Consider the following 115343-nt stretch of genomic DNA (forward strand, 5'->3'; position numbering starts at 1 on the left):
CGCGCCCGTACGGTCCGGAGGGTCTGAAGGAGGTCTACGGCGCCGAGGTGGCGTTCACGCCGATCGAGGACAGCGGCGGCCCGCTGACCCTGAAGGCGCTCGTCGACAACCAGGTGCAGATGGTGAACATCTACAGCGCCGACCCCAACATCGCCGCGAACGACCTGGTGACGCTCGAGGACCCCGAGGGCCTCTTCCTCGCGTCGAACGTCGTCCCGGTGGTGAGCGAGAAGGTCACCGACGAGATCGCCGACATCATCAACACGGTGAGCGCGGCGCTGACCGCCGAGGACCTCGTCGCGCTCAACGCGCTGAGCGTCAACGAGCAGCAGTCGGCCGACCAGATCGCCGCCGACTGGCTCGCCGAGAAGTCGTTGTTCTAACGGGTTCCGCGATCCGAGGGGCCGGGCGCCTGGGCGTCCGGCCCCTCGTCGTCGACGGGCACGATCTCGACCAGGCGCACCACGCCATCGGGTCCGACGGGCGGCACGACCGACTCGTCGGCGTCGGACATGTGCCTGGCCTCGCTCCGTACGAGCACCTTCTTGACGCCCCACACCACCACGAGGAACAGCACGATGACGGCGACGAACGCGTAGCCCGCCCAGTGCAGCTCGCGGCTCAGCTCGCGGTACCCGTCCGCCGCGAGCCAGCCGACGGTGACATAGGAGAAGGCCCAGATCACGCAGGCGGGCAGCGTCCAGGCGATGAACTTGCGATAGCGCATCGTGCTCATGCCGACCGTGAGCGGGATCAGCGAGTGCAGCACCGGCAGGAATCGCGAGATGAACACCGCCGGGCCTCCGCGCCGGTCGAGGTAGCGTTGGGCCCGCACCCAGTTCTGTTCACCGATGCGGCGTCCGAGCCTGGAGTGCTGGATATGCGGGCCGAACCATCGCCCGATGCCGAATCCGATGCTCTCGCCGACGATCGCTCCCGCGATGACGGTGAGGGCGAGCGCGACGTACTCGAGCGGTCCGCCGACCGCGGTCGACGCGACCAGCACGATGGTGTCGCCCGGCACGACGAGTCCGATGAGCACCGAGGTCTCGAGCATGATGCCGAGGCCGGCGAGCAGCGTGCGCGCGACCGGGTCGACGGACTGCACCGTGTCGAGGATCCAGTCGAGGAGCTCGTTCACGGTTCGAGCGTATCCGCGGCGCCGTTCGGGCGCCTCACACTAGGGGACGATTCCGAGGAGGATCGCGTAGCACGCCAGGGGGATGGCGACGAGGGCGACGGATGCCGCGACCACCGTGCCGCGCAGGACTCGGGGGAGCCCCTCGCCGGCGCGTGCGGCGCCGGCCGGGGCGTCGAGCCGTTCGAGCCGTTCGAGGCGGGCCGCGAGCATGGCGGCATCGGGATTCGCGCCCGGCGTGGCATCCGCGACGGCGCCGGATTCGCCGGCATTGCCGACCTGTTCCAGGGCGCGGCGAAGCGGATCCGTGCCGAACCGGCGGCGGGCGCCGTCGTCGGCGAGCATCTCGGTCAGCGTCACGACCGAACGCTCGGCGCGATTCGCGATCGGGAACCACGGGATCGCGCTGTGCCAGGCGCGGAAGGCGAGCCGGACGAGGTGGTGCAGCTGGTCGAGGTGCGTGCGCTCGTGTGCGATGACGGCGGCGAGCTCATCCTGTTCGAGCGCCTCGATGAGGCCGTCGGTGAGCACCGTGGTCGTGCGGATGCCGGGCACGCAGTACGCGAGCGGCACCGGGTGCGCGAGCACGCGCGTGCGCGGGTCGCCGGGCATGGGGTGGCTCAGGACGTCGACGAGCTGGTGCTGCCGCCGCCGCTCGCGTTCGGCCCGCACCGCCGTGAAGGCGAGATTCAGCATCAGCAGCAGGGCCACCGCGCCGGCGAGTGTCAGTGCCGCGATCTCGAGGGCGCCGTACCCGGGCGGGATGGGCCCTTCGAGGAGCACCGGGGCGAGGTCGGCGATGGCTGCGGGCAGCGACCCGCCGGGCGCCGCACCGAACGCGAGGAGGCATCCGATCATCGACAGCCCACCCGCGAGCGCGATGGCCTCCCACAGCGTGAGTGCGACGGCGGGTGCGCGGGCGGGCCACGCCGCTCGGGAGAGCAGCACCGGCACCGGCCAGGCGAGCGCGAGGGCGAGCGCGCCGAGCACGCCGGCGACGACGAACACGTCAGTGGTGGGCGAGCTCGTCGAGGAGTCGCCGCAGGGTGTTCGCCTCGCCTTCGCTCACGGTGCCGACGAAGCGCGCAAGGGCCGCGGCGCGGTCGGAGGACTGGTCGAGCACCTCGTGCATGAGCTCGGCGGTGTGCTCCTCGCGACTGAGCAGGGCGCGGTAGCGGTGCGGACGCACGTCGCGCGACCGGGAGACGAAGCCCTTGCGCTCGAGCCGGGAGAGTACCGTGAGCATCGTGGTGGTGGCGACCGTTCGACCGGAATCGTCGCGCACGGCGAGCGTGTCGCGCAGTTCGTTCGCCGTGAGGGCGGCATCGTTCGTCCAGAGCAACTCCATCACGGAGCGCTCGAGTTCGCCGAGACTCGCCATGACACCAGAGTACCGCCGACCGCCTGAATGTTCTACGCTCGGTAGAAGAACGATGTTCTACGAGTTGTAGAATCTCGTCGGAACCGTCGCAACTTCGTGAAAGGGACCTCCGTGAACGAACTGCTCGACCCGCTGCTCCTCGCCAGGTGGCAGTTCGGCATCACGACCGTCTACCACTTCCTCTTCGTGCCGTTGACCATCGGCCTCGCCACCGTCACGGCCGTCTTCCAGACCGCGTGGTACCGCACCGGCAAGACCGAGTACCTGCGCATCACCCGGTTCTTCGGCACGATCTTCCTCATCAACTTCGCCATGGGCGTCGTCACCGGCATCGTGCAGGAGTTCCAGTTCGGCATGAACTGGTCGGAGTACTCCAGGTTCGTGGGCGACGTCTTCGGGGCGCCGCTCGCGATGGAGGGCCTGCTCGCCTTCTTCTTCGAGGCGACGTTCATCGGGCTCTGGATCTTCGGCTGGGACAAGCTCCCGCGCGGGCTGCACCTGGCCACCATCTGGGCGACGGCGGTCGGCACGGTCGTGTCGGCGTACTTCATCCTCGCCGCGAACGCGTTCATGCAGAACCCGGTGGGCTACGAGCTGAACGCCGAGAAGGGCCGGGCCGAGCTCGTCGACATCTGGGAGGTGCTCACCAACCAGGTGGTGCTCGCGGCGTTCCCCCACACCATCGCCGCGAGCTTCATGGTGACGGCGGGCCTCGTCATCAGCGCCGCGGCCTGGCATCTGGCGCGCAACCAGCACCTCGACACCATGCGGCCGGCCCTGAAGTTCGGGCTGTGGACGATGGTCGGCGCAGGCATCCTCACCACCCTGGCCGGCGACCAGCTGAGCCTCGCCATGGTCGCGACGCAGCCCATGAAGATGGCCGCGGCCGAGGCCACCTACGACACGGTGTGCGGCGCAGCGGCGTCCTTCTCGCTCTTCACGCTCGGCACGCCCGACGGTAGCAGCGAGCTGTTCTCGATCCGGGTGCCGTACCTGCTCTCGTTCCTCTCGACGCACACCTTCGATGGATGCGTCGAAGGCATCAACGACCTGCAGGCCCAGTACACCGAGCTGTGGGGCCCCGGCGACTACACGCCCATCATCTGGGTGACGTACTGGTCGTTCCGGTGGATGATCGGGCTCGGCCTGCTGCACGTGCTCATCGCCGTGGTCGGCCTCTGGCTGACCCGCAAGGGCCGGATGCCGCGGCAGCGGTGGGTGTGGAAGGTCGCGATCTGGAGCTTCCCGCTCTCGATGGCCGCGATGAGCGTCGGCTGGATCTTCACCGAGATGGGCCGCCAGCCCTGGATCGTCTTCAGCCTGCTGCCGACGGCGTCGGCGGTCTCGCCGAACGTCACCGGCCTGGACGTGCTCATCTCGCTCATCGCGTTCACCCTCGTCTACGGGGCGCTCGCGGTCGTCGAGGTGCGGCTCGTGATCCGGGCCATCCAGAACGGCCCGCCCGACGTCGGCGAACCCGATCCCGAGACCGGTCGGGTCGAGCCCGCCACCACGGTGTACTAGGAGGAAGCGCAATGGATCTCACGGTGCTCTGGTTCTGGATCGTCGCGTTCCTCTTCGTCGGCTACTTCGTGCTCGACGGCTTCGACTTCGGCGTCGGGATGTCGCTGCCGTTCCTCGGTCGCGACGACACCGACCGGCGCGTGGTCATCAACACGATCGGTCCGGTCTGGGACCTCAACGAGACCTGGGTGATCGTGGCCGGGGCGTCGCTGTTCGCGGCGTTCCCCGAGTGGTACGCGACGCTGTTCTCGGGGTTCTACCTCCCGCTGCTGCTCATCCTCCTCGCCCTCATCGCACGCGGGGTCTCGTTCGAGTACCGGCACCAGCGGCCCGAGTCGCAGTGGAAGCGCCGGTTCGACCTCATGATCATCGTCGGCTCGGCCGTGCCGGCGCTGCTCTGGGGCGTGGCGTTCGCGAACATCGTGCAGGGCGTGCCGCTCGACGAGAACCACAACTACCTCGGCACGATCTTCGATCTCCTGAACCCGTACGCCCTGCTCGGCGGTCTCACGACCCTGCTGCTGTTCTTCACCCATGGTGTCGTGTTCGTCTCGCTGAAGACCGACGGCGATCTGCGTGCCCGCGCCCGGCGCCTCGCCGCACGCTCGGGCATCGTCACGATCGTCGTGGCCGCCGGCTTCCTCGTCTGGACGGGCCTCGCGTTCGGCACCCTCTGGTTCTGGATCCTCGCCGCGGTCGCCGCGCTCGCCCTGATCGCGGGCTGGCTGGCGAATGCCCGCGGAGCTGAGGGCATCGCCTTCACGTTCCTCGCGATCACGGTCGCCACGGCCGTGGCGGCGCTCTTCGCCGCGCTCTTCCCCGACGTCATGCCCGCGTCGAACGACCCCGCGAACAGCCTCACGATCGCGAATGCCTCGAGCTCGGAGTACACACTCACGGTCATGAGCTGGGTGGCGCTCGTGTTCATGCCGCTCGTGCTCGCCTATCAGGGCTGGACGTACTGGATCTTCCGCAAACGCGTCACCCGGGCCTCGGTCGAGGCCGCCGCCGTGCACTGAACGTGAAGCCCCTCGATCCTCGACTCGTCAGGCGCTCCCGCGCCGCCCGCGGGTTCCTGCTCGCGGGCGGCGCGCTCGCGCTCGTGCAGGCGGGCGCCGTGCTCGTGTTCGCCTGGGCACTCGCGTCGCTCGTGGTCGGGCTCATCGAGGGCGATCGGATGTCGCGGGGCTGGCCCCTCCTCGTCGCGCTCGTCGTCGCGGCATCCGCTCGGGCCTTCGCGGCCTGGCTGTGGGACCTGGCGGGCTCAGCCGGCGCCCTGCGTGTGAAGGCCGAACTGCGCGGCGAGCTCCTCGAGGCGCTGGAGGCGCGGCCGACCGGCGTCCCCGGCTTTCCGACGGCGCGCATCGCCACCCTCCTCGGCCCCGGGCTCGACGCCCTCGACGGTTACTTCGGCAGCTACCTGCCGCAGCTCGTGCTGAGTGTCATCCTCACGCCGATCCTCATCGCGGCCGCCTGGATCGCCGACCCCCTGTCGGGGCTCGTGCTCGTGATCGTGCTGCCGCTGATCCCGGTGTTCATGGCCCTCATCGGACTCGCCACAGGGGCGGTCCAGCGTCGCCAGTGGGACAGCCTCGCGACGCTCTCCCGAGGGTTCCTCGAGGTCGTCGGCGGGCTCTCGACGTTGAAGGTCTTCGGTCGTGCCGATCGTCAGGTCGGCCGCATCCGCGCGGTCACCGACGAGTACCGGTCACGCACCATGAAGGTGCTGCGCATCACGTTCCTCTCGGGCTTCACGCTGGAGTTCGCGGCGAGCCTCTCGGTCGCGCTCGTCGCGGTGTCGATCGGCCTCCGGCTCGTGTCGGGGGACATGACCCTCGCGCCCGGGCTCTTCGTGCTCGTGCTCGCGCCCGAGGTGTTCCTGCCGCTGCGGAACGTCGGCGCGGCCTTCCACGCCTCGGCCGAAGGCGTGACGGCGTCCTCCGATGCGTTCGACCTGCTGGATGCCGCGGCGCGGCGGAGCGCGTCGGCCCACGATGCCGATGCCGCGCCCGCTCCGCTCGCCGACATCGGCACCGGGGACGGCTCGGGCCTCCGCCTCGCCGACGTCCGCGTGCGGCGAGATGACCGGCTCGTCCTCGATGGGGTACACCTCGACGCCTCGGCCGGCCAGGTTACCGCGGTCACGGGGGAGAGCGGCTCGGGCAAGTCGACCCTTTTCGCGGCCATCCTCGGGTTCGAGACCGCCGATGGGGCGATCGAGCTCGACGGCCGGCCGCTGCGGTCGGGCGACCGTTCGGCGATCGCGTGGGCCGGGCAGTCGGCGACCCTCCTCGCGGGGTCGATCGCCGACAACGTGCGCCTCGGCGACGAGTCGGCGGCTCCCGCACTCCTCGAGCGCGCACTGCGCCTCGCGGGGGTCGAACTCGACTCGGGGCGCCTGCTCGGACCCGGCGGCAGCGGACTCTCAGGCGGGCAGGCCCAGCGGGTCGCCACGGCGCGGGCGATCCATCGGCTGCTGGCACGCGACGGCCGGGTGCTGCTGCTCGACGAGCCGAGCTCGGCGCTCGACCCGCGTCGAGAGGCCGACCTCGGGCGAGGGCTCCGAGAACTCGCCGCAGAAGGCCGGGTCGTCATCGTGGCGACCCACCGATCGGGACTCGTCGCGTTCGCAGATGCGACCCACGACCTGGCGGTGGTGCATGCCTGATCCCACCCGTGCCATGATGCGACGCGCCGTGCCGTCGTTCCGGCGGCTGCTCCCCGCCGTCCTCGCGGGCATCGCCTCCGGCGGCTCGAGCGTGGCGCTCCTCGCGGCATCCGCCTGGCTCATCGCCCGTGCCGCCGAGCAGCCGCCCGTGCTCTACCTCTCGCTCGGCATCGTCGGCGTTCGCGCCTTCGCGCTGGGTCGTGCGGTGTTCCGATACCTCGAACGGCTCTCCGGCCACGACGCCTCCTTCCGCCAGCTCGCCGAGATCCGATCCGGCGTCTTCGAGCGAATGCTGCCGGTCGCGCCCGACGGCCTCACCGCGACCCGCCGCGGCGACCTCCTCGCGCGCTTCGTCGGCGACGTCGACGAGCTGCAGAACGTGCCCCTCCGGGTGGTGCAGCCCGTCGCGAGTGCCCTCGTGGTGCTCGCCGCCGCGGTCGCGGGCGTCGCGCTCATCGCGCCCGGCTCGGCCGGGGCGGTGCTCGGATGCCTCGTGCTCGGCGTCGGCGGCACGCTGCTCGTGCAGCGCTGGGCTGCGGTGCGCGCCGAACGCACGCTCGCACCGCTGCGGGGACAGCTGCAGGCCGCGATCGTCGACCACGTGCAGGCGCTCGACGTGCTGGTGGCCTTCGACTCGGCGGCGTCCGGTCGTCGCGCGATCGAGGCCCTCGGCGCTCGGCTTGCGCGCGCCACGCGCGCTCGGGCCGCCGCCACGGGTGCCGCCGCAGCGGCGATGACGGCGGTCGGCGGAGTCGCGGTGGCGGCGAGCCTCGCGGCGTCCGCCCCACTCCTCGAGGCCGGACGGATCGACGGACCCACCTTCGCGGTGCTCTGCCTCGTGCCGCTCGCGATCGCCGAGGTCGCGGCCGCGCTGCCCCTCGCGGCGAGCGCCCTCCGCCTCGCCCGGTCGAGCGCGGAGCGAGTGGCCCACGCGGTTCCCGACGAGGTGCCGGGCGGCATTCCGCGGTCGCCGGCCGACCCCGCGGACCCGCCCACGGCCACGCCTCCACCCGCGATCGCCCTGACCGGCATCCGGGCTCGGTGGCCGCACCTCGATGGCCGCGATGATCCACGTCCGGTGCTCGACGGGCTCGACCTCGCCATCGCTCCCGGGGAGCGGTTGCTGGTGCGCGGGGAATCCGGGGCGGGCAAGTCGACGCTCGCGCACGTGCTCGTGCGCTTCCTCGACTACGAGGGCTCCTACCGGCTCGGCGACGTCGAGGCGTCGACGCTGGAGCCGCGCGACGTGCGTCGGCTCGTCGGCCTCGTCGAACAACGTCCGTGGCTGTTCGACGAAGACCTTCGCCAGAACCTCATCTTCGCGCGCGACACGGCGAGCGACGACGAGCTCCTCGACGTGCTGGAGCGGGTCGGCCTTCGCGACTGGGTCGAGGAGCGCGGCGGTCTCGATGCCCGGGTCGGCGAGCGGGGTGCGCTCGTCTCGGGCGGCCAGGCGCAGCGTATCGCGCTCGCCCGCGCCATGCTCGCCGACTTCCCGGTGCTCGTGCTCGACGAGCCGACCGCCAATGTCGATCCCGACCGCGCCGAGGCGTTGCTACGAGACCTTGCGGATGCCGCGGCGGCATCCGGACGCACGGTGGTCCTCATCTCGCACACCGCCGTCGATCCCGACCTCGTCGACCGTGTGCTCACGCTCGAGCACGGCCGCGCCGCGTTGCAGAACCCCCTTCCGACCGCGCATCGGTTGCGCTAGCGTCAGCGGGAACGGCTGCGATCACCGAAGCTCGCGGCCAGCTGCGATCGTCACCACGGTCGCGGTGGACACGAACACCTCCCGACGAAGGAGTCGAAGTGAACCATCGAACTCGTACCTCTCTCAGGGTCGGCGCCATCGCGGCGTCGGCCGCGGTCTGCGGCTCGCTCGCGATCGCGATCCCCGCGCAGGCCGCGACCGTCGTCGACACCGCGGATCTCCGCGAGGCCGTCACGGTCGAAGGCGTCATGACGCACCTCACGGAGCTCCAGGCGATCGCGAATGCGAACGGCGGAAACCGCGCCGCCGGCACGCCCGGCCACGACGCCTCCGTCGACTACGTGGAGGGCCTCCTCGAGACGGCCGGCTACCACACCTGGCGTCAGGCGTTCACGTACGAGCGCACGGACTTCACGGGTTCATCGCTCAGCCAGACGGCGCCGGGGCAGGTCCCGTATGTCTTCGGGGTCGACTACTACCCGATGGACTTCTCGGGCGGCGGCACCGCATCGGCCCCGGTCACGGTGGTCGACGTCAACCTCACCGGTGACCACGCGAGCTCGAGCGGTTGCGAGGCCGCCGACTTCACCGGGTTCCCTGCGGGCAACATCGCCCTCATCCAGCGCGGAACCTGCAACTTCTCGGTGAAGGCCGACAACGCCATCGCGGCCGGTGCGAGCGCCGTGATCATCTTCAACCAGGGCAACGTCGTGCCCGGCGACGACCGGCTGTCGCTGTTCGGCGGCACGCTCGGTGAACCCGTCCGCTCGATTCCCGTGGTGAGCACCTCGTACGCCCGTGGCGCCGAGTGGGCCACGACGCCGGGACTCGCGCTTTCGCTGACCCTGCAGGTGAACATCACCACGGTGAACACCGAGAACCTGCTCGCGGACACCACGACCGGTCGCACCGATCGTACGGTCGTCGTCGGCGGTCACCTCGACTCCGTCTCCGAAGGGCCCGGCATCAACGACAACGGCTCGGGCATCGCGACGATCCTCGAGACCGCGCTGCAGATGGCCGACCTCGGCATCCAGAACGAGAATCGCGTGCGGTTCGCCTTCTGGAGCGGCGAGGAGGACGGGCTCATCGGGTCGAGCTACTACGTGTCGCAGCTGAGCGCCCGCGAGATCAAGGACACGGCGCTGAACCTGAACTTCGACATGGTCGGCTCGCCGAACGCGGTGAACTTCGTCTACGACGGCGACGGCGATGCGCTCGGGGTGTCGGGTCCCAACGGGTCGGGCGTGATCGAGGACGTCTTCGCCGACTTCTTCACCGCCGTGGGTTCGAACTCGGAGCCGACGGACTTCGACGGCCGTAGCGACTACTTCGGCTTCATCGAGGCGGGCATCCCCGCGGGTGGCCTCTTCACGGGCGCCGAGGGCATCAAGTCGGCCGAGCAGGCGGCGATCTTCGGTGGAACGGCGGGTATCGCGTACGACCCGTGCTACCACGCCGCGTGCGATGACATCGACAACCTCGACGAGGACACCCTCGACCTGATGGCCGATGCGGTCGCGCACTCCACCCTGACCTTCGCCGAGACGACCTCCGCGGTCAACGGCACGGGCAAGGGCAAGGCGGTCGGCCAGATCGACTGGGCGTACAAGGGTCACCAGGCACTCCGCTGATCCACTGAACGGGAGGGCGGCGCGAGCGATCGCGCCGCCCTCCTAGGCTTGGAGGATGCCGCGCCGCATCCGTTCACGCACGCTCGATCCGTGGCACGACCCAGACGCGGTCTTCCGGGCGCACTACGCCGACGCGACGCATGCGGTCTGGCTCGACGGGGGAGCGGATGCCACGGCGGGGCTCAGCGTCCTCGCATCGGCGCACCCGGGCAGCGTGTTCGTCACGGCCGACGTCGTGCGCGGCACGGTGACCCGCTCGACTCCTGGTGCGGATGATGCCTCGGGCGTGACGGACGAGGCATCCGTGTTCGACGTCATGGCCGAGCGCCTCGGTGACACGGTCACCGACGGCGCCGACGCCGGGCCGCTCGGCTGGTTCGGCTGGTTCGGCTACGAACTCGGCGCCGCATCCGACGACGTGCCGGTCGCACCGGCCGAGACGCCGGATGCCGCGTTCCTCTTCGTCGATCGGGCGATCGTGTTCGATCACGCGGTGAACGAGGTGCGCCTCGTCTGGCTCGAGGGTGACGACGAGGGCACGGCACCGTCGGGCGCAGCGTGGGCCGACGAGGTCGCGTCGGCGCTCACGTCGACGTCCGAGGGGGTGCCGGCGCCGTCGGCCGGCGGGGCGGCCCGGTCGTCACAGCCCACCGTGCGGTGGCGGCACGATGCCGGCCACTACGCCGAGCTCATCGCCCGCTGTCAGGCGGCCATCGTGCGCGGGGATGCGTATCAGCTCTGCCTCACCAACCGGGTCGATGTCGACGTGCGACCGGACCCGGCGGCGACGTATCTCGCGCTGCGGGCGTCGAGCCCCAGCCATCACGGCGGCTACGTGCGGTTCGGCGACGTCGCCCTGCTCAGCGCCTCGCCCGAGCTGTTCCTGCACGTCGGCGCCGACCGCGTCGTGTCTACGAAGCCCATGAAGGGCACGCGTCCACGCGGCACGGACCCGGTCAGCGACGCGGCGCTCAGGCGCGAGCTCGTCGAGAGCGAGAAGGAACGCGCCGAGAACCTCATGATCGTCGACCTCATGCGCAACGACCTCGGCCGCATCGCGGAACTCGGCTCGGTGAGCGTGCCGAGCCTGCTGGCTGTCGAGGAGTACGCCCACGTGCACCAGCTCGTCTCGACCGTGCAGGCGCGGCTGCGGCATCCGCTCACCGCACTCGACGCGGTGCGAGCCGCGTTCCCCGCCGGGTCGATGACCGGCGCCCCGAAGCACAGCGCCATGACGATCCTGCACGAGCTCGAGGAAGGTCCGAGGGGGGTCTACTCGGGCGCCTTCGGCTACCTCTCGGTCGACGGCAGCGCCGACCTCGCCATGGTCATCCGGTCGATCGTGCTCACCCCGGCGGGCGCGAGCATCGGCACCGGCGGCGGCATCACCGCGCTCTCGGTGGCCGCCGAGGAGATCGAGGAGACTCGGGTCAAGGCGCGGGCGCTGCTACGTGTGCTCGGCGCGGCATCCGACCGCGTGGAGTGAGTAGGCTGGATGTCCGAGCGCGCGCCGTGATTCGGCGTGCCCGACGGACGTGCGGACGCCGTCCCGCAGCGACACACGATTGAGAGTCACGTGGCACAGGATCAGGACCAGGCCCACGCCGACAACGGCGCGTACGACTTCGCCGCCATCCAGGCGAAGTGGCTTCCCGTGTGGGACGAGCTCCAGCCCTTCCGCGCCGGCCGCCCCGGCGAGACCAGGCCGCGCAAGTACATCCTCGACATGTTCCCGTACCCGTCGGGCGACCTGCACATGGGCCACGCCGAGGCGTTCGGCTACGGCGACACGGTCGCCCGGTACTGGCGTCACCAGGGCTTCGACGTGCTGCACCCCGTCGGCTGGGACTCGTTCGGCCTGCCCGCCGAGAACGCCGCCATCAAGCGCGGCATCGACCCGCGTGGCTGGACCTACGACAACATCGAGCAGCAGAAGCGCTCGTTCCGCACCTATGCGCCCTCGTTCGACTGGTCGAGGGAGCTGCACACGAGCGACCCCGAGTACTACAAGTGGAACCAGTGGCTGTTCCTGAAGCTCTACGAGCAGGGCATCGCGTACCGCAAGGCCGGCCTCGTGAACTGGTGCCCGAACGACCAGACGGTGCTCGCGAACGAGCAGGTCATCGACGGGCACTGCGAGCGCTGCGGCTTCGTGGTCACCAAGAAGGCGCTGACGCAGTGGTACTTCCGCGTCACCGACTACGCCGACCGGCTGCTCGACGACCTGAACCAGCTCGAGGGCGCGTGGCCGTCGAAGGTGCTCACGATGCAGCGGAACTGGATCGGTCGCTCCGCCGGCGCCGACGTCGAATTCGAGATCGAGGGCCGCGACGAGCGGGTCACCGTGTTCACGACCCGTCCTGACACGCTGTTCGGCGCGACCTTCATGGTGGTCGCGCCAGACTCGGAGCTCGCGGCCGAGCTGGCGACCGGGGCATCCGCGGAGGTGAAGACCCGGTTCGACGGGTACCTGGACTCGGTGCGCGCCGAGAGCGACATCGACCGACTCGCGACCGACCGGCCCAAGACCGGCGTGTTCCTCGAGCGGTACGCGATCAACCCGGTGAACGGCGAGCGACTGCCGATCTGGGCCGCCGACTACGTGCTCGCCGACTACGGCCACGGCGCGATCATGGCCGTGCCGGCGCACGACCAGCGCGACCTCGACTTCGCGCGCACGTTCGAGCTGCCCGTGCGCGTGGTGGTCGACACGACCGCTCCGGTCACGGGAATCATCCCCGTGATCGAGCTCGACGAGCACGGCGAGCCGATGACGCCCGAGGGCGCGGAGCTCGAGGATCCGGCCGCGACGGGCATCGCCCTCGCGGGCGACGGGCGGCTGGTCAACTCGGGGCCCCTCGACGGGCTCTCGAAGTCGAACGCCATCCGCCGGGTGATCGAGCTGCTCGAGCAGCGCGGCCTCGGCCGGGCCGCGAAGAACTTCCGCCTGCGCGACTGGCTGATCTCCCGCCAGCGCTATTGGGGCACGCCCATCCCGATCATCCACTGCCCCGAGTGCGGCGAGGTGCCGGTTCCCGAGAGCGACCTGCCGGTCCGGCTTCCGGATGCCGCGGGCCTCGACCTCAAGCCCAAGGGCACGAGCCCGCTCGGGGCGGCCGAGGACTGGGTGAACGTCGCCTGCCCGAACTGCGGGGGAGCGGCACGGCGCGACTCAGACACCATGGACACCTTCGTCGACAGCTCCTGGTACTACCTGCGCTACCTGAACCCCAACGATGACACGCAGGCGTTCGACGTCGCCGAGGCCGAGAAGTGGCTGCCCGTCGATCAGTACGTCGGCGGCGTCGAGCACGCCATCCTCCACCTGCTCTACTCGCGCTTCATCACGAAGGTGCTCTTCGACCTCGGGTACCTGAGCTTCACGGAGCCGTTCACGTCGCTGCTCAACCAGGGCATGGTCATCATGGACGGCGCGAAGATGTCGAAGTCGAAGGGCAACCTCGTCGAGTTCGCGGCCGAGCTGGGCGCGCACGGCGCCGATGCGCTGCGGGTGACGCTCGCGTTCGCCGGTCCGCCCGAAGACGACATCGACTGGGCGGATGTCTCGCCCGTCGGTTCGGCGAAGTTCCTCGCGCGCGCGTGGCGCATCTCGGGCGAGGTCAGCTCCAGTCCCGACGTCGAATGGAAGACCGGTGACCCGGCGCTGCGGCGGATGACGCACCGGCTGCTCGCAGATGCACCCGTGCTCATGGAGGCGTTCAAGTTCAACGTCGTCGTCGCCCGGCTCATGGAGCTCGTCAACGCCACGCGCAAGGTCATCGACTCGGGCGCGGGCCCCGCCGACGCCGCGGTGCGCGAGGCGGCGGAGGTCACGGCGATGATCCTCGACGTGTTCGCGCCCTACACGGCCGAGGACATGTGGGAGCGCCTCGGCTACGAACCGACCGTCTCGCTCGTGCCGTGGCGCAAGGCCGACCCGGCGCTCCTCGTCGAGGAGTCGGTGACGGCCATCGTGCAGGTCGACGGCAAGGTGCGCGACCGGCTGGAGGTGTCGCCGAAGATCTCGCCAGACGACCTCGAGGCGCTTGCCCGCGGTTCCGTCGGCGTGGTGCGCGCACTCGCCGATCGCGAGATCGCGAATGTGATCGTGCGGGCGCCGCGGCTCGTGAACATCGCCACGCGGCGCTGACGACTCCTCCTCGACAGGGTCGTGCCCGGATGACGGACGCACGACGCGCGTCGTGACGCCTCCGGGCCGGGAGGCCGGCTCGTAGCGTGCGGGCATGCCCGCGCCCACCGACCACGACCCGCTCGCCCCGCTCGCCGCGCTCGATCCTTCGGCGCGGCGAGCAGGGCCGCGGGTCCGCATCGCCGTCGGCGGCGCGGTGGTGCTGTTCGTCGCGGCGGTCGCAGTAGCGGCCGTGATGTCGTTCGCATCGGACGGCGGCGGTCAGCAGGGCGTGATCGAGGCGCCCGCCGGCACGGGCACGAGTGCCGCGTCCGCCGGCCCGAACCCCGGGGCCGAGGTCGGCACGGCGCCGCTCCTCGTGCACGTGCTCGGCGCCGTGGCCGAGCCGGGCCTCGTCGAGCTCGGTGCGGGAGCCCGCGTCGTCGACGCGGTGGCCGCGGCAGGCGGGTTCACGGCCGAGGCCGATCCGGCGGCCGTGAACCTCGCGCGTCCGGTCGTCGACGGGGAGCAGCTCGTCGTGCTCGCGATCGGCCAGGCGCCGTCGCCGGCCGCAGGTCCGGGCGGCGGCGCGGCGGGAGGGCCTGCGGCAACGAGCGACGGGCTCGTGCACCTCAACACGGCCGATGCGGCCGAGCTCGACACCCTTCCCCGCATCGGCCCGGCGCTGGCGCAGCGCATCATCGACTGGCGCGAGGCGAACGGCCCGTTCACGAGCGTCGACCAACTGCTCGAGGTGGCGGGCATCGGCGACGCCGTCTTCACGGGTCTTGCCGAGCTCGTGGCGCCCTGAGTGGGCGACCTGCGGCTGCTGATCCCCGCCGCGGCCACGTGGGGGACCGCATGGCTCGCGGTCGCCGCCCCGGGTGCCGGCATCGATCCCCGCCTCGTGGCCGCGGCAGTGTGGGCGGCGGGCGCGGCCGTGCTCGCCCTGCTCTTCGCGCACGGGCAGCCGGGCGGCCGCGGCGTTCGCGGCGGCCGCGGCGTCCTGCGGTTCGCCGGGCCGGTCCTCCTCGTCGCGCTCGCCTCGTCGGGCCTCGCCGCGTCCACGGCGGCGGTGGCGCTCGCTCAGCGTGACGCGTCGCCCCTCGCCGGCGTGGCCGCCGAGCATCGCACGGCGCAGGTGGTCATCGAGGTGACGGCGGCACCGCACGCCATGTCGGCGCCGGTCTGGGCTGAGACCTCCGACCAACCGACGTTCCGCCTCGACGCCCGACTGGTCTCGGTCGACGGGTCGTCGGCCCAGCCCGTTCCCGTCACGACCGCGGTGCAGATGCCCGCCGCGCTGGCGCAGTTCGGCACCCGCCTCGCGTTCGAGGTCCGCGCGAGCCCGTTGCCGAGCACCGAGGCGTCGGGGTTCCGACTCCGCGCCATGGGCGACGTCGTCGTTGCGTCGGCTCCGCCGCCGTGGCTGGCATGGGCCGCAGGGCTGCGGCTCGGCTTCGCCGAAGCGGCGCGCGGGCTCGGCGGCGACGGCGGGGCGCTCGTACCCGGACTCGCGATCGGCGACACGAGCGCAGTGAGCGAACCCCTCGAGGCGGCCATGAAGGCGAGTTCGCTGAGCCATCTCACGGCCGTGTCCGGAGCGAACTGCGCGATCATCACGGCCGCCGCGTTCGGGCTCGCCGCCCTCTGTCGCGTTCGACGGGCCGGGCGGGTCGCCTCCGCGGTGGTCGCGCTCGTCGCATTCGTCGTGCTCGTCACGCCGGAGCCCAGCGTCATCAGGGCCGGTGCGATGGCGCTCGTGGTGCTCCTCGCCCTCGCGGCCGGGCGGACCGGCGGCGGCGTCACCGCCCTGTCCGACGCGGTCATCGTGCTCCTCGCATTCGACCCGTGGCTCGCCCGCGACTACGGATTCGCGCTGTCGGCCGCCGCGACCGCCGGACTGCTGCTCCTCACCGCTCCCGTTGCGACGGTGTTCGCGCGCGTCATGCCGGCGCCGATCGCGGCGGTGCTCGCCGTGCCGGTGGCCGCCCAACTCGCCTGCCAGCCGATCCTGGTGCTGCTCGACCCCGCGATCGCCCTCTACGGCGTGCCCGCGAACCTGCTGGCGGCGCCGGCCGCTCCGATCGGCACGGTCGTCGGCCTGCTCGGTTGCCTGCTTCTGCCGGCGCTTCCGTCGGTGGGTATGGCGTTCCTCCAGCTCGCGTGGCTGCCCGCGTCGTGGATCGCCCTCGTCGCCCACGGCGCGGCCGGACTCCCGGGCGGTCGCCTGCCATGGCTCCCGGATGCCCCGGGCGCCCTGCTGCTGCTCGCGAGCACGGGGCTCGCGCTCTGGCTCGCCTTCGCGCCGCCGCGCCGCGCGTGGCTCCGCATGCCGGCGACGGCACTTCTCGTGGCGATCGTCGCGGTGCCGCTCGGGGCGTCGATCGGCGGCCCGCTGGTCGGAGCGGCGACGCGGCCGGGCGCATGGGATGTCGCCGCGTGCGACATCGGCCAGGGTGACGCGGTGCTCGTCCGCTCGGCCGGCGCCACTGCCCTCATCGACACGGGTCCCGAACCCGCCGCGCTCGAGCGCTGCTTCTCCCTCCTCGGTATCGAGCGTCTCGACCTCCTCGTGCTCACGCACTGGGACGCCGACCACGCCGGGGGAGCGGCGGCCGTGGCGGGCCGGGTCGACACCGTCATCCACGGACCGCTCGACGGGCAGCGCTCCGACCGGGTGCTCGAACCGCTGGCGCGGGCGGGCGCCGAACTCGTGGAGGTGGTGGCGGGCCACCGCGGTGAGCTCGGTGACGCCCGTTGGCGGGTCGTCTGGCCCAAGCCACGGGCCGTGCCAGGGAACGATGCGAGCGTCGTGATCGAGCTCGACGCGCCCGGATACCGCGGGGTGTTCCTGGGCGACCTCGGCGAAGGCGCGCAGGAACGGCTGCTTCGATCGGTCGACCTCGGGCCGGTCGACCTCGTCAAGGTGGCACATCACGGTTCGGCCGACCAGAGCGGGGCGCTGTACCGCGAACTCGGTGCGACCGTCGGCGTGATCGGCGTCGGTGCGGACAATGGTTACGGACACCCCACCGATCGACTGCTCGACCTCCTCGCGGCGACCGGCACTGCTCCGGTGCGCACCGATCGGTCGGGCACGGTGGTGCTGACGGCCGAAGGCGACGGGAGCTTCCGCCTCTGGACGGAGCGGAGCGAGCCCGGCGTCGGAGGTCGCCTCTAGACTTGAGCGGGAACGGGAGGTGCGGTGGCGGCACGATCAGGCACGGCACGAACCGGCACGGCGGCGCGCGCGAAGGTCGCCATCCCGCAGCTCACGTGGAACGAGATCCGCCCTGCGCCGGTCGTGCTCATCTCCGGCTCCGAGACCGTGCTGGCCGAGCGAGCGAGCACGTTGCTGCGCGACTTCCTCCGTTCCGAAGACCCTGCACTCGAGGTCAACGACCTCGACGCCGACGGCTACCGCCGGGGCGAGCTGCTGACCCTCGCGAGTCCGTCGCTCTTCGGCGAGCCCCGGCTCATCCGGGTCAACGGCGTCGAACGTGCGAGCGATGACTTCCTCGCCGATGCGCTCGAGTACCTCGAGCAGACGGCGGAGTCGACGACGCTCGTGCTCCGCCACGCGAGCGGCCAACGCGGCAAGAAGCTCCTCGACGCGATCCGCGCGGGCACCGGCGGCGGCGTCGAGATCGTCTGCGCCGAACTCCGGAAGGACGTCGAGAAGCAGGACTTCGCCGCGGCCGAGTTCCGGGCCGCGGGTCGCACCGTGAACCCGCGCGCGCTCAGGTCCCTCGTCGCCGCGTTCGCCGACGATCTCGCCGAGCTCTCCGCGGCGTGCCGGCAGCTCATCGCCGACGCCCCCGACGAGATCACCGAAGCGGTGGTCGCCAAGTACTACGGCGGCCGCATCGAGACGAACGCGTTCACCGTCGCCGATGCCGCGATCGCCGGGCGGCACGGCGAGGCGCTCATCGCCCTGCGGCACGCGCTCGACAGCGGCGCCGATCCCGTGCCGATCGTCGCGGCGTTCGCCATGAAGATCCGCACCATGGCCAAGGTCTCGGGGGTCAGAGGCGGCGGGCCGCAGGTGGCGTCTTCACTCGGGCTCGCGCCCTGGCAGGTCGACCGGGCGCGGCGCGACCTCGCCGGCTGGACCGACGAGGGCCTCCGTCGGGTCATCGAGTCGCTCGCTGCCGCCGATGCCGCGGTCAAGGGCGCCGAGCGCGACCCCGTGTTCGCGCTCGAACGACTCGTCGGCATCATCTCGGCTCGCGGCCGCTCCGCGGACTGAGCTGCACGGCAGCGCGGATCGCGTCGGGCACCGCCGCCGCTTCGACGAGCACCTGCCCGCGGGAGAGCCCGCTGCCCTCCCGCCAGGCCGCGGCGTGGGCACCGGCGCGAAGTGCGTGCAGGGCCGCCCAGCGATCCTGGTCTTGGATCGGGACGCGAGTGAGCCCTCCCTGTGTGCGCCACGCCTCCGCGGCACCGGCCAACCGGGCAGCACGAATCGGGTCCCCGGCCGCCATCGAGAGGCTCGCCAAGTCGGCCAGGCAGCCAGGGATCGCGCGGTCGACCCGCGCGTCGACCGCGACGCGGAGGGCGTCGGTGAATCGTCGCGCCGCCGCTTCGAGCGCGCCCTCGGCCTGATCGGCTCTGCCGATCGCCCCGAGCCCCGTCGCCATACCCCACGCCTCCCCGGCCGAACGGTGCATCACGAGAGCCTCCTCCGCCAGGGCCCTGGCCGAGTCGAGGTCTCCCGTCCGCACCATGAGCTCCGCGAGATACGTCATCACCCACGCGGTGTGCCAGTGGTCGCCGTCGGCTCGGAACAGCGCCAGGCTCTCCTCGTAGCAGGAGCGCGCACGCGGCAGGTCATCCTGCCTCCCCGCTGCCATGGCCAGGCTGATCAGGGCGATCGCCGCGCCGTGCCGGTCGTCCGCTTCGCGGAACAGGTCGAGGCTCTCGCCGCAGAGCACCAGCGTCCGCTCGGCGTCGCCTTGGTCCCGGGCGATCACGCCCAGGTTGTTGAGCGAGATCGCGACGCCGCGGGCGTCTCCGAGCCCGCGCCGGATCGCGAGGCACTCCTCGTGATACGCGGTGGCTCGCCGGTAGTCACCCAGATCGCGGGCGAGGTTGCCCGCTGCGTTGAGCGCGTTCGCGCGAAGGGCCGGCGGCGATCCGTCGCTTCGCGCCAGGACGCCGGCCAGCCATCGATCGCCCTCGGCGACGCGCCACCGCATCTCCCAGAACCGCCAGAGCGCGGTGGCCAGTCGCAGACCCGTCTCCACGCCGTCGTCGGCGTGCTCGGACCAGGTCAGCGCCGCGCGCAGGTTGTCCTGCTCCTGCTCGAGTCGCTCCAGCCACTCGATCTGGCCGCGTCGGCCCTCGACCTCCCGGGACGCTCGCAGGGCGAGGGCCTCGAAGTGCCGCGCGTGACGCCGGCGCGTGGCATCATCCTCGCCGCTCTCCGCGAGACGCTGCCGGGCATACTGCCTGATCGGTTCGAGCATCCCGTACCGGGTTCCGACCGGGCCGTGCGCCACGGTCACCAACGATTGCTCCGTCAAGGCATCGAGGTGATCGAGGACGGCATGGGCCTCCGCCGCGCTCTCGGCTCCCACGTCCTCGGCGGCCTCGAGCGACCATCCTCCCGTGAAGACGGAGAGCCGGCGGAACAACGCGCTCGCATCGGGATCGAGCAGGTGCTCGCTCCAGGCGATCGCCGCCCGCATGGTCCGCTGACGTTCGGGGAGGTCCCTGGCTCCGCCGACCAGCAGCGGCATGAGATCGTCGACGCGATCCAGCATCTCGGCGGGGCTCAGCACGTTGATCCTCGCGGCCACGAGTTCGAGTGCGAGCGGGAGACCCTCCATTCGTCGGCAGATGGCCGCAACCACGGGCGCCTGCTCCGCCGTCAGTTCGAAATCCGGGTCGCGCTGCTGCGCCTGCCACACGAAGAATCGCACGGCATCGAACGTCGCGGGGTCGCGATCGGCCTCGCCCGGATCGGCCGGAGGGACGTCCAGTGGGGGAACCGGGAACTCTCGTTCGCCCCGCAGCCGCAACGGCGCCCGACCGGTGGCGAGCACGTGGAGTCGCGGGCAGGCCGCGAGGAGACGTGCGAGGTCGGGCACGGCGTCGAGCAGGTGCTCGACGTTGTCGAGCACCAGCAGTACGCGTCGGTCCTGCGCCCAGTCGCGCAATGGGCCGATCGGATCGCCTCGGACCGGCTCATCGAGCCCGGCCGTACTCGCAATCGTGGCGAGCACGAGGCGGGGATCGGCCAGTGAGGCCAGTTCGACCCAGACCACGCTGTCGTACCACTCCGGTGCCAGAAGTGCGACGTGCAGTGCCAATCGCGTCTTTCCGACCCCGCCTGGACCCACCAACGTCACCAGCCGGAGGTCATCGTCCGCAGTGAGTCGCCGCAACTCGGCGACCTCGCGCTCGCGGCCGACGAACGGCGTCGGCTCGTGGGGAGGCCCGACGACAGGGGCCGCGACGCCCTGCGTCGCCTGCTCGGGCGCGTCCGCTCCGTGCTGCAGCGACGACGTGAGTTCGAGGCGCATCGCGTCATCGAGGCCGAGGGCGTCGGCGAGCCGTCGAACGGTGTCGGGGTAGGGCCTCCTGCGTTCACCGCGCTCGAGCGCTCCGACCGCGTTCGCGGAGATCCCGGCGCGCTCGGCGAGATGCTCCTGCGAATAGCCTGCGGCCTCGCGAGAGCGGCGGAGCAGCTCTCCGAAACTCTCCTGCCCTCTCGCCACCCGTCTGTGCCCCATCGGTCGGCTGCCGGGATCCCGCCGCCGGCGGCGTCCCCGTGCCCCCACGATAGCGGCGGACGCCGAACCACGAAAGACACCGCCACGGCGCGCCAGGGGCCGGGGTGTTGGTCCAGTCGGGGGGAAGTGTGGGTGCGCTGTGGGTGGGGGCTGCGCCGGCGCGACAAGACACTGAGGAATCGAGGGGGCTTCCGCCCCGCCGGATGTCGCAACAGCACGATTCCGTGCCGAACGAGTTCCGACTCCGGGTCTTCACTCTCGAAAGGAACACAGCATGTCCGACACCGCAACATCCCTCGCAGATCCCTTCCTCAGCGCCGGCTCCGACGGGTTCGCGGAGCTGCGCTCGCGGCTCGACGGCGAGCTTCTGACCGTGGGGCATCCGGCCTACGACGATGCACGCAGGACCGTCTCGATCAAGATGGACCGTTTCCCCCTCGCGATCGTCCGCGCCGCGAACGCGGAGGACGTCGCGTCAGCCGTCGTCTTCGCGCGCGACCACGGACTCCCGATGGCCGTGCGCAGCGGGGGACACAGCCTCGCCGGGCTCAGCATCATCGACGACGCCCTCGTCGTCGACCTCTCGCAGATGAGGGGCATTGAGATCGACCCCGAGACCCGCATCGCGCGCGTCGGCGCGGGCGCGACCTCCGGAGACCTCGCCGGCCCCGCACATGCGCACGGGCTCGCCCTCTCGACCGGCGACACTCAGTCCGTCGGCATGGGCGGCCTGACGACCGGCGGAGGAATCGGGTTCCTGGTGCGTCGGCACGGCCTCACCATCGACAACCTGCTGTCGGCCCAGGTCGTGACCGCGGACGGCCGGATCCTGACGGCCAGCGCGGATGAGCACCCGGACCTGTTCTGGGCGATTCGCGGCGGCGGCGGCAACATGGGCATCGTCACCGAGTTCACCTACCGTCTCGCGCCCGTCAGCCACATCCTGGGAGGCGTCCTCGTGCTTCCGGCGACCCGTGACGTGCTCCGCGGCTACCTCGACTACTCCGTCGCGGCGCCCGACGAGCTGACCACCCTCGCCAATCTCACGGCGGCGCCGGACGCGCCGTTCATCCCCGAGGGATGGACGGGCAGGCCGGTCCTGATGGTCCTCGTGGCCTGGAGCGGCAGCGCGGAGGAGGGTCAGCGCGCGCTGGCCCCGCTGCGCGCGCTGGCCACGCCCGTCGCCGACCTCCTCAGCTGGATGCCGTATCCGGCGATCTACGAGTTCACGGCGCATCTGGCCGAGCCGCACGGCGCGTCGATCCGGATGATGTTCGCCGACGAACTCAGCGATGACGCCCTCGACGCGATGCTCGCGGCGGCGGAGACGGCGTCCTCGCCGTTCAACCTGATCCACCTCCGGGGACTCGGCGGCGCCTACGCTCGCGTCGCCGACGACGCGACCGCGTTCGCGCATCGTGACCGGCGCTACTTCGTGGCGGTGATCGCCGTCTGGCTCGATCCCGAGGAGGACGCGTCGCCGCACGAAGCCTGGACGGCGCGGACGTGGGATCTCCTGCGGCCGGAAGGAGCGGGGGTGTACGTGAACTTCCTCGAGAACGAGGGCCCCGATCGCGTGCGCGAGGCCTATCCGGGACGGACGTACGACCGACTCCGGGCGATCAAGCTCGAATACGACCCCGAGAACGTCTTCCGGTTCAACCAGAACGTCGTTCCGGCCTGCTGATCCGGCGCTCGCTTCCGCGAACGCCGAAGGCCCCGCACGATCGTGCGGGGCCTTCGGGCAGTGCGGGTCCGCGTCAGAGCGCGGCGACCTGCTTCGCGATGGCCGACTTGCGGTTCGCGGCCTGGTTCTTGTGGATCACGCCCTTCGAGGCGGCCTTGTCGAGCTTGCGCGTCGCGACGCGGAGGGCGGTCGTCGCCTTCTCCTTGTCGCCCGAGGCGATGGCCTCGCGCGTGGCGCGGACGGCGCTCTTGACCTCGCTCTTGACGGCCTTGTTGCGCTCCTGCGCCTTCAGGTTGGTGCGGATGCGCTTGATCTGCGACTTGATGTTTGCCACGTGGTGTTCTTTCGTTCGTGTGCGGGTACCGGATGTGCCGCGCGCGGTAGAGGGGCCGACGCGGCGTCTCGTGCGGGGTGGGACCCACACGCAAGCCAACAGACAACGATACCAGTACGCCCCCCGCGGCTCCAAAGCGAGTCGCGCAGCGCCGGAGGAGACCGTGCCGGTCACCGCGTGGGCGGGACGAACTGGCTGGCGGTGAACGTACCGCCCTGCGGAGGTCAGGCCGGAGCGGTACCCACACGGCGTCGTCGGCGCTGCTCGCGGGCCGCGCGCAGTTCGAGCTCGGCGACCGCGCCGAGCACCGCGGCGGTGAACTCCTCCGGACGGACGAGGCTCACGAGATGCGTCGCCCCGGGCACCACGACGAGGCGGGCGTCGCGTGCGGCACGGAGCATCCGCCGCTCCTCGATGCGGAAGTGGTCGAACCGCCCGTTCACGAACCACACGGGCACCTCGATGCGCCGGAGCGCCGCCTCGGGGTCGAGCTCGCCGACCACCCCGAGTGCGGGCGACATGACCTCGAGCGCGACGCCGCCGCCGAGCACGTCGGCCACGGCCTCGCGGGAGAGGAAGACATGCGCCATGAGGTCGTTCATGGCACGGCCCCGGTCGGGCATCCGGCCGATGATCTCGGCGAGGCGGCGGTAGCCCGCGAGGCCCGGCCCCCGCGGCCGGGTGCCGCAGGAGGCCGCGACGAGCCCGTCGATGCGACCCGGATGCGTCGCCGCGTACTCGATGGCGAGGTAGCCGCCGAGACTCAGGCCCACGAGGAGGACGGGGGTCGGTCGCGCATCGTCACCCGGGCCGGTCGACGACGACCCCACCGCCTCGTCGATGACGCGCATCGCGTCGTCGAGTGAGAACGGATGCCCCATTCGCTCGCCGTGCCCGGGCAGGTCGACCGCGACCGCGTCGATGTCGTGGCGGGCGAAGGCGCTGAGCTGCCGCCGCCACATGGAGGCGGACGTGCGGATGCCGTGCACGAGCACGACGCGGGCGCGCGGCATCGGTCAGCCCGCCCTGATCGCACCGAGCTCTCGCGCGCGTGCGACCGCGGCGGTGCGTGAACCGACGCCGAGCTTCGCGAAGATGTGCACGAGATGCGACTTCACGGTGGCCTCGCTGAGGAAGAGGGCGCGGCCGATGTCGCGGTTCGATCGGCCTTCGGCCACCAGCGAGAGCACCTCGGCCTCGCGAGCGGTGAGACGCTCACCGCTCGTGCGGGAACTGTCGAGGCGCGACGACACCGCCGGCGCGAGCGCTGATTCCCCGACGGCCGCCGCGCGCACGGCCGCGACGAGCTCGGCGGGCGGGGCGTCCTTCAGGAGGTATCCGCTCGCGCCCGCCTCGATGGCGCCGAGGATGTCGGCATCGGTGTCGTAGTTCGTCAGCACGAGCACGCGCGGGGCGCCGTCGTGCGAGCGGATGCGGCGGGTCGCCTCTGCGCCCTGCAGTGCACCCGGGAACTGCAGGTCCATGAGCACGAGGTCGACGCCGGAGGTCTCGGCGAGGCGCACGGCATCCTCGGCCGTCGCGGCCTCGGCCACGACCTCGAGGTCGGGCTCGGACTCGAGCAAGGCCCGGATGCCGGCCCGCACGACGGGGTGGTCGTCGCTGAGCAGGAGCCGGATCACTCGGCCACCACCACCGGGATGCGCACCGAGATCGCGGTGCCCTCGCCTGGTGCGGATTCGATCACGATGCTCCCGCCCTGCCGTTCGGCGCGTTGTCGCATGGCCCGGAGCCCGAACTTCACGCCGTCGGCCTCCGATCGCTGCACGGCGACGGCGTCGAATCCGACGCCGTCGTCGACGATGTCGAGGGCGACCTCTTCGCCGAGGTAGCTGAGGGTCAGCTCGGCGCGCGAGGCATCCGAATGCCGGAGCACGTTCGCGAGGCCGCCCTGTGCGATGCGCAGGAGCGACGCGTCGGCCGCCATGGGCAGGACCACGGGCGTGCCGCTGGTGCGGAAGGTCACGCGCGTGGGAGAGCCCGACTGCTCGGCCTGGTCGTTCACGGCATCGACGAGGCGACGGAGCGCGGCCGGCAGGGTCTGCTCGTCGAGCGACGGGGGAGTGAGTTCCCGGATGAAGCGGCGCGTCTCGCCGAGATTGTCGGCCGCCGTCTCGCGCGCGAGGCGAAGCTTGTCGCGGGTGCGCTCGTCGTCGATGTCGCGCTCGGCGGCGTGCAGCAGCATCTGGATGCTGGACAGGCCTTGGGCCACGGTGTCGTGGATCTCGCGCGCGAGGCGCTCGCGCTCGGCGAGGGTGCCGGCCTCCCGGCTCGCCGCCGCGAGCTCCTCACGCGTGGCGAGCAGGTCGAGGATGAGTGCTTGGCGGTCGCGCGTCTCCTGCGACATGGCCCGATAGCCGAGTCCGATCACGATGGCGACGCCCGAGCTGATGAGCGGCCCGAGGATGGAGCCGACCTCGAAACCGAGGTGCGAGGCGGTGCCCCACACCGACAGCCCGAACGTGATCACGACGAGCGGCACCGCGACGGGTGCCGGCAGCACGTGCAGCTCGAGGAAGAAGAGGGGGAACGCGAGGAACGCGGCATCGGGCGTCAGGGCCGCCAGCGCCACCCAGAGCCCGAGCAGCGCGACGAGCCAGGCCACCCGCGCCCAGGTCGGCAGGTGCCGGTGTGCCGCGGCGACGCCGGCGCCGTACCAGGCGAGGAATGCGACCGCGAGGATCGTGACCGGCACCTCGGTCGGGGCGTCCTCGAGGAGGGCGCGCACCACGACGAACAACGTGAGCCCGACGACGAGCAGGTGCAGCCCGAACCGGAGCGTGAGGAAGACGGGGCGCAGGGCGGAGGGCGCCACGCGTGCGTCGGTGGCCTCGATCACGGTCATGGTGATTTCAGCGTAGCCTCAGGGTCGCCGCGAGACATCCGTCGAAAGTCGGCTCGCCGGTCGCGTCGGCAACTCATGGGAGAATCGTCGGGATGTCCCCACGAGCTGTCAATCCTCCGGTGCCCGCTGCCACCGACCCCGCGTTGATCCGCAACTTCTGCATCATCGCGCACATCGACCACGGCAAGTCGACGCTGGCCGACCGCATGCTCGGCATCACGGGCGTCGTGAGCGATCGCGACATGCGCGCCCAGTACCTCGACCGCATGGACATCGAGCGCGAGCGCGGCATCACGATCAAGAGCCAGGCCGTGCGCATGCCGTGGCAGGTCGGCGACACGTCGTACGCCCTCAACATGATCGACACGCCGGGCCACGTCGACTTCAGCTACGAGGTCTCGCGATCGCTCGCGGCGTGCGAGGGCGCCATCCTGCTGGTGGATGCCGCGCAAGGCATCGAGGCGCAGACGCTCGCGAACCTCTACCTCGCGCTCGAGAACGACCTCGAGATCATCCCCGTGCTGAACAAGATCGACCTGCCGGCGGCCGAGCCCGAGAAGTACGCGCGCGAACTCGCCGACCTCATCGGCGGCTCGCCCGACGACGTGCTGCGCGTGTCGGGCAAGACCGGCGTCGGCGTCGAGGAGCTCCTCGACCGCGTCGTCGAGCGCATCCCCGCCCCGGTGGGCGATGCGGATGCCCCGGCGCGGGCCATGATCTTCGACTCCGTGTACGACAGCTACCGCGGCGTGGTCACCTACGTGCGCATGGTCGACGGCAAGCTCAACCCGCGCGAGCGCATCCAGATGATGTCGACGCGGGCCACGCACGAGATCCTCGAGATCGGCGTGAGCGCCCCCGAGCCGAGCCCCACCAAGGGCCTCGGCGTCGGCGAGGTGGGGTACCTCATCACGGGCGTGAAGGACGTGCGCCAGTCGAAGGTCGGCGACACCATCACGACCGCGTCGAAGCCCGCCGCCGAGGCGCTGGCGGGCTACACCGAGCCACTGCCCATGGTGTTCTCGGGCCTCTACCCGATCGACGGCAGCGACTATCCCGAGCTGCGCGAGGCGCTCGACAAGCTGAAGCTCTCGGATGCCGCGCTGGTCTACGAACCCGAGACGTCGGTCGCCCTCGGCTTCGGATTCCGCTGCGGATTCCTCGGCCTGCTGCACCTCGAGATCGTCACCGAGCGACTGCGCCGCGAGTTCGACCTCGACATCATCGCCACGGCGCCGTCGGTGGTCTACGAGGTCACCACCGAAGACAAGAAGACGGTCACGGTCACGAACCCGAGCGAATTCCCGACGGGGGCGAAGATCGCCGAGGTACGCGAGCCCGTCGTCAAGGCCGCGATCCTCGCGCCGAAGGATTACGTGGGCACCATCATGGAGCTCTGCCAGTCCCGTCGCGGCACCCTGCTCGGCATGGAGTACCTCGGCGAAGACCGCGTGGAGATCCGCTACAACATGCCGCTCGGCGAGATCGTCTTCGACTTCTTCGACAACCTGAAGTCGAAGACCGCCGGCTACGCGTCGCTCGACTACGAGCCCGCGGGCGAGCAGGCCGCCGACCTCGTGAAGGTCGACATCCTGCTGCAGGGCGAGCAGGTCGACGCGTTCAGCGCCATCGTGCACCGCGACAAGGCGTACGCCTACGGCGTGCTCATGACCGGGCGACTGCGCGAGCTCATCCCGCGCCAGCAGTTCGAGGTGCCCATCCAGGCAGCCATCGGCGCACGCATCATCGCGCGCGAGTCGATCCGCGCGATGCGCAAGGACGTGCTCGCCAAGTGCTACGGCGGTGACATCACCCGCAAGCGCAAGCTCCTCGAGAAGCAGAAGGAGGGCAAGAAGCGCATGAAGATGGTGGGTCGCGTCGAGGTGCCCCAGGAGGCGTTCATCGCCGCGCTCTCGGGTGAGACCGAGAAGAAGGACGCCAAGAAGTAGCCGGACGCGGCGCTCCCGGGAGCCGGTCAGGCGACATCCGTAGAATGAACGGATGACCCGACGCAGCACGTTCACCGACCAGTCGGTCACGTACGGCGCCATCGGCGCGACGCTCGACCCCGACCTGCTGCGGTACCCGCCGGCCGGATTCCGGCCCGCGGAGGACTCGGTGCGCCTCGGCTCCGGCGAGGAGCGCTTCGCACGATCGGCCGAGGCGCTGATGACCTGGGGCATCCAGCGGGGCGCCGGCTTCGAGGTGACCGAGATCTCGCCCGGCACCGGCGCCCAGTACCCGGGCATCGTGTACGACGCCGACGGCACTCCGCTCGCCGAGCAGCCCGGTCTCCGCACGGAGGACCGTTTCGGCCCCGACGGCACGCCCTACATCGCCGCAGGCATGACCGCCACGCTCGTGCGCAAGGGGCGCATCCTCACCCATCGCACCCCGGTGCTCGTCGTCTACGTGATCGACGAGCCGAAGCGCGTCGGATTCGCCTACGGCACGACCGCCGAGGGTCCCGAGAGCGGCGAGGAGTCGTTCATCCTCGAGCACCGCGACGACGACGGCGTATGGCTCACCATCCGGTCGATGTTCGACACCCGCGGCGTCGCGCCGACGCAGCGCCGCAAGCGCCGCGAGCTCACCCGTACCGAGCTCCGCGCCCTGCATCCCGCCTACACCTGATGGCGTCGGCGCTCCCGCTCGGCGATCCGGCGCCGCTCGACGGGCTCCTCCCGCCGTCGGCCGCGTTCGGCGCCGACGAGCGCGCATTCGGCGTCTACGTGCACGTGCCGTTCTGCCGGGTGCGCTGCGGGTACTGCGACTTCAACACGTACACCGCGAGCGAGCTGCGCGGCGTCCGGCAGGTCGACTACGCCGACCATGCCATCGGCGAGCTGCGGATGTCGCGGCGCGTGCTCGAGGCATCCGGAGTCCCCGAACGCCTCGCCGAGACGGTCTTCTTCGGCGGCGGCACGCCGACGCTGCTGCCCGCAGACGACCTCGTGCGGATGCTTGCGACCGTGCGCGCCGAGTTCGGGCTCGCCCCCGGCGCCGAGGTGACCACCGAGGCGAACCCCGACTCGGTCGACGCGGAGTACCTCGCGACGCTCGCCGAAGGGGGGTTCACGCGCGTGTCCTTCGGCATGCAGTCGGCCGTGCCGCATGTGCTCGCCGCGCTCGACCGGACCCATGACCCCGAGCGCGTGCCGCTCGTCGTCGGCTGGGCGAGGGATACCGGTCTCGACGTGAGCCTCGACCTCATCTACGGCACGCCGGGGGAGTCGCTCGACGACTGGCGCCTGAGCGTCGAAGCCGCGATCGCCCAGCGCCCCGATCACCTGAGCGCCTACGCGCTCATCGTCGAGGACGGCACGAAGCTCGCCCGGCAGATCCGACGAGGAGAGCTCGCGCAGCCGAGCGATGATCTCGAGGCGGACATGTACGACCTGGCCGACGAACTGCTCGACGCGGCGGGGTACACGTGGTACGAGGTGAGCAACTGGGCCACGGCGGCCGAGCACCGATCACGACACAATCTCGGCTACTGGCGAGGCGACGACTGGTGGGGCGTCGGCCCGGGTGCGCACAGCCACGTGGGCGGGGTGCGCTGGTGGAACGCGAAGCATCCGTCGGCGTACGCCGACCGGGTGACCGCCGGTCACTCGCCCGCGGTGGGCCGCGAGGTGCTCGTCGCGTCGACGCGTGAGACCGAGCGGGTGCTGCTCGCCACGCGCATCCGCGAGGGACTGGACATCGCCTCCCTCGCGCCGAGCGGCCGTCGCGCCGTCGCCGGACTGATCGCCGATGGCATGGTGGACGCGAAAGCCGCCCTCGCCGGTGGGCTGACACTCACCAGGCGAGGGCGGCTGCTCGCGGACGCCGTGGTCAGGCGCCTGCTCGAGGACTGACGCCTCTCAGCTCACGAACTTGATCGTGAGCGGGTACGAGTACGGCTGGCCCTGGTTGGCCTTGATCGCGGCGATGATGCTGAAGATGATCACGATCACCCACACGGCGATGAGGATGAAGATGCCGATGATGACGAACGTCAGGATCGAGCCGACCACGTAGGCGATCGTCATCGTGATCTGGAAGTTCAGCGCCGTGGCGGTGTGCGCGCGCACGAACGGGCCCTTGTCCTTGAGGATCAGGTAGCCGATCAGCGCCGGGATGAAGCCGAAGAAGATGCCACCGATGTGGATCAGCGTCGACCACAGTTTCTCGTCGTTCGGGCTGAGCGCGGGGCTCTGCTCGTACGGGTTCTGCGGCGGCGGGGGCGGGGTGGGGGTGTCGGACATCAGATCTCCTCGTTCGGGCTCGTCCTCGCGGCGAGACTCATTTCGGTGTTCATGCTGGCACAGCGACGGCCGCCACGGGAGTAGGACGCCCCCACGGCGGGCGAAACTTACGTTCGGATTACTTGATGAGGCGGATCGCGAACGGGTAGCGGTAGTGCTTGCCGTCCTTGGCCTGGAGGAAGGCGATGATCGAGAAGACCACGCCGAGGATCCACACGACCCACGACAGGAAGGCGCCGATCACCACGATCATGAGGATCGCCGCGATCACGTAGCCGAAGACCAGGGTGACCTGGAAGTTCAGGGCCTCCTTCGCCTCGGTGTTCGTGAACGTGCCGCGGTCCTTGAAGACGAGCCAGATGATCAGGGCCGGGATGAAGCCGAGGATGCCGCCGAGGTGGGCGAACGAGCCCCACTGGATGTCCTGCTCGGGCGACAGGGGTGCGGCCGCGGCGGGCTGCGGCGACGGTGCGGCGTTGGGATCGGACGCAGGGAGGTTCGGGTCGGTCATGGCATGCCTTTCAGGGGGTTCACGGTGGAGCCGCGTGGGCGCGACGGGGGATGATCGCTGCTGGGACCCGCGGAGTACCCATACGGTATCGCCGCGTGGCGAGCGGTGGCAACGGCCTCTTTTGAAGGATGTCGCGGTAGTATTGGCAGTCGGATACAGGGAGTGCTAAGCGAGAGGAAGCGAGGGTCATGGTCTCCGAACGCAGCCTCGCCGTGCTCCGCGCGATCGTGCAGGACTACGTCGCCTCCCGGGAGCCCGTCGGCTCGAAGACGATCGTCGAGCGGCACGCCTTCGGCGTGTCGGCCGCCACGATCCGCAACGACATGGCGCTCCTCGAGGAGGAGGAGCTCATCGCGGCTCCGCACACCTCCTCCGGTCGCATCCCCACCGACAAGGGCTACCGGGTCTTCGTCGACCAGCTCACCGAGATCCGTCCGCTGACCTCCGCGCAGCGACAGGCCATCGAGACCTTCCTCGGCGAATCGAGCGACCTCGACGAACTGCTCGCGCGCACCGTGCGCCTCGTGTCGCAGCTCACCAAGCAGCTCGCCGTCGTGCAGTATCCGAGCTTCGCGAGTGCCCGCGTGCGGCACGTCGAGCTCGTCTCGATCTCGCCGACGCGGGTGCTGTGCATCCTCATCGCCGATTCCGGGCAGGTCGAACAGCGCCTCGCCGAGGTGGAGCACCCCGTCGATGACGAGACCCTCGCCGACCTTCGCGCGCGGCTCAACGGCGCGGCCGGGGGCCGCACGATGGCGGATGCCGCGGAGGCGCTGTCAGGCGAGATCGAGAGCGTCGACCGCCGCCACGCCGAGGTGCTGCACACGCTCGCCGCGACCCTGGCCGACCAGGCGCGCATGCAGCGCCCCGACCGGCTCGTGGTGGCCGGGGCCGCGAACCTCGTGGCCACCGAGCAGGACTTCCCCGGCTCCATCCTCAGTGTCATCGAGGCGATCGAGGAGCAGGTGGTGCTGCTGCGCCTCTTCGGCGAGATGGCCACCGACGAGCACTCCGTGGTCGTGCGCATCGGACGCGAGAACGCGCCGTTCGGCCTCGGCGAGACCTCGGTCGTGTCGAGTGCGTTCGAGATCCCGGGGCGCGACGTCTCCCGACTCGGCATCGTGGGCCCGACCCGCATGGACTACTCCAACAGCATGGCGGCCGTTCGCGCCGTCGCCCGCTATCTCTCCCGCACGCTCGGCGAGAGCTGATCCGCCGCCCGTCGTTCCGACCGGCATCCGGCAATCGAAAGGACAAGCCCCTCCGTGGCCGACCATTACGAGGTCCTCGGCGTCTCGCGCGACGCCACCCCCGATGAGATCAAGAAGGCGTACCGACGTCTCGCCCGAGAGCTTCACCCCGACGTGAACCCCGGCGCCGAGGCATCCGAGCGCTTCAAGGAGGTCACTCACGCCTACGACGTGCTGAGCGATCCGAAGCAACGCCAGCAGTACGACCTGGGCGGCCGCGGCGGCGGCTTCGGCGATCAGGGCTTCGGCGGGTTCGGCGACATCTTCGAGACGTTCTTCGGCGCGGGGCAGGCGAGCCGCGGCCCCCGGTCGCGACGCGAGCGCGGCCAGGACGCGCTCATCCGCGTCGAGGTCGGCCTCGACGAGGTCATCTTCGGCACGCATCGCGACATCGACGTCGACACGGCCGTCATCTGCGAGACGTGTCACGGCTCCTGCTGCCAGCCCGGCACGTCGCCCGTCACCTGCGACATCTGCGGCGGAACCGGCTCGATCCAGCGTTCGGTGCGTTCGCTCCTCGGCAACGTCATGACGTCGAGCCCCTGCGGCACGTGCCGCGGGTACGGCACCATCATCGCGACGCCGTGCGTCACCTGCCAGGGGCAGGGTCGCGTGCGCGCGCGGCGCACGGTGCCCGTCGACATCCCGGCCGGCGTCGACACGGGCGTGCGGCTGCAGATGCCCGGCTCGGGCGAGGCGGGTCCGGCCGGTGGCCCGAACGGCGACCTGTACCTCGAGATCAAGGTGCGGGGCCACGAGGTCTTCAGCCGCAACGGCGACGACCTGCTCTGCACCCTCGAGGTCGCGATGACCGATGCGATCCTCGGCACGAACACGACGGTGAAGGCGCTCGACGGCGACGTCGACGTCGAGCTCCGGCCCGGCCTGCAGAGCGGCGAGATCCTCACCGTCAAGGACCGCGGGGTCACGAGGCTCCGCGGCGCCGGCCGCGGCGACCTGAAGATCGGCGTGCAGGTCGTCACGCCCACGAAGCTCTCCTCGAAGGAGCGCGACCTCATCCACCAGTTCGCATCATCGAAGAAGGCGCCGGCGCCGCAGCTCAGCCACTTCCAGCAGGGTCTGTTCGCGCGGCTCCGCGACCGCTTCCTGGGCTGACGGATGTCGCGGTGAGCCACCTCTACCTCGACGAGTCGCTCGACCTCGCCGGCGTCGCGCCGGGTGACGCGGTCGCGCTGACCGGTGATGAGGCGCGGCACGCGGTCACCGTCGCCCGCGTGCGAGCCGGGGAGCGCATCGCCATCGGCGACGGCCGGGGCACCGTGGTGCACGGCGTCGTCGCATCGACCGATGCCCGCGAGCTCGTGCTCGAGGCCGACGAGATCCTCGTCGAGGAGGCGCCGGCGACGCGCATCACGCTCGTGCAGGCGTTGGCCAAGGGTGATCGCGACGAGCTCGCCGTGCAGGCCGCCACCGAGCTCGGCGTCGACGCGGTCGTGCCGTGGGCGGCCGCCCGGTCGGTGTCGCGCTGGGAGGGCCCGAAGGCCGAGAAGGGGCGACTGCGCTGGGCCGCCATCGTGCGCGAGGCGGTCAAGCAGTCGATCCGCTCGCGCGTGCCCGAGGTGCTGCCGGTGACCACCACCGCCGAACTCGCCGGCCGGCTCGGCGACGCGCGGATGCTCCTGCTCGAGCCCACCGCGACGGCGGCCCTCACCGACCTCCGACCCGACGGCCGCGACCTCGCGCTCGTCGTCGGCCCCGAAGGCGGCATCGCGCCCGCCGAGCTCGAGCGGCTCGTCGCCGCAGGCGCCGAACCCGTGCGGCTCGGGGCATCCGTGCTGCGCACCTCGACCGCCGGGCCGGCCGCCATCGCGGTGCTCAACGTCGCGCTCGGGCGGTGGTGAGGCATCCGTCGCTACGATGGGAGGATGACCGCTTCGCGCACCGGGCCGACCCTGTTCGAGCGTATCGCCGCCCGCGAGATCCCCGCGCGATTCGTCGCCGAGACCGATCGGGTGATGGCGTTCCACGACATCGCACCCAAGGCGCCGGTGCACGTGGTGGTCGCACCGAAGAGCGGTGAGTACCGCAACGTCGTCGAACTCGCTGCCGGCGACCCGAGCCTGCTCGCCGAGCTGGTGCAGGTGGCCCAGGAGGTCGCGGCGAGGCTCGCCGACGGCGACTTCCGACTGGTGTTCAACACGGGCCCCGGCGGCGGACAGACGGTGTTCCATGTGCACGCCCACGTGCTCGCGGGCGGCCTCGAGGAGGCGTCGCTTGCCGGCTGACCCGCAGGATTCCGAGGCCCAGACGGGGCCCGCAGCGCCGCGGCAGGTTCGCGACGATGAGGACCGGCTCCACATCGACGGCATCGCCATGGTACGGCTCCTCGGACCGCAGGACCGCCTGCTCTCGTCGATCGAACGCGAGTATCCCGGCGTCGAGGTGCACGTGCGCGGCAACGAGATCGCCATCCGCGGCGAGACCGAGGAGCGACTGCGCGTCCGCCGCCTCATCGAAGAACTCCTGGAGCTCGTGCGCAGCGGCCAGGACCCCACACCGACCGAAGTGAGGAGCTCCGCCCGGATGCTCGAAGCCGACCCCAACTCCAAGCCCAGCGAGATGCTCGGGCAGGTCATCGTCTCGGCACGCGGCAAGACGATCCGACCGAAGACCGAGGGCCAGCGGCAGTACGTCGATGCGATCGACGAGAACACGATCGTGTTCGGCATCGGCCCCGCCGGTACGGGCAAGACCTACCTCGCCATGGCGAAGGCCGTGCAGGCGCTGCAGCGCAAGGAGGTGAACCGCATCATCCTCACGCGTCCCGCCGTCGAGGCGGGGGAGCGGCTCGGCTTCCTGCCCGGCACCCTCACCGAGAAGATCGACCCCTACCTGCGGCCGCTCTACGACGCCCTCAACGAGATGATGGACCCCGAGCTCGTGCCGAGGCTGCTCGCCTCGGGCACCGTCGAGGTCGCGCCGCTCGCCTACATGCGAGGCCGCACCCTCAACGACTCGTTCGTCGTGCTCGACGAGGCCCAGAACACCACGCCGGAGCAGATGAAGATGTTCCTCACCCGCCTCGGGTTCGGCTCGAAGATGGTCGTCACCGGCGACATCACCCAGGTCGACCTGCCCGGCGGCTCGAGCGGGCTCCGCATCGTGACGCGCATCCTCGAGCACCTCGACGACATCCACTTCGCTCGCTTGACCAGCGATGACGTGGTGCGGCACACGCTCGTGAGCCGCATCGTCGACGCGTACACCGAGTTCGACCAGCGCTCGCAGGCGCAGCGGTTCGAGCGCGAGCAGGCGCGCGAGTTCGCGAACCGCGCGGAGCGGCGCGGCAACGCCCCGCGCGACCACCTGCCGCGGAAGGGCGGCAAGGCATGAGCATCGAGGTCAACAACGAGTCGGGCGTCCAGGTCGACGAGGGCGCACTGCAGCGGCTCGCCGTCTACGCGCTCGACGCCATGCACGTGCACCCTGACGCCGAGCTCGCGATCGTCCTCGTCGACGAGGGCGCAATGGAGCAGCTGCACGTGCAGTGGATGGACGAGCCGGGCCCCACCGACGTGCTGAGCTTCCCGATGGACGAACTCCGGCCCGGCACCGAGGACCAGCCCACGCCGGCCGGACTGCTCGGCGACGTCGTGCTGTGCCCGCAGGTCGCGGAGGCGCAGGCGAAGACGGCGGGGCATCCGCTCTCCGACGAGCTGCTGCTGCTGACCACCCACGGCATCCTGCACCTGCTCGGGTTCGACCACGCCGATGCGGCGGAGGAGAAGGAGATGTTCGGCATCCAGCGCGACATCCTCGTGGGCTTCACGATGCAGGAGCGGCGCCGCTGACCATGCAGCCCTGGCTCTTCATCGGAGCGGCCTTCGTGCTCGTGGCGTTCGGCGGCCTGATGGCGGCGGTCGACTCGGCCATCGGCGTGAGCTCGCGAGCCGACATCACGGACCTCGCCATCGGGGCGCGCGCCAGGCGCTCGCTCCTCGCGATCGCCGAGGACGCGGGCGCGCACGTGAACGCCGTGAACTTCATGCGCATCCTCGCGGAGACCACGGCCGCGGTGCTCGTGACGCTGGCCTTCGCGACGTTCCTCGACAACGTGTGGCTGGTCCTGCTGTACTCGGCGCTCATCATGACCGCGGTCTCGTTCGTGCTCGTGGGTGCGAGCCCGCGCAGCGTGGGCCGGGCGCACGCCGCCGCAGTGCTGCGACTCACCGCGCCCATCGTGCACTTCGTGCGCGTGCTGCTCGGTCCGCTCGCGAATGCGCTCGTGTCCCTCGGCAACCGGGTCACGCCCGGACGCATCCGCTTCGCCGGCGTCTCGAGCGAGGAGCAGCTGCTGAGCATGGTCGACGAGGCGACCGAGCTCGACGTGCTCGAGGAGGGCGATCGCGAGCTCATCCACTCGATCTTCGAGTTCAACGACACCGTGGTGCGCGAGGTGATGGTGCCCCGCACCGACATGATCACGATCGACGCCACCGCGCACCTCGCGCAGGCCATGGCCCTGTTCCTCAAGGCCGGCTTCTCGCGCATCCCGGTGATCGCGAAGGACGCCGACGACGTGATCGGCATCCTGTACCTCCGCGATCTCGCGCGGCTCGGCTTCGAGCGACCCCTCGACGCCGAGACGCTCACCGTCGGCGAGCTCGCCCGTCCGGCCCTGTTCGTGCCGGACTCGATGAAGGCCGACGCGCTGCTGCGCCAGATGCAGCTCGAGTCGAACCACCTCGCCATGGTCGTCGACGAGTACGGCGGCATCGCCGGCCTCGCCACGCTCGAAGACCTCATCGAGGAGCTCGTCGGCGACATCTCCGACGAGTACGACCGTGAGGCAGCCCAGGTCGAAGACCTGGGCGACGGCCGGTTCCGCGTGAACGCGCGCCTGCCCGTCGACGAGCTCGGCGAGCTCTTCGGACTCGACCTCGAAGACGAGGACGTCGACTCCGCCGGGGGCCTGCTGGCCAAGGAGCTCGGCCACCTGCCGCTCCTCGGCGAGCGGGTCACCGTGTCCGGGCTCATCCTCGAGGCCGAACGCACCGAAGGACGGCGCAAGCGCATCTCGACGATCCTCGTGGAACGCGACCAGGCGCTCATCGACGCCCAGTCGGCGTTCGACACCGGCGAGCTCGAAGGAAGGAACCACCGTGGCTGAGTACCGGGCCGGATTCGTCTCGATCGTCGGACGCCCGAACGTCGGCAAGTCGACACTCACCAACGCACTCGTCGGCGAGAAGGTGGCGATCACGAGCTCGAAGCCGCAGACGACGCGACGCGCCATCCGCGGCATCGTGCACCGCGACCACGGGCAGCTCATCCTCGTGGACACCCCGGGGCTGCACCGCCCGCGCACGCTCCTCGGGGAGCGCCTCAACACGCTCGTGCAGTCCACCCTCGGCGACGTCGACGTGATCGCCTTCTGCGTACCCGCGAACGAGGCCATCGGCCCCGGCGACCGGTTCATCAACGAGCAGCTCGACCAGTATCCGCGCGCGAAGAAGGTGGCCATCGTCACCAAGACGGATGCCGCGTCGAAGGCCGAGGTGGCGGAGCAGTTGCTGGCCGTATCCGAGCTGCGCGAATGGGACTCGGTGATCCCGGTGTCGGCGCCGAAGGGCGAGCAGCTCGACGTCCTGGTCGACGAGTTGCTGAAGCTCATGCCCACCTCGGAGCATCCGCTGTACCCGGCAGAGGCGCGCACCGACGAGGACGTCACCGAGCGCATCGCCGAGTTCGTGCGCGAGGCCGCGCTCGAGGGCGTGTCCGACGAGCTGCCGCACTCGATCGCCGTCACCGTCGACGACATGATCGAGCGGGAGGACAAGGACCTGCTCGAGGTCTACGCGAACGTCTTCGTCGAACGCGACAGCCAGAAGGGCATCATCATCGGCAAGGGCGGGCAGCGCCTTCGCGAGGTCGGTGCGACGGCGCGCGCGCAGATCGAGGCGCTGCTCGGCCGCAAGGTGTACCTCGCGTTGCACGTGAAGGTCGCGAAGGACTGGCAGCGCGACCCGAAGCAGCTCGGGCGACTCGGCTTCTGAGCGGCGGGCCGCGCGTACGACTGGAGGATGATTCCGCCGCTCCGCGGCCGGCAGCCGGGGCGGCACGGCATACGGTGGATCGGTGCAGACATCCGTGACCCGAGGCATGATCACGACGGACATCGTGCTCGCCGGGGTCTTCGCGCTCGTCTGCCTGCCGTTCGCGCTGCTCGGCAACGCCGCCGACCTCGTCGCGCTGGCCGGGTTCACGGGCGCGCTCGCGGTGCGCCGTCGCTCGCCGGCGGTCGCCCTCGGGGTGGCGTGGGCCGCCGCCGTGGTGCAGATGGCCGCGCTTCGCGACCTGCAGCTCTACGACACCGCGGTCCTCGGGGTGCTCTACACCACGGCGGCGCGCGGCGACCAGGTGGTCAAGTGGCTCGGCCTCGCGTCGGCCGGTTTCGGCGCCGTGGTCGCGACCGCCTACCTGGGCGTCATGAAGCCGCTGCTCGACGGAGCGTCGTTGCTCGGGAGCCCGAGCAACGCGATCGGCACGTCGCTCGCGATCGGGCTCCTCTTCGTGGCCGCGATCGCCGTGCTGGTGCTCGCCTGGACCGCCGGGCTGCTGGTGCGCACGGTGCGGGACACCCGTGAGACGCGGCGCCGCGAGGAACTCGCGAACCGCCAGCGCGAACTCGCCCAGTACCGCTTCGCGGTCGAGCAGGAGCGCAACCGCATCGCCCGCGACATGCACGACGTCGTCGCCCACTCGCTCGCGGTGGTCATCGCCCAGGCCGACGGCTCCCGGTTCGCCGCCCGCGCGAGACCCGAGGCGGCCGTGGAGGCACTCGACACCATTGCGGGCGTCGCGCGCGGCGCCCTCGGCGACGTACGGCTCCTGCTCGCCGAGCTGCGCCATCACGAGGGCGATGCGCCGCAACCGGTCCTCGACGATCTCGGTCGGCTGATCGACCAGGTGCGCACGACCGGCCTCGACGTGCGGTTCTCCGAGTCGGGCGAGCGCATCGAACTCGGCACCGGGCACCAGATCGCCGTGTACCGCATCGTGCAGGAGGGCCTCACCAACGCGCTCCGCCATGGAGACGCCTCGGCGCCGGTCGACCTCCGCCTCGCGTGGGACGACGCCGGCGTCGACCTCGAGATCGTGAACGCCCTGCGGTCGGATGCCGCGGCCGGCGAGCCGTCGCCGGCCTTCCGCCACGGCATCCCGGGCATGCACGAGCGTGCACAGCTCGCCGGCGGCACGCTCCGGGCCGAAGCGGGCGAGGACGGCAGGTTCCGGCTCACCGCCCGGATCCCCGCCCAGGCGGGGAGGCCCGCATGAGCGGCATCCGCGTCGCCCTCGTCGACGACCAGGCGCTGTTCCGCGCGGGCATCCGCATGCTCGTGGAGTCGCAACCCGACCTCGAGGTCGCCGGGGAGGCGGGAGACGGCGTCGCGGCGGTCGCCCTGGCGGCTCGCTCCCGTCCCGACGTGATGCTCATGGACGTGCGGATGCCGCTGCAGGACGGCATCGCGGCGACCGAGCGCATCCTGGCCGACGCCGATGCCGAGGGACGCACCCCGCCGCGCATCCTCGTGCTCACGACGTTCGACCTCGACGAGAACGCGGCGCGCGCGATCCGGGCGGGCGCGAGCGGATTCGTGCTCAAGGACGCCGACCCCGAGTTCCTGCTCGCCGCCATCCGCACGGTGCACCAGGGCAACCAGGTCATCGCGGCCACCGCCACGCGCGAGCTGTTCGCGCACGTCGGCCGGGGGAACGGCCTGCGTCCGGCGCCGGCCGCCTGGTCGGAGCTCACCCCGCGCGAACGCGAGATCTTCGGGCTCGCGGCGCGGGGCCTGTCGAACTCGGAGATCGCGGCATCCGAGTTCCTCTCGGAGGCGACCGTCAAGACGCACGTGAGCCGCATCCTGGCGAAGCTCTCGTTGCGCGACCGCGTGCAGCTCGTGGTGTTCGCCTACGAGCACGACCTCGGCACCGGCTCCTGAGCCTGTCGAAGGCGGTCCCTGAGCCTGTCGAAGGCGGTCCCTGAGCTTGTCGAAGGGGCCGCTTCGACGGGCTCGGCGACCGACGGGCTCAGCGACCGACGCGTCATCCTCGAGGATGATCCGAGACCACTCCCTGGCCGGATGCCGCCTCGCGACGCCGACCGTAGCGTCGAGACCATGCAGATCCAACCCTCCGACCTCGGCCTCATCGCACGCGTCATCGACCTCGGCAAGCGCTACGGGGAGGGCCCCGGCGCCGTCACCGCGCTGGACGGCGTCTCCCTCGGACTCCGCCGCGGCGAGTTCACGGCCATCATGGGCCCGTCGGGCTCGGGCAAGTCGACCCTGATGCACATCATGGCCGGCCTCGACTCGCCGACCGCCGGACGCGTCTGGCTCGGCGACACCGACATCACCGAACTCACCGACTCCGCGCTCACCGTGCTCCGCCGCCGGCGCATCGGCTTCGTGTTCCAGTCCTTCAACCTCGTGCCGACGCTCGACGCCGCCGGCAACGTGTTGCTCCCGTTCGAACTCGACGGTCGCCGACCGACCCGCGAGGAGCGGGCGTGGATCGACGAGCTCATCGAGACCCTCGGGCTCGCGGCCCGCCTGCGGCACCGGCCGCACGAGCTCTCGGGCGGGCAGCAGCAGCGCGTCGCGATCGCGCGTGCGCTCGCGACCCGGCCCGACCTGCTCTTCGCCGACGAGCCGACGGGCAATCTCGATTCGCGCACCGGACGCGAGGTGCTCGGCCTCCTCGCCGGCGCGAGTGCCGGCTTCGGGCAGTCGATCGCGATGGTGACGCACGACCCGGTGGCGGCCAGCCACGCCGACCGCATCCTGTTCCTCGCAGATGGGCGCATCGTGCGCGACGCACCCCGATCGACGCCCGAGGAGATCTCGTCGTTCATGCTCTCGATGGAGGTCGCGGCGTGATGCGCTCCCGGTTCGCCGACCAGTGGCCCACACTGCTCGTCGCCGCCCTCGCGGGCACCTTCGGCGTGGCGCTGCTGCACGTCACGGGCCTCCTCGCCGCCGCGATCGCCGCCGACGAGGTGACGGGGGAGAGCGACACCGTCGCCCTCATGCTCGGCATCATCGCGGCCGTGTTCATCGTCATCGCCGTGTACGTGAGCGCGATCGTCACCGCGAACACGGTCGCCACCGTCGTGGCCGGCCGCACACGCCTGATCGCGCTGCTCCGCCTCATCGGCTCGACCGCACGGGCTCAGCGTGCGCACATCGCGAAGGAGGGGCTCGGCATCGGGCTCGTCGGCGCCGCGATCGGCGTCGTCGCGGGCACCGGTCTCGCCTTCCTGCTCGAGGAGTTCGCGGTGGCGACCGACATCATGCCTGCGACCGAGTACGGCTACCTCAACCCCGCGATCGTCCTCCCCGCCGTCGCCGTGGTGGTCACGACGTGGCTCGCCTCGTGGGTCGGATCCCGTCGGGTGCTGCGGGTGCGGCCGATCCAGGCGATCGGCAACGCCGCCGAGCCCGACCGTGAAGAGCTCGGTCGTCGCCGGGTGCGCAACGTCAGCGCCGTCGTGCTGTTCGTGCTCGGCATCGGCCTGCTCGTCGCGGGCGTCGTGTGGGGCCTCACGGAGCCCTACGGCGTGCTCGTCGGTATGGCGGGCGGCATCCTCTCGTTCACGGGCATCGTGCTCGGCGCGCACGTCGTGATGCCGCCCGTGCTGCGGCTCGTCGGACGTGCCCTCGGCCGCTCGCCGGCCGCCCGCCTCGCGGCGGAGAACGCCGTGCGCCACCCCGAGCGCAGTTCTCGCATGACGATCGGGCTCGTGATCGGCGTGACCCTCGTCACCACGTTCGCCGTGACCATGGAGTCGTATCGCGCCATGCTCCTCGAGGCGCAGCGCGTGCAGCCCGAGGTGTACGCGGGCATCGACGAGATGCTCAACGTCACGATCGCGGTCTTCACGGTGCTCATCGGGTTCAGCGCCGTCATCGCCGCGATCGGCATGGTGAACACCCTGTCCCTGAGCGTCATGCAGCGCACCCGCGAACTGGGGCTGCTGCGCGCGCTCGGATTCGATCGCGGGCAGTTGCGCCGCATGATCGTGGCCGAGAGCGCAGCACTCACGCTCGCCGCCACCGTGACCGGGATCGTGCTCGGCTTCGGCTACGGCTGGGCGGGCGCGCAGGCGCTGCTCGGCGGCGCGCAGGGGGAGCCGGCGTTCGTGCTGCCCGGCATCCCGTGGGCGATGTTCGGCGGCCTGCTCCTCGCGGCCGGGGTGCTCACGTTCGTTGCATCCGTCGCGCCCGCGCGTCGCGCCATGCGGGTCGCCCCGGTGGTCGCGCTCGCGGTGGAGTGAGTCGAGCGGGCGGATGTCGCGTGGCTGCGGCATCCGCCTGCCCGTGTTTCCGTTCCCGCGTCGCGTCGCCGTTCCATCGGACGCATGACGCGGGAACGGAAACGTCGGGTAGATGCCGCCGGCGTCACGATTGCGTTCCCACGCAACGGCGGTGTTACCCTTGATGCGTGCTTCACGGCCTGCTTCTCCTTAGCTGCCGCAGCGAGTCCTAGTTCACAGGCCTCCCTCGCTGCGGAGTTCGTCGTCGGCTGAATCCATCCGCAGAGCGAGAAGAGCACCCCATGAAGAACACCCAGAAGCCGTCGCCGATGCCCGTGCATCGGTATCGCCCGTACCACGAGCAGATCCGCGTCGACCTGCCCGACCGCACGTGGCCGTCCGCACGCATCGAGCAGGCGCCGCGTTGGTGCGCCGTCGACCTGCGCGACGGCAACCAGGCGCTCATCGACCCCATGAGCCCCGAGCGCAAGCGCATCATGTTCGACATGCTCGTGCGCATGGGCTACAAGGAGATCGAGGTCGGGTTCCCGAGCGCGAGCCAGACCGACTTCGACTTCGTGCGCGGCCTCATCGACGACGGCGCCATTCCCGACGACGTCACCATCCAGGTGCTCACCCAGTCGCGCGACCACCTCATCGAGCGCACCTACGAGTCGATCCGCGGCGCCAAGCAGGCGATCGTGCACCTCTACAACTCGACGAGCATCCTGCAGCGCGAGGTCGTCTTCCGCACCGACCGCCAGGGCGTCATCGACATCGCGCTGCACGGCGCCCGCAAGTGCCGCGAGATGGAGGCGACGGTGCCGGGCACGACCGTGTACTACGAGTACTCGCCCGAGAGTTACACCGGCACTGAGCTCGAGTTCGCCGTCGACGTGTGCAACCAGGTGCTCGAGGTGCTCGAGCCCACGGCAGAGCGCAAGGTGATCATCAACCTGCCCGCGACCGTCGAGATGGCGACGCCCAACGTCTACGCCGACTCGATCGAGTGGATGTCGCGGCACCTGAACCACCGCGAGAACGTGATCCTCTCGCTGCACCCGCACAACGACCGCGGCACGGCCGTCGCCGCCGCAGAACTCGGCTACATGGCCGGGGCCGACCGCATCGAGGGATGCCTGTTCGGCAACGGCGAGCGCACCGGAAACGTCGACCTGGTGGCGCTCGGCATCAACCTTTTCACGCAGGGCATCGACCCGCAGATCGACTTCTCCGACATCGACGAGGTCAAGCGCACCGCCGAGTACTGCAACCAGCTGCCGGTGCCCGAGCGCAGCCCGTGGGCGGGCGACCTCGTGTACACCGCGTTCTCGGGGTCGCACCAGGACGCGATCAAGAAGGGCTTCGAGGCCATGGAGGCGCGCGCCGCCGAGCGCGGCATCAACGTCGATGACCTCGAATGGGCGGTGCCCTACCTGCCGGTCGACCCGAAGGACCTCGGGCGAAGCTACGAGGCCGTCATCCGCGTCAACTCGCAGTCGGGCAAGGGCGGCGTCGCGTACCTGCTGAAGACCGACCACGCGCTCGACCTGCCGCGCCGCCTGCAGATCGAGTTCTCGGGCGTCGTGCAGGCCAAGACCGACGCCGAGGGCGGCGAGGTCTCGAGCGACGAGATCTGGCGCATCTTCAACGACGAGTACCTGCCGGCCCCGCAGGACCGCCCCGACGAGAAGTGGGGACGATTCGAACTGCTGTCGCTGCGCACCGAGAGCGACCTCACGGGCGACGTGCGGGTGCGCGTCGGACTCCGCGACGGCGACGAGCGCGTCGAGGCCGACGGCTCGGGCAACGGCCCGGTCGCGGCGTTCCTCTCGGTGCTCGCCGCCGAGGGCGTCGACGTGCGCGTGCTCGACTACAGCGAGCATGCCCTGTCGGCCGGGGGCGACGCCCTCGCCGCGGCCTACGTCGAGTGCCAGGTCGAGGGCCGCACGCTGTGGGGCGTCGGCGTCGACGCCGACATCTCCACCGCGTCGCTGAAGGCCGTCGTCTCGGCCGTCAACCGGGCGCTGCGCGGATCGCGCGTCGCGGCCCCGGCGCGCGAGGCGGTCACCGTCTAGGTGGATTCGAGCAGCGGATGCCGCGTCCCGCACTCGCGGGCGCGGCATCCGTCGTCCGTGGTCAGGGCCGGCGCCACACGCGCCAGGTGGCGATGGCGCGCTGCTCTGGAAGGCTCCAGCCGAACCGCACCGAGCCGAGCCGGATCGCCGTGGTCACGATGACGCACGCCGTCGCTGCGACGGTGATGTTCGCCCCGAGGGCGACGAGCACCACGATGAGCACCGTCCCGACGCCGGCCGCCACCGCGTAGAGCGACCCGACGTGCATGAGGGCGATCGGCAGGTTGAGCGACACGTCGCGCAGGATGGAGCCGCCCACCGCCGACACGACGCCGACGAAGAGCGCGGGTACCTCGGGCACGCCGTACGCGAGCGCCTTCGTCGTGCCGATGGCGGCGAAGAGGCCGATCGTCACGGCGTCGAGCGCGATGATGAGCGGGTTGAGCCGCGTGAACAGGCGCAGCAGCGCCATGCCGACGAGCGCGGCGAGCGTCGCGACGAGCAGGTACCAGTTGCTCTTCATCGCGGCGGGCATCTGGTTGATCAGGATGTCGCGGAGGAGGCCTCCGCCCAGCCCGACGAGGATGCCGATGAGCGCCACGCCGAGGAGGTCGAGCCGGCGCTCCTTCAGCCGGCCCGCGAACATGGCGCCCTGCAGAGCGCCGACGGCCACCGCCGCGAGGTCGGCCCAGAGCGGGATCTCGAACGGCGCGAGGGTCATGCGTCGGTTGTACCACGCGGGGACCGTCGACCGGAGCGCCGGTGACGCGTGGCCGTCGACCGGGCTGCCGGTGGACGGTGGGAGAATCGAGAGGTGCCCGTGTACCGAGATGAAGCCGTCGTGCTGCGCACCCACAAGCTGGGTGAGGCCGACCGCATCGTCACGCTCCTCACCCGCCGTCACGGCAAGGTGCGGGCCGTCGCCAAGGGCGTGCGCCGCACGGGCTCGAAGTTCGGGGCGCGTCTCGAGCCCTTCATGGTCGCCGACCTGCAGCTCTACGAGGGCCGCACGCTCGACGTGATCACGCAGGCCGAGTCGCTCGGTTCGTACGGCGCCGAGATCACGCAGGACTACGCGGCGTACACGGCCGCGAACGCCATGGTCGAGGCGGCCGACAAGCTCACCGAGGCCGAGGGGTCGCTGCAGCAGTACCTGCTGCTCGTGGGCGCGCTGCGCTCGCTCGCCCGCGCCGAGCACGGGGCCAGCCTCACGCTCGACTCCTACCTGCTGCGCGCGCTCGCCCTCGCCGGGTGGGCGCCGAGCTTCCAGGACTGCGCGCGCTGCGGCAGAGCCGGCGAGCACACGGCGGTCGTCGTGCAGCTCGGCGGCGTGGTCTGCGACGAGGATGCCCCGCCGGGCACGCCGCGCATCGCCGGCTCGACCGTGGCACTGCTCGGGTCGCTGCTCGCCGGCGACTGGGCGCACGCCGAGGCCGCGACATCCGTCGACCGCAACCAGGCGAGCGGTATCGTCGCCGCGTACACCCAGTGGCACCTCGAGCGCGGACTCCGCTCGCTGCCGCACGTCTCCAGAGAAACGACCACCACGTGACCCCCAAGCCCTACACGCATCGCGACGCCGTGCCGTACAAGCCCCTCGACTGGACGGGCCTGTACCCGCCCGAACTGCCGAAGGGCGCGGTGCCAGAGCATGTCGCGATCGTCATGGACGGCAACGGGCGGTGGGCGAACCGCCGTGGGCTCACGCGCATCGAGGGCCACAAGGCGGGCGAGGCTGCCCTGCTCGACGTCGTCGCCGGCGCCGTGCAGATCGGCGTGAAGCACCTCTCGGTGTACGCGTTCTCGACCGAGAACTGGAAGCGCTCGCCCGAGGAGGTGCGCTTCCTCATGGGCTACAACCGCGACGTGCTGCACCGGCGGCGCGACCAGCTCAACGAGTGGGGCGTGCGCATCCGCTGGGCGGGCCGCCGGCCGCGACTCTGGGCATCGGTCATCAACGAGCTGCAGTACGCCGAGCGACTGACGGCGGGCAACGACACCCTGACCCTCACGATGTGCGTGAACTACGGCGGGCGGAACGAGATCACCGACGCCGTGCGGTCGATCGCCGACGACGTGGCATCCGGTCGGCTCCGCCCGTCTGCGGTGACCGAGAAGCTCATCGCCAAGCGGCTGTACGTGCCCGAGCTGCCCGACGTCGACCTGTTCGTGCGCAGCTCTGGGGAGCAGCGCACGTCGAACTTCCTGCTCTGGCAGTCGGCGTACGCCGAGATGGTGTTCCTCGACACGCTGTGGCCCGACTTCTCGCGGGTCGACCTGTGGCAGGCGGTCGAGCTGTACGCCGGGCGCAACCGGCGCTTCGGCGGGGCGGTGGACGCGCCGGCCGCGTCCTGAGGCTCGCTTCTCACCTGCTCGCCGGCGCGGGCGGCACGTTCTCGCCTGAGCGGCCCGAGTTCGGGCCGCCTTGGCGAGCGAAGGCCGCCGCGAGCCGCTGCGCCGCTGCCGAGTGGGACCGAGGCGGGAATACGCCGGTGGATGCATCCGTTCGCATATGTCGTGACGTCCCCCATCAAGATCGACATCTGGTCCGACATCGCCTGCCCCTGGTGCTACATCGGCAAGCGGCACCTCGAGGGCGGCATCGCCGCGCTCGGCGACGACGCGCCGGAGGTGGAGATCGAGTACCACTCGTTCGAGCTCGCCCCCGACACGCCCGTCGACTTCGAGGGCTCCGAGATCGACTTCCTCGCGGGCCACAAGCGCATCCCCGTCGAGCAGGCGCAGATGATGATCGACCGAGTCACCGGCATCGCCGCCCAGGCCGGGCTCGACTACGACTACGACGCGCTGCAGCACACCAAGACGCTCAAGGCCCACGAGCTGCTGCACTTCGCGAAGGAGCAGGGCCTGCAGCTCGAGCTCTCGGAGCGCCTCTTCCGCGCGTACTTCACCGAGGGCCGCCACGTCGGTCGTGTCGAGGAACTCGTCGAGCTCGCCGCCGAGGTCGGGCTCGATGCGGATGCCGCGCGAGCGGCGCTCGAGTCAGGCCGATACGGCGCGGCGGTGCAGGCCGACATCGCCCAGGCCGGCGCCTACGGCATCCAGGGCGTGCCCTTCTTCGTCTTCGAGGGCAAGTACGGCGTCTCGGGCGCCCAGCCCGCCGAGGTGTTCTCGCAGGTGCTCACGCAGGTGGCCGGCGAGCGCGACGGGGCCGCGGCGTGAGCGACGCCGCGATGCCGCAGGCGACGGATGCCCCGTCGACGGATGCCCCGTCGACGGATGCCCCGTCGACGGATGCCCCGTCGCCGTCGCCGTTCACCATGGTGGCCGGCGACCCGGCCGCGATGGTGTGCGAAGGCGACGTCTGCTCCATCCCCGGGCTGGGGGAGTAGTCCCTACTCCGGCTCGGTGATGTCGGCGACCGTCGCGTCGAACGCGCGCACCAGCGCGTCGGCGTCGACGAACAGGCTCCGGCCGTGCTCGCCCGCGCCCATCGACACGCGGCGGCCCGGAATCGTCGCATCGACGACGACCGGCCAGGCCGTCGTCGAGCCGAGCGGCGTGATGGTGCCGCGCTCGTAGCCGGTCGCGGCGAGGGCGAGCGAGGCATCCGGAAGCTGCAGCTTGTTCACGCCGAGGAGCGCGCGCAGCTTCGGCCACGAGATCTTGCGGCCGCCCGGCACGAGCGCGAACACGTAGGTGTCGTCGCTCTTCTTCACGACGAGCGACTTCACGATGTCCGCGGGCGTGATCCCCAGGATCTCGGCGGCCTCCTCGAGGCTGCGGGCGGCCGGTCGCTCGATGATCTCGATGTCGAGGCCCCGAGCCGCGGCATCCGCCCGCACCCGCTCCGCACCCGTCAGCGTGCCGTCGGTCATCTCGTCCTCCACACCTCGTCTTCCTCGGAATCCTAGGCGTGCCACGCCACCGAGGGTGACCAGGCCCCGATCTCTGGGAGAATCGAAGGCGATGCCCTCCACCACCACGCTTCCCGCGGGCCCGCTGTCCATCGGCGGGCTCGAACTCGACGTCCCCGTCGTGCTGGCACCGATGGCCGGCATCACGAACACCGCGTTCCGGCGACTCTGCCGCGAGTTCGGCGCGGGGCTCTACGTCTCCGAGATGATCACGTCGCGCGCGCTCGTCGAGCGCACCCCCGAGTCGATGCGCCTCATCACGCACCACGAGTCCGAGACGCCGCGGTCGATCCAGCTCTACGGCGTCGACCCGAAGACCGTCGCCGAGGCGGTCACGATGCTCGTCGCCGAAGACCGCGCCGACCACATCGACCTGAACTTCGGATGCCCCGTGCCCAAGGTCACCCGCAAGGGCGGCGGTGCCGCCCTCCCGTGGAAGAGCGGGCTCTTCCGCGCCATCGTCGAGGGTGCGGTGCAGGCGGCCGGCGACATCCCGCTCACCGTGAAGATGCGCAAGGGCATCGACGCCGACCACCTCACCTATCTCGAGGCGGGCCGCATCGCCGAGGGTGCCGGGGTCGCCGCGGTCGCGCTGCATGCCCGCACAGCCGCCGAGTTCTACTCGGGCGAGGCCGACTGGTCGGCCATCGCGAAGCTCAAGCAGACCGTCACGAGCGTGCCGGTGCTCGGGAACGGCGACATCTGGTCGGCCGACGACGCACTGCGCATGGTCGCCGAGACCGGCTGCGACGGTGTGGTCGTGGGTCGCGGATGCCTCGGCCGCCCGTGGCTCTTCGGCGACCTCGCGGCGGCGTTCCGCCCTTCGACAGGCTCAGGGACCGAGCGCAAGGCCGAGCCGACGCTGGGGGAGGTCGCGCAGACGTTCCGCCGCCACGCGGAGCTGCTCACCGAGTTCTTCGACAGCGAGGAGCGCGGCTGCCGCGACATCCGCAAGCACGTCGCCTGGTACTTCAAGGGCTACCCGGTCGGCGGTGAGCTGCGGGCGAAGCTCGCGACCGTCGAGTCGCTCGCCCAGCTCGACGAGCTGCTCGGCACGCTCGACTGGTCGATGCCGTACCCGGGCGAGGGCGCCGAAGGACCGCGGGGCCGTGCGGGCACGCCGAAGAGCCCCGCGCTGCCCGCGGGGTGGCTCGATTCCCAGGAGCTCGCCGGCGACGACCGCACCACCCTCGTCGATGCCGAGCTCGACACGAGCGGCGGCTGACGTGCGAGAGCGACTGTTCGGCGGCTACGGCGACGCCGACATCGAGCGGCGCCTGCCCGAGCGGCACACGTCGGGCCGCAGCGACTTCGCGCGCGACCGGGCCCGGCTGCTCCACTCGAGCGCGCTGCGGCGCCTGGCGGCGAAGACGCAGGTGCTGAGCCCCACGGCGGGGCTCGATTTCGCCCGCAACCGGCTCACGCACTCGCTCGAGGTCGCGCAGGTCGGCCGCGAGCTGGCCGCGAGCCTCGGCCTCGATCCCGACGTCGTCGACACGGCCTGCCTCGCGCACGACCTCGGCCATCCGCCGTTCGGCCACAACGGCGAGAAGGCCCTCAACACGTGGGCGGCCGACATCGGCGGTTTCGAGGGCAACGCGCAGACGCTCCGCCTCCTCACCCGGCTCGAGCCGAAGGTCTTCGGCGCCGACGGCCGCAGCCACGGCCTCAACCTCACCCGCGCGAGCCTCGACGCGAGCTGCAAGTACCCGTGGCCCGAGCAGAACGCCGTCGCCGATCCGAGCGGGCGCGCCAAGTTCGGCTTCTACCACGACGACGCCGACGTGTTCACGTGGCTGCGCCGGGGGGCACCCGAGCGCCGGCCCTGCATCGAGGCGCAGGTCATGGACCTCTCCGACGACATCGCCTACTCGGTGCACGACTTCGAAGACGCCATCGTCAACGGCTACGTCGACGTGGCCGCCCTCGGTGCACGCGTCGACCACGACGCGCTCGTCTCCTCGATGTACGAGTGGATCGGCGGCGCCATCGGCCACGACGAGCTCATCGCGGCGTTCGACCGGCTGGATTCGCTCGACGGCTGGATGGATTCGTGGAGCGGCAGCCGCCGCGACCAGGCGCAGCTGAAGAACCTCACGAGCCAGCTCATCGGCCGGTTCGCGCACGCCGCGACGGATGCCACGCGCTCGGCCTTCCCGCTGGCGAGCCTCATCCGCTTCGACGCCGACGTCGTCGTGCCGCGCGAGATCCAGGCCGAGATCGCCGTGCTCAAGGGCATCGTCGCCGCCTTCGTGATGTCGAAGAACACGAGGCAGCCCATCTACGCGCAGCAGCGGCAGGTGCTCACCTCGCTCGCCGAGATGCTGCACGAGACCGGCGACCGGCACCTCGACGCGGGCTTCGCCGAGGACTGGCGGGCGGCCGACGACGACGCTGCGCGCAAGCGCGTGGTCGTCGACCAGGTCGCGAGCCTCACCGACCAGTCCGCGCTCGCCTGGTACGAGCGCCTCGTGCAGCGGTGACGCCCTGCCGCCCTTCGACGGGCTCAGGGAAACTAGGATGAGAGCCATGGCGGGCCGGATTCGACAGAGCGATGTCGAGGAGGTCAAGGCCCGCACGAACATCGCCGACATCGTCGGAGAGCATGTCAGCCTCAAGTCGGCCGGGGTCGGCTCGCTGAAGGGGCTCTGCCCGTTCCACGACGAGCGCAGCCCGAGCTTCCACGTGCGCCCGCAGCTCGGGTACTACCACTGCTTCGGCTGCGGCGAGTCGGGCGACGTGTACACGTTCCTGCAGCGCATGGACCACGTGTCGTTCACCGAGGCGGTCGAACGCCTCGCCGGTCGCATCGGCTTCGAGCTCCACTACGAAGACGGGGGACAGGCCTCCGATCACGGCAACCGCGCGCGGCTCCTCGCCGCGAACCAGGCCGCCGCCGAGTTCTTCGTCGAGCGGCTCGGCTCGCCCGAAGCCGAGCCGGCTCGCCGGTTCCTCGGCGAGCGCGGATTCGACGCCGAGGCGGCGCGCCACTTCGGCGTCGGCTTCGCTCCGAAGAGCTGGGATGCGCTCACCAACCACCTCGAGGCCCGTGGCTACACGACCGAGGAGCTCGCGGCATCCGGCCTCGTCTCCCAGGGCGACCGAGGGGTGTACGACCGGTTCCGCGGCCGGCTGATCTGGCCGATCCGGGATGTCACGGGCCAGACGGTCGGGTTCGGCGCCCGCAAGCTCCTCGACGACGACCAGGGGCCCAAGTACCTCAACACGCCCGAGACGGCGATCTACCACAAGGCGCAGGTGCTGTACGGGCTCGACCTCGCCAAACGCGACATCGCGAAGACGCACCGGGTGGTGCTCGTCGAGGGCTACACCGACGTGATGGCCTGCCACCTCGCGGGCGTGACCACGGCGATCGCGACGTCGGGCACCTCGTTCGGCGTCGAGCACATCAAGGTGCTCCGTCGTGTGCTCGGCGACGACTCCAGCCTCGGCGAGGTGGTCTTCACCTTCGACGGCGACGCGGCCGGGCAGCAGGCGGCGATGCGTGCGTTCGCCGAGGAGCAGCGGTTCGCCGCGCAGACGTTCGTCGCGGTCGCTCCCGACGGGCTCGACCCGTGCGACCTGCGCCTGGCGCGCGGCGACGCGGCCGTGCGTGCCCTCATCGAGACCAAGACCCCGATGTTCGAGTTCGTGATCCGGCACAGCCTCTCGCGGTACGACCTCGAGACGGTCGAGGGCCGCGTCGCCGCGCTCCGCACCACCGCGCCGATCGTCGCCGAGATCCGCGACCCCGCGCTGCGCCCGGGCTACACGCGCGAGCTGGCGCGCATGCTCGGCATGGAGCTCGGCGAGGTGACGCAGGCCGTGCGATCGGCGATCACCGGCCGCGGCGGCCACGGTGGCCAAGGCGGCCAAGGGGAGCGGCGCAGCCCGGTGCGCGACGCCGGCGACGCGCAGCCGGCGACGAGCAGGACCCCGGCGACGGATGCCCCGCAGCGGCCGTTCTCGATCACCGAACTGCCGAACGACCCCTCGACCAGGCTCGAGCGCGATGTGCTGCAGGCGATGATCCAGGCCCCCGACGTAGTCGGCCCCGACCTCCTCCGACAGGCGGTCGACTGCCGGTTCGGCAACGCGACGCTCGCGGTCATCCGCGACGGCATCGCGTCGGTGCTCGCCTCGGGCGACGCGTCGCTGCGGGTCGACCGTCTCATCGACGAGGTTCCCGCGCCGTTCGCGGGCGTCGTGCGGCAGCTCGCGGTCGCGCCCGTGCCGCAACGCACCGACGACGAGCTGGCCGTCTACGTCAGGGGCATCGTCACCTCGCTCATCGACCGGGAGCTCCTGCGTCAGAAGTCCGAGCTCCTCGGGCGACTGCAGCGCACCGATCGCACCGACACCGCCACGTTCACGGCGTTGCAGCGGGCCCTCGTGGAGCTCGAGACCGAGCGTCGGAGCCTGCGCGGCGATTGAGCGGCATCCGCCGCCCTCGTGCGCATCTGCGCACAGGTCCTGCGGCCAAGGTTGCAGATCGATAAACATTCCTCCGTGTGGTTGGGCGGTCCTGCAAGATTCCCGGGCGCGTGTGCTAGTCCTGAGAGATACGACAGCGCGCGCCGCGGTACACCGCTGCGCGTTTCAGTCCTGACAGGAAGAGGTAGACGGATATGACATCCGCATCCACGAACCGGCGGCGCGCGCTCATCGCGACTGCCGGTCTCTCGGTGGCAGCCCTCGCCCTCGCCGGTTGCTCGGCAGGCGGCGGCGGGAGCACCGAGGCGGCTGGCGGCACGTTGACGGTCGGCACAACCGACAAGGTCACGACGCTCGACCCGGCCGGTTCGTACGACAACGGCTCGCTCGCCGTGCAGACGCAGGTCTTCCCGTACCTGCTCAACACCGACTACCAGAGCACCGACGTGGTCCCCGACCTCGCCGAGTCGGCCGAGTTCACCTCGCCGACCGAGTTCACGGTGACGCTCCCCGAGGGCCTCAAGTGGGCCAACGGCAACGACCTCACCTCGGCCGACGTGAAGTTCACGTTCGACCGGCAGCTCGCGATCGCCGACGAGAACGGCCCGTCGAGCCTGCTCTACAACCTCGACAGCGTCGACGCTCCCGATGACACCACGGTCGTCTTCAACCTGAAGGCCGAGAACGACCAGGTGTTCCCGCTCATCCTCACGAGCTTCCCGGGCGCGATCGTCGACGACGAGGTCTTCGCCGCCGACGAGCTGACCCCCGACGACGCCATCGTCGAGGCCAACGCCTTCGCCGGCCCGTACGTGATCACGAGCTACGACTTCAACAACCTGGTGTCGTTCAAGGCGAACCCCGAGTACCAGGGCCTGCTCGCCGAGCCCAAGACCGAGACGGTCAACCTGAAGTACTACGCCGAGTCCTCGAACATGAAGCTCGACGTGCAGGAGGGCAACATCGACGTCGCGTACCGGAGCCTCTCCTCGACCGACATCGAGGACCTCAAGGGCAACGACAGCGTCAAGGTCGTCGAGGGCCCGGGTGGCGAGATCCGCTACATCGTGTTCAACTTCGACACGATGCCGTTCGGTGCGAAGACGCCTGACGCCGACCCGGCGAAGTCCCTCGCCGTGCGCCAGGCCATGGCCGACCTCCTCGACCGCGACGAGCTCTCGGAGCAGGTCTACAAGGGCACCTACACGCCCCTGTACTCCTACATCCCCGCGGGTCTCGCCGGTGCGATCGAGCCGCTCAAGGAGCTGTACGGCGACGGTGCGGGCGCGCCCGACCCCGCCAAGGCCGAGGAGCGTCTCGCGGCAGCGGGCGTCACCACGCCGGTCGAGCTGAACCTGCAGTACTCGAACGACCACTACGGCCCCTCGTCGGCCGACGAGTACGCGCTCATCAAGGACCAGCTGGAGGCATCCGGCCTGTTCACGGTGAACCTGCAGACGACCGAGTGGGTGCAGTACTCGAAGGATCGCACGGCCGACGTGTACCCGGCGTACCAGCTCGGCTGGTTCCCCGACTACTCCGACGCCGACAACTACCTGACGCCGTTCTTCCTGGTCGAGAACTTCCTCTCGAACCACTACGTGAACCAGGAAGTCAACGACCTCATCATCCAGCAGGCGTCGGAGGCCGACCCGGCCGCCCGCACCGCGCTGATCGAAGAGATCCAGCAGAAGGTCGCCGGCGACCTGTCGACGCTGCCGTACCTCCAGGGTGCGCAGGTCGTCGTCGTGGGCTCCGATGTCGAAGGCGCCGAGGACACCCTCGACGCGTCCTTCAAGTTCCGCTTCGCGGCGCTCTCGAAGGGCTGAGCCGGCAGAACTGCTGAACGGCTAGAGTTCTTCTACGCAAGGAACGGGTGGCCCGCTCAACCGAGCGGGCCACCCGCATTCGAGCCTCACCCGATTGGCGACCATTGACCTCAACGACGACGCCCGCCACCGGCGCGCCACCCATCACCAGACGACCCACGAAGTCGCAGGGCGGCGGCCTCGGTCGTTACATCCTCGTCCGCGCACTGCTCATCATCCCGACGGTGTTCATCCTCGTCACGCTCGTGTTCGTGCTGATGCGCACCACGGGCGACCCCATCACGGCGTCGCTCGGCGGTCGGCTGACGGCTGACCAGCTCGCCGAGCGCATCTCCGCGGCCGGCTACGACCGCCCGCTCATCGTGCAGTACCTCGAGTACCTCGGGCAGATCTTCACCGGCAACTTCGGCACCACGATCAGCGACAACCGCCCGGTCACCGAGATCCTCGTGACCTACGGGCTGGCGACCCTCGAGCTGGTGTTCTACTCGCTCATCGTCGCCTTCATCATCGGCATTCCGCTCGGCATGGTCGCGGCGTACTACCGCGACAAGGGTCAGGATGCCGGACTCCGCGTCTTCGCGATCCTCGCCTACGCCACCCCCGTCTTCTTCGCGGGCCTCCTGCTGAAGCTCATCTTCGCGGTCTGGCTGAAGGTGCTGCCCGTCGCGGGGCGCGCGTCGACCGGTGCGCAGATCCAGATGGAGGTCCTGCCCAACAAGACCGGCATCTACACGATCGACGCCATCCTGACGGGCGATCCCGCGGTCCTCGGCGACGTGCTCGCGCATGCCGTGCTTCCGGCCATCGCCCTCGGCATGCTGACGGCGGGCGTCTTCCTCCGCCTCGTGCGCACCAACGTGATCGGCACGTTGTCCACCGACTACGTCGACGCCGCTCGCTCGCGCGGCGTGAGCGAGTACCGGCTCGTGCGCAAGCACGCCTACCGGCCGGCGCTCATCCCGATCATCACCGTGATCGGCCTGCAGATCGCGCTGCTCCTCGGCGGTGCGGTGCTCACCGAGACAACATTCGAATGGAAGGGACTCGGCTTCCAGCTCGCGGAGTACCTCCAGGCCCGCGACTTCGTCGCCGTGCAGGGCATCGTCGCCCTGCTCGCCGTCATCGTCGCACTCACCAACTTCATCGTCGACATCATCGCGGCGCTCATCGACCCGAGGGTGAGGTACTGACATGACGACCGATACCGCCATGCGCCCCCCGAAGCGGCTCCTCCGCGACCGCATCCCGGTCGTGCACCAGCTCCGCCAGAGCGTGGGACTCCAGCGCGGCATGCTCATCGCGGGCCTCGCGCTCACGGCGTTCTTCATCCTCATCGCGATCTTCGCGCCGTTGATCGCGCCGTACGGGTTCGCCCAGCTGCGCGCCGACGGGCAGTCGTTCGGCAGCCAGCAGCCGCCGTCGGCCGAGCACCCGTTCGGCACCACGGTCGGCGGCTACGACGTGCTGTCGCGCGTGATCTGGGGCGCCCAGACCGCGCTCCTCGTGATCATCATCGCGGTGCTCCTGTCGATCTTCGCGGGCGTGTTCCTCGGCCTCGTCTCGGGGTACTTCGGCGGCTGGCTCGACCGGGTGCTCGTGGTCATCGCCGACGCCATCTACGCCTTCCCGTCGCTCCTGCTCGCGATCGTCATGTCCATCGTGATCTCGGGCGGCCAGTCCAACCTGTGGGGCGGCGTCCTCGCGGCGGCGATCTCGATCACGGTGGTGTTCATCCCGCAGTACTTCCGGGTCATCCGGGCCGAGACCGTGCGTATCAAGGCCGAGGCGTTCGTCGAGTCCGCCAAGGTGCTGGGCGCGTCGAACGGACGCATCATGTTCCGACATGTGCTCCGCAACGCGACGCGCACCCTGCCGCTCATCTTCACGCTCAACTCCTCCGAGGCGATCCTCACGCTCGCCGGCCTCGGCTTCCTCGGCTTCGGCATCGAGCCGACGGCCGCGTCCGAGTGGGGCTACGACCTGAACAAGGCGCTGTCGGATGTCTCGAGCGGCATCTGGTGGACGGCGCTCTACCCGGGTCTCGCGATCGTGCTCGTGGTGCTCGGCATCACGCTCGTCGGCGAGAGCCTCAACGACCTGGCCGACCCGCGCCTGCGCGGTCGCCGACGCGTGGCCCAGGCGTCGGGCCTGGTCGCCGAGACCTCCGTCGTGCCGGGCGGCACGCTCACGGCCGGTCCAGGGGGGCTCGCGGGCCTCGAAGACGGGGAGACGTTCGATGAGCACGGAATCGAGGTCAATCGATGAGCACGGTGGTCAGCATCGAAGGGCTCGGTGTCTCGTTCTCGACGGATGCCGGGGCGGTCAAGGCCGTCGACGGCGTCTCGCTCTCGGTCGAACGCGGCGAGGTCCTCGCCATCGTCGGCGAGTCGGGCAGCGGCAAGACCGTCACGGCGAAGACCATCCTCGGCCTCCTGCCCGAGACGGCGACGTCCAGCGGTGCGGTGCTCCTCTCGAACAAGGCGGGCACGTCGACCCACGACGTGGTCTCGATCCCGAAGAAGGAGCTGCGCAGCATCCGGGGCACGGATGTCGCGATGGTCTTCCAGGAGCCGTCGACGGCACTGAATCCCGTCTACACGGTCGGCTGGCAGATCGCCGAGGGCCTGCGAGCCCACTCCGACCTGTCGGCGAAGGAGGCGCGGGCGAAGGCGATCGAGATCCTCGGACGCGTCGGCATCCCCGACCCCGAGCATCGCGTCGACCACTACCCGCACCAGTTCTCGGGCGGGCAGAAGCAGCGTGTCGTCATCGCGATGGCGCTCGTGCTCGACCCCGGCCTCATCGTCGCCGATGAACCGACGACCGCCCTCGACGTCACGGTGCAGGCCGAGATCCTCGACCTGCTCCGGCGATGCCGCGACGAGTTCGGCATGGGCATCGTGCTCATCACGCACAACATGGGCGTCGTCGCCGACCTCGCCGACCGGGTCGCGGTGATGTATCAGGGCAAGGTCGTCGAGGAGGCGGATGCCACGGCGCTCTTCGCCGAACCGAAGGCCGAGTACACGAAGGCCCTGCTCGCGGCCGTTCCGTACGTCGGCACCGGCCGGGCGAGCGCCGTCGCGCGCGCTGAGGCCCGCGCCGCGGACTGGAAGACCCAGGCTCCCGTGGTCGAGGCATCCGGTCTCGAGATCGTCTACCCTGGCCGGTTCGGGCGTCCCGGCTTCCGTGCCGTCGACGGGGTCGACCTCGTGATCCGGCCCGGCGAGGTGCTCGGACTCGTGGGCGAGTCGGGTTCGGGCAAGACGACGATCGGCCGTGCGATCGCCGGGCTCACCAAGGTCACGGGTGGATCGCTGAAGGTGCTCGGCCACGAGATGAACGGGATCCGCGAGCGCGAGTTCCGTCCGGCCCGCAGCCGCATCGGCTTCGTCTTCCAGGACCCCGCGTCGAGCTTCAACCCGCTGCTCACCATCGCCGATGCGGTGGCGGAACCGCTCGTCATCCACGGCCGCGCCGCGAATCCGGCCGCCGCGCGGGCCCGGGTCGACGAGCTCCTCGAGGCGGTGCAGTTGCCGCGCGCCTACGGCGATCGCTTCCCGCACGAGCTGAGCGGTGGCCAGCGCCAGCGCGCGAGCCTCGCCCGTGCACTCGCCCTCGAACCCGAGCTGCTGATCGCCGACGAGCCCACGTCGGCGCTCGACGTGTCGGTGCAGGCGCGCGTGCTCGAACTGTTCGCCGAGATCCAGCGGGAGTTCGGGTTCGCGTCGCTGTTCATCAGCCACGACCTCGCCGTGGTCGACCTCCTGGCCGATCGCATCGCGGTGCTCTATCGCGGCGAGCTCGTCGAGGAGGGGACGGGCGCCGAGGTGCTCGGCGCGCCCAAGGACCCGTACACGCAGCGCCTGCTCGCCTCGCTCCCGGTGCCCGACCCGGTCGCCCAGGCCGAACGTCGAGAGGAACTGCGCCGGCTCCGGGAGGCGAGCTGATGCGGAGTGCCGCCCACGGCTTCCCGATCGTGCTCAGCGATCTGTCGCTCGAGTATCCGCCGCACGGGGCGAGCCCCGCGCACGTCGCGCTCCGCGGCGTGACGCTCACGATCGCGCCGGGCGAGGTGCTCGGGCTCCTCGGCAGTGCCGGCAGCGGCAAGAGCACGCTCGCGAAGGTGCTCGCGGGGGTCGCGCTCGACCCCCGCGAGGCCGAGGTCAACCCGGTGATCACGGGCGGCGAGGCGACCGTGCTGGGTCATCGGCTCCGCGGCCTCCCGCGCCGCAAGCTGCCCGAGTACCGGTTCCACGTCGGCTACCTCGCCCAAGACGCCGCGGCGACGCTGCCCGCCGACCTGACGGTCGCCGAGCTCGTGGGGGAGCCCATCCTCGAACGCGATCGTCGTTACAACCGTCGTGCCCTCGAGACGCGCGTGGCGACGATGGTCGACGCAGTGCGATTGCCGCTCGGATACCTCGACAAGTTCCCCTACGAGCTGAGCGGCGGCCAGCGCCAACGCGTCGCGCTCGCCCGGTCGCTCGTGCTCGGTCCGTCGGTGCTCATCGCCGACGAGCCGACCGCGGGCATCGACCTCACCGTGCGCGACGTTGTGGCCCAGTTGATCGTCGAGCTTCGCGAGCAGCACACGTTCACGGCGCTCATCATCAGCCACGACCTTCCGGTGCTGCGTCGCACGGCCGATCGCATCGCCGTGCTCGATCGCGGTGAGCTGGCCGCGCTCGGCACGATCGAGGAGGTCTTCCACGACCCCGAGCATCCGTACGTGATGGCCCTCGCTGGCGCGCTCGACGACGGGCACGCGATCATCGACGAACTCGGCGACGGTCCACCGCGGTGACGGATGCCGCCACGCCCCACGCTCAGCATCGGGCCGTGACGGGCGCGGTCACCGGCTCCACCGACGCTCCGACGCCCGTCCCGTCGGGCCCCGTGGCGGTCCTGCCCGACGGCGACCCCGCCGTGGTGGCGGCGGTGCACGAAGCGGGCGGTCTCGTGCGGCCGCTCGATGCGTCCACGCGGGGGATCGTGTGGACGGCGGCATCCGGTGCCGACCGGCTCGGTGCGATCCTCGACGAGCATCCCGGCATCGCCTGGGTGCAGCTGCCGTGGGCCGGCGTCGACGCGTTCGCGTCGCTGCTTGACCGCCACCGGGGCGACGGACGGATCTGGACGAGCGCGAAAGGCGCGTATGCGCAGCCCGTCGCCGAGCACGCGCTCATGCTCGCACTGGCGTTGTTGCGTGAGCTTCCGCGTCGCGTCGCGGCCACGACCTGGGAGGCCGACGAACGGGGGCGAAGCCTCTACGGCGCCGAGGTCCTGATCCTCGGTGCGGGCGGCATCGCGGTCGAGCTGCTGCGCCTGCTGGCGCCGTTCGGGGTCCGGGCCACGGTCGTGCGCCGGCGGGCGGAGGCCGTCGAGGGCGCCCTGCGCACGCTGCCCGCGTCGGCGCTCGCCGAGTCGCTCGATCGCGCCGAGGTGGTGTTCGTCGCGGCCGCCCTGACCAGCGCGTCACGTGGCATCCTCGGTGCCGCCGAGTTCGCCAGGATGCCGCAGGGCGCGGTGCTCGTGAACGTCGCGCGCGGCGGCCTCGTCGACACCGATGCGCTCGCCGACGCCCTGCGGTCGGGTCATCTCGGCGGGGCCGGCCTCGACGTGACCGATCCGGAGCCGCTGCCCGAGGGGCATCCGCTCTGGTCCATTCCAGGATGCATCATCACCCCCCACGTGGCCGACACCGAGGCCATGACGGTGCCGCTCTTCGTCGAACGCGTGCGGCGGAACATCGTCGCGTTCCTCGGCGACGGGCGCTTCGAGGGCCGGGTCGACCTCGAAGCGGGCTACTGACGTGGATGCGCGATCACGAGCCCGATCACGAGGTCGCCTCGAATTGGGAGACCGCGCCACCCTTTGCTAGAGTGGCTCTGCTGAAACACGCGATCCTCCATAGCTCAATTGGCAGAGCAATCGGCTGTTAACCGATAGGTTCTTGGTTCGAGTCCAAGTGGGGGAGCCATGAACCTCCCCGCGCCATCCGGCGGCACGCCGGCAGCTGGGGCGTCACCGACCGCGACACGCAGCGCGCTCCGCGACAGCCTCGCGGTCGGCATCGCGACCGCCGCCTACGGCATCTCGTTCGGCGCCCTCGCGGTGGCGGCCGGGCTCGACGTGTGGCAGACGTGCTTCCTCAGCCTGGTGATGTTCACGGGCGGATCGCAGTTCGCGCTCGTCGGCGTGCTCGCCGGTGGTGGCGTGGCTGCAGGAGGATCGGCGATCGCCACGGCGGCGCTCCTCGGCATCCGGAACGTGATCTACGGCATGCGGATGAAGCCCGTGGTCGACCACGGCGGACCGCTGCAACGGGTGGCCGCGGCGTGGATCACGATCGACGAGTCGACCGCCGTGGCGCTCGCGCAGACCGAGGACCGCGCGGCCCGTGTCGGGTTCTGGATGACCGGCATCGTGATCTTCGTGGGCTGGAACCTCACGACCCTGGCCGGAGCCCTCATCGGCGACGCGCTCGGCGACACTCGCGCATGGGGGCTCGACGCGGCCGCGGCGGCCGCGTTCCTCGGGCTGCTCTGGCCGCGTCTCAAGCGATTCCAAGCCGGCGCCGTCGCCGTCGGTGCCGCGCTCGTCGCGACCATCGCGACCCCCGTGCTCATGCCAGGCCTGCCGGTGCTCGTCGCCGCGCTCGTGGCGTTCCTCGTCGGCTGGTTCGACCTCTTCTCGAGGCGGCGGCAGGCATGACGACCTGGCACATCATCCTCATCGCCTCGGCGGCGACGCTCGCGCTGAAGCTCGGCGGCTACCTCGTACCGGCGGGCCTCCTCGAGCGAGAGCGCCCTGCGCGCATCGCCGACCTGCTCACGGTTTCGCTCCTCGCGGCACTCATCGCCGTGCAGACGCTCGGCGCCGGACAGGACATCGTGCTCGACGCGCGCGTGCCCGCGGTCGTGGTGGCGGCCGCGCTGTTCGCGTTGCGGGTGCCGTTCCTCGTCGTCGTCATCGCGGCGGCGCTGGTGGCGGCCGGCATCCGGGCGTTCAGCTGAGGCATCCGCGGGTCTCGAGACGGCGCTGCGCCTACTCGACGACCCGGGGCACTCAGTCCTCGAGGTGATCGACGCCCGGCATCCACGAGGCCCCCGGCTTGCCCCAGCCGAGCTTCTTCGTGATCTTCGCCACGATCCGCTGGTCGCGCTCGCCCAGACGATCGATGTAGAGCGTGCCGTCGAGGTGGTCGTACTCGTGCTGGAAGATGCGTGCGAGCCATCCCGCTGCCGTGATCTCGAACGGTTCGCCGTCGAGGTCGGTGGCCCGGAGGATCGCGTGCTCCGCCCTGCGGAGACCGAAGCGCTCACCGGGGAAGCTCAGGCAGCCCTCGGACTCGCCGTCGGGGTCGGGTTCGCCGGCCGGGGTCGGCGAGATCCACAACTCGGGATTGATCGCCACGCCACGCCATCGGGTGCCGGTCTCGTCGACCCAGCCGTAGGTGAACAGCCGCAGCGGCACGCCGACCTGCGGTGCGGCGAGACCGACGCCCGGCGCGGCATCCATCGTCTCGAACATGTCACGCACCAGGGTGCGGACGTCGTCGTCGATGGACTCGACGGGGAGTGCGGGGGAGTGGAGCACCGGGTCGCCGGAGATGCGGATGGGGAGCACGGCCATTCGCCAAGGATATCGACGGGTGAGCGGGTAGGGTCGTTGCGTGGATCCCGACCTGACCGACTTCACCGAGCAGATCGCGCTCGACCCCAGACAGTTCATCGGGATCCCACTCGCCCTCATCGGGGCGGTGTTCCTCTCGCTGGGGGCGCAGTTCCAGCACCGGGGCGTCGTCAAGGTCGAGTCGAACACGGTCGACACGCTCGGCAAGGGGCTGAACGTCAGGCAACTCTCGCTGCTGCTCGCGCGACCGTCGTGGGTCATCGGCACGCTCATGCTCGGCCTCGCCATCGTCTTCCAGCTGGGGTCGCTGTACTTCGCGCCGATCATCGTCGTGCAGCCGCTCGGTGCCATCGCCCTCGTGATCACGTCGATCCTGAACTCCCGCGTCAGCCACGTGAAGCTCAATCGCAAGTCGATCATCTCGATCTTCATGTGCGTCGGCGGGGTGTTCCTCTTCGTCGGCGTCGCCGCGTTCACGGCCGTCGACCGACCGGTCACCGACACGCACCTCATCACGATCCTGATCATCCTGGCCGTCGTGCTCACCCTCGCGGCGATCACGTTCGGGATGCTCCGGCACCGCATTCGCGCGATCTTCTACGTGATCATGGCGGGCGTGCTCTACGGCTTCGTCGCGACCCTCGCGAAGGTCGTGCTGGGTCGCCTGCAACAGGGCGAGTTCGAATGGCTCACCCTGCTCTGCGTCATCGGCCTGCTCCTCGCGACCGCACTCGGCGCCTACTTCGTGCAGAACGCCTACGCGACGGGCCCGCCCGACCTCGTGATCGCCGGACTCACGGTCGTGGATCCGATGGTCGCCGTCGTCATCGGCATCGTGGTGCTCGGCGAGGCGTCGCAGGCGCCCCTGTGGGCGAACTTCGTGTTCGTCATCGCGGGCGCGATCGCCGTGTGGGGCGTGTTCATGCTCGCCCGGAACCACCCGCAGACCCGGCTCTGACCGGGATGGACGACATGCGTTCACAGGGAGGCGGAAGCGGTCCCGCGTAGACTAGGGTCGGATGCAGCCTGCGCGCGCCGAATCCCCGGGCCGTGCATCCCACGAGGCCGATCGCCTCGATCCGACGAATGTGAGGAACACGACCACTGTGTCTGACACACCTGGTGCGACACCCCCGGCCGGCACCGACCGCTCAGAGACGGAACGTCCGCTCAGGATCCTGATCGGAGCCGACACGTTCGCCCCCGACGTGAACGGGGCCGCTCGCTTCGCCGAGCGCCTCGCCGCAGGCCTCGTCGAGCGGGGTCACGAGGTGCACGTGATGGCACCGGCTGCAAGCCGTAAGCACGGCACATGGAAAGAGGTGCACGAGGGCCAGGAGGTCACCGCGCACCGCCTCTACTCGTGGCGCTGGTACCCGCACGACTGGCTGCGGTTCGCCCTTCCGTGGCGCATCAAGCAGAACAGCGCGCGCGTGATCGACGAGGTGAAGCCCGACGTCGTGCACTTCCAGTCGCACATCGTCGTGGGTCGTGGGCTCTCGATCGAAGCCCAGCGCCGCGGCATCCGCATCATCGGCACCAATCACTTCATGCCCGAGAACATGCTCGAGTTCACCCTGCTGCCGAAGGCGTGGCAGGAGTGGGCCGTCGGCCTCGCGTGGAAGGCGGCGCGACGCACCTTCGGGCGAGCCGAGGCCGTGACCACCCCGACCCGCAAGGCCGCGCAGTTCCTCGAACGGCACACGGGTCTTTCGGGCGTGCACGCCATCTCGTGCGGCATCGACGCGCACAAGTACTCCCCGTCGTGGGAGCCGCGCACCGAGAACCGCATCCTCTTCGTCGGCCGGGTGACCGGTGAGAAGCACATCGACGTGCTGCTTCGTGCCGTGACCCTGCTGCCCGCCGAGCTCGACGCCAAGGTCGAGATCGTCGGCGGCGGCGACCAGAAGCGCAACCTCGAGCACCTTGCCGCCGAGCTCGGCATCGCCGACCGGGTTCGGTTCACCGGCTACGTCACCGACGACGAGCTGCGCGACGCGTACCACCGTGCTTCGGTGCTCGCGATGCCCTCCATCGCCGAGCTGCAGAGCATCGTGACCATGGAGGCGATGGCCTCGGCACTGCCCGTGGTCGCCGCGAACGCCATGGCGCTGCCGCACCTCGTGCACGACGGCGAGAACGGGTACCTCTTCGAGCCGGGCAGCCCCGACGACCTCGCCGCCAAGCTGCGCACGGTGCTCGAGGCTTCGCCGGATGACTACCGCGCGCTCAAGGAGGGGTCGATCCGCCTCATCGCGGCGCACGACATCCAGCGCACGATCGCCACATTCGAGAGCCTGTATCGTGGAAAGCCGGTGACCGATCCGGTCACCGAGATCGCGCCGGCGGCACTCCCCGAGTGAACCTGCGCGCGGGGCGGTAGCTCAGCAGGTCAGAGCAGTGGACTCATAATCCATCGGTCACGGGTTCAAGTCCCGTCCGCCCTACGAACAGCCTGTGTTACTTCGCCTGATTGGTGCCATTCGGCATTCGGGTGAGTGGTGACAGTGTTCCGGTTGATGGGTTACACCGGTTTCGGTTGATGGGTGACACTCCCGAGTATGCGGGAGTTGAGCGTGTCAGAGCAGCGGTATCAGGCCGTGCTCGCCGTGATCAAGGACGGTGAGACGGTGGTGTCGGTCGCGGCCCGGTTCGGGGTGTCGCGGAAGACCGTGCATCAGTGGTTGTCCCGGTATGAGGCGGATGGGCTCGAGGGGCTGGCGGATCGTTCGCATCGTCCGAGGTCGTCGCCGTTGCAGATGCCCGCGGTTGTCGAGGTCGCGCTCGTGGATCTGCGGCGGCGGCATCCGTCGTGGGGGCCGCGGCGGCTGGTCTACGAGCTGCGCCGGGCTGGGGTGGAGCCGGTGCCGAGTGAGTCAGCGGCGTATCGGGCGTTGCTGCGTTTCGGGTTGATCGATCCGGCAGCGAGGCGACCGCGGGATCGGAAGTGGAAGCGGTGGGAACGGGGCCGGGCGATGGAGCTGTGGCAGATGGACGTGGTCGGCGGGTTCGTGCTCGCGGATGGGCGCCGGGCGAAGGCGTTGAGCGGGATCGATGATCATTCGAGGTTCTGTGTCTCGGCGTTCCTGATGCTGCGGGAGAATGCGGGCAGTGTCGCTGAGGGCCTCCGCGTCGCCCTGGAACGGCATGGACTGCCGGGTCAGGTGCTCACCGACAACGGGAAGGTGTTCACGGGCCGGTTCAACCAACCGCCGGTGGAGATGCTGTTCGATCGGATCCTGCGTGAGCACGGCGTGGAGCATCTGCTGACCCAGCCGCGGTCGCCGACGACAACGGGGAAGGTCGAGCGGTTCCATCGAGCGCTGCGGACCGAGTTCCGCACCGATCGGGTGTTCGCCTCGCTGGCGATCGCGCAGGCCGAGCTGGATGCCTGGGTTGCGGACTACAACCATCGTCGACCGCATCAAGCGATCGGGATGGTACCGCCGGCGACACGGTTCCTTGCCGCGGCGACCCAGCCGTTGCCGATTCGGCCGACCGCGGACACCGCACGGCCGGCAGCTGCTCGCGGGGATGGGGACTGGGTCGCCCGGCGTGCGAACGCGGTCGGGGTGATCACCGTGAACTGGCAGCAGATCGTGCTCGGCAAGGCAGCCGCGGGCCGGGACGTGGACGTGTGGGTCACGGACGAGGTCGTGCAGGTCTATGACGGCGACCAGCTGCTGCGCACCCAGTTGCGGCGCGGCAGCGGTCAGGTCCGCAATAAGCGTCCCTCCGTTCCCGGAGGACGATCTACAGTGAAGACGAGTGTCACCCATCACCCGGAGTAGATGTGTCACCCATCAACCGAAGACGAACAGCCCTACGAACAGCCCTACGAACAGCCCTACAAGGCCTGATCAGTGCCGGCTTCGCTGCCTTTGGGCGCCCTGTTCGCGGGGCTCATCGATGGCTTTGGGTATGCCGAGACGGTTCGGTGGAGATCGAGTCGGGGTCCCCGTGGGATCGATCGACCTCGGGTAGAGATTCGGGCGTGGCGACCGCCGAGCTCGCGAGATTCGAGTCCTTCCGTGTCGACTTGGGTGGCGTCCCGCTGGTTGGTGGAGTTTCTCGACACCGTGCGGGTCAGCTGTGGTTGATTATGCCGCGGTCAGTTCCGGGATGGCCACCTCCTCGGCTTCGACGTTGAGGAGCTTCATGGAGTGTTCGCTGAAGTAGCGGCGGTCGGCGCCGTCCCATTCGTCGTGCTGCTCGATCAGGACGTGCCCGGCCAGTCGCAGCAGCGCGGCCGGGTTCGGGAACGTGCCGACGACGTCGGTGCGGCGTTTGATCTCCTTGTTCACCCGTTCCAGCGGGTTCGTGGACCAGACCTGCCTCCAATGCTGCTGTGGGAATCCGGTGAAGGCGAGCAGGTCGTCGCGGGCGTCTTCGAGCATCTCGGCGACCTTGGGATGCGACCGGGTGAGCATCCGGACGACCTCGTCGAACTGGGCGTGCACGTGCTCGGGGTCGGGTTGGGCGAAGATCGTGCGGATGATCGACGCGACCATGGGCCCGGCGGTCTTCGGCACGTTCGCGAGCACGTTGCGCATGAAGTGCACCCGGCACCGCTGCCAGGACGCGCCCTGTAGCACGGTGCCGATCGCGGCGATCAGACCGGTGTGCGCGTCGCTGATCACCAGTTGCACCCCGCCCAGCCCACGCGCCTTCAAGGAGCGCAGGAACGTGGTCCAGAACGGTTGCGACTCGGTGTCACCGACCTCGAACCCGAGCACCTCACGCCGCCCATCCTGTGCGACCCCGACCGCGACCACGACCGCTTGGGACACCACCCGACGGCCGACCCTCGCCTTGCAGTACGTCGCGTCGAGGAACACGTACGGGTAGGCGGTGTCAGCGAGGGGCCGGTCCCGGAACGCGGCGACGTCCTCGTCCAGGTTCGCGCAGATCCTCGACACCTCGGACTTGCTGATCCCGGTGTCGGCGCCGAGCGCCTTGACCAGGTCGTCCACCTTGCGCGTGCTGACGCCGTGCACGTACGCCTCCATCACGACCGCGAACAACGCCTGATCGACCCGGCGGCGCCGTTCCAGCAGCGACGGGAAGAACGACCCCTGGCGCAGCTTCGGTACCCGCAGCTCGAGTTCCCCGGCGGTAGTGGTCAACGCCCTGGGCCGGGTGCCGTTGCGCTGGGCGGTGCGGGTGTCGGTGCGTTCGTACGGGGCGGCGCCGATGAACGCGGCCGCTTCCGCGTCGATCAACTCCTGGTACAGGGTCTCGGTCGCGACCCGGATCCGGTCCGAGACATCGGTGAGCTTGAGTTCCCCGAGCAGCTCGAGGAGGGCAGACTGGTCAAGAGCCATCGTGCGTATGTGTCCTTCCGTGAGATTCCTAGACAGTTCTCACTGACCATCGCACGATGGCTCGCCTACGTCCACGACGCCGGCGACCCCGCCGAAAACCCCACCACCCCAGGGGACGCCACCTCGACTCGTCTCGAGCGAAGAAGGGGTGAGGTCACGTCATGACTCTTCTCGTCGCTAGGTCCGCCACGATTCATGTTGGGGCGCGATGAGCACAGCGATTCTCGAGATCGCAAGGCACGACGGTTCGGTCGAACGGGTCCGGATCGACGAGGAAGCGACGCTCGTGATCGGACGCGCGGTGAGCGTGGACATCAGGATCCACGACCCTGGAAACGGCAGGCCGTAGATGTCGGACTCGCCGGACGGTGGATCGCTCGAAGCCGGGGTTGGCGTCGCCCCTTCTGCCCCGGCCGCCCCGCCTGTCTCGCCGGGGACCGCACCGGGCGCACCCGGCGCACTCGGTAACGCGGGACCGCCGCCCCCTCTGCCACCGCCGCAACCGGATCCGGGCCCCGTCCCAGATCGTGGCCACTTGCGACCTCTTTCCAGAGAGGACGAAGGGTTGGAGTTGGTTTCATCGATTGGTTACCCCGAACGACCGGCGATCGCACGGAGCTACGGCAGTGGGAGCGCGAGTCCGAGCGTGCAGCGGGAGAGGGTGCGACGCGGGGGCCGCCCAAGCCGAGCGGTGACGACGCCGATTCGGAGGTGCGGGCCACCCACATTCTGACTAGGCTCGGGCGGGGGAGCCATGGGGGATTCCGATACCGATCTGCTCAAGGCGATCGAGGCGTTCGGCCGCGGTCGGCTGAGCGAGATCGCCGAACGCGAGTTCGCCGACGCGAAGACCTTCATCGGCTCGCTGGCCACGAGCCTCCAGGGCAGTGAGGTCGAGGCCCGTTACCAGCGGCTGAAGGACGACATCGACACGGGCGCGCAACGGGTCGACCGGCTGAAGACCGCCCTCGAGGGGCACGCCAGGTCAATCCGGAGGAACATCGAGGAAGCGGCAGCCGGTTTGGCCGAGGCGGAAGAGTTCGACCTCGACACGGGCAAGCGCGTCGCGGTTCGGCTCGGCACTGCGCTCGCTACCATGGATGCCGCGTACGACGCGGTCGCCTCCGAGCTCGCGAGCGACGGCGCTGGCGGCATCGACGAGGCAATGCGCACCAGGCTGATGAAGCTGTGGGACCCGTGGACGAAACCTTGGAAGGGACTCGCCAGCGGGGCGGCGAACAAGTTCAACAAGCTCGGATCCTCGATCTTCGGCCGCCCGAACCTTCTCGCCGACCTCACGAGCAGGGTCGCAGCCGAGCGAGTCGGCGAGGAGCTCGTGCTGAGCGCGCGGGTGCTCGACCTGCCGACCGCCGCGATCGGCCCCGGCAACGGACTGAAGCTCGACCAGTCGAGCATCGAGGCGTTCCTGCGCTTCGGCGAGCGCGAGGTGCTGAATCCGACGCCAGAGCAGCAGGCGACGCTGATCCAGCGCGGCGATCCGCCCAGGTGGTTCGAGGCGGCCTCGACGTCGATCGGGGTCCGCATCCGCACCAAGGTCCGCGTGAGCGTGACCGCTGATCCCGTGGTGAGGAACCTCGCGCCCGCGACACCCGAGGCGAAGCCTGAGCAGCCGACCGTCATCACGCTCGACACCGAGCACGGCCTCGCCTTCGGCGACGGCGCCGGCGGCCGGGCGGTGCTGCCGGTCAAATTCCGGTTCCCGGCCGTCGATCTCCGCGAGTTGGCGATCGGCGCGCAGCGCGGCGGCGTCGCGAACGAGGTACGCGGCGTCGAGGTCGTGACCGCGACTGTCGTGAAGTTCGGTAAGGCCCTCGTCGTGCAGGTGGCCGGTGCGGGGTTCGCGTTCGACCTCGGCGGGCTCCTCGACGACGGCGACGACGACGTATCGGTCGACATCCGCTGGCCGGAGCGCATCGGGCTCCGGCTCGCGAGCGGACCGGTCTCCGGCGGCGGGTTCCTCGAGCGCGTCGATCGCACCTATGTGAACCCGGCGACCCAGCAGCCGTTCACCGTCACCGAGTTCGGCGGCATCGTCGAGCTCAAGATCCTCAAGGTGGGACTCACCGCGATCGTGGTGCTCGTGCCCGAGCCGTTCTCACTGGTCTTCATCATCGGCGTGCGCTTCCCGACGGCGATCGAGCTCGGCCTCGGCTTCACCCTCAACGGCATCGGCGGCATCGTGGGCATCGAGCGGGGCGTCGATCTCGACGCGCTCGACGCCGGGCTGCGGGATCACGTCGTCGACCGGATGCTCTTTCCCGAGCGACCGATCGAGGATGGCGCGAAGCTGCTCGACCAGGTCGCACGCATCTTCCCGCCGCGCGAGGACGGCTACCTGTTCGGCGTCATCGCCGAACTCGGCTGGGGTTCGCAGGCGAAGTTCGTCGAGATCAAGATCGGCGTCGTGTACGCGCTGCCGGACGACGTCTTCGTGCTGCTCGGATCGCTGCGGGTGCGCGCACCGTCGAAGGCGGTCCCGATCACCGACATCCGCGCCGACCTGTACTGCGCGATCACGCCCGACCATCTCGCGCTGGTCGCCTCGATGCGCGACTCGCGCATCGGCCAGTTCCGCATCTCGGGCGACCTCGGACTCTGGATCGGATGGGGTGGCGAGCAGGGCTTCGAGCTCTCGATCGGCGGATTCCATCCCGAGTACGCACAGCTCACCGGCACCGAGCCCCACGTGCGCGGACTGCAGCGAGTCACGATCGACTGCTCGCCCGCGAGGTTCATGAAGCTGCAGATCACCGCGTACTTCGCCGTCACGGCGGGCAGTGTGCAACTCGGCGTCCGCGGCGACTTCTCGGCGGACTTCGGCGTCGCCGCGGTGAGGGCCTGGCTGCAGCTCGACCTTATCTTCATCTGGTCGCCGCGCTTCGGCTTCAAGACGGCCATCGACCTCGGCGTCGAGATCGAGATCTTCGGGCACTCGTTCGCGTCGGTCCGCTTCCGCGGGTCCTTCGAGGGCACGACGCCGTACCGCATGCAGGGCCACGTCACGATCGACGTCTGGTTCCTGCCGACGATCGACGAGGACCTCGGCCCCATCGAGTGGGGCGACGCGCCGCGCCCGACCGCGGCGGCCGTCTCTGCGCTCGCGCTCGCGGCCACGGCGCTGCGCTCGCCCGACGCGTGGAGCTTCGAGCTGCCGGGTTACGCCGCGCAGCTGGTCACCGTCGCCGAGCAGGATGCCGCGATCCGCGTCGTGCACCCGCTCGCCGTCGTGGAGGCGGCCCAGAGCGCGGTGCCGCTCGGCGTGAGGCTCTCCCACCTCGGCGAGTCGGCCGTCACCGCGGACATGGTCACGATCGGCGATCCGGTCATGTCGGGCGGCGCGCTCGCCGCCGCGAGCGAGGCACGCCGGGCGTTCGCCCCGGGGCACTACTTCGACCTGGAGGGCGAGGCGCTGCTCGCCCGCTCGGGGTTCGAGGAGCTCGTCGGCGGGTGCCGGCTCGCGGCCACCACCACGCCGCAGGTGCGACCCGGGTCCGCGGTGGGGGCGACTGTGACCTACGACACATTCCTCCGCGATCCGGCGAACCCCGGCGGCTTCGCCGTGTTCGACGACCCGGTCGGGGCGACGCCGTCACGGTACGCAGCCATCGGCCTCGCCGGTTCGGCCCGCAGGACGACGAACCCGTACCTGCCCCCCAGCCCTCGGCCCGACCCGGTCGTGATCGCGCCGCACGGCGCCTCGATCATCACGAGCGCAGTCGACGGCGCCGACCTGCTCGCGGGCACCGCGCTCGCCGCCGAGCCCGGCGCGTTCGGCGGATTCGGTGCGCTGAGCACGACCGAGGCCGGGCTGCTCGCGGGCGTCGCGGTCGCCGCGGGCATCCCGACCGCTCGAATGACACTACGAGGGTGAGCTCACATGGCCGAACTCGATCCCCTCGCCCGCGCCGTCGTCGCCCCACTGTCGGTCACCGCCCCAGCGACCCGGGTCGTCGCCGATGCCTGGCAGCTCCAGCTCCGCCCCGGCGAGGACTACGACGAGAACGAGGTCGTGCTCGACGCGATGGACTTCGTGCCGATCGTTCGCGTCGGACTCGGCACCGTCGCAACACCGCCGGCGGCGGACGGGGTGCGCGCCGCGGCCACGATCACCCTGCCGCTCGCCGACAGCGCGGGCGGTGCCGAGACCGCGTCGACCACGGTCGAGGTGCTCGGCCCCGGCGACGTGTTGGGCATCGATGCCGGGCAGGTCATCCGCCGATACCCCGCGCCCGGGTCGATGAACGTCGAGGAGTCGGTGCTCGCCCACGTCGAGTTCGACCGTCCGGAGCTGCCGTGGGCGTTCAACGCGGCCGACCCGGCGGGCCGGCCCTGGCTCGCGCTCGTCGTCGTGCCGCGCGCGAGCGCGGTGTTCGCGTCGCTCGGACCGGGTGCTCCGCTGCCGGTGGTCGAGATCCCGGCGGCCGAGCTGCCCGACCTCGCCCGGTCGGCGATGTGGGCGCACGCGCAGGCGTCGGCCAACACCCCGGATGCCTCGAAGCCAATCAGCGTGCGGCTCTCGCCCGAGCACGCGGCCGTCAACCTCTCCCGTCTGGTCGCGCCGCGCATCCTCCGTGAGGACACGCGTTACCTGGCGGCGCTCGTGCCGACGACCGACGCGGGCGTGATGGCCGGCCTGGGCCTCGGCGGCGGCACCCTGGGCGACGCATGGCAGCCCGGTGCGCCGGGGACCGTTCGGCTGCCCATGTACGACTGGTGGGAGTTCACGACCGCCGCGGACGGCGACTTCCGCTCGCTCGCGCTCCGGTTGGAGGGCGTCGCAGCGCCCTGGGAGGTCGGTCGGCGCATCATCGACGCATCAGAGCCGGGCTCGCCGCTTCCGGGTCTCGCCGACGGGGAGACCGGCCGTCGGCAGGTGCTGCGGTGCGCACTCGTCTCGCCGACGACGGCTGACGAGGAGCAGGCGAAGCTCGAAGCCGCGGCATGGTCCCCCGGTCAGACCGGCCTGCTACGCGAGGAGCTCGACCGCCCGGCCGCGCTTGAGGGGGCGGTCGACGGCGATCCCGGCGATCCCGCCGACCTGCCCGTGATCGGCCCCCGGCTCTATGCGAAGCTGCATCGGGGCGTCGCGACCGTCGACGGCGGCGAGGATGCCGACTGGTTCGCGCAGCTCAACCTGCGCCCCACGCGTCGCATCATCGCGGGCCTCGGCACGCGCGTCGTGCAGCGCGACCAGGAAGCGCTGATGCAGGCGGCCTGGGAGCAGCTCGGCGCCATCCGCGCCGCCAACCGGGCCATCAGCCTGGCGCAGGCGGCTGAGCAGCTCGCAGTCCGGCTGCACGTCCGGCTGGAGCAGCTCGAACTGGGGCGCCTCGTCGCGGTCGCCGGCCCGCTCGCGACGCGACTGGCGATCCAGCCCGGCCGGACGCTCGCGGCCGGCATCGCGGCCAGCGCGACGCCCGAGACCGTGCGATTCGGCGCGTTCCGGCGGGTCACCCGCCCGGCGGGCCCGGTCGTCGGCCGAGCGGATGCCGCGACGCAGCGTCGAGCGGGAGAGCTCGTCGGGTCGGGTGCGGCCCTCCGGGACTTCACGCGGGTCTACCGCAACCCCGAGGGCATCGCCGGCCTGAGTGCCGAGGTGCTGCGCGGATTCGACCGCGACCTGCTTGCCCAGGCGGCCGGACGCCCCGCCGACGCCGTGCTCGCCGAGGTTGAAGCCGCTCGGGCGACGCTCGATCGGGGCGGAATCGCGACGCAGCTCTCGCACCCAGAGCGATGGGGCGACGTGCAGGCGGCCACCATCCCGGCGGCGGACGTCGTCGTGCGGTGGGGCGAAGCGCTGCTGCGAACGGACGCGGATCCCGCAGTCGAGGCCGTGCGCGTGCAGCGCACCGGGCCGCTGCTCGCCGAGCTCGGGCTCGCGGCAGCCGTCGCCGGCACCGACATCGCGACCCGGCTCCAGACGGCCGCGGCGAAGCTCAACGACGGGCTGCTCGAACGGTTCGGCGAGGCGGGCGGCGGGATCGACGTGGGCGGGGTCGATGTCGGCGGGATCGACGTGGGCGGGGTCGATGTCGGCGGGATCCTGCTCGGCGGACGGCGCGCCGGCGGCCTCCGCGGTGCGCGCCTTGAGGCCGGTGCCGTGCTGCGTGGCGCCGGTCTCGCCGACCGGCTCGAAGCGGCCGCCGGCCGCGCGATCGTCGATCGGGTTCCCGGTCTGCGGGCGATCGACGTCGGCCGCCTCGAGCACATCGGCGACGCGGCCGACGCGGGCACCCGGGCCGCCGCGCTCGAGCGGTTGGCCGAGCTCGCGGATGCCCCGATCGGCCCCGCGCTCGAGTCCGTCGCCGCCGTGCGGGTCGCCGACGTGCGCGACGTCGCCGGCCGGCTCGTCGACGCGGGCGGCGTGCTGGAGCTCACGAAGGTCCCGGCCAAGCCGTCGCTCACGACGGCGGCGGACGGCCTCGTCGCGGCGATCGATCCCGCGGCGACGATTCGGGCGGCGATCGCGGGACGGATCCGTCTCGCTCCCGAACTCGATGCGCGGTGGCGTCATCGGCCGTTCCTCGAGCCCATCGTCGCCGCGCCGCGCTTCGATCGACCGATGTACGAGGCCATGGACGACTACGACCGCGACTGGCTCGTGCCGGGGCTCGGGCTCGTCGAGGCATCCGACTTCGTCACCGTGCTCTCGACGAACGCGGAGTTCGTCGAGGCATTCCTCGTCGGCCTGAGCGACGAGTTCTCGCGCGAGCTGCTGTGGCGGGGGTATCCGGCCGAGCGCAGGTCGACCTACTTTCATCGCTTCTGGAGCCGAGCGCGCGACGAGCTCACGACGCCGATCCGGAGCTTCGGCGCGGGCACCGCGTTCGGATCGCACACCTCGATCGGCGGCGTGCCTGGGGGTGCGGGCCGGCCCGGGCGGGCGGCGATCGTCGTGAAGGGCGAACTCGTGCGGCGCTTCCCCGACCTCGTCGTCCAAGCGGTCCGCAGCCAGGCCCCCGCGGGCCAGCGCCCGGTCTTCGAGACACCGCAGAGCCCGCAGCGGGCGGCAGAGGTGCTGTTCGCCGAACGCCTCGACGACGACCTCGTCGTGCTCGGCATCGACCTCTCGGTCGAGGAGCTCGACGATCCCGACTGGTGGATCCTCGTCGCGGAGCACCCGAGCGCCGCCCGTTTCGACCGGCCCGGCGACAGCGAGGGCCCCTTCGTCGCCACCGGCGCCGACTCTGCGCGCTTCGCCGCGGATCGCCTGCACCAACCGACCCGGGTCGCGTTCCAAGCGCAGTCGCTCATCGACGTGGAGGGCTGATCATGCCGATCGAGGTACCGGGTGAACTCGCCGCCCTCCGAGCGCGCACCGCGTCGTTCGCCGCCGAGCGGAGGCGCCTCGTGGGCCGCCCGAAGCGCACCCGGTTCGACGAGCTGCGCGCACTCGACGTCGAGCGCGCCGGTGCCCTCGACACGTTCCGCGACCTCATCGACCCGTGCGACGCCTCGCCCGAGGTGCCGCTCGTGCTGCTGCCCGTGCGCGTGGAGACGAAGCTGCGCCCGGGGACGAGCAGCCTTCGGGTGCGCATCACGCCCGACGAGGTGCATCTCGATGCCCTCGTGCGCAGCACCACCGACGACGAGTGGGCGGCGGGCGAAGCGTACTGGTCCGCACTTTGGCGCGGCGAGACCGAGGCGGCCGAGGCGCACGACAGGCTCGTGTCGGCAGTGGGCGCGCGACGAGCCGGCTGGATCGCCGCCGCAACCACCCCCGGCAACCTCGGTGACCTCGGCACGGAGGGGACGCAACCCCAGTCACCGGAGCGGCCCGTCGAGGTGACCGCGGGCACCGTGGCCCGCTGCCTGCCCGACCGGTTCGTCGTGCGGGTCTTCCCTCGGGGCGGTGCGCCGCTGACGGCATCGGGCTCTGCGATCGCGCCCGAGGTGCCGGTGCGGCCGATCTCGCTCGACACGCTCGACGAGCTCGTCGAGGCGGGCGGCCTCTCGGTGCCCGTGGGCACCGAGTGGACCGTCGACTTCGACGCGGCCGTGGTCGCCGGCCTCGGTGTCGAGCTCGCGCTGCCACCCGGGACGAGCGTGCTCGACCGAGTCGTCGTGGTCGGCGTGCGCGGCAGCGTCGCCGAACAGGAGAACGCGGCGGAACTGCTCGAGCTGCTCCAGAGCCATCGCTACGGCGACGGATTCGGCTTGCTGCCCTACGGCACGGCGACGAACAACTCCGAGGCCGAGCGCTCGCCGTACCGGCCCTCGGCGGCACCGGGCGCGCCGCCGACGACGCTCACCGCCCCCACCGCCGACGCGGTCGCAGCCGCGCATGTGCTCGGCGTCGACGCGGCCGGGCTCCACCGGCTGCTCGAGCCGGACACCGCGCGATCGGGCCTCCAGGCCGCCGAACGCGCCGCCAACACGGCGCTCTGGTACACCACTTGGGAGCCGGTGCTCCAGCGCGCCGCGCGCGCGGGCGTCCAGGGCGCCAACGCCTCGACGCTCGCGGCGACCCGGCGCCTCCACCGCGACCACGTGCGCGGTGCCGGCCCGGCCCCGGCGCTTCGGATCGGCGCTCAACCGTACGGCCTGATGCCGGTCGCCCCGCTGCGCCGGTGGCGACCGCGGCCCGGCGAGGACTCGGCCCCATCCGTCGGACTCGTGACCAGGCTGCTCGACCGCTGGGTGCGCCGCGCCGCCGACCTCCCGCATGTCCGCCCGGGCGACGCGATCGACGACGACGACCTGCTCGCCCTCCTCGGCACGAGCCCGCACGCCGTCGGGGTACGCGCCCGCCCGACCGTCGACGGCCCGCTCGCCTCGCTCGTCGCGCCCGCGCTCGGGCTCGGCCCCGAGATCGTCGGCGCCGAGCGGATGATCGAGCTCGCCGTGCTGTCGCAGTGGTCGCCGTCGCTCGCGCAGCGGCTCATCCTGCCGAAGGTGCACGAGGAGACCCGCACCATCAACCTGCCGCTCGTGTCGGTGCGCGACGCCGAAGTCGTCGAGGCGATCCTCGTCGGGAGAATCCCCGAGGTCGACAGCGTGCTGCAGGCCCTACTCGACCTCGCGTGGGACGCCGTGCAACGGGAGCGCTCCAAGATCGTGCCCGAGGAGTTCCTTGAGCCCGTCGTCGCGCTCGCGGGGCTCGATCGCGATGACCTCGGCCTGCTCGTCGCCGGGGTCGCCGCGGCCGTCGAGACCGACGGCCCGGCTGGTGGCGGTGGCGAAGGCGAGGCGATCGCTCCAGGGGCCGCGCTCTTCGCGGCCGCCGACCGGGTGCGCGCGGTGCAGCACTTCGACGCGCAGCCGCCCGAGCAACTCTCGGTCGACCGCTTCGAGCCGGTCGCGGAGGCGCAGACCTCGCTCGCCCAGGTGGCGCTCGATCTCGGCGACACGGCCGAGGCCCGATGGGTGGGTTCGCACGCCGTCTCCGGGCTCTTCGAGTGGGCGGGCGTCGCGGGCGAGGTGCGGGCGGCCATGCGCGAGCTCGCGGCGTCGCCGCTGGAGGAGCGACGCATCGCCGTCGCCCACGCACTCGACCTCGCCGCGCACCGTGTGGACGCCTGGGCCATCGGGATCGCGGCCGAGCGCGCCGCCGGTCTCGACGCCGCCGCGGGCATCACGCTCGGCGCCTTCGGCTACGTCGAGGATGTGCGGCTCGGCGCACCCCGCCGCGGCACGACCGGGTGGCTGCACGCGCCGAGCCCCTCGCACGCGGTCGCCGCGGGCGTGCTCGCGAGCGCCCAGCAGTCCGGGATCGGTGCGAAGCCCGGAACCGAGCCCTTCGCGATCGACCTCACGAGCCGGCGCGGCATCGAGGTGCGGCGCATGCTCGAGGGGCTCGAGGCCGGTCAGTCGATCGGGGCCCTCCTCGGCTACCGCATCGAGCGGGGGCTCGCGGGGCATCCGGCGGCTCGCTTCCAGCTGAGCCTGCGGGAGCTCGCCCCGCTCGCGACCGACGAACGCGGCAACGAGCTCGCCGAGGTCGACGGCGACGCCGCGAGGGCGCAGGCGCGCGCCGCGGTGGCGGACGTCGTCGACGGGCTCGCGCTCCTCCGCCGGTTCCCGGTCGACCAGCTCGACGTCGCGAACCCGCCGCTTCGAGCGGCGCTCCAGGCGACGCCGAAAAACGTCTTCCTGACGACGCCTTGGACGGCACCGGACCAGGAGGAGTGGACGCGGATCCAGACCGCCGTTCGAGGCGCGGCGGAAGCCCTCGACGCGCTCTCCGACGCCCTGCTCGCGGAATCGGTGCTGCAGTACGCCTCGGGCAACAGCTCCCGCGCCTCCGCGGCGATGGAGGCGATGGGCGCCGGCGCCACCGTGGATCCCGAACTCGACGTGCTCGACGATCACCGCCCGATGCGCCAGCTCGCCCACGCCGCCTTCGCGCTCGTGGGCGCCGGCGAGTCGGGGAGTCCGGGCTGGTCGGCCGTCCGGCCGCGTGCGCTCGCCGACCCGCGGCTGGAGGCGTGGGCGGAGCGTCGGCTCGGCGCTGCCGGGGACGTCGTTGTGGCCGAGACCGCCGGCGGCCCGCTCACGCTCGACGGCGCGGGCCTCGCCGCACTCGACCTCGTCTTCGCGGGCGATGCACAGGGCCTCGACCGGATGCTCCGGGCGGCGATCGCCGGACTGGGCGCGACGCCGCTCGCCGCCGAACGGGGACCCACCTGGCCCGATCGGTCGCAGCCGGTGCTGCTCATCGCCGAGCTCGCCCGGAGCCTGCGCACCCTGATCGCGGGCGCTTCGCCGCTGCTGCCCGGCACCCTCGTGCGCACGGGCGCCCCGCCGCAGCGCCGGATCGACGAGGCCGACCTGCTCGCCCGCGCCGACGCGCTGCTCGTTGGGCTGGCTGAGGCGCTCGCCGCGAGCGAGCCCACGATCGCGGCCCTCGACCCGACCGTGCTCGCCGTCGATCCGGCCATGGTGGCTGGCATCGCACTCGCCCTGCAGCCGCTCGCTGCCTTCGGCGTGCCGCTCGAACCTGATGCCGACCCCCGCCTGGCCGGGAACGTCGCCTGGGCGTGGGTCGCCTGGCACGAGGCATCCGCCCGCCTCGCGCGCGCCCGCGCGCTGCGTGCGGCCCTCACCGGCACGCCGGAGACGCCGCGCGAGCAGCCGCCGGCCGCCGAGGAGATCGTCGACGGCTGCACGTCGATCGCCGCGGCGGTTCTCGGCGACGGGTTTCGGATGCTGCCCCTGCTCGTGCCGGGCGACCCGGCCGGCGTCGGTGCCGACGCGTTCGCCCTCGCGTTCGGCGAGCCGGTGTTCCCCCAGCCCGCGGCGACGGCCGTCGGCCGCTTCGTGCGCGATCATGCGACCGTGCTGGCCGGCATGGCCGGGCTCGGCGAGCTGCGCCTGTTCGCACGTGCGCTCGGCCGGCCGCAGCCGATCGAGGTCGTGCAGCTCACCGAGCGGGTCGCCCCCGATGGGGCTCCCGCGTCGGGTGTCGACCGCTGGCTCGCCGGCCCGCTGCCCGACGACGTGCCGTGGCCGACGTCGACGGCGAACCACCTACTGGTGGAGCCTCCCGCCGACCGTGCCGCGGTCGCCGGCCCGGTGGCGGGGCTGGTGTTCGACGCCTGGGTCGAGGCGCTCCCGTTCCAGCCCGACGCGTCGGCCCTCGACCCGTCCGCATCGCCGCATCCGGTCGAGGTCCGCAACGCCCGGGCGACCACCGGGCTCGCGGTGCAGGCGAACCAGGCGTCGGCGCGGGCGCCGCACGTGGTGCTCTCGGCGGTCTCACCCGACGGCGCGCGGTGGACCACCGACCGGGTCGTCGACGCCGTGCTCGCCGCCGTCGATCTCGCGAAGGCGCGCACGGTGACCTTCGAGCAGGTGCCAGGCGATGCCGTGCTGCTGCCCGCCGCGTACGTCGCGAGCCCTTGGTTGCAGGGTCGCAAGGGCCTGCACCTCGGCTCGCTGGGCGTCGTCGAATGGGATGTCTCGATCGCACCGTTCCTCAGGGAGGCGGACTGATGCCGGATCCCCGGAAGATCATCGTCACGGGCATCGCCGATGTGAGGCTCGCGGAACTCGTCGAGGGTCTCTCGCCCGCCGAGCCGCCCGCGCTGATGCGGCTCGAGCCCGACTCGACCACCGGCGACCCGAAGCCGGGCGTGGAAGCCCGGATCGCCGACCCCGCGTGGATGCTGGCGCGGCAGTGGCAGTTCGGCGAGCTCATCGGCGAGGACGCCGGCTCGGCGGTCTCGGTGCGGGTGGCCGCCCGGTCACTCCCGATCACGGCGTGGGCTCCGCTCGGCGCCGCCGACGCGGACGCCGCCGCCCCGCAGTGGCGGCCGTGGCGGGCCGGCGCGCTCCTCGAAGAGGTCGTACAGGACGTGCCGGGCCTCGGCTTCGAGCGCGGGCTGCGTCGCCGAGCGGATGCCGGCGCCCAGTTCGTCGAACTCCTCGAGGCGGCGGGGGCGCCAGCCGACCTCGGGGGCCTGCTCGTGGCGAGGCATCCGCTCGTCGTCGACCCGGCGGCCGACGCGGACCGGGTGGCGGTGCTCGAGCGACTGCACCCCGCGCCGGAGGGCGCCGATGCCGAGGCGTGGCGCGACGCGCTGCGCACCCGTCTCGACGACGTCCGGGCCGCCCGCCGCCTCGTCGCGGTGCTCGGGGCCGCCGTCCCCGACGGGATCGCGATCGCCGAGGAGCTCGCGGCCGCCGCTCCGGGCGAGCCGGACTGGGTGACCGGCGCCGTCCACCCCGGGCTCGTCCGTGCGGTGATCGCGGACTGGCGCGACTGGCTGCTCGACGATCCCGCTGCCGCGGGCGGTGGCGTGGCCCGCGGCGGATCGGGCGGAGCGTGGTCGCTCGAGCGGCTCGAGTACCGCTTCGCGCTGCGGTTCGGCGGCGACGAGGAGTCGGCGGTCGTCCGCGGCACGCAGTTCGGATCGGCCGTGGTGCGCTGGAGCGATCTCGAGTGGGTGCAGCCCGGCCCGGGCGGCGAGGGGCCACTGCCCGACGGGGCACCCGACGGACGGCCCGTCGAGGCGAGCGGCACGATGCTCGCGACGCCGCTGCGATTCCCCGGGATGCCCGCCGACCGCTACTGGCAGCTCGAGGACGCCGCGGTCGACCTGGGCGCGATCGAGGCGCAGCCGCACGACCTGGCCCGCCTCGCGCTCGCCGAGTTCGCGATGACGTCGGGCGACGACTGGCTCGTGGTCCCGGTCGACGGGCTGCTCGGGGCACTCGACCGGATCACGTCGGTCGTGCTGCGCGACGACTTCGGCGAGGAGGAGCCGGTCGACGAACTGCCCACCGGCCGGTTCGCGCTGTTCCGGGTCGCGGGCGGCGGCGGCCTGCTGCCCGGGATCGTGCTGCCGCCCACCGCACCGAGGCCGCTCGAGGGCACGCCCCTTGAGGAACTCTCCTTCCTGCGCGACGAGCAGGCGAACCTCGCCTGGGCCATCGAGGACGTCGTACCGGGCGCCGACGGGGCTCCGCGACGACGCGCCGCTGAGCCGCAGCCGCCGCCCGACCCCTGGCCCGACACGGCCGATCCGAACGATCGCGTCTACCGGCTGCAGTCGCGCACCCCCGCGCAGTGGATCCCGCTTGTCCCGGTGGCCCCGCGGCCCGGAGCGGTCTCGCTGCGAAAGGCGGCGCTGCTGCGCGACGGCGAGAAGGTGCTGCCCGTCGGCGTCACGCTCCGGCCGACGCCGCTCGAGTTCCCGGGCGAGGAGATCCCGCGCGACGGCGTGCTCGTACGGGCGGTGCCCGTGCTCGCCCGACGGGCCGACGGGACGTACGCGCGCTGGTCGTCGTACCGGGTTCGCACGGGACGGGGCGAGGCTGCCAGCCGGCTCGCGTGGGACTCGGCGCTCTCGCCCGCGGATTCGCGCTGACTCAGAAGATGCCCGCCGGCACCGCCCTCGCCGCGAGCTGGTCGGCGATCGGCGTCACCGAGAGTTCGTCGAGCCCCTCCGTCCGCAGTTCCGGCAGCCGAACTCGACCAAATGCTCACACCGGGGTTCGTATTCAATGTGCACGAGCGCCTGTACGGTTCGATCTGGTCACGGGCTGGCCGGCCGCGGATCAAGCAGCGATGGAGCTCCGCTACCCAGGTCCACCTCGTCGCCGACGGTCGGGGACGCCCCGCTGGGATGGGTGCTCACCGGCGGCAATGTCAACGACACCGCGATGATGACCACGGGTGCTCGACCACATCCGTGTGCCGCGAAGCGGGGCCCGGCGAACGTCACCCGCGGCATGTGGGCGCATACAACCGCGCACTGAGAAGTCCGCGCCGTTCCTGCTCAGTGAGCACCCCGTCCGCTCGCGCGGCGCTCCAGTGCTTCGATGACGGTCTCGGCGATGTCGATGTCGTAGAGCCTCTCGACGCTCTGGAACCCGCCGGGACTCTCCGCGTTGATCTCCACCACCTTGCTGCCGATCACGTCGATGCCCACGAGGAACATGCCATCGGCGACGAGCTTGTCGCCCATCGCCTCGACGATGCCGAGCTCGGCCCCACCGACCTCGAGGGGCACCGACCGGCCGCCGGTGCTGATGTTGGCGCGCGGGTCGTTGCCGGTGGGCACGCGTCGAAAGGCTGCCGGCCTGCCGTCGCGCTCGAGGATGCGGCCCTCCAGCAGGAAGATCCGGGCATCGCCGTCCTCGGCTCCGTCGATGAACTCCTGGATGATGGCATAGCCGTCCTGCAGGACCGCCTCCGTCATCTGCGCGAGGTTGGTCTCTCCCGGGCCCTCGATCATGAAGACGTTGCGGCCCTTTGCCCCGTACAGCGGTTTGACGACGCAGTGGCCGACTTCGTCGACGAACCGCTCGATCGCCTCCGGATCCCGTGTCACCAGCGACCGTGGTCGGATCTTCTCGGGGAACTCCTCCAGGTAGAGCTTGCTGGTCGCTCGATGGAGGGTGTTCGGATCGTTGACCACCGTCACACCTCGGTCTGCGAGCATCTGTCCGAACACCACGCCCATCGGGCTGGCCCACGGACGCTCCTGCAGGTCGTCGATCGACTCGTTGCGCAGGAAGAGCACATCCAGGTCGTCCATGACGATCCGCTCGGCGTCGCGCGCCTTGATCTCCTCCATGAAGCTCGCGAGGGTGTCGTCGCTCTTCCACCTCGCGGCGCGAGCCCTGGCCGCGAACAGCCCGTCGCTGCTGCCGAACTCGACGTCCCCGACGCCGACGTACCAGGTCTCGTGCCCGCCCCTGGCTGCGGCCCTGGCGAGTCGGGTGGTCGCGTACTCGTCCACCTCGGTGTCGACGTCGTTGACGAGAAATGCGAGCCTCATGCCGCCACGTCTCCTTCGTAGAGTTCGGTGACCGTCGCGCCCTCGCGCAGCCTCTCCAGACGCTCCTGTGCACCGGGCACGTCCAGCCAGCGTGGCCGAACCCACGGTGCGTGCAGCACCTCGCGGTCGAGCAGGTCCTGCACGAGGGGGATGTGATCCAAGGCGAGTTTGCCGACGAGCAGGACGTCGAGGCGGCTGCCCTCGGCGAGGGCGTCGAGGATGCGCGTGATGCCGCGCAGGTAGATCGCGTCCTTCACGAAACCGCCCCCGACGACGACCCGGATGGCGATGGACCAGGCGGTCCGTGCCGGCATGCGGTGGTCGGCCCGGAGCGACTCGAAGATATCCAGGAAGCCGGCGCCGTCGAGCATCTTGCCGACGGCGACCACTCGCGCCGCGAGCACGCGCAGCCGCCGCGGGTCCAGTCCGCCGGTCAGGTACTCGGCGAGCACGGCGAGGCCCTCCTGGGTCTCGTCGTAACCGGGCAGGCCGATGGTCAGCAGCGTCAGTGGCTGCCGGGCACCGTTCTGGTAGGTGACCACATGGGTGCCGACCTCGTGGTGCAGCAACGGCTCGACCCGGTCGGCCCGGAAGGCGGCGGACTCCGGGATGAGCAGGCGGCCGAACGACACCATCAGCTCGGAGATGTCGTCCCGTACCTCGACGCGGACCGGGAAGTCCGGGTACATGGTGCGGTAGCGCTCGAACTCCGCACGGGCCGCGTCGGCGAACGCCCCGGCCGTGACGGTCTGGGTGCTGGGCGCCTGCGGGGGGATGGTTTCGAGCAACTCCTCGGCCGCCGCGGCCAGCGGAGGGGCCACCGTTCCGTAGAGCTGGAGTGATCCGTAGAGGAACCGTGACGTGTCGCGGTCCTCCAACGCGGTGATCTGCCGGGCGATCTCGTCCCGCTTCGCCCGGAAGAGCGTGTGCAGCGCCGGATCGTCCACGTTCTCGACCTCGAGGTCGTACAGGTCACGCTGCGCCAGGTCCGGGTCGAAGTCCAACGGCCGCAGCCGCAGCGTCGGAGCCGTGCCGAAGTCACTGCGTTCGAAGTCCGCCCACGCCTCCGCCGCGTTGAGTGGCGTGACGTTGACGAGCAGGTTCACACGGCGCTCGATCTCGGTGAGCCGGGCGTCGATGTCGAGCGCGGGCGCCAGCTGCTCGAGAGGTGATGACATCTCACGAACATACATACAGCGCGTTGCGGGGCCCAACCCCTTGCACGGTCCGAGATTCTTCGTCTAGGGGACGCACCGAAGGGGCCGGTGCGGCGCGCGCCGGACCGAGCCCGATGTCCGACCGGGGGATTCAGCCGAGGCCGACGCCGGAGGTCGGAGGTATGAAGCCGTCGGGGTTTCTCTCTTTTCCGCAACGAGCGCAGACGTGAAACGCCCCGCCACTCTCCGGCTCGTGCTGCACGATCCACTTGTGCAATCCCAGACTGCACCTGAACGGCGTGCCGGCCATTTCTGCTCCGATGCTCGAGCCGGAGCGTGTGCCACTCCGGGCGGCGTCCCGGAGATGCCAGACGACTTCTTATCGATGGTACGCCCGCGGTGCGCGGCAGCGACAAGATGTCGGTTCCTCTGTTTGGTCGCTCGCCGCGAAGCGCCCACCCGTGCGTCGGTGGTGTCGTCGCGGCTGAGGATTCGCCGTCTCCCTGCCGCCGGTGACCCGGCTCCGATACCCTGAGGCAAGGACGCGAACTCGGCCCACCACGCTCCCTCGTCAGCAAGCCACGACAGCGAGCACCCCCGGGCAACGTGACCGTTCGATTCGGAGTGCCACGATCCTGCGGCGTCGGGATCGTGAGGGCGGTCTGCAAGGAGGCCTCCGCATGGACGAACGTGACGACAGGGTCTTCATCGGGCGTGCGAGGGAGCGGCGCGTGCTCGACGACCTCCTGGCGGACGCTCGACGCGGGCATGGGGCGGTTCTGGTGATCCGTGGCGAAGCCGGAATCGGCAAGACGAGCCTCCTGCGCCACTGCGCCCATCAGGCCACCGGCCTCCAACTTCGCCGCATCTCCGGGGTGCAGTCGGAGATGCAACTGCCGTTCGCGTCCTTGCATCAGCTCTGCCGGCCGATCCTCGATCGAGTGGGCACGATTCCGGCACCCCAGGAGGTGGCGCTGAGCGTCGCGCTGGGGCTGATCGACGGGGAGACTCCAGACCCGTTCCTCGTCTCCCTCGCCGCGTTGACCCTGCTCTCGGAGGCAGCCGCAGAGCAGCCGATGCTCTGCCTCATCGATGATGCGCAGTGGGTCGACAGCGCCTCCGCCCGGGCCCTCGCCTTCGTCGCGAGACGCCTGCTCGGAGATTCGATCGCCATGGTGTTCGCCGTCCGCGAGCCGGCGCTGAACCGCGAGCTCGACGGTCTGCCTGAACTGCGATTGGAGGGTCTCGCCGAGGACGAGGCTCGGGCACTTCTCCGAACGGTCATCCCCGGTGGACTCGATGCCCGTGTGCGTGATCGCCTGCTCACGGAGACCCGGGGCAATCCGCTCGCGTTGCTGGAGCTGCCGCAGCGGCTGAGCTCGGCACAACTCCCGGGTGCCTTCGTGCTGCGCGACGAGCGTGGGCTTCCCGAGCGCATCGAGGATGCCTTCCTCGCTCGCTTGGAGGCACTCTCCCGAGAGGCTCGATTCCTGCTCCTCCTCGCCGCTGCCGAGCCGGCCGACGATCCGTTGCTGCTCTGGCGTGCAGCAGCTCGGCTCGGCATCGATGCCTCCGCGGCCGAAGCATCGGAGAGCGAGGGCCTGCTCACGGTCGACAGCGGCGTACGGTTCCGGCACCCGCTCGTGCGCTCCGCGGTCTACCGAGCCGCCTCGCCGCACGATCGGCGCGCCGTGCACCTCGCCCTCGCAGAATCGATCGACCCGCAGGCCGAGCCTGATCGACGCGCATGGCATCTCGCAGCGGCGACCATCGGACCGGACGAGACCGTGGCCCTGGAACTGGAGCGATCGGCGGGGCGGGCACGTGCCCGAGGCGGTCTCTCGGCGGCGGCGGCGTTCCTCACGCGCTCGGCGGAGTTGACGAGCGATTCCACCGCCCGGGCGGAACGCGCCCTCGCGGCAGCGCAGGCGAGCATTCACGCCGGCGAATTCGAGTCGGCGCTGCACGTGCTTCACACGGCCGATTCATCCACGTTCGACGCGCTGCACCACGCTCGGGCCGACCTGATGCGCGCGCAGATCGCATCCGCCTCGGGATCGCTCGACGAGGCGCCGGCACTCCTGCTCGCGGCGGCGGAGCGGCTGGAGCCGCTCGACCAGGTTCTTTCGCGCGAGTCCTACCTCGACGCATGGGGCGCGGCGCTCTTCGCGGGCGACCGCGCCAGTGCCGACATGCGCGAGGTCTCCCGCGTGGTGCGCAGCCGGGGACTCTTCGGCGCCGGTCAGCACGGCACCGATCTCCTCCTGTACGGGATGTCCGTGCTGATGACCGACGGTCGCGAGGCGGCGGCACCCATCCTGCGGCGCGGGCTCGGCGAGTTCCTCGCCGAGGACCTTCCGATCGACCGGGGAATGCAGTGGAGCGTGATCGCCTCATGTGCCGCGCTCGAGCTCTGGGACTTCGAGACCCGGAACATGACCACGATGCGGCAGTTGCGTCTGGCCCGAGAAGCGGGAGCCCTGACCCCCCTCGCGTTCGGCCTGAACGGTTCCGCGATCACGATGGCCATGACGGGCGAGTTCGAAGCCGCGCTCCGCCTGTGTGCTGAGGCAGGTGCGGTGAACCAGGCGATCGGCAGTCGGGTTCCTCCATTCGGGGGGATGCTGCTGGCGGCTCTTCGCGGTCGTGAATCCGAGGGTTTCACACTGCTCGAGGAGGCCAGACGGAACGCGGGCGTGAGCGGGTCGGGCTTCGGGATCCAGTGGGCGCACTGGACCGGCGCAATGCTCCTGAACGGTCTGAGCAGGTATGACGAGGCATTGGATGCCGCTGAGCGAGCATGGGCTGCCTGGCCCGACTGGTTCGTCTCCGTCTTCGCCTCGGCCGAACACGTCGAGGCCGCCGCTCGGCTCGGTCAACCGCACCGGGCCGCGGAAGCGCTCGAGCGGGTCACGGCGAGCGCGAGCGTGGGCGCGACCGAGTGGGCGGTCGGAATCTGGGAGCGATCGACCGCCCTGCTCAGTGAGCCGGCCGACGCCGAATCGCACTACCTCGAGGCGATGCGATGCCTCAGTGCCACGCGACTGCGTCCAGAGGTGGCACGGACGCATCTGGTGTACGGCGAATGGCTTCGACGCGAGGGTCGGCGGGTCGACGCCCGCGAACAACTGCGGATCGCGCATTCGATGTTCGCGGACATGGGTGCCGAAGGGTTCGCGGAACGTGCTCGGCACGAGCTGGTCGCGACCGGGGCGACGGTGCGCAAGCGCTCTCAGGCACAGCACGAGGAGCTCACGCCGCAGGAAGCGCATGTGGCGCGACTGGCTGCAGACGGGAGGACGAACGCCGAGATCGGTGCCACCCTCTATCTGAGTCCGCGCACCGTCGAGTGGCACCTCAAGAAGGTCTTCCTCAAGCTTCAGATCAACTCGCGCAGAGCTCTGCGGAGCTCGCTCCCCGCCTACGAACCGGTCCCCGGCTAGGCACGGCGAATGCCGCACGACGCGCGTGCTCGCCGGGAGCTCGTGGCTCCCGGCGAGCAGATCGGCGCGCGCGGCCCCTCCTAGCCGCCCGCCACGGAGAGCACCACCTTGCCGGGCCCGCTCCGCAGGGCGCCGGGTCCGTACGCCTCGGCACCCCTGGCGAGCGGTAGGACGTCCGAGACGATCGAGCGGACGAGCCCGGCGTCGATCAGCCGGCCGATCTCGACCAGCTGCCGGACATCCGGCCGCACGACGAACCAGATCGCCCGGCGTCCGTCGCCATCGTCGCGCTCGGGTGGACGCGGGACGGCGATCGACACGAGCCGGCCGCCGCGGCGGATCACGTCCCATGATCGCGACCACGTGTCACCTCCGACCGTGTCGAGCACCACATCCACGTCCGCCACGGCGTCCTCGAAACGCGCTCCGCGGTAGTCGATCACCGTGTCGGCTCCGAGTTCGCTCACGAACGCACGATCGCGCTCGGAACTCGTCGCCGCGACGATGGCGCCTCGCCAGCGGGCGAACTGGACGGCGAACGTCCCGACGCCCCCGGCCGCGCCGTGGACGAGCACTCGCTGACCGGGCTGGAGATCCCCCTGATCGAAGAGCGCCTGCCACGCCGTCAGGGCGGACAGCGGGACCGCCGCCGCCTGCGCGTGCGTCAGCGACTCGGGCTTCGGTGCGAGTTCGCCGGTGTCGGCCCGGACGGCGACGTACTCCGCGTCGGCTCCGTCACGATGGGCGTCGAGGTACCCGAAGACCTCGTCTCCGACGGCGAGGCCCGTCGCCTGCGGGCCGACCGCCTCGACGACGCCCGCGACCTCGCGACCCGGGACGATCGGCAGTGCCCGGGGCGCGGCATCGTGGTCGAGCCACACCCCCGGCCAGTCCAGCTCGCCCGGGCTGACCGCGCTCGCGTGCACCCGGACCAGGACATCCCGTGGGCCGAGCTCGGGCGAGGGGGCCTCCTCGAAGACGAGGCGGGCCGGCTCGCTCGGTGAGTAGGCTCGAAGCGCGAACATCAGCGCAGCGACCTGAATGCGGCACGCAACTCGGCCGTGAAGAGCTCGGGCTCCTCCCATGCCGCGAAGTGGCCCCCGCGGTCGACCTCGTTGAAGTACGTGGTCGTCGGGTAGACCGTCTCGACCCACGTGCGCGGCGACGGGAAGAGCTCGCCCGGGAAGGTCGTGAACGTGACCGGGACCTGCACCGGCGGCGGAGTGTGCCCGTGGGCGGCGGCCAGGAACCGGCCGAACTCCCAGTACCAGCGGGCGGCCGACGCGCCGGTGCCCGTCAGCCAGTACAACGCGATGTTGTCCAGGATCTGGTCCCGGGTGAGGTTGCCGACGGGGTCGCCGTCGACGAACGCGCGGGTGATCTTGAGGTAGCTGTCGGTGTCGTGGTCGAGCATCCAGGCGGCGAGGCCGGTCGGCGAGTCGAGCAGCGAGTAGCCGATGGTCTGCGGCCTGGTGGACTGCTCGAGGAAGTAGCCGAAGCCGTCCGTGGTGAACGTCTCGAGGGCGGCGTGCGCGGCACGCTCCGGCTCCGACTCGGCCGGCAGGATGTCCTTGACGCCGATCGCGAGGGCGAGCAGGTTCATGTGGATGCCGACCAGACCGTCGGGGCCCTGACGGCCCATCGCGTCGGTGACCGCGGCGCCGACGTCACCGCCCTGGGCGACGTAGCGCGTGTACCCGAGGCGGGCCATCAGCTTGCCCCATGCGCTGGCGATGGGTCCGTTCTCCCAGCCGAGCTCCGTCGGTGCGCTGGAGAAGCCGTAGCCCGGCAGGGACGGCAGCACGACGTGGAACGCGTCCTCGGCGGAGCCGCCGTGCGCGGTCGGGTCGGTGAGCGGGCCGATGGTGTCCAGCAGCTCGATGACCGAACCCGGCCAGCCGTGCGTCATGATCAGCGGCATCGCGTTCGCGTGCGGTGACCGCACGTGGATGAAGTGGATCTCGACTCCGTCGATCTCGGTCGTGAACTGCGGCAGCGCGTTCAACCGTCGTTCGACGCGGCGCCAGTCGTACTCGTCCGACCAGTACCGCGCAAGCTCCTGCAGCGTCGCGAGCTGCACGCCCTGCGAGCGGTCCGGAACGAGCTCCCGGCTCGGGAATCGTGCCGCCGCGATGCGCCGGCGCGCGTCGTCGATCTGTTCCTGCGAGAACTCGACCGTGAACGGCCGGATGCCGGTGGTGCTGTCGATGGTGGTGCTCATGATGATTTCCTTTCGGTGACCAGGTGCGGTCGGTGATGGCTACGAGCCTGCCCGTCGCGTCCGCTCGTCGCGCCCGTCGTCTCCACTGGTCGGGGCTACTGGCGGCCCCCGGGTCGTACGCGCCCGTCGAGGTGCGAGACTGGCGGTATGGGACGGGGACGGCTCCGCGTGCTGCTCGGCGCGGCTCCAGGTGTCGGCAAGACCTACACCATGCTCGAGGAGGGCCGACGCCTCCACGACGAGGGTCACGACGTCGTCGTCGGGTTCGTCGAGTCGTACGGCCGAGCCGCGACGGCGGAGATGCTCGACGGGCTCGAGGTCGTCCCGCGGCGCGTAGAGACGAACCGCGGCTCGCGGGTCGAGGAGATGGACCTCGACGCGGTGCTGGCACGACGGCCCGAGATCGCACTCATCGACGAACTCGCCCATACGAACGCACCGGGCTCGCGCCACGTCAAGCGCTGGCAGGACGTCGACGACCTGCTCGCCGCGGGCATCGACGTCATCTCGACGGTGAACACCCAGCACATCGAGTCGCTCGGCGACGTCGTCGTCGAGATCACGGGGGTGCCGCAGCGTGAGACCATCCCCGACGCCGTACTGCGCGCCGCCGACCAGGTCGAGGTGGTCGACCTGGCGCCGCAGGCGCTGCGGGATCGGCTCGCGAGCGGCTTGGTGTATCCGGCCGAGCGCATCGACGCCGCCCTGTCGAACTACTTCCGGCTCGGCAACCTCACGGCGCTGCGCGAACTCGCGCTGCTGTGGCTCGCCGACGACGTCGACCAGGCCCTCAAGGCGTACCGCGCCGAGCACGGCATCACGGGCAGGTGGGAGGCGCGCGAGCGTGTCGTCGTCGCGCTGCCGGGCGGGCCCGAGGGTGAGACGCTGCTGCGGCGCGGTGCCCGGATCGCGGCGCGTTCGTCGGGAGGCGAGTTGCTCGCCGTGCACGTGACCGATCCCGACGGGCTGCGGTCGCGCCATCCCGAAGCCCTCGATCAGCAGCGCACGCTCGTCGAGCGTCTCGGGGGCACCTTCCACGAGGTGGTCGGCGGAGACATCCCGAGCGCGCTCGTCGACTTCGCGCGGGCATCGGATGCCACGCAGCTGGTCATCGGGGTCAGCCGCCGGTCGCGGCTCGCCGCGGCGTTCACCGGTCCGGGCATCGGCGCGACCGTGATCCGCGAGTCCGGTGACATCGACGTGCACATCGTGACGCACGCCGCGGCGGGATCGGGTTTCTCGCTGCCGCGCCTCGGTGGGGCACTCAGCCGCCGGCGTCGGATGGCGGGCTTCGCGGTGGCGCTCGTCGCCGGTCCTCTGCTGAGCTGGCTCCTCTGGCTGCTCCGTTCGGAGGCGTCGATCACCGGCGACGTGCTCGCCTACCAACTGCTCGTCATCGTCGTCGCGCTGGTCGGCGGCCTGTGGCCGGGGCTGTTCGCGGCGGTGCTCTCGGGCATCACGTTGAATTTCCTGTTCATCGAGCCGCAGTACACGTTCGCGATCGGGCAGCCCAGGCAGCTGCTCGCGCTCGTCTTCTACGTGTTGAACGCACTGCTGGTCAGCTACGTCGTCGACCAGGCGGCCCGCCGCACGCGTGAAGCGCGGCGGTCGGCGGCCGAGTCGGAGCTGCTCGCGACGATCGCCGGGAGCGTGCTGCGCGGCGAGGGCGCACTGCAGGCGATGGTGACGCGCACCCGCGAGGCGTTCGGGCTGACCGGGGTCCGGCTGCTCGTCGACGGGGAGGTCCGCGTCACCGACGGCGAGCCCACGCCTGACGAACGCCATGCGGATGTGCCGATCGGCGTGCGCGGCGTGCTCGAACTGCACGGACGCGAGCTCGAGGCATCCGAGCGTCGACTGCTCGCGGTGATCGCGACGCAGCTGGAGACCGCGATCGAGCAGGGCGCGCTCGCGAGCGCCGCCTCGGCGGCGGACTCGCTCGCCGAGACCGATCGGGTGCGCAGCGCACTGCTCGCAGCCGTGGGGCACGACCTGCGACGTCCGCTCACCGCCGCGAGCGCTGCGGTGAGCGCACTGCGTTCCGACGACGTCACGCTCGGAACTGCAGAGCGACGGGAGTTGCTCGACACCGCAGCGGAGAGTCTCGAGTCGCTCGCGGAACTCGTCACCAACCTGCTCGACGTGAGCCGGGTGCAGGCGGGCGCCCTCGCGGTCACCATCGCACCCACCGAGATCGCCGACGTGGTCTTTCCGGCGCTCGAGGAGTTGCGGGCAGGACCAGGGGAGGTCGAGCTCGAGCTGTCGGATGACGCGCCGCGGGTGTTGGCCGACGGCGTGCTGCTCCAGCGCGTGGTCGTCAACCTGCTCGCCAACGCCCTGCGGTTCTCGCCACCGGGCGAGCGGGTTCGGGTGACCGCCAGCGCGTTCCGCGGCTCCGTGCAGCTGCGGATCGTGGACCGCGGGCCCGGCATTCCGGTCGAACGCCGCGGTCAGGTGTTCACGCCGTTCCAGCGCCTCGGCGACACCGACAACGACGTCGGCCTCGGTCTCGGCCTCGCGCTCTCGAAGGGCTTCGTCGAGGGAATGGACGGCACACTGGAGGTGGAGGACACGCCCGGCGGTGGCGTGACGATGGTGGTCGCATTGCCGACGGCGGAGGAGGTCGCGTGAAGGTCCTGCTGGCCGACGATGACGAGCAGTTGCAGCGTGCGCTGCGGATCACGCTGACCGCGCGCGGCTACGAGGTGCTGCAGGCGCGCGACGGCGCCGAGGCCATCGACCTCGCCGCGAACGGGCACCCCGACCTCATCGTGCTCGACCTCGGCATGCCGAAGGTCGAGGGCCTCGATGTCATCCGAGCGGTGCGGGCCTGGTCGAGCGTGCCGATCCTGGTGCTCTCGGGCCGCACGGATTCGACCGAGAAGGTGGAGGCACTCGATGCCGGCGCCGACGACTACGTCACGAAACCCTTCGCAATGGACGAGTTCCTGGCCCGGATACGCGCCAGGTCGCGTCGGCCGACGGGGGAGGAGGACGCGGCATCCGTGCGCATCGGCGACCTCGACGTCGACCTGGCCGCACGAACCGTGCGGACCGCGGAGGGGCGGCCGAGCAGCATCCGGCTGACCCCGACCGAATGGCGCCTGCTCGAGCTCTTGCTCCGCAACCCCGGCAAGCTCATGACCCGGCAGATGCTGCTCGGCGAGGTCTGGGGACCGTACCACGCGAATGACGGGGGCTACCTGCGGCTCTACATGGCCCAGCTGCGTCGCAAGCTCGAGCCGGTGCCGTCGGAACCGCGCCATCTCGTCACCGAGCCCGGCATGGGGTATCGCTTCGACCCCTGATCCGACGTTCCTCACGGAATCCATACGGCTCCGAGCGAGATCCTGACGGCGCGCAGGCGCCCGAGGCCACGGATTCCGGGATGGAATGGAGCCGTGACCATCCGGGAGTCGGTGCACGCCCTGCGGCGCCTTCGCATCCGACGGGGGTACCGCCTCCACCCGGCGCAGGCCGTGGTGACGGGGTTCGCCGCCGCTGTGCTGGTCGGGACCCTCCTGCTGTGGTTGCCGCCGATGAGCGCCGAACCCGATGGCACCAGCTTCATCGACGCGCTCTTCACGGCCACGAGTGCCGTGTGTGTGACCGGGCTCACGGTCGTCGACACCGAACTGCACTGGAGCCCGCTCGGACACGCGGTGATCCTCCTGCTCATCCAGCTCGGCGGCCTCGGCATCATGATCTTCGCGTCGCTGATCGGGCTCGTGCTGGCTCGCAAGCTGTCGGTCCGCGCCCGGCTGAACACCGCGGCCGAGGCGAAGTCGGTCGGCTACGACGATGTCCGCGGACTGGTGCTCGGCATCGTGCTCATCTCGTTCGCGATCGAAGCCGTGACATGGGCGTTCCTGTTCCCGCGGTTCCTCTTCGGCTACGACTACAGCCCGGCGGATGCCGCGTGGCACGCGTTGTTCCATTCGGTGTCGTCGTTCAACAACGCGGGCTTCGCGCTGTACTCGAACAACATGATGGACTTCGTCGCCGACCCGTTCGTCTGCTTGCCGATGTCAGCGGCGGTCATCCTCGGCGGACTCGGCTTCCCGGTCATCATGCAACTGCGCAGGGAGTTCACCCGCCCGTTGCACTGGTCGATGAACACGAAGCTCGTGCTGTGGGGCACCGTCGTACTGGTCGGCTTCGGCTGGCTGTACCTCACCGCAGTGGAGTGGTCGAATCCCGACACGTTGGGCCCGCTCGACCCGGCGGCGAAGCTCCTTGCGGGCTTCTTCGCGTCGGTCCAGACGCGCACCGCCGGGTTCAACAGCGTCGACATCGGGCTGATGCATGACGAGAGCTGGCTCGCGATGGATGTGTTGATGTTCATCGGCGGTGGACCGGCAGGCACGGCCGGCGGCATCAAGGTGACCACGTTCGCGGTGCTGTTCTTCATCATGCTCACCGAGTTCCGCGGCGAAGGTGCGGTGAACATCTTCGGCAAGCGCCTCTCGCGGGCCGTGCATCGACAGGCGATCACGGTCATACTCGTCGCCGTCGGCGCGGTCATGCTGGCCACGGTGGTGCTCATGCACCTGACCGATCTCCCGATGGACCGCCTGGTCCTCGAGGCCGTCTCCGCGCTCGGCACCGTCGGACTCTCCACCGGAATCACCGGCGACCTGCCGCCGACGGCGGAGATCATCCTCGCGCTGCTCATGTTCCTCGGTCGCATCGGCCCGCTCACGCTCGGCTCGGCGATCGCGCTCCGTGAGCGTCGCATCCTCTACGAACTCCCGAAGGAGAGGCCCGCCATTGGCTAGATTCTCGATTTTCGGCGGCGGGGCCGCCGACTCGTCCCGGCGCATCGCCGAGGCGGACTCGGTCGCGGTGATCGGTCTCGGTCGATTCGGCAGCTCGCTCGCCCTCGAGCTGATGCAGGCCGGCACCGACGTCCTCGGCATCGACGCGTCCATGGAGATCGTGCAGTCGCTGAACGGCGAGCTCACCCAGGTGGTGCGGGCCGACTCGACGAAGGCGGCGGCCCTCGAGCAGCTCGCCGTCGACGAGTTCGACCGGGTCGTCGTCGCGATCGGCACCGACATCACCGCGTCGATCCTCACCTGCTCGGTGCTCCTCGGGATGAAGACGCCGGTCATCTGGGCGAAGGCCGTCACCGAGCAGCACGCACTCATACTGGAGCAACTCGGCGTGCACCATGTCGTCCGCCCTGAGGCCGAGATGGGCCGAAGGGTCGCGCACCTCGTGCGCGGCGCCGCGCTGGACTACGTCGAGATCGAGCGGGGGTACGCGATCGTGAAGTCCGCTCCGCCGGCGCGCCTGCAGGGCATCCCGCTCGGAGACACCGGGCTGCGGAAGGAGTACGGCGTGACGGTTGCCGCGTACAAGCAGCCGGGCGATGAGTGGCACAACGCCGACGCCGACACGGTGCTCGCCGAGGGCGACATGATGCTCATCGTCGGCCCGACCCGCAAGGCCGAGGGGTTCGCGCAGCTGCGCTGATCACGCATGGACCACGCGAGCACCACCGTCACCGCCGGATCGGCGTCACCCCGAAGGAGTGGCATGCGCGACTGGTCGCAGTTCGAGTTCCCGGACAGCGTGCCGGGACCGTACACCGCTGCACCGGGGGAGCCGTCGCGCCGGTGGCTCCTGCAACACGTCGTCCAGCCGACCGGGCCGGAGGTCCACGAGCTGGGCGTCGAACAGCACTCCTGGTGGAGGGTGATGTGCCTGACCGGCGTGGACTACTTCTCCACGCTGTCGTACCTGCCGGCCATCGCCGTCGCGGCTGCCGGGGCACTCTCGCCGATCGCCACGCTCCTCATCGTCGCCCTGACGCTGCTGGGAATGCTGCCGATGTACCGCCGGGTGGCACAGGAGAGTCCCCACGGTCAAGGCTCCGTCGCCATGCTCGAACGACTGCTCTCGTTCTGGCGAGGCAAGATCGTCGTCCTCGTGCTCCTCGGCTTCGTCGCCACCTCGTGGATCATCACCATCACGCTGTCATCAGCAGATGCATCCGTGCACCTCATCGAGAACCCCTTCATGCCCGAAGCACTGAGCGGGCAGGCGGTCGCCATCACGATCGCGTTCCTGCTGGTCCTCGGCGGTGTCTTCCTCCTCGGGTTCACGGAGGCGGTGAACGTCGCGATTCCGATCGTCGTCGCCTTCCTCGGGCTCAACGCGATCGTCATCGCAGCAGGCCTGACCGAGATCTTCGAGCATCCGGTCGCGATCACCGACTGGTGGGCCGCCCTCTCGCACGGCGGAGGGAGCGTCGCCGAGATCATCGGTCCGGCGATCCTCGCATTCCCGCTGCTCGTGCTCGGGTTGTCGGGCTTCGAGACGGGCGTCAGCATGATGCCGCTGGTCGCGTCCCCCGGAACGACACCTGAGCATCGTCTCGCGTCGAGGATCCGCAACACGAAGAAGATGCTCACCGCGGCCGCGGTGATCATGAGCGCGTACCTGATCTCCAGCAGCCTCGTCACCACCCTGCTCATTCCGGCCGGGCAGTTCGAAGCGGATGGGGAAGCGAGCGGTCGCGCCCTGGCCTACCTGGCACACGAGTTCTTCGGCGACGCCTTCGGGACGGCCTACGACATCAGCAGCATCCTCATCCTGTGGTTCGCCGGTGCGTCGGCGATGGCCGGCCTGATCAACATCGTGCCGCGGTACCTGCCCACCTACGGAATGGCGCCCGACTGGAGTCGCGCCGTACGGCCCGTGGTGCTCGTCTACACGGCGATCAGTATCGCCATCACCGTGGCCTTTCACGCCGATGTCGACGCGCAGGCCGGCGCATACGCGACCGGCATACTCGCCATGATGGTCTCAGCCGCCATCGCGGTGCTCATCTCCGCGGTTCGTCGACGACGTATTCGGGCGATCATCGGGTTCACCGTCCTGTCCGCAGTGCTCAGCTATGCGCTCGTGGACAATGTGGTCGAGAAGCCCGACGGACTCGCGATCTCCGCGATGTTCATCGCAGGCATCATCGTCGTGTCCATCGTGTCGCGGATCTCGCGCACCACCGAGATCCGGGCCGACCGGATCGAGTTCGACGAGAACGCCCGCCGCTTCATCACGGACTCGCTGGTCCACGACGGGCGCTTGAGCATCATCGCGAACCGCCCCGGTGTCGGCGACGCAGCCGAGTACGAACAGAAGGAGCGCGCCCAACGCCGACTCAACCCGGTACCGGGTCGTGCCGACGTCCTCTTCCTCGAGATCCGCGTCGTGGATCCATCCGAGTTCCGGGAGGTCCTCCACGTCAGTGGCTCGGAAGTCGACGGCCATCGCGTGCTCCGCGCTGACAGCCCCGCCGCCCCGAACGCCATTGCGGCGATCCTCGTCGCGATGCGGGACGCGGCCGGCGTTCGACCGCACGCCTACTTCGAGTGGTCCGAGGGGAGCCCGCTCCTGCACACGATGCGCTACATCCTCCTCGGACGAGGCGATACCGCCCCAGTGGTCCGCGAGATACTCCGCAAGGTCGAGAAGGATCCAGCCGAGCGGCCGACCATCCATGTCGGCGGCTGACGCGCGACGTGGCGCGGGACGACACGTGCCGGTGCGCGATGGAGCCGCCCGAATCGACGTGCTGCATCGTGCATCGATTCACTCGTGTTCGGGGAGCAGTGGCGGCGTCCAGCCCGGGTCGCGACCGAGTTGCGCAGCCCGCGCGACGGATGCCGCGCCGAAGCGATCGCGTACCGCGTCGAGCACCGTGTCGAGACGCACCCCGTCGTCCCAGTCGATCGGCAGCTCGGGCTGGAGGCTGTCGGCGCGCGCAAGCTGCGACAGCGAGACGCCGATCAGGGTGATGCCGCGTTCAGTGATCTCGCCCTGCGCATCGGCGAGGAGTCCTCGGGCGACGACGAGCAACACTGCGGTGCGGTCGGTCGCGGAGCGGAGGGTGCGCGATCGGGTGGCCTTCGCGAAGTCGCCATAACGGAGGCGAAGCACGATCGTGCGGCACGCCCGGCCGCCATCGCGGAGGCGGCGGGCGAGCCGATCGATGATCTGGGTGAGGATGAGATCCAGTTCGTCGGCTGGGCGTGGACGGCTGCCGAGCGCGCGCTGGGAACCGATGGAGCCGCGGCGGCGCGTGGTGTCGACCGGGCGCGGGTCACGCAACCGGGCCAGCGCGTGCAGGTGCGCGCCGGTCGCCTTGCCCAGCAGCCGCTCGGCGGCCGCGGCTTCGAGCTCGGCCAACTGCCCGACCGTGCGGATGCCGAGCCGGTGCAGCTTCTCGGCCGTGACGGCACCGACTCCCCACAACCGTTCGACCGGCAGCGGGAGCAGGAACGCCTGCTCCCGGTCGGGCTCGACCACCAGCAGTCCGTCGGGCTTGCTGACCGCGCTGGCGACCTTGGCGAGGAACTTGGTTCGTGCGATCCCGACCGAGATGGGCAACCCGACCTCAGCACGAACCCGATCACGCAGGCGCACCGCGATCTGCTCGGGCGTGCCCGCGATGCGACGCAGACCACCGACCTCCAGAAACGCCTCGTCGATGGAAAGCCCCTCGACCAACGGCGTCGTATCGCGGAAGATCGCGAACACTTCTCGACTGGCTGCTGAATATGCGTCCATCCGCGGCGGGACGACCACGGCGTCGGGACAGAGGTCGCGCGCCTGGCGACCGCCCATCGCGGTACGCACCCCGCGGGCCTTGGCCTCGTAACTCGCTGCGAGCACCACACCGCCGCCGACGATGACGGGCCGGCCACGGAGCGCGGGCGCGTCACGCTGCTCGACGGAGGCGTAGAAGGCGTCGAGATCGGCGTGCAACACCGTGGCCTCGCCGCGCATCGCGTCCTCCCACTGATCGTCCCTACTCCGGATCGTCGCACGGACCGGGGACACGGGATGCGGGATATCTCCTCTGGGCTGATCGCCCGATCCGAGCGGTATGCCATCCGGCAGCGCGTCGGCGCCTCGAAGCTGAACCTCCCGAACACTCTCCTCACGACGTGTTCAGGAACCGGCTGACCGCACGCTCCACCGCCCCCGGGAACCGCTGCAGCTGGTCGATATCGACCCACTCGTCCACCGCGTGCAAGCCCCCGCCGGCAGGACCGCAGACGACGGTCGGCACCCCTTCCGCCTGCCAGAGCGCCGACTCCATCCAGTACGGCGCGCCGACGCGCTTCGGCGCGTGCGACCCGTTGGTCGCGAGGGCGGCGGCGAGAAGGCCGCTGAACTCGGCGGCCGCACCGACGCCGTCGATCTGCCACCCAGCACGAGCGGTCGAGCGTCGAACGGATGCCTCGAGCCCGGGTGCTCTCGCGGCGACCTCGTCGACGATCTCCTGTACTTCGTCGAGCGTCGCCTCCGTCGTCTCGCCGGGCAACGTTCGGCGTTCGATGACGACGTCGGCCCGAGCGGCGACGGTGAACGGCGCCGTGCCGGCCCGAACCACGGTGGCCATCATCGACCCATGGCCGAGGAGTGGGTGCCCCGCACGGCGGCCGATCGCTCGATCAGCCGCGCCGATGCCGACGAGCAGGTCGCCAAGCGGCGCGATCGTGTCGATGCCGTCGGCCGGCTGCGAGGAGTGGGCTGCCTTGCCCACGAGGCTGACATCCACGACGGCGAACCCGCGATGCGCTACGGCCAGGTCGAGCCAGGTCGGTTCTGCGATGAGGCACAGGTCCATTGAAACGTCGCGACCGGTGAGATCCTGCAGCACCGCCTCCGCGCCCACACTCGCGTCCTCCTCGTCGGCGACGAGCGCCACGACGATCACCCCGGGCACGTCGGCTGCCGCAAGGCGCTCCGCAGCCACGACGAGCCCCGCCACCCCGCCCTTCATGTCACTGGCGCCGCGTCCGTGGAGTCGGCCCGATGCGATGCGCGGCGTGAAGGGATCGGTCATTCCCTCGACGCCGACCGTGTCGAGATGGCCGTTCAGCACAACGGTACGCCCGAGTCGGGAGCCCGCCCGGACGGCGATCACGCTGACCCGCGAGGGATCCGAGGGCGCCGGGATCAACCGAACGGAGAAGCCTGCGGCATCCAATCGAGCGGCCAGGTGCTCGGCGATGACGGCCTCTCCGGCACCGCCGGCCGCGAGGCGCGGATTCACCGAGTCGATGGCGATCAACGTCTTGGTGAGCTCAACGGTCGTAGCGGCGATGCGGTCGGTCGACATTTCGAGAACGATACCCCGCAGCGCGAGGGGCGGCGGCCGACCGGCTTCCGCCCCTCCGCCTCAGTCGCGCGCGACGTCGAGCTTCACGTCGCCCTTCACGAGCTGTCCGGCGGCCAGACCCGAGAGGATGGCGCCGACGTCGAGACCGGTGAGCGACTTCACGACCTCGGTGCCCTCGCCGAGGACCTGCCCGACGGTCTTCGTCACGGCGCTCGCGCCGTCGGTCGAGACGACGGTGAGCGTGTCGATGTTCGAGATCGGCTCCGCTGCGGCCCGCACGATCTCGGGCAGTCGCGAGATGATCTCCTGGGCGAGTGCGGCCTCGCCGTACTTCTTCAGCGCCTCGGCCTTGGCGTCGGTCGCGGCGGCATCCGCGAGGCCCTCGGCCTGCACCGCCGCCGCGCGTGCCTCACCCTCGGCGCGGATACCGGCCGCGAGCGCCACCTGGCGGTCGCGCTCCGCCTCACCCGAGACACGTACGGAGGTGGCGGCCGCCTCGGCGTCCTGCACGGCGGCCACCTTGTTCGCCTCGGCGATCTTCGTGCGCTTGAATGCCTCGGCCTCGGTCGACGCATTCGCCGCATCGCGCTTCGCGGTGGCGCGCTGCACCTCGGCGTAGGCCTCGGCCTCGGCAGGCTTGCGGATCTCGATGTCGAGGCGCTCCTGGGTGACGAGCGCCTGCTCGGACAGGGCGTCTCGCTCCTGCACGGCGACGAGCTTGTCCTGTTCGGCCTTCGCGAGCTGGCCGGCGGCTTCGGCCTCGGCGTTCGCACGGTCGGTCTCGGCCTTGATGATCGCCTGCTTGAGGCTCAGCGCCTTCTGGCGCTCGGCGATCTGCTCAGCGGCCTCGATGCGTGCGAACTCGCTCGCCCTCGCGGCCTCGGCCTCGCTGACCTCGGCGACCTGACGGGCCCGTGCCGCCTCGGCGCGACCGAGGTTCGCGAGGTAGTCGCTGCCCGGAGTGGCGATGTCGGAGATGTTGAGCAGATCCACCTGGAGGCCCTGCTCGACGAGGTCGGTCTTCGTCTCGGCGACGACGCGGTCGGAGAGCCCCTTGCGGTCGGAGATGATCTGCTCGATCGTCATGTCGCCGATGATCGACCGCAGCGATCCCTCGAGCGACTCCTTGATGATGTCGGTGAGGGCGCTCTGCTGCGAGAGGAATCGCTGCGCCGCACGTCGCACGCCCTCCTCGGTGCCGCTGACCTTGAAGTTGATCGAGGCCTTGATCGCGATCTTGATGCGGTTCTTGTCGACTCCCTCGACCATGATGCCGATCTGGCGCTGCTCGAGCGAGATCGAGAAGCCCTGCTGGAGGATGGGCCAGACGAACGTGCGCCCGCCGATCACGACGCGCTGCCCGACGGTCGCCTCACCCGGCGCCGGACGGCCGGCACCACGACCGACGATGACGAGGGCCTCGTTCGGCGGCACGCGGCGGATGCGGCGTGCGATGAACACGAGCAGCGCGAGGAGCGCCACGGCGATCGCGAGGATGGCGATCACCTGGATGAATTCGGGGGCGAGCATGGGGGTCCTTTCGGCGTGCAGCGGGGAGGGAGGCGTGCAGTGGATCAGGCGGCGGTGACCTTGACGCGCGTGCCGACGTGCTCGACGACGCGGACGCGCGACCCCTCGGTGATGGGGGAGTCGGAGTACGCGAGGCGTCGTTCGATCTCGGCAGGACCGTCGAGGCTGACCTCGCCGCCCGCGGGGGAGACATCCGACCTCGCGACTCCCGTGAGCCCCACTGCCGACTGCGGCACGCCATCGGAACTGCGACTCAGGTTGCGCACGACGATCACGCTCAGGACGTACGCGACGATCGCCAGCACGGCCGAGAGCACGTAGGCCCAGACGAGGTCGAGTCCGGCGCTGGCCGTGAGTGCTCCGGATGCGCCGAACACGACCAGCCCGACCGACAGCGCCGTGCCCGAGATGGCGCCGTCGCCGATCTCGAAGTGGTCGAAGATGTCGCCGAGGACGAGCGAGATGAGGAGCAGGACGAGGCCGACCCCTCCGACGATGAGGAACGGAAGGAGCACTGACAGCCTCTCTGCGCGGGGAGCCCGCGGCGGGGCGCGGATGGAGCAACACTATCGGCGCGCGACGCGCGGGCGCATCCGTTCTCAACACCGCATTCGCGGAAGTCAGGAGGCCGCCGGATGCCCCAGCACGATGGCATCGACGGCCGCGTCGCCGCGGATGCGGCGCATCTCGTCGACGACGTCGTCGACCACGGCCGGGCTCAGCTGGCGACACACGATGCTGTGCCCACCGATGGCCTCGAGTCCGCCCGCCCGGATGCGGATGACCTCCCAGCCGACCTCGCGCAACGCGTCGTCCTTGTCGAGATCGGATGCCTCCTTCAACCCGAGATGGGCTCGCCGCGACCGGCCCGGGTCGTCGTACTCGACGACGATGCGCAGCGACGGCACGATGACGTCGGGCCAGACCTCCCGGCGTCCGTAGAAGGTGCGGGCGATGCGGATGGCGTTCACGCGGTGATTGAGGCGAATGCGTTCGCCGAGCAGGGTCTTGAGCCGTTGCTCGGTCTGCGACGTTCGGGTTCGGAGGGAGGGGTTCATGAACGGCACGCCCGCCTCGCGGAGGGCTGCGGGCGCGACCGCGTTCTGGCGGCACTTCGCGCAGCCCGTGCCCGTGAGCACCTCGCGCACGGTCGCGGCGTACCGATCGTGACCGCGCGGGCACTGCCAGTCGTAGGCGGCACCGACGCGGGTCTCGCGCGCGAGCGCCGCACGATCTGGTGGCGCCACCTTGCGCAGCAGCTCGGCGCGTGATCGATGGGTCTCGTCGAGCAGCATGCAGAGCGGGCACACACGGCGGAGTGCGACGACGCCGTCGTCGCTCGCGTCGGCGCCGTGGCCGCAGCGGAAGCTCACCGCGACCATCGTCGCGCCTTGGTTCGGTCCATGCCTCCATGGTGGCCGGAGCCGCCGACACTGTGGGCGGTGCCCGAGAGAATGAAGGGGTGCGGATCGTGGTCGGGCGGGGTGAGGGGGGCATGGTCCGGCTCGTCGACCCGGCGCATCCGGACGGCGACCTCGCGCTCGTGGCATCCGACGACCTGCCCGGCGTCGTGCGCGAGTTCGAGGCGACCCACCCTCGATGGGTGTGGCTCGACACCCGGCTCTGGTACCCACGGCTCCTGCAGGCGGGCGTGCGGGTGCAGCGCTGCCGAGACCTCCGGCTCGCCGCCGCGATCCTCGATCGGTCCACCGTGACGGCGGCGGCACGAGCCTCGGGTCGGCATCCGCGACCCGAGTGGATGCCACCTGGCCCGGCTGAAGCGCAGGACACGGCGAGCCCGGCCGCCGCGCCCATCACGCGCCACAGCACGCTCTTCGACCTGGACGAGTTCGAGGCGGGCCATCCCATGAACGACCGGGCCGAGCCGATCGGCGCGGACGCCGGCGCCGCGCCCGGGATCGACGCGATGCTCGCCGAGCTCGCCCGGCAGGAGGCTTCGGTCGCCGAGAGCGCCGAACCGGGTGCGCTGCGGCTGCTCCTCGCGGCCGAGTGCGCCGGTGCGCTCATCGGCGCCGAGATGCAGGTGGCCGGCGTGCCGTGGCACCGCTCGGTGCACGAACGGGTGCTCACCGCCGAACTCGGCCCGAGGCCCGCGCCCGGACGAAAGCCCGAGCGCATGGAGGCGCTTGCCGCGCAGGTGCGGGCGGCGCTCGACGCGGCATCCGTGAACCTCGACTCGCAGGCCGACCTGCTCCGCGCGCTGCGACGCGCCGGCATCCAGGTCGACTCGACCGCGAAGTGGGAGCTGCGGGAGCACGAGCACCCGGCGATCGAGCCGCTCCTCGCGTACAAGAAGCTCGCCCGGCTGTTGAGCGCGAACGGCTGGGCGTGGCTCGACGAGTGGGTCGTCGACGGGCGCTTCCGCCCCGAGTACGTGCCGGGCGGCACCGCCACCGGGCGGTGGGCCACGTCCGGCGGCGGCGCGCTGCAGTTGCCGAAGAACGTGCGGAGCGCGGTCGCGGCCGACCCCGGCTGGACCCTCGTGGTCGCCGACGCTGCGCAGCTGGAGCCCCGCGTGCTCGCGGGCATGGCCCGCGACGAGGCGATCGCCGCGGCGAGCCGCGGTCGGGACTTCTACCGTGGGCTCGTCGACGCCGGTGTCGTCGCGACGCGCGAGGAGGCGAAGTACGCCATCCTCGGCGCGATGTACGGCGCGACCACGGGGGAGAGCGGGCGACTCGTTCCACGCCTCGCCCGCGCCTACCCGCGCGCGATGGCCCTCGTCGATCGCGCGGCGCGCGAGGGCGAGCGCGGTGGCAGCGTGACGACGCTTCTCGGCCGCTCGTCGCCGCTTCCGCCGCCCGAGTGGCGAGCCGTGCAGGCGCGCGCGAGTGAACCCGATGCCACCGCGACCGACGAGCGTCGCGCCCGTTCGACCGCCCGCGACTGGGGCCGCTTCACGCGCAACTTCGTGGTGCAGGGCAGCGCGGCCGAGTGGTCGCTGTGCTGGATGGCCGGACTTCGGGGTCGCCTCGACGAGATCGCCGAACGCGTGTCGGCCGAGACGCCGTCGGCCGCGGCATCCGGCCCGGTCTTCGCCCGCGCACCGCATCTCGTGTACTTCCTGCACGACGAGATCATCGTGCACTCCCCGCGCGAGGTCGCCGACGACGTGGCGGCCGCCGTCGAGGTTTCCGCGCGCGAGGCGGGCGCGCTGCTGTTCGGCGACTTCCCGGTCGAGTTCCCGCTCGATCTCGCGATCGTCGACAGCTACGCCCTGGCCGACGCCTGAGTGGCGTCGTCGCCGGTGTCTGTCGCGTCGCCCGGGGTCATCGCGGCAGAGCCGCCGGGCCGGCGACCCCGTTTCGGCCGCACGGCGCTGGGCCCGAACGGGCGGGGTTCGGCATGCCCGACCGCGTCGAGCCACACGAGCGCCGCGTCGGCGAGGGCGACCTCGGCGGCGGCCGCGAGTCGGGTGAGCGCGGCTTCAGCGTCGGCTTCGCCGGAGTCGGGTCGGGCGGCGCCGGCGGCGAGGGATGCCGCCTCGCGACGCGCGCTCCATCGCGACCGCTCCGCGGCGACGACGGCGTCGGCGTCCTGACCGGGCAGCGACCGGGCGATGAGCACGCGATCGACGGTCTCGTCCCACGTGTCGGCGCCCGCGGCATCCGCCCCCTCGAGCCAGGCTCTCGCCGCAGCTCGGCCGGCGCGGGTGAGCCGGTGCAGCGGCAGGCCGTCGTCGGTGGCGCCCGCGGGCTCGACGAGTCCCTGCCTGGCGAGCCGCTCGAGGGTCGCGTAGGTCTGGCCGACGTTGATGGCGCGTCGGCCGCCCGTGCGAGCGGCGAGACCTCCGTGCAACTGGAACCCGTAGGCGGGCCCCGCGGTCAGCAGGACCAGCAGGGCGTCGCGCACGGCCATGCGACCTCCGACCGGAAGAGGAACGATTCACCGAGTATATGGTTCGCGGCGGTTCATCGCGATCATTCCCATGGCCCACGAACGGGCGTGTGCGCCTTGTCTCCCGCGTGGATCCGGGGCATACTCGTGCATGACGGCTCGCCGTCCACAATCGAACACCCGCTTTTCCGGTGGTTCCGAGGTCGTAGGGGAAGACGCACCTCGAGAACGGAGAACGGAGATGGCGGAGAAGATCACGCGGGCGTCGCGCACCGCGCGAGGCGTGCTGTTCGTGCACTCCTCGCCGAAGGCGATGTGCCCGCATGTGGAGTGGGCGGCAGGCCGTGCGCTCGGCAGCGCCGTGAACTTCGACTGGGCCGAGCAGCCCGTCTTTCGCGGCCTCATGCGCACCGAGTTCTACTGGGAGGGTCCTCCCGGCACCGGTGCGAAGCTCGCCTCCGCGCTGCGCGGGTGGGAGCAGCTCCGGTACGAGGTGAGCGAGGACCCGGCGCCAGGCTCCGACGGTGCCCGGTGGATGCACACCCCCGAGCTCGGCGTGTTCTACGCGCAGACCGACTCGGCGGGCAACATGGTCGTGCCCGAGGACCGCATCCGGTACGCCATGGAGGTCGCCGGGCTCGACGCGGTCGAACTGCATCGCGAGCTGCGGCTCGCGCTCGGCCAGGCGTGGGACGACGAGCTCGAGCCGTTCCGCCACGCGAGTGACTTCGCTCCGGTCGTCTGGTTGCACCAGGTGGGCTGAGCGGAACCGCCGCCCGCGGTGGCGTGACGCGAGGTCGGATGACCCTTCCCGGCGACGCACGACCGAAACCGCGGGCCGCGCATGAGAAGACCCCGGCACCCTCGAAGGGACCGGGGTCTTCTCGCGTCCGAGCGCCGCGGCAGCCGCCGCAACCGCGGCTCCCGCGCGCTGGTCAGGCGGTGCGGAACGCCGCCACGGCGTTGTGCCCGCCGAAGCCGAACGAGTTCGAGATCGCGATGAGGTCACCGTCGCCCAGCGCGCGAGGCGAGGTGACGACGTCGAGCGGGATCTCGGGGTCCTGCTCGGTGAGGTTGATGGTCGGGGGAGCGGTGCGCTCGTGCAGGGCGAGCGCCGTGAACACCGCCTCGATCGCGCCGGCCCCGCCGAGCAGGTGCCCGGTCGACGCCTTCGTGGCGGTCACCGCGATGCCGTCGAGGGCGTCGCCGAACACGCGGCGCAGCGCGTTGTACTCGGCGATGTCGCCGACCGGCGTGCTCGTCGCGTGCGCGTTGACGTGCGCGACGTCGGTGAGCGCCGCACCCGCTCCTTCGATGGCCTGCTTCATGGCGCGCGCCGCGGCCGATCCTTCGGGGTCGGGCGCCGTGATGTGGTACGCGTCGCTCGTGACCGCGCCGCCGAGCAGCTCGGCGTAGATGCGGGCGCCGCGAGCCTTCGCGTGCTCCTCGGTCTCGACGACGAGCGCCGCGGCGCCCTCTCCGAGCACGAACCCGTCACGCGCGGTGTCGTACGGTCGCGACGCGATGGCCGGTTCGTCGTTGCGACGCGACAGCGCCTGCATCGCGGCGAAGGCCGCGATCGGCAGCGGGTGGATGGCCGCCTCCGAGCCGCCCGCGATGACGACGTCGGCGAGTCCCTGCTGCAGATGGTCGTAGGCGTTCACGAGCGCCTCGGTGCTCGACGCGCACGCGGAGACGACCGTGCGGATGCCGGCACGGGCATGCAGGTCCATGCCGATCGCCGCGCCCGGCCCGTTGGGCATCAGCATCGGCACGGTCATGGGCAGCACGCGACGGGGGCCGCGTTCGCGCAGCGTGTCCCACGCGTCGAGCAGCGTCCACACGCCGCCGATGCCGGTCGACCAGTCGACGGCGAGGCGTTCGGGGGCGACCTCGGGGGCGCCGGCGTCGGCCCATGCCTCGCGCCCCGCGATGAGGGCGAACTGGCTCGACGGGTCGAGGCGCTTCAGCTCGTGGCGCTCGAGGATGTCGGCCGTCGCCACCTTGGCGGTCGCGGCGAACGTCACCGGGAGCTCGAGCTCCGTGGCCCATGCCTGGTCGAGGTGACGGGCACCGGACTCACCCGCGAGCAGCGCGTTCCAGCTGTCGCGGGCGGTTCCACCGAGCGGCGAGGTCGCGCCGACGCCGGTGATCACGATCTTCTTGGTCATTCGAGAGCACTCCGTAGGAGGGAAAGGTCATGCGGAAGGCGGGCCGCACGCACGTCGTGCGACCCGCCCGAGCAGCGACTAGGCCTGGGCCTTGACGATGAAGTCGACGGCGTCGCCGACGGTCTTGAGGTTCTTCACCTCTTCGTCGGGGATCTTCACGTCGAACTTCTCCTCGGCGTTGACGACGATCGTCATCATCGAGATGGAGTCGATGTCGAGGTCATCGGTGAACGACTTGTCCAGCTCAACCGTGTCGGTCGCGATGCCGGTCTCGTCGTTGATGAGCTCGGCCAGGCCGGCAAGCACTTCTTCGGTGGACAATGCCATTGTTCTTCTCCTTGGGGGTGTCTCGTTTGACCGAGACACAGTCTAGATGGACGAGGGTCGGCGGTTCAGGGCAGAACCACCACTTGGGCGCCGAACACGAGTCCGGCCCCGAAGCCGATCTGGAGGGCGAGGCCCCCCGAGAGCTCCGGATGCTCCTGCAGCAACCGGTGGGTCGCGAGCGGGATCGAGGCGGCCGAGGTGTTGCCGGTCGTCGCGATGTCACGGGCGATCACGACCGACTCGGGCAGCTTCAGCTGCTTCGCGAACTCGTCGATGATGCGCATGTTGGCCTGATGGGGGATGAACGCGGCGAGGTCGGCGCTCGTCACGCCCGCGGCATCCAGTGCCTGCTTCGCGACCTTCGCCATGTCCCACACGGCCCAGCGGAACACCGTCTGGCCCTCCTGGCGGAGCGTGGGCCATTCGGAGCGACCGTCGCGGAACTCGGTGAGGGTGTGGTTCATGCCCACCGCGTCCGCCTTCGAGCCGTCGGAGCCCCAGATCGTGCGGGCGATGCCCGGGAAGTCGCTCGGGCCGATGACCACGGCACCCGCGCCGTCGCCGAGGAGGAACGAGATCGAGCGGTCGGTGGGGTCGACGACGTTCGAGAGCTTCTCGGCGCCGATCACGAGCGCGTAGTGCGCGACGCCCGTGCGGATCAGCGCGTCGGCCTGGGCCACGGCGTAGGCGTAGCCCGCGCACGCGGCGTTCGCGTCGTAGGCGGCGGCCGGGTTCGCACCCACGCGATCGGCGACGACGGCGGCGATCGAGGGCGTCTGCTGCACGTTCGAGATGGTCGCGACGATGACGAGGTCGATGAGCTCGGGCGCGACGCCCGACTTCGAGATGGCCTCACGGGCGGCGTCGGTGGCGAGGTCGACCGCCTCGACGTCGGCTCCGGCACGCATGCGCGTGATGATGCCGGTGCGCTGCTGGATCCACTCGTCGGAGGAGTCGATGGGACCGACCAGGTCGTCGTTCGGCACGGCGTTCTCGCCTCGTGCCGCACCGACCGCGTAGATGCGCGTGTAGGCGGGTCCGTGCGACTGCTGCAGGGTGGGTTTGGTCATGCTCTCGTGTGTGCCTCTCGTCGTGCCCGGGATCAGGCGGCCTGCTCGATGAGTTCGAAGGCGGCCGGCAGGTCGTCGGGCGTCTTCACCGCGACCGTGGGCACGCCCTTGAGGGCACGCTTGGCGAGACCCACGAGGGCGCCGGCCGGGGCCACCTCGATGAGGCCCGTGATGCCGGCTTCGGCGAACGACGCCATGCAGCGGTCCCAGCGCACGGGGGACGACACCTGCCCGACGAGCAGGTCGACGAATGCGCTGCCGGATGCCACGCGGCTGCCGTCGTGGTTGGTCCAGAGCGTCACGCCGGGGTCGGAGACGTCGTGGTTCTCGGCGGCGACGGCGGCGAGGCGCTCGACCGCGGGGCGCATGTACCGGGTGTGGAAGGCGCCGGCGACCTGCAGCGGGATGACCCGCGCCCCGGCCGGCGGTTCGGCCTTCAGCGTGTCGAGCGCGTCGAGCGCGCCCGCCACGACGATCTGGCCTCCGCCGTTGAAGTTCGCGGGCTCGAGCCCGAGCTCGTCGAGACGCGCGAGGAGGGCCTGCTCGTCGGCGCCGATGACCGCGCTCATGCCGGTCGGCACGAGCGCTGCGGCATCCGCCATCGCACGGCCGCGCTCGGCGACGAAGTGCATCGCGTCGGCGTCACGCAGGACCCCGGCACCCACGGCGGCGGTGATCTCGCCGACCGAGTGCCCCGCGATGCCGCCGATGCGGGTCGCGCGGCCGTCGCCCAGGAGCCCGTCGAGCGCCAGCAGGCCGGCCGCGACGATGAGCGGCTGGGCGATGGCGGTGTCGCGGATCGTGTCGGCGTCGCTCACGGTGCCGTGGGTCGCGAGGTCGACGCCCGCGGCCTCGGAGAGCCGGTCGAGGTGTTCGGCGTAGGCCGGTTCGGCAAGCCAGGGGGCGAGGAATCCGGGGGTCTGCGAGCCCTGTCCAGGGCAGACGACGACGATCACCCTCCCTATCCTGCCAATCCGGCAGGGGCCGGGTGTGTGTCGATGCGACAAGCTCTCGCGAGAAGCCTTGTGCGTGGCCCACATGACACGCACCAACGGGGCGTCACGACGGACGTCGGCGCGGCTGGTGCTCGTGGTCGCTCATCGACCCGATGATGAGGGCCGACTGCAGGATGAGGGCCTCGCGAGCACCGGTGGCATCCCACCCGATCACGTCGGAGACGCGCTTCAGGCGGTAGCGCACGGTATTCGGGTGCACGAACAGCTCCCGGGCGGTGGCTTCGAGCGACCGTCCGTTGTCGAGGTAGCTCCAGAGCGTGGTGAGCAGCTCGGTGGAGTGCGCCTGCAGCGGCCGGTAGATGCGGTGCACGAGCGTCGCGCGCGCCAGCGGGTCGCCGGCCAGCGCCCGCTCGGGGAGCAGGTCGTCGGCATGCACGGGCCGCGGCGCATGGCGCCAGGAACGGGCGACCGCGAAGCCCGCGAGTGCGGCCTTGGCGCTCTTCGAGGCGTCGACGAGGTTCGGCACCTCGTGACCGAGCACGAGGTGACCCGGGCCGAAATGCGGTTCGAGCTGCGTGGCGATCTCGAGGAAGGTGATCGCGGGCGACGTGCCGATCGTCTCCTCGGACTCCCGGCTCAGCGGATCGGAACGGCCGATCACGAGCACGAGACGGTTGCCCTGCACGCCGATGAGCACGTCGGCCTGCATGTGCCGGGCCGCACGCCGCACGTGGTCGACGTCGAGCTGCTTGGGCGCGGTGCCGACGAGCACCGCGACCTCGCCGTGACCGTGCCAGCCGAGTGCGGCGATGCGGCTCGGCAGCTCGTCGTCGTACTCTCCGGAGAGGATCGAGTCGACGACGAGCGCTTCGAGGCGGGCGTCCCACAGGCCGCGCGCCTCGGCGGCCCGCGCATAGACATCGGCGGCCGCGAAGGCGATCTCGCGCGAGTAGAGGAGGATCGCCTCGCGCAGCGGTTCGCCGCCGTCCTTCACGACGCGGTCCTCCACGACCTCGACCGTGACCCTGATGAGCTGCAACGTCTGCTGCAGGCTCACCGAACGGAGGAGTTCACGCGGAGCCGCACCGAACACGTCGGCGGCGATCCACGGCGTCGACTTCGGGTCGTCGAACCAGGCGATGAACGAGGAGATGCCCGCCTGGGCGACGAGGCCCACCGCCGAACGCCGGCTCGGCGGCATGTCGCCGTACCACGGCAGCGTGTCCTCGAGGCGCTTCAGCGTCTGGGTCGAGAGCTCGCCCGCGATGGTTCGCAACCACGCCAGCGTCTCCGCTTTCGTCCTGGGCTTCGTCGCCACCTCGTTCGCCCGCTAGCTCTCGCCGCCGGCCGTCCCGGTGGTGCCGGCGTTCACGTCGTGGAGCCGGTACTTCTCGATGGCCTGGGCCGGCAGTGACCGATCGACCTCGCCGCGCTCGGCGAGGAGCTCGAGCGCGCGCACCACGATCGACGGGCCGTCGATCTTGAAGAACCGACGAGCGGCCGGCCGGGTGTCGGAGAAACCGAACCCGTCGGCGCCGAGCGTCGCGAAATCGCCGGGCACGTACGGCCGGATCTGGTCGGGCACCGCGTGCATGAAGTCCGACACGGCCACGACCGGTCCCTGCACACCCGAGAGCTTGCGGGTGAGGTACGGGGTCCGGCGCTCGGCATCGGGGTTCAGGAAGTTGTGCTCGTCGGCGGCGAGGCCGTCGCGGCGCAGCTCGGTCCAACTGGTGACCGACCACACGTCGGCGGCGAGACCCCAGTCGACCTCGAGGAGGTGCTTGGCCTCGAGGGCCCACGGCACGGCGACGCCGGAGGCGAGCAGTTGCGCCTTCGGCCCCTGCGCCTGCGAGTCCGCGATGCGGTGGATGCCGCGAACGATGCCCTCGACGTCGACGCCCTCGGGCTCGGCGGGCTGCACGATGGGCTCGTTGTAGACCGTCAGGTAGTACATGACGTTCGGGTCGGGGTGCGAGCCACCGTACATCCGGTCGAGTCCGGCCCGCACGATGTGGCCGATCTCGTAGCCGTATGCGGGGTCGTACGCGACCACGGCCGGGTTCGTGGCGGCGAGGAGCAGCGAGTGGCCGTCGGCGTGCTGGAGTCCCTCGCCCGTGAGCGTGGTGCGGCCGGCGGTCGCGCCGATCATGAAGCCGCGCGCCATCTGGTCGCCGGCGGCCCAGATCGCGTCGCCCGTGCGCTGGAACCCGAACATCGAGTAGAAGACGTAGATCGGGATCAGCGGTTCGCCCTGCGTCGAGTACGAGGTGCCGACGGCCGTGAACGCGGCGACCGCGCCGGCCTCGTTGATGCCGACGTGCAGCATCTGGCCCTGGGGGCTCTCCTTGTAGGCGAGCAGCAGCTCACGGTCGACCGAGGTGTAGTGCTGGCCGTTCGGGTTGTAGATCTTCGCGTTCGGGAAGAACGCGTCCATGCCGAAGGTGCGCGCCTCGTCGGGGATGATCGGCACGATGCGGTGGCCGAAGTCCTTGGACCGCATGAGGTCCTTCAGCAGGCGCACGAACGCCATGGTCGTGGCGATCTCCTGCGTGCCCGAGCCCTTCTTCGCGATCGCGTAGGCCGAGTCGTCGGGCAGGGTGATGGCGGTGTGCGTGTGGCGGCGCTCGGGCAGGTAGCCGCCGAGGGCACGGCGACGCTCGTGCAGGTACTGGATGGCCTCGTTCTGGTCGCCGGGGTGGTAGTACGGCGGCAGGTAGGGGTTCTCCTCGAGCTGCGCATCGGTGATCGGGATGCGCATGGTGTCGCGGAACGTCTTCAGGTTGTCGAGGGTCATCTTCTTCATCTGGTGGGTCGCGTTGCGACCCTCGAAGGCAGGACCCAGGCCGTAGCCCTTGATGGTCTTCGCCAGGATGACCGTGGGCTGGCCCTTGTGCTCGACGGCGGCCTTGAACGCCGCGTACACCTTGCGGTAGTCGTGGCCACCTCGCTTGAGGCCCCAGACCTGGTCGTCGGTGAGGTCCTTCACGAGTTCGAGCGCCCGCGGGTCGCGGCCGAAGAAGTTCTCGCGCACGTAGGCGCCCGACTCCGCCTTGTAGGTCTGGTAGTCGCCGTCGGGCGTGACGTTCATGAGGTTGCGGAGCGCGCCGTCGGCGTCGCGGGCGAGCAGGTCGTCCCACTCGCGGCCCCAGACCACCTTGATGACGTTCCAGCCCGCGCCGCGGAAGAAGCTCTCGAGCTCCTGGATGATCTTGCCGTTGCCGCGCACGGGTCCGTCGAGACGCTGCAGGTTGCAGTTGATGACGAACGTGAGGTTGTCGAGGCCCTCGTTCGCGGCGACCTGCAGCTGGCCGCGGCTCTCGACCTCGTCCATCTCGCCGTCGCCGAGGAAGGCCCAGACATGCTGGTCGGAGGCATCACGGATGCCGCGGTTGGTCACGTACTTGTTGAGCTGCGCCTGCCAGATCGCGTTGATCGGTCCGAGGCCCATCGACACCGTCGGGAACTGCCAGAACTCGGGCATCAGGCGCGGGTGCGGATACGACGACAGGCCGTCGGGCGCGTGCGACTTCTCCTGCCGGAACCCGTCGAGCTGATCGGTGCCGAGCCGGCCCTCGAGGAACGCGCGAGCATACATGCCGGGGGAGGCGTGGCCCTGGAAGAAGATCTGGTCGCCGCCGCCGGGGTGGTCCTGACCGCGGAAGAAGTGGTTGAAGCCGACCTCGTAGAGCGACGCGGATGACGCGTAGGTGGAGATGTGGCCGCCGACCGCGATGCCGGGCCGCTGCGAACGGTGCACCGTGACCGCGGCGTTCCATCGGATCCACGCACGGTAGCGCCGCTCGATCTCCTCGTCGCCGGGGAAGTCCGGCTCGTTCTCGGGGGCGATCGTGTTGAGGTAGTCGGTGGTCGGCACCATGGGAACACCGAGGTGGAGTTCCTTCGAGCGCTTCAGCAGGCTGAGCATGATCTCGCGAGCCCGTTGGTGCCCCTTCTCGGTGACGAGAGCGTCAAGGGATTCGGCCCATTCGGATGTCTCCTCGGGATCGGAGTCCATCGATGCGACCGAGTAGGGGTCCTGGTCGTTGACAGTCACACTCGACCTCTCTCTTCAGCAGATCATGCCTGCGGGTGTGTGGGGGTGGCACGACGGAGGGACCGGATCACGGTCGCGTGGCACCACGCCATCCTAGTGATTCTATGCCTCGCACGCGGGGGCTAGGCTTGCTGCTCGTCCACGCCGCGAACACTGGAAGCGAGACATCCGATGATCCTTGAACCCGGCAGCCGGGCCCCGGAGTTCACCCTCGTGAACCAGTTCGGGCAGTCCGTCCGGCTCGAGTCGCTGCTCGCCGAGGGGCCGGTCACGCTCGTCTTCTTCCCGCTCGCGTTCTCGGGCATCTGCCAGGGCGAGCTCTGCGAACTGCGTGACAACTTCGCCATGTTCGAGGCCGGCGATGCGCAGCTCGTGGCGGTTTCCGTGGACTCGAAGCACACGCTCCGGGCGTGGAGCGAGGCGCAGTCGTACGACTTCCCGCTCCTCGCCGACTTCTGGCCGCACGGCGAGGTGGCGGCCGCCTACGGCGCGTTCGACGAGGAGACCGGCGTCGCGCAGCGGGCGACGTTCGTCATCGGCACCGACGGGGTCATCCGTGCGAGCTTCGTCACCCCGCGGGGTCGGGCCCGCTCCCTCGAGCAGTACCGGGAGGCCCTCGCCGCCGTCTCCGCCTGAGCGGCGGCACCGGCCGACGACCGCCGGCGCGGCGGGATACCATGGGCGTGCACTGCGCACCGTGCAGGGGCCTTTAGCTCAGTTGGTAGAGCGCCACGTTTACACCGTGGATGTCGTCGGTTCGAGCCCGGCAGGGCCCACTCCGCATCGCGCGCGGTCGTCGACGGATCAGGCTGCGCTGACGCGCATCAGGCGGATCCGCCAGCGGTCGGGACCCTGCGTCAGGTAGTCCACCTCGAACGACGCCGGGCGTCGCTCCGCGAGCTGCGTGAGCAGCGGCACGGGGTCGTGCGTCGCCGACAGCACGATGCCGGCGCCCGGGCGCAGCGCGTCGAGCGCGCCGAAGATCGCGGCGTGGCGCACGGCGTGCGGGATCGTCTGCACGTCGAGCTCGGGCAGGGTGTCGTCGTGTTCGCCGCAGGCGCATGCATGCGCCGGAGCGGCGCCCTCGGTCGCGTCCTCGAGCGTGCGGTGGATCTGGATGTCGGCCATGCCGGAATTTTACTACAATGAATTCCGTGGAAAATCACACGGATCGCTCCGACGCGATGGTCCCGCCCCGCCGGTCGTCGAGCGGGCGCGCGCACTCGGCGTCGCGCGAGCGGCTGCTCCGGCTGCTGGAGGCGCAGCGCGTCCCGACGTCGCTCGCCGCGATCGTGCGGGCCACGGGGCTGCACGAGAACACGGTGCGCGGCCACCTCGAGAGCCTGGAACGAGACGGATTCGTCACCCGGCGTCGGGCCGAGGCATCCGGTCGCGGTCGCCCCGCCTGGCTGTGGCAGGCCGTACGGCGCGACCCGTCGACGCCGTACGCACCGCTCGCCGGCGTGCTCGCGGCGACCCTGCTGCGCACGAGTGCCGACCCCGTGGGGGAGGCACGTGAGGCCGGTCGGCAGTGGGGGCGCGAGCTCATCGCCGCCGAGGCGCACGACGAAGGACGCGAGCGTCCGACGGATGCCGCATCCGCTCGCAGCAGGCTGGTCGAGCTCATGCGCGAGCAGGGCTTCGCCCCGCACGCCCTCGCCGACCACGAGACCGTCCTGCTCCGGCGCTGTCCCCTGATCGAGGCGGCCTCGCGGAACCCCGAGGTGATCTGCGCCGTGCACCTCGGCATGGTCGACGGCGCGCTCGAGTCGCTCGGGGTCCGGGGCGCCGCCCCCACGCTCGTTCCGTTCACCGGTCCCGGCGAGTGCACCCTCCGGGTGCCGGTCCAGGCATGAGCGCGGCGGTTCCGACGGCCGG

92 protein-coding genes and 3 tRNA genes (2 of these 95 cut by a window edge) are annotated in these 115343 nt (G+C 70.9%); 64 read left to right on the forward strand and 31 right to left on the reverse strand.

What is annotated here, in order from left to right; all coding sequences use genetic code 11:
• Nucleotides 1–383, forward strand: partial view of an ABC transporter substrate-binding protein gene (locus ACVFI9_RS09350; protein WP_474765989.1) — the 3' portion only. Its footprint begins 544 nt before the window's first position; 383 of the gene's 927 nt are visible here — the last part of the coding sequence; its start codon lies off the left edge, out of view; its stop codon occupies nt 381–383.
• Here the strand turns inward: ACVFI9_RS09350 and ACVFI9_RS09355 are convergent.
• From ACVFI9_RS09355 to ACVFI9_RS09365, 3 genes are read right to left on the reverse strand one after another with little or no spacing between them, the layout of a single operon-like run.
• Complete coding sequence (locus ACVFI9_RS09355) at nt 380–1141, reverse strand: DedA family protein (protein ID WP_474765991.1); 762 nt, start codon at nt 1139–1141, stop codon at nt 380–382. The two genes, ACVFI9_RS09350 and ACVFI9_RS09355, sit on opposite strands and share 4 nt — an antisense overlap.
• A gap of 39 nt (nt 1142–1180) precedes the next feature.
• Complete coding sequence (locus ACVFI9_RS09360) at nt 1181–2146, reverse strand: M56 family metallopeptidase (RefSeq protein ID WP_474765992.1); 966 nt, start codon at nt 2144–2146, stop codon at nt 1181–1183.
• A gap of 1 nt (nt 2147) precedes the next feature.
• The gene (locus ACVFI9_RS09365) at nt 2148–2519 is read right to left on the reverse strand and encodes a BlaI/MecI/CopY family transcriptional regulator (RefSeq protein ID WP_474765993.1); all 372 of its coding nucleotides are present in this window, start codon (nt 2517–2519) and stop codon (nt 2148–2150) included.
• A gap of 111 nt (nt 2520–2630) precedes the next feature.
• Here ACVFI9_RS09365 and ACVFI9_RS09370 point away from each other — a divergent pair, with 111 nt between their 5' ends.
• The 10 genes from ACVFI9_RS09370 to holA all read left to right on the forward strand — a co-directional run bounded on the left by ACVFI9_RS09370 (nt 2631) and on the right by holA (nt 18440).
• On the forward strand, nt 2631–4043 hold the full coding sequence (locus tag ACVFI9_RS09370; protein ID WP_474765994.1) for a cytochrome ubiquinol oxidase subunit I: 1413 nt from the start codon (nt 2631–2633) through the stop codon (nt 4041–4043).
• 11 nt (nt 4044–4054) lie between these two features.
• A complete protein-coding gene (cydB, locus tag ACVFI9_RS09375; protein ID WP_474765995.1) occupies nt 4055–5062 on the forward strand; it encodes a cytochrome d ubiquinol oxidase subunit II in 1008 nt (335 codons plus the stop codon).
• 2 nt (nt 5063–5064) lie between these two features.
• Nucleotides 5065–6711 (forward strand): thiol reductant ABC exporter subunit CydD, encoded by a 1647-nt coding sequence (cydD, locus tag ACVFI9_RS09380; RefSeq protein WP_474765997.1) that lies wholly within the window; start codon nt 5065–5067, stop codon nt 6709–6711.
• Nucleotides 6704–8425, forward strand: a complete 1722-nt coding sequence (gene cydC / locus ACVFI9_RS09385) for a thiol reductant ABC exporter subunit CydC (protein ID WP_474765998.1) — start codon at nt 6704–6706, stop codon at nt 8423–8425. The genes cydD and cydC overlap by 8 nt, the downstream gene beginning before the upstream one ends.
• 98 nt (nt 8426–8523) lie before the next feature.
• Nucleotides 8524–10059 carry a M20/M25/M40 family metallo-hydrolase gene (locus tag ACVFI9_RS09390; protein WP_474766000.1) on the forward strand — a complete coding sequence of 512 codons (1536 nt, stop codon included), beginning with the start codon at nt 8524–8526 and terminating at the stop codon, nt 10057–10059.
• A gap of 55 nt (nt 10060–10114) precedes the next feature.
• Nucleotides 10115–11545, forward strand: coding sequence for an aminodeoxychorismate synthase component I (pabB, locus tag ACVFI9_RS09395; RefSeq protein ID WP_474766001.1), 1431 nt, complete (start codon nt 10115–10117; stop codon nt 11543–11545).
• 90 nt (nt 11546–11635) lie between these two features.
• Nucleotides 11636–14209: a leucine--tRNA ligase gene (gene leuS / locus ACVFI9_RS09400; protein ID WP_474766003.1), complete on the forward strand. Its 2574-nt coding sequence runs from the start codon at nt 11636–11638 to the stop codon at nt 14207–14209.
• Nucleotides 14210–14303: 94 nt separating this feature from the next.
• Entirely contained in the window at nt 14304–14999 is a 696-nt protein-coding gene (locus tag ACVFI9_RS09405) for a ComEA family DNA-binding protein (RefSeq protein ID WP_474766005.1), read from the forward strand.
• Nucleotides 15000–17372 carry a ComEC/Rec2 family competence protein gene (locus tag ACVFI9_RS09410; protein ID WP_474766007.1) on the forward strand — a complete coding sequence of 791 codons (2373 nt, stop codon included), beginning with the start codon at nt 15000–15002 and terminating at the stop codon, nt 17370–17372.
• A 24-nt stretch (nt 17373–17396) separates the two neighbouring features.
• Complete coding sequence (holA, locus tag ACVFI9_RS09415) at nt 17397–18440, forward strand: DNA polymerase III subunit delta (protein ID WP_474766009.1); 1044 nt, start codon at nt 17397–17399, stop codon at nt 18438–18440.
• Here holA and ACVFI9_RS09420 read toward each other — a convergent pair.
• Entirely contained in the window at nt 18409–20913 is a 2505-nt protein-coding gene (locus ACVFI9_RS09420) for an ATP-binding protein (protein ID WP_474766011.1), read from the reverse strand. The genes holA and ACVFI9_RS09420 overlap by 32 nt on opposite strands.
• Before the next feature lie 289 nt (nt 20914–21202).
• On the opposite strand from ACVFI9_RS09420, the gene ACVFI9_RS09425 reads away from it, so the two are divergent.
• Complete coding sequence (locus ACVFI9_RS09425; protein ID WP_474766012.1) at nt 21203–22615, forward strand: FAD-binding oxidoreductase; 1413 nt, start codon at nt 21203–21205, stop codon at nt 22613–22615.
• A gap of 73 nt (nt 22616–22688) precedes the next feature.
• Here the strand turns inward: ACVFI9_RS09425 and rpsT are convergent, their stop codons facing one another.
• The 4 genes from rpsT to ACVFI9_RS09445 form a co-directional block, all read right to left on the reverse strand.
• Nucleotides 22689–22949: a 30S ribosomal protein S20 gene (gene rpsT / locus ACVFI9_RS09430; RefSeq protein WP_448004419.1), complete on the reverse strand. Its 261-nt coding sequence runs from the start codon at nt 22947–22949 to the stop codon at nt 22689–22691.
• A gap of 224 nt (nt 22950–23173) precedes the next feature.
• Nucleotides 23174–23962, reverse strand: a complete 789-nt coding sequence (locus ACVFI9_RS09435) for an alpha/beta fold hydrolase (RefSeq protein ID WP_474766013.1) — start codon at nt 23960–23962, stop codon at nt 23174–23176.
• Between the two features lie 3 nt (nt 23963–23965).
• Nucleotides 23966–24589, reverse strand: coding sequence for a response regulator (locus ACVFI9_RS09440; protein ID WP_474766015.1), 624 nt, complete (start codon nt 24587–24589; stop codon nt 23966–23968).
• Complete coding sequence (locus tag ACVFI9_RS09445; RefSeq protein WP_474766017.1) at nt 24586–25812, reverse strand: sensor histidine kinase; 1227 nt, start codon at nt 25810–25812, stop codon at nt 24586–24588. The genes ACVFI9_RS09440 and ACVFI9_RS09445 overlap by 4 nt, the downstream gene beginning before the upstream one ends.
• Before the next feature lie 92 nt (nt 25813–25904).
• Here ACVFI9_RS09445 and lepA point away from each other — a divergent pair, with 92 nt between their 5' ends.
• The 3 genes from lepA to hemW are packed head-to-tail and all read left to right on the forward strand — an operon-like array spanning nt 25905 to nt 29672.
• Complete coding sequence (gene lepA, locus ACVFI9_RS09450) at nt 25905–27761, forward strand: translation elongation factor 4 (protein WP_474766019.1); 1857 nt, start codon at nt 25905–25907, stop codon at nt 27759–27761.
• A gap of 52 nt (nt 27762–27813) precedes the next feature.
• Entirely contained in the window at nt 27814–28446 is a 633-nt protein-coding gene (locus ACVFI9_RS09455; protein WP_474766021.1) for a DUF1990 family protein, read from the forward strand.
• Nucleotides 28446–29672: a radical SAM family heme chaperone HemW gene (hemW, locus tag ACVFI9_RS09460; RefSeq protein WP_474766022.1), complete on the forward strand. Its 1227-nt coding sequence runs from the start codon at nt 28446–28448 to the stop codon at nt 29670–29672. The genes ACVFI9_RS09455 and hemW overlap by 1 nt, the downstream gene beginning before the upstream one ends.
• Before the next feature lie 6 nt (nt 29673–29678).
• On the opposite strand, the gene ACVFI9_RS09465 is transcribed toward hemW, so the two are convergent.
• Nucleotides 29679–30062 (reverse strand): DUF4870 domain-containing protein, encoded by a 384-nt coding sequence (locus ACVFI9_RS09465; protein ID WP_474766023.1) that lies wholly within the window; start codon nt 30060–30062, stop codon nt 29679–29681.
• 118 nt (nt 30063–30180) lie between these two features.
• Nucleotides 30181–30573 carry a DUF4870 domain-containing protein gene (locus ACVFI9_RS09470; RefSeq protein ID WP_474766025.1) on the reverse strand — a complete coding sequence of 131 codons (393 nt, stop codon included), beginning with the start codon at nt 30571–30573 and terminating at the stop codon, nt 30181–30183.
• 188 nt (nt 30574–30761) lie between these two features.
• Here ACVFI9_RS09470 and hrcA point away from each other — a divergent pair, with 188 nt between their 5' ends.
• From hrcA to leuA, 13 genes are all read left to right on the forward strand, one after another.
• Nucleotides 30762–31784: a heat-inducible transcriptional repressor HrcA gene (hrcA, locus tag ACVFI9_RS09475; protein ID WP_474766027.1), complete on the forward strand. Its 1023-nt coding sequence runs from the start codon at nt 30762–30764 to the stop codon at nt 31782–31784.
• A gap of 54 nt (nt 31785–31838) precedes the next feature.
• Nucleotides 31839–32939, forward strand: a complete 1101-nt coding sequence (gene dnaJ, locus ACVFI9_RS09480) for a molecular chaperone DnaJ (protein ID WP_474766029.1) — start codon at nt 31839–31841, stop codon at nt 32937–32939.
• Nucleotides 32940–32950: 11 nt separating this feature from the next.
• The gene (locus ACVFI9_RS09485) at nt 32951–33685 is read left to right on the forward strand and encodes a 16S rRNA (uracil(1498)-N(3))-methyltransferase (protein WP_474766030.1); all 735 of its coding nucleotides are present in this window, start codon (nt 32951–32953) and stop codon (nt 33683–33685) included.
• A 24-nt stretch (nt 33686–33709) separates the two neighbouring features.
• Entirely contained in the window at nt 33710–34069 is a 360-nt protein-coding gene (locus ACVFI9_RS09490; protein ID WP_474766032.1) for a histidine triad nucleotide-binding protein, read from the forward strand.
• 88 nt (nt 34070–34157) lie between these two features.
• Nucleotides 34158–35177, forward strand: a complete 1020-nt coding sequence (locus ACVFI9_RS09495) for a PhoH family protein (protein ID WP_474766219.1) — start codon at nt 34158–34160, stop codon at nt 35175–35177.
• Nucleotides 35174–35635, forward strand: coding sequence for an rRNA maturation RNase YbeY (ybeY, locus tag ACVFI9_RS09500; protein WP_474766034.1), 462 nt, complete (start codon nt 35174–35176; stop codon nt 35633–35635). Before ACVFI9_RS09495 ends, ybeY begins: the two co-directional genes overlap by 4 nt.
• Before the next feature lie 2 nt (nt 35636–35637).
• A complete protein-coding gene (locus ACVFI9_RS09505; RefSeq protein WP_474766035.1) occupies nt 35638–36954 on the forward strand; it encodes a hemolysin family protein in 1317 nt (438 codons plus the stop codon).
• Nucleotides 36947–37840 carry a GTPase Era gene (gene era / locus ACVFI9_RS09510; protein ID WP_474766036.1) on the forward strand — a complete coding sequence of 298 codons (894 nt, stop codon included), beginning with the start codon at nt 36947–36949 and terminating at the stop codon, nt 37838–37840. The genes ACVFI9_RS09505 and era overlap by 8 nt, the downstream gene beginning before the upstream one ends.
• Before the next feature lie 82 nt (nt 37841–37922).
• Nucleotides 37923–39122, forward strand: coding sequence for a sensor histidine kinase (locus ACVFI9_RS09515; RefSeq protein WP_474766038.1), 1200 nt, complete (start codon nt 37923–37925; stop codon nt 39120–39122).
• Nucleotides 39119–39790 (forward strand): response regulator, encoded by a 672-nt coding sequence (locus ACVFI9_RS09520; protein ID WP_474766040.1) that lies wholly within the window; start codon nt 39119–39121, stop codon nt 39788–39790. The genes ACVFI9_RS09515 and ACVFI9_RS09520 overlap by 4 nt, the downstream gene beginning before the upstream one ends.
• A 177-nt stretch (nt 39791–39967) precedes the next feature.
• The gene (locus tag ACVFI9_RS09525) at nt 39968–40729 is read left to right on the forward strand and encodes an ABC transporter ATP-binding protein (RefSeq protein WP_474766041.1); all 762 of its coding nucleotides are present in this window, start codon (nt 39968–39970) and stop codon (nt 40727–40729) included.
• Entirely contained in the window at nt 40729–42126 is a 1398-nt protein-coding gene (locus tag ACVFI9_RS09530) for an ABC transporter permease (protein ID WP_474766220.1), read from the forward strand. The genes ACVFI9_RS09525 and ACVFI9_RS09530 overlap by 1 nt, the downstream gene beginning before the upstream one ends.
• Before the next feature lie 281 nt (nt 42127–42407).
• Nucleotides 42408–44183, forward strand: a complete 1776-nt coding sequence (gene leuA / locus ACVFI9_RS09535) for a 2-isopropylmalate synthase (RefSeq protein WP_474766043.1) — start codon at nt 42408–42410, stop codon at nt 44181–44183.
• Between the two features lie 61 nt (nt 44184–44244).
• Here leuA and ACVFI9_RS09540 read toward each other — a convergent pair whose 3' ends face one another.
• On the reverse strand, nt 44245–44904 hold the full coding sequence (locus tag ACVFI9_RS09540) for a trimeric intracellular cation channel family protein (RefSeq protein WP_474766045.1): 660 nt from the start codon (nt 44902–44904) through the stop codon (nt 44245–44247).
• A gap of 93 nt (nt 44905–44997) precedes the next feature.
• Between ACVFI9_RS09540 and recO the strand changes: the two genes are divergently transcribed.
• The 4 genes from recO to ACVFI9_RS09560 all read left to right on the forward strand — a co-directional run bounded on the left by recO (nt 44998) and on the right by ACVFI9_RS09560 (nt 47536).
• On the forward strand, nt 44998–45735 hold the full coding sequence (gene recO / locus ACVFI9_RS09545) for a DNA repair protein RecO (RefSeq protein WP_474766047.1): 738 nt from the start codon (nt 44998–45000) through the stop codon (nt 45733–45735).
• Entirely contained in the window at nt 45732–46538 is an 807-nt protein-coding gene (locus tag ACVFI9_RS09550; protein ID WP_474766048.1) for an isoprenyl transferase, read from the forward strand. Before recO ends, ACVFI9_RS09550 begins: the two co-directional genes overlap by 4 nt.
• A gap of 162 nt (nt 46539–46700) precedes the next feature.
• On the forward strand, nt 46701–47366 hold the full coding sequence (locus tag ACVFI9_RS09555) for a DsbA family oxidoreductase (RefSeq protein WP_474766050.1): 666 nt from the start codon (nt 46701–46703) through the stop codon (nt 47364–47366).
• Complete coding sequence (locus ACVFI9_RS09560; protein WP_474766052.1) at nt 47363–47536, forward strand: hypothetical protein; 174 nt, start codon at nt 47363–47365, stop codon at nt 47534–47536. The genes ACVFI9_RS09555 and ACVFI9_RS09560 overlap by 4 nt, the downstream gene beginning before the upstream one ends.
• A gap of 3 nt (nt 47537–47539) precedes the next feature.
• On the opposite strand, the gene ACVFI9_RS09565 is transcribed toward ACVFI9_RS09560, so the two are convergent.
• Nucleotides 47540–48022, reverse strand: coding sequence for an aminoacyl-tRNA deacylase (locus ACVFI9_RS09565; RefSeq protein WP_474766054.1), 483 nt, complete (start codon nt 48020–48022; stop codon nt 47540–47542).
• Between the two features lie 91 nt (nt 48023–48113).
• Between ACVFI9_RS09565 and dusB the strand changes: the two genes are divergently transcribed.
• The 12 genes from dusB (at nt 48114) to ACVFI9_RS09625 (ending at nt 61346) form a co-directional block, all read left to right on the forward strand.
• Nucleotides 48114–49286: a tRNA dihydrouridine synthase DusB gene (dusB, locus tag ACVFI9_RS09570; protein WP_474766056.1), complete on the forward strand. Its 1173-nt coding sequence runs from the start codon at nt 48114–48116 to the stop codon at nt 49284–49286.
• Nucleotides 49258–50544 carry a deoxyguanosinetriphosphate triphosphohydrolase gene (locus ACVFI9_RS09575; RefSeq protein WP_474766057.1) on the forward strand — a complete coding sequence of 429 codons (1287 nt, stop codon included), beginning with the start codon at nt 49258–49260 and terminating at the stop codon, nt 50542–50544. Before dusB ends, ACVFI9_RS09575 begins: the two co-directional genes overlap by 29 nt.
• Nucleotides 50545–50590: 46 nt before the next feature.
• A complete protein-coding gene (gene dnaG / locus ACVFI9_RS09580) occupies nt 50591–52495 on the forward strand; it encodes a DNA primase (RefSeq protein ID WP_474766058.1) in 1905 nt (634 codons plus the stop codon).
• Between the two features lie 194 nt (nt 52496–52689).
• Nucleotides 52690–54324 carry an ABC transporter substrate-binding protein gene (locus ACVFI9_RS09585; protein WP_474766060.1) on the forward strand — a complete coding sequence of 545 codons (1635 nt, stop codon included), beginning with the start codon at nt 52690–52692 and terminating at the stop codon, nt 54322–54324.
• A 104-nt stretch (nt 54325–54428) separates the two neighbouring features.
• Nucleotides 54429–55517 (forward strand): ABC transporter permease, encoded by a 1089-nt coding sequence (locus tag ACVFI9_RS09590; RefSeq protein WP_474766061.1) that lies wholly within the window; start codon nt 54429–54431, stop codon nt 55515–55517.
• A 1-nt stretch (nt 55518) separates the two neighbouring features.
• Nucleotides 55519–56592: an ABC transporter permease gene (locus ACVFI9_RS09595; RefSeq protein WP_474766062.1), complete on the forward strand. Its 1074-nt coding sequence runs from the start codon at nt 55519–55521 to the stop codon at nt 56590–56592.
• Nucleotides 56589–58277, forward strand: coding sequence for a dipeptide ABC transporter ATP-binding protein (locus tag ACVFI9_RS09600; protein WP_474766063.1), 1689 nt, complete (start codon nt 56589–56591; stop codon nt 58275–58277). The genes ACVFI9_RS09595 and ACVFI9_RS09600 overlap by 4 nt, the downstream gene beginning before the upstream one ends.
• The gene (locus ACVFI9_RS09605; RefSeq protein WP_474766064.1) at nt 58277–59134 is read left to right on the forward strand and encodes an ATP-binding cassette domain-containing protein; all 858 of its coding nucleotides are present in this window, start codon (nt 58277–58279) and stop codon (nt 59132–59134) included. The genes ACVFI9_RS09600 and ACVFI9_RS09605 overlap by 1 nt, the downstream gene beginning before the upstream one ends.
• A gap of 35 nt (nt 59135–59169) precedes the next feature.
• The gene (locus ACVFI9_RS09610) at nt 59170–60141 is read left to right on the forward strand and encodes an NAD(P)-dependent oxidoreductase (protein ID WP_474766065.1); all 972 of its coding nucleotides are present in this window, start codon (nt 59170–59172) and stop codon (nt 60139–60141) included.
• A gap of 93 nt (nt 60142–60234) precedes the next feature.
• Nucleotides 60235–60310, forward strand: a tRNA-Asn gene (locus ACVFI9_RS09615).
• Nucleotides 60310–61044, forward strand: a complete 735-nt coding sequence (locus tag ACVFI9_RS09620) for an AzlC family ABC transporter permease (RefSeq protein WP_474766066.1) — start codon at nt 60310–60312, stop codon at nt 61042–61044. The genes ACVFI9_RS09615 and ACVFI9_RS09620 overlap by 1 nt, the downstream gene beginning before the upstream one ends.
• The gene (locus ACVFI9_RS09625) at nt 61041–61346 is read left to right on the forward strand and encodes an AzlD domain-containing protein (RefSeq protein ID WP_474766068.1); all 306 of its coding nucleotides are present in this window, start codon (nt 61041–61043) and stop codon (nt 61344–61346) included. Before ACVFI9_RS09620 ends, ACVFI9_RS09625 begins: the two co-directional genes overlap by 4 nt.
• A 52-nt stretch (nt 61347–61398) precedes the next feature.
• On the opposite strand, the gene def is transcribed toward ACVFI9_RS09625, so the two are convergent.
• Nucleotides 61399–61965, reverse strand: a complete 567-nt coding sequence (gene def, locus ACVFI9_RS09630) for a peptide deformylase (RefSeq protein ID WP_474766070.1) — start codon at nt 61963–61965, stop codon at nt 61399–61401.
• Nucleotides 61966–62005: 40 nt separating this feature from the next.
• On the opposite strand from def, the gene ACVFI9_RS09635 reads away from it, so the two are divergent.
• The 4 genes from ACVFI9_RS09635 (at nt 62006) to ACVFI9_RS09650 (ending at nt 65756) form a co-directional block, all read left to right on the forward strand.
• On the forward strand, nt 62006–62923 hold the full coding sequence (locus tag ACVFI9_RS09635; protein WP_474766071.1) for a DMT family transporter: 918 nt from the start codon (nt 62006–62008) through the stop codon (nt 62921–62923).
• Between the two features lie 148 nt (nt 62924–63071).
• Nucleotides 63072–64328, forward strand: a complete 1257-nt coding sequence (locus ACVFI9_RS09640) for a glycosyltransferase (RefSeq protein WP_474766073.1) — start codon at nt 63072–63074, stop codon at nt 64326–64328.
• 10 nt (nt 64329–64338) lie between these two features.
• A tRNA-Ile gene (locus tag ACVFI9_RS09645) sits at nt 64339–64412 on the forward strand.
• Between the two features lie 114 nt (nt 64413–64526).
• Nucleotides 64527–65756 carry an IS481 family transposase gene (locus ACVFI9_RS09650; RefSeq protein WP_474765100.1) on the forward strand — a complete coding sequence of 410 codons (1230 nt, stop codon included), beginning with the start codon at nt 64527–64529 and terminating at the stop codon, nt 65754–65756.
• Between the two features lie 309 nt (nt 65757–66065).
• Here the strand turns inward: ACVFI9_RS09650 and ACVFI9_RS09655 are convergent, their stop codons facing one another.
• Nucleotides 66066–67289, reverse strand: a complete 1224-nt coding sequence (locus tag ACVFI9_RS09655) for an IS256 family transposase (RefSeq protein WP_474762828.1) — start codon at nt 67287–67289, stop codon at nt 66066–66068.
• Between the two features lie 754 nt (nt 67290–68043).
• Between ACVFI9_RS09655 and ACVFI9_RS09660 the strand changes: the two genes are divergently transcribed.
• From ACVFI9_RS09660 to ACVFI9_RS09675, 4 genes are read left to right on the forward strand one after another with little or no spacing between them, the layout of a single operon-like run.
• Complete coding sequence (locus tag ACVFI9_RS09660) at nt 68044–71181, forward strand: DUF6603 domain-containing protein (RefSeq protein ID WP_474766074.1); 3138 nt, start codon at nt 68044–68046, stop codon at nt 71179–71181.
• Between the two features lie 6 nt (nt 71182–71187).
• Nucleotides 71188–74580, forward strand: a complete 3393-nt coding sequence (locus ACVFI9_RS09665; protein WP_474766075.1) for a hypothetical protein — start codon at nt 71188–71190, stop codon at nt 74578–74580.
• A gap of 2 nt (nt 74581–74582) precedes the next feature.
• A complete protein-coding gene (locus tag ACVFI9_RS09670; protein WP_474766076.1) occupies nt 74583–79244 on the forward strand; it encodes a hypothetical protein in 4662 nt (1553 codons plus the stop codon).
• Entirely contained in the window at nt 79244–81121 is a 1878-nt protein-coding gene (locus ACVFI9_RS09675; RefSeq protein ID WP_474766078.1) for a hypothetical protein, read from the forward strand. The genes ACVFI9_RS09670 and ACVFI9_RS09675 overlap by 1 nt, the downstream gene beginning before the upstream one ends.
• 411 nt (nt 81122–81532) lie before the next feature.
• On the opposite strand, the gene ACVFI9_RS09680 is transcribed toward ACVFI9_RS09675, so the two are convergent.
• Entirely contained in the window at nt 81533–82537 is a 1005-nt protein-coding gene (locus ACVFI9_RS09680; RefSeq protein WP_474766079.1) for an ATP-grasp domain-containing protein, read from the reverse strand.
• Nucleotides 82534–83751: a flavohemoglobin expression-modulating QEGLA motif protein gene (locus tag ACVFI9_RS09685; RefSeq protein WP_474766081.1), complete on the reverse strand. Its 1218-nt coding sequence runs from the start codon at nt 83749–83751 to the stop codon at nt 82534–82536. The genes ACVFI9_RS09680 and ACVFI9_RS09685 overlap by 4 nt, the downstream gene beginning before the upstream one ends.
• Nucleotides 83752–84374: 623 nt before the next feature.
• On the opposite strand from ACVFI9_RS09685, the gene ACVFI9_RS09690 reads away from it, so the two are divergent.
• Nucleotides 84375–87137 carry an ATP-binding protein gene (locus ACVFI9_RS09690; protein WP_474766082.1) on the forward strand — a complete coding sequence of 921 codons (2763 nt, stop codon included), beginning with the start codon at nt 84375–84377 and terminating at the stop codon, nt 87135–87137.
• 80 nt (nt 87138–87217) lie between these two features.
• Here ACVFI9_RS09690 and ACVFI9_RS09695 read toward each other — a convergent pair whose 3' ends face one another.
• Nucleotides 87218–88162, reverse strand: a complete 945-nt coding sequence (locus tag ACVFI9_RS09695) for an NADP-dependent oxidoreductase (RefSeq protein ID WP_474766084.1) — start codon at nt 88160–88162, stop codon at nt 87218–87220.
• Nucleotides 88162–89358, reverse strand: coding sequence for an epoxide hydrolase family protein (locus tag ACVFI9_RS09700; protein ID WP_474766086.1), 1197 nt, complete (start codon nt 89356–89358; stop codon nt 88162–88164). Before ACVFI9_RS09700 ends, ACVFI9_RS09695 begins: the two co-directional genes overlap by 1 nt.
• A 147-nt stretch (nt 89359–89505) precedes the next feature.
• Between ACVFI9_RS09700 and ACVFI9_RS09705 the strand changes: the two genes are divergently transcribed.
• From ACVFI9_RS09705 to ACVFI9_RS09725, 5 genes are all read left to right on the forward strand, one after another.
• A complete protein-coding gene (locus tag ACVFI9_RS09705; RefSeq protein WP_474766087.1) occupies nt 89506–91989 on the forward strand; it encodes a DUF4118 domain-containing protein in 2484 nt (827 codons plus the stop codon).
• Nucleotides 91986–92666 carry a response regulator gene (locus tag ACVFI9_RS09710; RefSeq protein ID WP_474766089.1) on the forward strand — a complete coding sequence of 227 codons (681 nt, stop codon included), beginning with the start codon at nt 91986–91988 and terminating at the stop codon, nt 92664–92666. Before ACVFI9_RS09705 ends, ACVFI9_RS09710 begins: the two co-directional genes overlap by 4 nt.
• Nucleotides 92667–92765: 99 nt before the next feature.
• A complete protein-coding gene (locus ACVFI9_RS09715) occupies nt 92766–94136 on the forward strand; it encodes a TrkH family potassium uptake protein (RefSeq protein WP_474766222.1) in 1371 nt (456 codons plus the stop codon).
• The gene (locus tag ACVFI9_RS09720) at nt 94129–94836 is read left to right on the forward strand and encodes a potassium channel family protein (protein WP_474766091.1); all 708 of its coding nucleotides are present in this window, start codon (nt 94129–94131) and stop codon (nt 94834–94836) included. Before ACVFI9_RS09715 ends, ACVFI9_RS09720 begins: the two co-directional genes overlap by 8 nt.
• 63 nt (nt 94837–94899) lie before the next feature.
• Nucleotides 94900–96879, forward strand: coding sequence for an APC family permease (locus ACVFI9_RS09725; RefSeq protein WP_474766092.1), 1980 nt, complete (start codon nt 94900–94902; stop codon nt 96877–96879).
• Between the two features lie 78 nt (nt 96880–96957).
• Here ACVFI9_RS09725 and dinB read toward each other — a convergent pair whose 3' ends face one another.
• From dinB to ACVFI9_RS09750, 5 genes are all read right to left on the reverse strand, one after another.
• Nucleotides 96958–98154 carry a DNA polymerase IV gene (gene dinB, locus ACVFI9_RS09730; protein WP_474766093.1) on the reverse strand — a complete coding sequence of 399 codons (1197 nt, stop codon included), beginning with the start codon at nt 98152–98154 and terminating at the stop codon, nt 96958–96960.
• Nucleotides 98155–98308: 154 nt separating this feature from the next.
• Nucleotides 98309–99496 carry a M20/M25/M40 family metallo-hydrolase gene (locus tag ACVFI9_RS09735; protein ID WP_474766095.1) on the reverse strand — a complete coding sequence of 396 codons (1188 nt, stop codon included), beginning with the start codon at nt 99494–99496 and terminating at the stop codon, nt 98309–98311.
• 60 nt (nt 99497–99556) lie between these two features.
• On the reverse strand, nt 99557–101026 hold the full coding sequence (locus ACVFI9_RS09740) for a flotillin family protein (RefSeq protein ID WP_474766096.1): 1470 nt from the start codon (nt 101024–101026) through the stop codon (nt 99557–99559).
• 44 nt (nt 101027–101070) lie between these two features.
• Nucleotides 101071–101541 (reverse strand): NfeD family membrane protein, encoded by a 471-nt coding sequence (locus tag ACVFI9_RS09745; RefSeq protein ID WP_474766098.1) that lies wholly within the window; start codon nt 101539–101541, stop codon nt 101071–101073.
• Nucleotides 101542–101646: 105 nt separating this feature from the next.
• Entirely contained in the window at nt 101647–102408 is a 762-nt protein-coding gene (locus ACVFI9_RS09750) for a hypothetical protein (RefSeq protein ID WP_474766099.1), read from the reverse strand.
• Nucleotides 102409–102521: 113 nt separating this feature from the next.
• Here ACVFI9_RS09750 and ACVFI9_RS09755 point away from each other — a divergent pair, with 113 nt between their 5' ends.
• A complete protein-coding gene (locus ACVFI9_RS09755) occupies nt 102522–104279 on the forward strand; it encodes a bifunctional 3'-5' exonuclease/DNA polymerase (RefSeq protein ID WP_474766224.1) in 1758 nt (585 codons plus the stop codon).
• Here the strand turns inward: ACVFI9_RS09755 and ACVFI9_RS09760 are convergent.
• Nucleotides 104258–104905 (reverse strand): PadR family transcriptional regulator, encoded by a 648-nt coding sequence (locus ACVFI9_RS09760; protein ID WP_474766100.1) that lies wholly within the window; start codon nt 104903–104905, stop codon nt 104258–104260. The two genes, ACVFI9_RS09755 and ACVFI9_RS09760, sit on opposite strands and share 22 nt — an antisense overlap.
• Before the next feature lie 220 nt (nt 104906–105125).
• Here ACVFI9_RS09760 and ACVFI9_RS09765 point away from each other — a divergent pair, with 220 nt between their 5' ends.
• Complete coding sequence (locus ACVFI9_RS09765) at nt 105126–105647, forward strand: DUF3145 domain-containing protein (protein ID WP_474766102.1); 522 nt, start codon at nt 105126–105128, stop codon at nt 105645–105647.
• A gap of 172 nt (nt 105648–105819) precedes the next feature.
• Here the strand turns inward: ACVFI9_RS09765 and ACVFI9_RS09770 are convergent, their stop codons facing one another.
• The 6 genes from ACVFI9_RS09770 to aceE all read right to left on the reverse strand — a co-directional run bounded on the left by ACVFI9_RS09770 (nt 105820) and on the right by aceE (nt 113465).
• The gene (locus ACVFI9_RS09770; RefSeq protein ID WP_474766104.1) at nt 105820–107055 is read right to left on the reverse strand and encodes a beta-ketoacyl-[acyl-carrier-protein] synthase family protein; all 1236 of its coding nucleotides are present in this window, start codon (nt 107053–107055) and stop codon (nt 105820–105822) included.
• A 78-nt stretch (nt 107056–107133) separates the two neighbouring features.
• A complete protein-coding gene (locus tag ACVFI9_RS09775) occupies nt 107134–107382 on the reverse strand; it encodes an acyl carrier protein (RefSeq protein WP_056731598.1) in 249 nt (82 codons plus the stop codon).
• A gap of 65 nt (nt 107383–107447) precedes the next feature.
• A complete protein-coding gene (locus tag ACVFI9_RS09780) occupies nt 107448–108452 on the reverse strand; it encodes a beta-ketoacyl-ACP synthase III (protein ID WP_474766105.1) in 1005 nt (334 codons plus the stop codon).
• A gap of 32 nt (nt 108453–108484) precedes the next feature.
• Complete coding sequence (locus ACVFI9_RS09785; RefSeq protein ID WP_474766107.1) at nt 108485–109408, reverse strand: ACP S-malonyltransferase; 924 nt, start codon at nt 109406–109408, stop codon at nt 108485–108487.
• Nucleotides 109409–109511: 103 nt separating this feature from the next.
• Nucleotides 109512–110726 carry a PucR family transcriptional regulator gene (locus ACVFI9_RS09790; protein WP_474766108.1) on the reverse strand — a complete coding sequence of 405 codons (1215 nt, stop codon included), beginning with the start codon at nt 110724–110726 and terminating at the stop codon, nt 109512–109514.
• Nucleotides 110727–110738: 12 nt separating this feature from the next.
• The gene (aceE, locus tag ACVFI9_RS09795; protein WP_474766109.1) at nt 110739–113465 is read right to left on the reverse strand and encodes a pyruvate dehydrogenase (acetyl-transferring), homodimeric type; all 2727 of its coding nucleotides are present in this window, start codon (nt 113463–113465) and stop codon (nt 110739–110741) included.
• Between the two features lie 171 nt (nt 113466–113636).
• Here aceE and ACVFI9_RS09800 point away from each other — a divergent pair, with 171 nt between their 5' ends.
• Nucleotides 113637–114101 (forward strand): peroxiredoxin, encoded by a 465-nt coding sequence (locus tag ACVFI9_RS09800; RefSeq protein ID WP_474766111.1) that lies wholly within the window; start codon nt 113637–113639, stop codon nt 114099–114101.
• A gap of 67 nt (nt 114102–114168) precedes the next feature.
• Nucleotides 114169–114241: transfer RNA gene (locus ACVFI9_RS09805), tRNA-Val, on the forward strand.
• 28 nt (nt 114242–114269) lie between these two features.
• Here ACVFI9_RS09805 and ACVFI9_RS09810 read toward each other — a convergent pair.
• Nucleotides 114270–114593 carry a DUF2249 domain-containing protein gene (locus tag ACVFI9_RS09810; RefSeq protein WP_474766112.1) on the reverse strand — a complete coding sequence of 108 codons (324 nt, stop codon included), beginning with the start codon at nt 114591–114593 and terminating at the stop codon, nt 114270–114272.
• 26 nt (nt 114594–114619) lie between these two features.
• Here ACVFI9_RS09810 and ACVFI9_RS09815 point away from each other — a divergent pair, with 26 nt between their 5' ends.
• Together ACVFI9_RS09815 and ACVFI9_RS09820 are read left to right on the forward strand one after the other, a co-directional pair.
• Nucleotides 114620–115321, forward strand: coding sequence for a helix-turn-helix transcriptional regulator (locus tag ACVFI9_RS09815; RefSeq protein WP_474766114.1), 702 nt, complete (start codon nt 114620–114622; stop codon nt 115319–115321).
• On the forward strand, nt 115318–115343 hold the 5' portion of the coding sequence (locus ACVFI9_RS09820) for a hypothetical protein (protein WP_474766116.1). It continues 1195 nt past the right edge of the window; 26 of the gene's 1221 nt are visible here — the first part of the coding sequence; its start codon is at nt 115318–115320; the stop codon falls past the right edge of the window. The genes ACVFI9_RS09815 and ACVFI9_RS09820 overlap by 4 nt, the downstream gene beginning before the upstream one ends.

This window comes from Agromyces sp. NSFZ, assembly GCF_056156205.1.

Coding starts and splice junctions, on each gene's coding strand:
- ACVFI9_RS09530 (WP_474766220.1), top strand. CDS start 40,729: ATGCGCTCCCGGTTCGCCGACCAGTGGCCCACACTGCTCGTCGCCGCC.
- ACVFI9_RS09540 (WP_474766045.1), bottom strand. CDS start 44,904: ATGACCCTCGCGCCGTTCGAGATCCCGCTCTGGGCCGACCTCGCGGCG.
- leuA (WP_474766043.1), top strand. CDS start 42,408: ATGAAGAACACCCAGAAGCCGTCGCCGATGCCCGTGCATCGGTATCGC.
- cydB (WP_474765995.1), top strand. CDS start 4,055: ATGGATCTCACGGTGCTCTGGTTCTGGATCGTCGCGTTCCTCTTCGTC.
- ACVFI9_RS09585 (WP_474766060.1), top strand. CDS start 52,690: ATGACATCCGCATCCACGAACCGGCGGCGCGCGCTCATCGCGACTGCC.
- ACVFI9_RS09690 (WP_474766082.1), top strand. CDS start 84,375: ATGGACGAACGTGACGACAGGGTCTTCATCGGGCGTGCGAGGGAGCGG.
- ACVFI9_RS09525 (WP_474766041.1), top strand. CDS start 39,968: ATGCAGATCCAACCCTCCGACCTCGGCCTCATCGCACGCGTCATCGAC.
- dinB (WP_474766093.1), bottom strand. CDS start 98,154: ATGCGCGGCGAGGCCACGGTGTTGCACGCCGATCTCGACGCCTTCTAC.
- ACVFI9_RS09595 (WP_474766062.1), top strand. CDS start 55,519: ATGACGACCGATACCGCCATGCGCCCCCCGAAGCGGCTCCTCCGCGAC.
- pabB (WP_474766001.1), top strand. CDS start 10,115: ATGCCGCGCCGCATCCGTTCACGCACGCTCGATCCGTGGCACGACCCA.
- hemW (WP_474766022.1), top strand. CDS start 28,446: ATGGCGTCGGCGCTCCCGCTCGGCGATCCGGCGCCGCTCGACGGGCTC.
- ACVFI9_RS09490 (WP_474766032.1), top strand. CDS start 33,710: ATGACCGCTTCGCGCACCGGGCCGACCCTGTTCGAGCGTATCGCCGCC.
- cydC (WP_474765998.1), top strand. CDS start 6,704: ATGCCTGATCCCACCCGTGCCATGATGCGACGCGCCGTGCCGTCGTTC.
- ACVFI9_RS09435 (WP_474766013.1), bottom strand. CDS start 23,962: ATGCCGCGCGCCCGCGTCGTGCTCGTGCACGGCATCCGCACGTCCGCC.
- ACVFI9_RS09700 (WP_474766086.1), bottom strand. CDS start 89,358: ATGAGCACCACCATCGACAGCACCACCGGCATCCGGCCGTTCACGGTC.
- ACVFI9_RS09660 (WP_474766074.1), top strand. CDS start 68,044: ATGGGGGATTCCGATACCGATCTGCTCAAGGCGATCGAGGCGTTCGGC.
- ACVFI9_RS09495 (WP_474766219.1), top strand. CDS start 34,158: ATGGTACGGCTCCTCGGACCGCAGGACCGCCTGCTCTCGTCGATCGAA.
- ACVFI9_RS09445 (WP_474766017.1), bottom strand. CDS start 25,812: ATGACCGTGATCGAGGCCACCGACGCACGCGTGGCGCCCTCCGCCCTG.
- dusB (WP_474766056.1), top strand. CDS start 48,114: ATGCCCTCCACCACCACGCTTCCCGCGGGCCCGCTGTCCATCGGCGGG.
- ACVFI9_RS09675 (WP_474766078.1), top strand. CDS start 79,244: ATGCCGGATCCCCGGAAGATCATCGTCACGGGCATCGCCGATGTGAGG.
- ACVFI9_RS09705 (WP_474766087.1), top strand. CDS start 89,506: ATGGGACGGGGACGGCTCCGCGTGCTGCTCGGCGCGGCTCCAGGTGTC.
- ACVFI9_RS09735 (WP_474766095.1), bottom strand. CDS start 99,496: ATGTCGACCGACCGCATCGCCGCTACGACCGTTGAGCTCACCAAGACG.
- ACVFI9_RS09505 (WP_474766035.1), top strand. CDS start 35,638: ATGCAGCCCTGGCTCTTCATCGGAGCGGCCTTCGTGCTCGTGGCGTTC.
- ACVFI9_RS09655 (WP_474762828.1), bottom strand. CDS start 67,289: ATGGCTCTTGACCAGTCTGCCCTCCTCGAGCTGCTCGGGGAACTCAAG.
- ACVFI9_RS09465 (WP_474766023.1), bottom strand. CDS start 30,062: ATGTCCGACACCCCCACCCCGCCCCCGCCGCCGCAGAACCCGTACGAG.
- ACVFI9_RS09565 (WP_474766054.1), bottom strand. CDS start 48,022: ATGACCGACGGCACGCTGACGGGTGCGGAGCGGGTGCGGGCGGATGCC.
- ACVFI9_RS09725 (WP_474766092.1), top strand. CDS start 94,900: ATGCGCGACTGGTCGCAGTTCGAGTTCCCGGACAGCGTGCCGGGACCG.
- ACVFI9_RS09650 (WP_474765100.1), top strand. CDS start 64,527: ATGCGGGAGTTGAGCGTGTCAGAGCAGCGGTATCAGGCCGTGCTCGCC.
- ACVFI9_RS09470 (WP_474766025.1), bottom strand. CDS start 30,573: ATGACCGACCCGAACCTCCCTGCGTCCGATCCCAACGCCGCACCGTCG.
- ACVFI9_RS09455 (WP_474766021.1), top strand. CDS start 27,814: ATGACCCGACGCAGCACGTTCACCGACCAGTCGGTCACGTACGGCGCC.
- ACVFI9_RS09575 (WP_474766057.1), top strand. CDS start 49,258: ATGCCGAGCTCGACACGAGCGGCGGCTGACGTGCGAGAGCGACTGTTC.
- ACVFI9_RS09770 (WP_474766104.1), bottom strand. CDS start 107,055: ATGACCAAGAAGATCGTGATCACCGGCGTCGGCGCGACCTCGCCGCTC.
- ACVFI9_RS09425 (WP_474766012.1), top strand. CDS start 21,203: ATGTCCGACACCGCAACATCCCTCGCAGATCCCTTCCTCAGCGCCGGC.
- ACVFI9_RS09365 (WP_474765993.1), bottom strand. CDS start 2,519: ATGGCGAGTCTCGGCGAACTCGAGCGCTCCGTGATGGAGTTGCTCTGG.
- ACVFI9_RS09665 (WP_474766075.1), top strand. CDS start 71,188: ATGGCCGAACTCGATCCCCTCGCCCGCGCCGTCGTCGCCCCACTGTCG.
- ACVFI9_RS09695 (WP_474766084.1), bottom strand. CDS start 88,162: ATGTTCGCGCTTCGAGCCTACTCACCGAGCGAGCCGGCCCGCCTCGTC.
- ACVFI9_RS09780 (WP_474766105.1), bottom strand. CDS start 108,452: ATGACCAAACCCACCCTGCAGCAGTCGCACGGACCCGCCTACACGCGC.
- ybeY (WP_474766034.1), top strand. CDS start 35,174: ATGAGCATCGAGGTCAACAACGAGTCGGGCGTCCAGGTCGACGAGGGC.
- ACVFI9_RS09625 (WP_474766068.1), top strand. CDS start 61,041: ATGACGACCTGGCACATCATCCTCATCGCCTCGGCGGCGACGCTCGCG.
- ACVFI9_RS09800 (WP_474766111.1), top strand. CDS start 113,637: ATGATCCTTGAACCCGGCAGCCGGGCCCCGGAGTTCACCCTCGTGAAC.
- lepA (WP_474766019.1), top strand. CDS start 25,905: ATGTCCCCACGAGCTGTCAATCCTCCGGTGCCCGCTGCCACCGACCCC.
- ACVFI9_RS09520 (WP_474766040.1), top strand. CDS start 39,119: ATGAGCGGCATCCGCGTCGCCCTCGTCGACGACCAGGCGCTGTTCCGC.
- ACVFI9_RS09760 (WP_474766100.1), bottom strand. CDS start 104,905: ATGGCCGTGCGCGACGCCCTGCTGGTCCTGCTGACCGCGGGGCCCGCC.
- ACVFI9_RS09605 (WP_474766064.1), top strand. CDS start 58,277: ATGCGGAGTGCCGCCCACGGCTTCCCGATCGTGCTCAGCGATCTGTCG.
- ACVFI9_RS09755 (WP_474766224.1), top strand. CDS start 102,522: ATGGTCCGGCTCGTCGACCCGGCGCATCCGGACGGCGACCTCGCGCTC.
- hrcA (WP_474766027.1), top strand. CDS start 30,762: ATGGTCTCCGAACGCAGCCTCGCCGTGCTCCGCGCGATCGTGCAGGAC.
- ACVFI9_RS09670 (WP_474766076.1), top strand. CDS start 74,583: ATGCCGATCGAGGTACCGGGTGAACTCGCCGCCCTCCGAGCGCGCACC.
- def (WP_474766070.1), bottom strand. CDS start 61,965: ATGGCCGTGCTCCCCATCCGCATCTCCGGCGACCCGGTGCTCCACTCC.
- ACVFI9_RS09600 (WP_474766063.1), top strand. CDS start 56,589: ATGAGCACGGTGGTCAGCATCGAAGGGCTCGGTGTCTCGTTCTCGACG.
- ACVFI9_RS09740 (WP_474766096.1), bottom strand. CDS start 101,026: ATGCTCGCCCCCGAATTCATCCAGGTGATCGCCATCCTCGCGATCGCC.
- ACVFI9_RS09405 (WP_474766005.1), top strand. CDS start 14,304: ATGCCCGCGCCCACCGACCACGACCCGCTCGCCCCGCTCGCCGCGCTC.
- ACVFI9_RS09775 (WP_056731598.1), bottom strand. CDS start 107,382: ATGGCATTGTCCACCGAAGAAGTGCTTGCCGGCCTGGCCGAGCTCATC.
- ACVFI9_RS09750 (WP_474766099.1), bottom strand. CDS start 102,408: ATGGTCGCGGTGAGCTTCCGCTGCGGCCACGGCGCCGACGCGAGCGAC.
- ACVFI9_RS09680 (WP_474766079.1), bottom strand. CDS start 82,537: ATGAGGCTCGCATTTCTCGTCAACGACGTCGACACCGAGGTGGACGAG.
- ACVFI9_RS09620 (WP_474766066.1), top strand. CDS start 60,310: ATGAACCTCCCCGCGCCATCCGGCGGCACGCCGGCAGCTGGGGCGTCA.
- ACVFI9_RS09810 (WP_474766112.1), bottom strand. CDS start 114,593: ATGGCCGACATCCAGATCCACCGCACGCTCGAGGACGCGACCGAGGGC.
- dnaG (WP_474766058.1), top strand. CDS start 50,591: ATGGCGGGCCGGATTCGACAGAGCGATGTCGAGGAGGTCAAGGCCCGC.
- ACVFI9_RS09765 (WP_474766102.1), top strand. CDS start 105,126: ATGGCGGAGAAGATCACGCGGGCGTCGCGCACCGCGCGAGGCGTGCTG.